Source organism: Olivibacter sp. SA151 (assembly GCF_054130995.1).
The window spans coordinates 4554982-4670324 of record NZ_CP096391.1 but is presented as its reverse complement, the minus strand read 5'-3'; the positions used below and the strand labels follow the sequence as shown (position 1 = coordinate 4670324).

At 39.8% G+C, this 115343-nt stretch carries 99 protein-coding genes and 5 tRNA genes (2 of these 104 only partly in view); 66 read left to right on the top strand and 38 right to left on the bottom strand.

Translation table 11 applies throughout. The annotated features are described in order from the left end of the window. From mrdA to M1D52_RS19220, 4 genes are all read right to left on the bottom strand, one after another. On the bottom strand, positions 1-159 hold the 5' end (the start) of the coding sequence (gene mrdA, locus M1D52_RS19235; protein ID WP_013665651.1) for a penicillin-binding protein 2. It extends 1815 nt beyond the left edge of the window; the window shows 159 of its 1974 coding nt (coding positions 1-159); its start codon is at positions 157-159; its stop codon lies off the left edge, out of view. Positions 160-203: 44 nt separating this feature from the next. Continuing rightward, positions 204-668: a rod shape-determining protein MreD gene (locus M1D52_RS19230; RefSeq protein ID WP_377477919.1), complete on the bottom strand. Its 465-nt coding sequence runs from the start codon at positions 666-668 to the stop codon at positions 204-206. 43 nt (positions 669-711) lie between these two features. Next, entirely contained in the window at positions 712-1548 is an 837-nt protein-coding gene (gene mreC / locus M1D52_RS19225) for a rod shape-determining protein MreC (protein WP_013665653.1), read from the bottom strand. Between the two features lie 73 nt (positions 1549-1621). Next, positions 1622-2644: a rod shape-determining protein gene (locus M1D52_RS19220; RefSeq protein WP_013665654.1), complete on the bottom strand. Its 1023-nt coding sequence runs from the start codon at positions 2642-2644 to the stop codon at positions 1622-1624. 233 nt (positions 2645-2877) lie between these two features. Between M1D52_RS19220 and M1D52_RS19215 the strand changes: the two genes are divergently transcribed. Together M1D52_RS19215 and M1D52_RS19210 are read left to right on the top strand one after the other, a co-directional pair. Then, entirely contained in the window at positions 2878-4851 is a 1974-nt protein-coding gene (locus M1D52_RS19215; protein WP_437364128.1) for a DUF3857 domain-containing protein, read from the top strand. 27 nt (positions 4852-4878) lie between these two features. Continuing rightward, complete coding sequence (locus tag M1D52_RS19210; RefSeq protein ID WP_437393262.1) at positions 4879-6786, top strand: DUF3857 domain-containing protein; 1908 nt, start codon at positions 4879-4881, stop codon at positions 6784-6786. A 54-nt stretch (positions 6787-6840) separates the two neighbouring features. Here M1D52_RS19210 and purH read toward each other — a convergent pair whose 3' ends face one another. Beyond that, the gene (gene purH / locus M1D52_RS19205; RefSeq protein ID WP_437393263.1) at positions 6841-8367 is read right to left on the bottom strand and encodes a bifunctional phosphoribosylaminoimidazolecarboxamide formyltransferase/IMP cyclohydrolase; all 1527 of its coding nucleotides are present in this window, start codon (positions 8365-8367) and stop codon (positions 6841-6843) included. A gap of 92 nt (positions 8368-8459) precedes the next feature. Next, complete coding sequence (locus M1D52_RS19200) at positions 8460-8972, bottom strand: peroxiredoxin family protein (RefSeq protein WP_437393264.1); 513 nt, start codon at positions 8970-8972, stop codon at positions 8460-8462. A gap of 306 nt (positions 8973-9278) precedes the next feature. Between M1D52_RS19200 and purN the strand changes: the two genes are divergently transcribed. Next, positions 9279-9872 (top strand): phosphoribosylglycinamide formyltransferase, encoded by a 594-nt coding sequence (gene purN, locus M1D52_RS19195; RefSeq protein WP_130856878.1) that lies wholly within the window; start codon positions 9279-9281, stop codon positions 9870-9872. Between the two features lie 48 nt (positions 9873-9920). On the opposite strand, the gene M1D52_RS19190 is transcribed toward purN, so the two are convergent. From M1D52_RS19190 to M1D52_RS19175, 4 genes are read right to left on the bottom strand one after another with little or no spacing between them, the layout of a single operon-like run. Continuing rightward, positions 9921-11390, bottom strand: a complete 1470-nt coding sequence (locus tag M1D52_RS19190) for a serine hydrolase domain-containing protein (RefSeq protein ID WP_437393265.1) — start codon at positions 11388-11390, stop codon at positions 9921-9923. A 22-nt stretch (positions 11391-11412) separates the two neighbouring features. Beyond that, positions 11413-12159, bottom strand: coding sequence for a LytR/AlgR family response regulator transcription factor (locus tag M1D52_RS19185; RefSeq protein WP_013665661.1), 747 nt, complete (start codon positions 12157-12159; stop codon positions 11413-11415). Next, positions 12156-13196, bottom strand: coding sequence for a sensor histidine kinase (locus tag M1D52_RS19180; protein WP_130856880.1), 1041 nt, complete (start codon positions 13194-13196; stop codon positions 12156-12158). The genes M1D52_RS19185 and M1D52_RS19180 overlap by 4 nt, the downstream gene beginning before the upstream one ends. Before the next feature lie 26 nt (positions 13197-13222). Then, positions 13223-14134, bottom strand: a complete 912-nt coding sequence (locus tag M1D52_RS19175) for a LiaF transmembrane domain-containing protein (protein WP_165447018.1) — start codon at positions 14132-14134, stop codon at positions 13223-13225. Positions 14135-14398: 264 nt separating this feature from the next. Here M1D52_RS19175 and M1D52_RS19170 point away from each other — a divergent pair, with 264 nt between their 5' ends. Further along, entirely contained in the window at positions 14399-16543 is a 2145-nt protein-coding gene (locus tag M1D52_RS19170; protein ID WP_437393266.1) for a glucoamylase family protein, read from the top strand. Positions 16544-16559: 16 nt separating this feature from the next. On the opposite strand, the gene M1D52_RS19165 is transcribed toward M1D52_RS19170, so the two are convergent. Beyond that, the gene (locus tag M1D52_RS19165) at positions 16560-17294 is read right to left on the bottom strand and encodes a DUF2490 domain-containing protein (RefSeq protein WP_013665665.1); all 735 of its coding nucleotides are present in this window, start codon (positions 17292-17294) and stop codon (positions 16560-16562) included. Between the two features lie 105 nt (positions 17295-17399). On the opposite strand from M1D52_RS19165, the gene M1D52_RS19160 reads away from it, so the two are divergent. The 4 genes from M1D52_RS19160 (at position 17400) to rpsU (ending at position 21068) form a co-directional block, all read left to right on the top strand. After that, positions 17400-18692, top strand: a complete 1293-nt coding sequence (locus M1D52_RS19160; RefSeq protein ID WP_437393267.1) for an MFS transporter — start codon at positions 17400-17402, stop codon at positions 18690-18692. A 144-nt stretch (positions 18693-18836) separates the two neighbouring features. Beyond that, a complete protein-coding gene (locus M1D52_RS19155; protein ID WP_013665667.1) occupies positions 18837-19589 on the top strand; it encodes a hypothetical protein in 753 nt (250 codons plus the stop codon). Positions 19590-19617: 28 nt separating this feature from the next. Then, complete coding sequence (locus tag M1D52_RS19150; protein WP_437393268.1) at positions 19618-20727, top strand: DUF6588 family protein; 1110 nt, start codon at positions 19618-19620, stop codon at positions 20725-20727. 149 nt (positions 20728-20876) lie between these two features. After that, positions 20877-21068 carry a 30S ribosomal protein S21 gene (gene rpsU / locus M1D52_RS19145; protein ID WP_013665669.1) on the top strand — a complete coding sequence of 64 codons (192 nt, stop codon included), beginning with the start codon at positions 20877-20879 and terminating at the stop codon, positions 21066-21068. Between the two features lie 57 nt (positions 21069-21125). Here the strand turns inward: rpsU and M1D52_RS19140 are convergent, their stop codons facing one another. After that, positions 21126-22205, bottom strand: coding sequence for a hypothetical protein (locus M1D52_RS19140; RefSeq protein ID WP_437393269.1), 1080 nt, complete (start codon positions 22203-22205; stop codon positions 21126-21128). 106 nt (positions 22206-22311) lie between these two features. On the opposite strand from M1D52_RS19140, the gene M1D52_RS19135 reads away from it, so the two are divergent. From M1D52_RS19135 to M1D52_RS19045, 19 genes are all read left to right on the top strand, one after another. Then, positions 22312-23016: a LexA family transcriptional regulator gene (locus M1D52_RS19135; protein ID WP_437393270.1), complete on the top strand. Its 705-nt coding sequence runs from the start codon at positions 22312-22314 to the stop codon at positions 23014-23016. A 121-nt stretch (positions 23017-23137) separates the two neighbouring features. Then, on the top strand, positions 23138-24019 hold the full coding sequence (locus M1D52_RS19130) for a tyrosine-type recombinase/integrase (protein ID WP_013665672.1): 882 nt from the start codon (positions 23138-23140) through the stop codon (positions 24017-24019). A gap of 13 nt (positions 24020-24032) precedes the next feature. Continuing rightward, complete coding sequence (gene hpf / locus M1D52_RS19125) at positions 24033-24383, top strand: ribosome hibernation-promoting factor, HPF/YfiA family (RefSeq protein ID WP_013665673.1); 351 nt, start codon at positions 24033-24035, stop codon at positions 24381-24383. A 290-nt stretch (positions 24384-24673) separates the two neighbouring features. Next, a tRNA-Thr gene (locus M1D52_RS19120) sits at positions 24674-24746 on the top strand. Positions 24747-24753: 7 nt separating this feature from the next. After that, a tRNA-Tyr gene (locus M1D52_RS19115) sits at positions 24754-24837 on the top strand. A gap of 94 nt (positions 24838-24931) precedes the next feature. Next, positions 24932-25004, top strand: a tRNA-Gly gene (locus M1D52_RS19110). Between the two features lie 55 nt (positions 25005-25059). After that, positions 25060-25131: transfer RNA gene (locus M1D52_RS19105), tRNA-Thr, on the top strand. A gap of 58 nt (positions 25132-25189) precedes the next feature. Then, positions 25190-26377, top strand: coding sequence for an elongation factor Tu (gene tuf / locus M1D52_RS19100; protein WP_013665674.1), 1188 nt, complete (start codon positions 25190-25192; stop codon positions 26375-26377). Between the two features lie 53 nt (positions 26378-26430). After that, positions 26431-26501: transfer RNA gene (locus tag M1D52_RS19095), tRNA-Trp, on the top strand. Between the two features lie 84 nt (positions 26502-26585). Continuing rightward, positions 26586-26780 (top strand): preprotein translocase subunit SecE, encoded by a 195-nt coding sequence (secE, locus tag M1D52_RS19090; RefSeq protein WP_013665675.1) that lies wholly within the window; start codon positions 26586-26588, stop codon positions 26778-26780. A gap of 19 nt (positions 26781-26799) precedes the next feature. Then, positions 26800-27345 carry a transcription termination/antitermination protein NusG gene (gene nusG, locus M1D52_RS19085; RefSeq protein ID WP_013665676.1) on the top strand — a complete coding sequence of 182 codons (546 nt, stop codon included), beginning with the start codon at positions 26800-26802 and terminating at the stop codon, positions 27343-27345. 229 nt (positions 27346-27574) lie between these two features. After that, entirely contained in the window at positions 27575-28018 is a 444-nt protein-coding gene (gene rplK / locus M1D52_RS19080; RefSeq protein WP_013665677.1) for a 50S ribosomal protein L11, read from the top strand. A gap of 23 nt (positions 28019-28041) precedes the next feature. After that, entirely contained in the window at positions 28042-28740 is a 699-nt protein-coding gene (gene rplA / locus M1D52_RS19075; protein WP_013665678.1) for a 50S ribosomal protein L1, read from the top strand. A 2-nt stretch (positions 28741-28742) separates the two neighbouring features. Next, entirely contained in the window at positions 28743-29261 is a 519-nt protein-coding gene (rplJ, locus tag M1D52_RS19070; RefSeq protein WP_013665679.1) for a 50S ribosomal protein L10, read from the top strand. A 70-nt stretch (positions 29262-29331) separates the two neighbouring features. Then, positions 29332-29712 carry a 50S ribosomal protein L7/L12 gene (rplL, locus tag M1D52_RS19065; protein ID WP_130856890.1) on the top strand — a complete coding sequence of 127 codons (381 nt, stop codon included), beginning with the start codon at positions 29332-29334 and terminating at the stop codon, positions 29710-29712. Positions 29713-29871: 159 nt separating this feature from the next. Then, positions 29872-33681 (top strand): DNA-directed RNA polymerase subunit beta, encoded by a 3810-nt coding sequence (gene rpoB / locus M1D52_RS19060; RefSeq protein ID WP_013665681.1) that lies wholly within the window; start codon positions 29872-29874, stop codon positions 33679-33681. Positions 33682-33759: 78 nt separating this feature from the next. Continuing rightward, a complete protein-coding gene (gene rpoC / locus M1D52_RS19055; protein WP_013665682.1) occupies positions 33760-38040 on the top strand; it encodes a DNA-directed RNA polymerase subunit beta' in 4281 nt (1426 codons plus the stop codon). A gap of 125 nt (positions 38041-38165) precedes the next feature. Continuing rightward, complete coding sequence (locus M1D52_RS19050) at positions 38166-38471, top strand: DUF3467 domain-containing protein (protein ID WP_013665683.1); 306 nt, start codon at positions 38166-38168, stop codon at positions 38469-38471. Between the two features lie 112 nt (positions 38472-38583). After that, positions 38584-39393: an SDR family NAD(P)-dependent oxidoreductase gene (locus M1D52_RS19045; RefSeq protein WP_013665684.1), complete on the top strand. Its 810-nt coding sequence runs from the start codon at positions 38584-38586 to the stop codon at positions 39391-39393. 71 nt (positions 39394-39464) lie between these two features. Here M1D52_RS19045 and lysS read toward each other — a convergent pair whose 3' ends face one another. Then, on the bottom strand, positions 39465-41183 hold the full coding sequence (lysS, locus tag M1D52_RS19040) for a lysine--tRNA ligase (RefSeq protein WP_437393271.1): 1719 nt from the start codon (positions 41181-41183) through the stop codon (positions 39465-39467). Positions 41184-41592: 409 nt separating this feature from the next. Here lysS and M1D52_RS19035 point away from each other — a divergent pair, with 409 nt between their 5' ends. From M1D52_RS19035 to M1D52_RS19025, 3 genes are read left to right on the top strand one after another with little or no spacing between them, the layout of a single operon-like run. Continuing rightward, positions 41593-42195 (top strand): RNA polymerase sigma factor, encoded by a 603-nt coding sequence (locus tag M1D52_RS19035; RefSeq protein ID WP_437364102.1) that lies wholly within the window; start codon positions 41593-41595, stop codon positions 42193-42195. A gap of 15 nt (positions 42196-42210) precedes the next feature. After that, entirely contained in the window at positions 42211-43542 is a 1332-nt protein-coding gene (locus M1D52_RS19030) for a hypothetical protein (protein WP_437393272.1), read from the top strand. Between the two features lie 32 nt (positions 43543-43574). After that, positions 43575-43907: a hypothetical protein gene (locus tag M1D52_RS19025; protein ID WP_013665688.1), complete on the top strand. Its 333-nt coding sequence runs from the start codon at positions 43575-43577 to the stop codon at positions 43905-43907. 49 nt (positions 43908-43956) lie between these two features. Here M1D52_RS19025 and M1D52_RS19020 read toward each other — a convergent pair whose 3' ends face one another. Beyond that, positions 43957-45261: an OmpA family protein gene (locus tag M1D52_RS19020; RefSeq protein WP_013665689.1), complete on the bottom strand. Its 1305-nt coding sequence runs from the start codon at positions 45259-45261 to the stop codon at positions 43957-43959. 190 nt (positions 45262-45451) lie between these two features. After that, complete coding sequence (locus M1D52_RS19015; RefSeq protein ID WP_013665690.1) at positions 45452-45931, bottom strand: DUF4293 domain-containing protein; 480 nt, start codon at positions 45929-45931, stop codon at positions 45452-45454. A gap of 132 nt (positions 45932-46063) precedes the next feature. On the opposite strand from M1D52_RS19015, the gene truA reads away from it, so the two are divergent. The 6 genes from truA (at position 46064) to M1D52_RS18985 (ending at position 53395) form a co-directional block, all read left to right on the top strand. Then, positions 46064-46831, top strand: coding sequence for a tRNA pseudouridine(38-40) synthase TruA (truA, locus tag M1D52_RS19010; protein ID WP_013665691.1), 768 nt, complete (start codon positions 46064-46066; stop codon positions 46829-46831). Positions 46832-46919: 88 nt separating this feature from the next. Then, positions 46920-48740 carry an ABC transporter ATP-binding protein gene (locus tag M1D52_RS19005; protein WP_377612335.1) on the top strand — a complete coding sequence of 607 codons (1821 nt, stop codon included), beginning with the start codon at positions 46920-46922 and terminating at the stop codon, positions 48738-48740. Positions 48741-49001: 261 nt separating this feature from the next. Continuing rightward, positions 49002-49883 carry a succinate--CoA ligase subunit alpha gene (sucD, locus tag M1D52_RS19000; RefSeq protein WP_013665693.1) on the top strand — a complete coding sequence of 294 codons (882 nt, stop codon included), beginning with the start codon at positions 49002-49004 and terminating at the stop codon, positions 49881-49883. Positions 49884-50115: 232 nt separating this feature from the next. Next, a complete protein-coding gene (locus M1D52_RS18995; protein WP_198140337.1) occupies positions 50116-50523 on the top strand; it encodes a methionine-R-sulfoxide reductase in 408 nt (135 codons plus the stop codon). A gap of 233 nt (positions 50524-50756) precedes the next feature. Further along, complete coding sequence (locus M1D52_RS18990; protein ID WP_437393273.1) at positions 50757-53015, top strand: GH92 family glycosyl hydrolase; 2259 nt, start codon at positions 50757-50759, stop codon at positions 53013-53015. Beyond that, the gene (locus tag M1D52_RS18985; protein ID WP_130856903.1) at positions 53015-53395 is read left to right on the top strand and encodes a septal ring lytic transglycosylase RlpA family protein; all 381 of its coding nucleotides are present in this window, start codon (positions 53015-53017) and stop codon (positions 53393-53395) included. Before M1D52_RS18990 ends, M1D52_RS18985 begins: the two co-directional genes overlap by 1 nt. 59 nt (positions 53396-53454) lie before the next feature. On the opposite strand, the gene M1D52_RS18980 is transcribed toward M1D52_RS18985, so the two are convergent. From M1D52_RS18980 to M1D52_RS18950, 7 genes are all read right to left on the bottom strand, one after another. After that, positions 53455-54459, bottom strand: a complete 1005-nt coding sequence (locus tag M1D52_RS18980; RefSeq protein WP_437393274.1) for an outer membrane beta-barrel protein — start codon at positions 54457-54459, stop codon at positions 53455-53457. Between the two features lie 437 nt (positions 54460-54896). After that, on the bottom strand, positions 54897-55739 hold the full coding sequence (gene miaA / locus M1D52_RS18975) for a tRNA (adenosine(37)-N6)-dimethylallyltransferase MiaA (protein ID WP_457941739.1): 843 nt from the start codon (positions 55737-55739) through the stop codon (positions 54897-54899). Between the two features lie 150 nt (positions 55740-55889). Next, positions 55890-56510, bottom strand: a complete 621-nt coding sequence (locus tag M1D52_RS18970) for an IS1096 element passenger TnpR family protein (protein WP_013665699.1) — start codon at positions 56508-56510, stop codon at positions 55890-55892. Between the two features lie 229 nt (positions 56511-56739). Continuing rightward, positions 56740-58149, bottom strand: a complete 1410-nt coding sequence (locus M1D52_RS18965; protein ID WP_130856909.1) for a CCA tRNA nucleotidyltransferase — start codon at positions 58147-58149, stop codon at positions 56740-56742. Positions 58150-58246: 97 nt separating this feature from the next. Then, positions 58247-58813 carry an L-threonylcarbamoyladenylate synthase gene (locus M1D52_RS18960; protein ID WP_437393275.1) on the bottom strand — a complete coding sequence of 189 codons (567 nt, stop codon included), beginning with the start codon at positions 58811-58813 and terminating at the stop codon, positions 58247-58249. Continuing rightward, on the bottom strand, positions 58810-59922 hold the full coding sequence (locus M1D52_RS18955; protein WP_437393276.1) for a glycosyltransferase family 4 protein: 1113 nt from the start codon (positions 59920-59922) through the stop codon (positions 58810-58812). Before M1D52_RS18955 ends, M1D52_RS18960 begins: the two co-directional genes overlap by 4 nt. A 23-nt stretch (positions 59923-59945) precedes the next feature. After that, on the bottom strand, positions 59946-60764 hold the full coding sequence (locus M1D52_RS18950) for a 2,3,4,5-tetrahydropyridine-2,6-dicarboxylate N-succinyltransferase (RefSeq protein ID WP_013665703.1): 819 nt from the start codon (positions 60762-60764) through the stop codon (positions 59946-59948). Between the two features lie 459 nt (positions 60765-61223). On the opposite strand from M1D52_RS18950, the gene M1D52_RS18945 reads away from it, so the two are divergent. The 11 genes from M1D52_RS18945 to M1D52_RS18895 all read left to right on the top strand — a co-directional run bounded on the left by M1D52_RS18945 (position 61224) and on the right by M1D52_RS18895 (position 74268). After that, the gene (locus tag M1D52_RS18945) at positions 61224-62261 is read left to right on the top strand and encodes a glycosyltransferase family 9 protein (RefSeq protein ID WP_013665704.1); all 1038 of its coding nucleotides are present in this window, start codon (positions 61224-61226) and stop codon (positions 62259-62261) included. 17 nt (positions 62262-62278) lie between these two features. After that, on the top strand, positions 62279-63052 hold the full coding sequence (locus M1D52_RS18940) for a lipopolysaccharide kinase InaA family protein (protein ID WP_437393277.1): 774 nt from the start codon (positions 62279-62281) through the stop codon (positions 63050-63052). A 103-nt stretch (positions 63053-63155) separates the two neighbouring features. Further along, a complete protein-coding gene (locus M1D52_RS18935) occupies positions 63156-63743 on the top strand; it encodes a phosphatase PAP2 family protein (protein WP_437393278.1) in 588 nt (195 codons plus the stop codon). A gap of 640 nt (positions 63744-64383) precedes the next feature. Then, positions 64384-64788 carry an RNA-binding S4 domain-containing protein gene (locus M1D52_RS18930; protein ID WP_013665707.1) on the top strand — a complete coding sequence of 135 codons (405 nt, stop codon included), beginning with the start codon at positions 64384-64386 and terminating at the stop codon, positions 64786-64788. 233 nt (positions 64789-65021) lie between these two features. Beyond that, positions 65022-65870, top strand: coding sequence for a glycosyltransferase family 2 protein (locus M1D52_RS18925; protein WP_437393279.1), 849 nt, complete (start codon positions 65022-65024; stop codon positions 65868-65870). 130 nt (positions 65871-66000) lie between these two features. Continuing rightward, positions 66001-66828, top strand: coding sequence for a glycosyltransferase family 2 protein (locus tag M1D52_RS18920; RefSeq protein ID WP_437393280.1), 828 nt, complete (start codon positions 66001-66003; stop codon positions 66826-66828). Positions 66829-67046: 218 nt separating this feature from the next. After that, complete coding sequence (locus M1D52_RS18915) at positions 67047-68153, top strand: glycosyltransferase family 2 protein (protein WP_437393281.1); 1107 nt, start codon at positions 67047-67049, stop codon at positions 68151-68153. Positions 68154-68188: 35 nt separating this feature from the next. Then, entirely contained in the window at positions 68189-69358 is a 1170-nt protein-coding gene (locus M1D52_RS18910) for a glycosyltransferase (RefSeq protein WP_437393283.1), read from the top strand. Positions 69359-69470: 112 nt separating this feature from the next. Then, the gene (locus M1D52_RS18905) at positions 69471-70463 is read left to right on the top strand and encodes a glycosyltransferase (protein ID WP_437393284.1); all 993 of its coding nucleotides are present in this window, start codon (positions 69471-69473) and stop codon (positions 70461-70463) included. A gap of 4 nt (positions 70464-70467) precedes the next feature. Then, positions 70468-71385 carry a glycosyltransferase family 2 protein gene (locus tag M1D52_RS18900; RefSeq protein WP_437393285.1) on the top strand — a complete coding sequence of 306 codons (918 nt, stop codon included), beginning with the start codon at positions 70468-70470 and terminating at the stop codon, positions 71383-71385. Between the two features lie 663 nt (positions 71386-72048). Then, entirely contained in the window at positions 72049-74268 is a 2220-nt protein-coding gene (locus M1D52_RS18895) for a glycosyltransferase (RefSeq protein ID WP_437393286.1), read from the top strand. Here the strand turns inward: M1D52_RS18895 and M1D52_RS18890 are convergent. From M1D52_RS18890 to M1D52_RS18875, 4 genes are all read right to left on the bottom strand, one after another. Next, positions 74261-75166 (bottom strand): glycosyltransferase, encoded by a 906-nt coding sequence (locus M1D52_RS18890; protein WP_013665714.1) that lies wholly within the window; start codon positions 75164-75166, stop codon positions 74261-74263. The genes M1D52_RS18895 and M1D52_RS18890 overlap by 8 nt on opposite strands. 365 nt (positions 75167-75531) lie before the next feature. Then, entirely contained in the window at positions 75532-76554 is a 1023-nt protein-coding gene (locus M1D52_RS18885) for a glycosyltransferase family protein (protein WP_437393287.1), read from the bottom strand. Positions 76555-77133: 579 nt separating this feature from the next. Beyond that, positions 77134-78495, bottom strand: coding sequence for an FG-GAP repeat domain-containing protein (locus M1D52_RS18880; protein ID WP_437393288.1), 1362 nt, complete (start codon positions 78493-78495; stop codon positions 77134-77136). Continuing rightward, positions 78496-78777, bottom strand: a complete 282-nt coding sequence (locus tag M1D52_RS18875) for a hypothetical protein (protein ID WP_437393289.1) — start codon at positions 78775-78777, stop codon at positions 78496-78498. 1293 nt (positions 78778-80070) lie between these two features. Here M1D52_RS18875 and M1D52_RS18870 point away from each other — a divergent pair. Beyond that, positions 80071-80979, top strand: coding sequence for an OmpA/MotB family protein (locus M1D52_RS18870; RefSeq protein WP_013665719.1), 909 nt, complete (start codon positions 80071-80073; stop codon positions 80977-80979). Positions 80980-81522: 543 nt separating this feature from the next. Here M1D52_RS18870 and M1D52_RS18865 read toward each other — a convergent pair. Together M1D52_RS18865 and M1D52_RS18860 are read right to left on the bottom strand one after the other, a co-directional pair. Then, positions 81523-83151 (bottom strand): SusD/RagB family nutrient-binding outer membrane lipoprotein, encoded by a 1629-nt coding sequence (locus M1D52_RS18865; protein WP_437393290.1) that lies wholly within the window; start codon positions 83149-83151, stop codon positions 81523-81525. Between the two features lie 11 nt (positions 83152-83162). Next, the gene (locus M1D52_RS18860) at positions 83163-86210 is read right to left on the bottom strand and encodes a SusC/RagA family TonB-linked outer membrane protein (protein ID WP_437393291.1); all 3048 of its coding nucleotides are present in this window, start codon (positions 86208-86210) and stop codon (positions 83163-83165) included. A 660-nt stretch (positions 86211-86870) separates the two neighbouring features. On the opposite strand from M1D52_RS18860, the gene M1D52_RS18855 reads away from it, so the two are divergent. The 9 genes from M1D52_RS18855 (at position 86871) to M1D52_RS18815 (ending at position 93769) form a co-directional block, all read left to right on the top strand. Next, positions 86871-88070 carry an ankyrin repeat domain-containing protein gene (locus tag M1D52_RS18855; RefSeq protein ID WP_437393292.1) on the top strand — a complete coding sequence of 400 codons (1200 nt, stop codon included), beginning with the start codon at positions 86871-86873 and terminating at the stop codon, positions 88068-88070. A gap of 8 nt (positions 88071-88078) precedes the next feature. Then, positions 88079-89422 carry an ankyrin repeat domain-containing protein gene (locus M1D52_RS18850; RefSeq protein ID WP_437393293.1) on the top strand — a complete coding sequence of 448 codons (1344 nt, stop codon included), beginning with the start codon at positions 88079-88081 and terminating at the stop codon, positions 89420-89422. Positions 89423-89450: 28 nt separating this feature from the next. Continuing rightward, complete coding sequence (locus M1D52_RS18845) at positions 89451-89723, top strand: hypothetical protein (RefSeq protein WP_013665724.1); 273 nt, start codon at positions 89451-89453, stop codon at positions 89721-89723. Positions 89724-89787: 64 nt separating this feature from the next. Then, positions 89788-90519, top strand: a complete 732-nt coding sequence (locus M1D52_RS18840; protein WP_013665725.1) for a DUF481 domain-containing protein — start codon at positions 89788-89790, stop codon at positions 90517-90519. 160 nt (positions 90520-90679) lie between these two features. Then, complete coding sequence (locus M1D52_RS18835; protein ID WP_377612291.1) at positions 90680-91339, top strand: NAD(P)H-binding protein; 660 nt, start codon at positions 90680-90682, stop codon at positions 91337-91339. A gap of 80 nt (positions 91340-91419) precedes the next feature. Continuing rightward, positions 91420-92010 (top strand): TetR/AcrR family transcriptional regulator, encoded by a 591-nt coding sequence (locus tag M1D52_RS18830; protein WP_377612289.1) that lies wholly within the window; start codon positions 91420-91422, stop codon positions 92008-92010. A gap of 67 nt (positions 92011-92077) precedes the next feature. Then, positions 92078-92536: a hypothetical protein gene (locus tag M1D52_RS18825; RefSeq protein WP_013665728.1), complete on the top strand. Its 459-nt coding sequence runs from the start codon at positions 92078-92080 to the stop codon at positions 92534-92536. Between the two features lies 1 nt (position 92537). Then, positions 92538-92843 (top strand): DUF3817 domain-containing protein, encoded by a 306-nt coding sequence (locus tag M1D52_RS18820; protein WP_130856946.1) that lies wholly within the window; start codon positions 92538-92540, stop codon positions 92841-92843. 200 nt (positions 92844-93043) lie between these two features. Next, a complete protein-coding gene (locus M1D52_RS18815) occupies positions 93044-93769 on the top strand; it encodes a phosphatase PAP2-related protein (RefSeq protein WP_404274029.1) in 726 nt (241 codons plus the stop codon). On the opposite strand, the gene M1D52_RS18810 is transcribed toward M1D52_RS18815, so the two are convergent. Then, a complete protein-coding gene (locus M1D52_RS18810; RefSeq protein WP_013665731.1) occupies positions 93747-93980 on the bottom strand; it encodes a hypothetical protein in 234 nt (77 codons plus the stop codon). The two genes, M1D52_RS18815 and M1D52_RS18810, sit on opposite strands and share 23 nt — an antisense overlap. A 697-nt stretch (positions 93981-94677) precedes the next feature. Here M1D52_RS18810 and M1D52_RS18805 point away from each other — a divergent pair. Together M1D52_RS18805 and M1D52_RS18800 are read left to right on the top strand one after the other, a co-directional pair. Further along, positions 94678-95109, top strand: coding sequence for an META domain-containing protein (locus M1D52_RS18805; protein WP_041388196.1), 432 nt, complete (start codon positions 94678-94680; stop codon positions 95107-95109). A gap of 109 nt (positions 95110-95218) precedes the next feature. Further along, a complete protein-coding gene (locus tag M1D52_RS18800) occupies positions 95219-95368 on the top strand; it encodes a 30S ribosomal protein THX (RefSeq protein WP_013665733.1) in 150 nt (49 codons plus the stop codon). Between the two features lie 39 nt (positions 95369-95407). Here the strand turns inward: M1D52_RS18800 and M1D52_RS18795 are convergent, their stop codons facing one another. Continuing rightward, positions 95408-96010: an OmpH/Skp family outer membrane protein gene (locus M1D52_RS18795; protein ID WP_437393294.1), complete on the bottom strand. Its 603-nt coding sequence runs from the start codon at positions 96008-96010 to the stop codon at positions 95408-95410. Between the two features lie 298 nt (positions 96011-96308). On the opposite strand from M1D52_RS18795, the gene gyrB reads away from it, so the two are divergent. Continuing rightward, complete coding sequence (gyrB, locus tag M1D52_RS18790; RefSeq protein ID WP_013665735.1) at positions 96309-98267, top strand: DNA topoisomerase (ATP-hydrolyzing) subunit B; 1959 nt, start codon at positions 96309-96311, stop codon at positions 98265-98267. A 71-nt stretch (positions 98268-98338) separates the two neighbouring features. Here gyrB and M1D52_RS18785 read toward each other — a convergent pair whose 3' ends face one another. Next, positions 98339-99616, bottom strand: coding sequence for a DUF3887 domain-containing protein (locus M1D52_RS18785; RefSeq protein ID WP_437393296.1), 1278 nt, complete (start codon positions 99614-99616; stop codon positions 98339-98341). Between the two features lie 201 nt (positions 99617-99817). On the opposite strand from M1D52_RS18785, the gene M1D52_RS18780 reads away from it, so the two are divergent. From M1D52_RS18780 to M1D52_RS18770, 3 genes are all read left to right on the top strand, one after another. Further along, positions 99818-99943: a hypothetical protein gene (locus M1D52_RS18780; protein ID WP_278045570.1), complete on the top strand. Its 126-nt coding sequence runs from the start codon at positions 99818-99820 to the stop codon at positions 99941-99943. Between the two features lie 440 nt (positions 99944-100383). Then, the gene (locus M1D52_RS18775; RefSeq protein ID WP_437393297.1) at positions 100384-103029 is read left to right on the top strand and encodes a valine--tRNA ligase; all 2646 of its coding nucleotides are present in this window, start codon (positions 100384-100386) and stop codon (positions 103027-103029) included. Positions 103030-103111: 82 nt separating this feature from the next. Beyond that, positions 103112-103756, top strand: a complete 645-nt coding sequence (locus M1D52_RS18770; RefSeq protein ID WP_013665738.1) for a hypothetical protein — start codon at positions 103112-103114, stop codon at positions 103754-103756. 60 nt (positions 103757-103816) lie between these two features. On the opposite strand, the gene M1D52_RS18765 is transcribed toward M1D52_RS18770, so the two are convergent. Further along, a complete protein-coding gene (locus M1D52_RS18765) occupies positions 103817-104278 on the bottom strand; it encodes a type I restriction enzyme HsdR N-terminal domain-containing protein (RefSeq protein ID WP_130856957.1) in 462 nt (153 codons plus the stop codon). A 363-nt stretch (positions 104279-104641) separates the two neighbouring features. Here M1D52_RS18765 and holA point away from each other — a divergent pair, with 363 nt between their 5' ends. After that, complete coding sequence (holA, locus tag M1D52_RS18760) at positions 104642-105649, top strand: DNA polymerase III subunit delta (RefSeq protein ID WP_013665740.1); 1008 nt, start codon at positions 104642-104644, stop codon at positions 105647-105649. Between the two features lie 25 nt (positions 105650-105674). Then, positions 105675-106334 (top strand): TetR/AcrR family transcriptional regulator, encoded by a 660-nt coding sequence (locus M1D52_RS18755; protein WP_013665741.1) that lies wholly within the window; start codon positions 105675-105677, stop codon positions 106332-106334. A 40-nt stretch (positions 106335-106374) separates the two neighbouring features. On the opposite strand, the gene M1D52_RS18750 is transcribed toward M1D52_RS18755, so the two are convergent. Beyond that, positions 106375-107997 carry an ABC-F family ATP-binding cassette domain-containing protein gene (locus tag M1D52_RS18750; RefSeq protein WP_013665742.1) on the bottom strand — a complete coding sequence of 541 codons (1623 nt, stop codon included), beginning with the start codon at positions 107995-107997 and terminating at the stop codon, positions 106375-106377. Positions 107998-108059: 62 nt separating this feature from the next. Here M1D52_RS18750 and M1D52_RS18745 point away from each other — a divergent pair, with 62 nt between their 5' ends. Further along, positions 108060-108653 carry a hypothetical protein gene (locus M1D52_RS18745; RefSeq protein WP_437393298.1) on the top strand — a complete coding sequence of 198 codons (594 nt, stop codon included), beginning with the start codon at positions 108060-108062 and terminating at the stop codon, positions 108651-108653. A gap of 27 nt (positions 108654-108680) precedes the next feature. Here M1D52_RS18745 and M1D52_RS18740 read toward each other — a convergent pair whose 3' ends face one another. The 5 genes from M1D52_RS18740 to M1D52_RS18720 all read right to left on the bottom strand — a co-directional run. Continuing rightward, entirely contained in the window at positions 108681-110195 is a 1515-nt protein-coding gene (locus M1D52_RS18740) for a carbon-nitrogen hydrolase family protein (protein WP_013665744.1), read from the bottom strand. A gap of 172 nt (positions 110196-110367) precedes the next feature. Continuing rightward, positions 110368-111390 (bottom strand): Holliday junction branch migration DNA helicase RuvB, encoded by a 1023-nt coding sequence (ruvB, locus tag M1D52_RS18735; protein ID WP_013665745.1) that lies wholly within the window; start codon positions 111388-111390, stop codon positions 110368-110370. Between the two features lie 111 nt (positions 111391-111501). Then, entirely contained in the window at positions 111502-112233 is a 732-nt protein-coding gene (locus tag M1D52_RS18730) for a polyprenol monophosphomannose synthase (RefSeq protein WP_013665746.1), read from the bottom strand. A 131-nt stretch (positions 112234-112364) separates the two neighbouring features. Then, on the bottom strand, positions 112365-114074 hold the full coding sequence (locus M1D52_RS18725) for a peptide MFS transporter (RefSeq protein ID WP_013665747.1): 1710 nt from the start codon (positions 114072-114074) through the stop codon (positions 112365-112367). Positions 114075-114265: 191 nt separating this feature from the next. Next, positions 114266-115343, bottom strand: partial view of a S9 family peptidase gene (locus tag M1D52_RS18720; RefSeq protein ID WP_437393299.1) — the 3' end only. Its footprint extends 1100 nt past the window's final position; the window shows 1078 of its 2178 coding nt (coding positions 1101-2178); the start codon falls outside the window, past its right edge; its stop codon occupies positions 114266-114268.

Below are 115343 nucleotides of genomic sequence, written 5' to 3'. Positions count from 1 at the left end.
GGGATAGATAACAACTTTTCTTAATACGTTATTGTTTGCAGAGAGTATATACGAATCGTCGATGATTTGTAGATAAAAAAGTCGACAAGCCAATAAAAAGGCAGCTATTATAAAGATTCCTTGAACGACGTACTTTCTTTCAAAAAAACTGTTATTCATGTGCTAGTAGAATATTGGCTTTTCAATGAAGGATACACCATATATTAGCGTCTACTTCTTTGATAGAAAAGTAAAGAAAAAAGTAAAATTAATAGTACCGTAAATATACAACTTAAAACAGCACGAACGAGTGTATAATGAAAGTTGCTGAAGGTGAACGCTTCCAATAGTGTTAAAACGAAATGATGCGAAAGAGACAATACGAGACAATAAATGAAAAACCATCTAAAAGACATCTCACTGATGCTAGGGGTGGCGAATGTTTCGTGATTTTCCAATTGAACGGTGATGCTGATAAAAGTTGTACGTAAGAAGGCGAGTGCTACACACGCTGCCGCGTTTACACCCAACGTGTCATAAAAGCCGTCTACAATAAGACCGGTAAAAAAACAGATAACAAATAATAACCATTTAGGCATACCCAAAGGCAACATGAGTAAGAAAAGAATATACGGATAGGGTGTAGCCAAATTGTAGTATCCCATGTTCTTGAAAAGGAATACCTGCATAGTTATTAAAACTATAAATCGGATGATATTTAACAGTAAAATCCTACTCATTTGTTGCTATCGTGTCTCCTTCTAATTGCCGTTTTTCGCTTGCGAACTGATCTTTGATGACATAAACATATTGCAGTGTATTAAAATCATTATTCAGCTTCACCTCAATATCCAAAAAACTGTCGCCGCTTTTGCCCGTTTTTATCACTCGTCCGATAGAAATACCGGGAGGAAATAAAGAATAGCCGGAAGTTACTACCTCTTCACCAGGGCGCACTTTTACATGATTGGGAATGTCTTTTAAAATTGCTTTGCGCGAATCGAAATTTTCTGTGCCCCAAACCAAAGAGCCGAATGCGTTACTATTCGCTAAACTAGCGCTTACTCTCGTGTCAGCATGTAGTAGCGACTGAATGGTAGCAAAATGAGGAGAGACATTCAACACAATCCCGACGATGCCATGTGAAGAAATTACGCCCATTCCTTTAACGATTCCTTCTTCGCTACCCCGATTGATCGTTAGGTAATTGTTCTTCTGATGGATGCTATTATTGATAACCCTGGCTACGATGTAGGTATATTGTGTTTGGCCTAGTGAATCCAATACAGAATCTTGTTCAATCAACTTGCTGTATAATGAGCTTTTTAATTGACTTCGTAAGTACGCGTTCTCCTCGGATAAGTCTTTATTGGTTTGTTTTAAATTTAAATATTGCGTGAAATTATCAATCTTTTGATAGATACCACCAATTACAGTATTAGAGGAGTTTAATGCACTGGCCCGCTGAAAGCCGTTGTTTTTTACAATAAGTGCAACGGCGGCGCTAAAAAAAAGGATAAACAAAAAGAAGTTATTATACTTACTAATGAATATCCAAAGGTTGCGCATATGTTGTTTTGGAATTTATAATAAGATGGCGTACCAAAAATAAATGAATGTACGCCATAGATGATCGATGCTATTATTGCATTAAAAATTTATAACCGCCGATGTTTTTAAGCGCGATGCCCGTGCCGCGTACTACAGCTCTTAGTGGATCTTCTGCTACATGGACAGGTAATTTGGTTTTGGCCTGAACGCGCTTATCCAAACCTCGGAGTAAGGCGCCGCCCCCTGTTAAATAAATGCCGGTTTGGTAAATGTCGGCAGACAATTCCGGTGGTGTAATCTCTAAGGCCTTTAAAATAGCCTCTTCAATTTTAGAAATAGACTTGTCTAAGCAATGGGCAATTTCTGTATAGGACACGGTTATCTGCTTGGGGACTCCGGTCATTAAATCGCGACCTTGAACGGCAAAATCAGGAGGTGGGTCTTGTAATTCCGGAAGCGCGGCTCCGACTTCTATTTTGATCTTTTCGGCAGTTCGTTCTCCGATCATGATATTATGCTGTCTGCGAATATACTGTACAATATCTGAATCGAAGTTATCACCGGCAACCCGAATAGATTGATCGCATACGATCCCTGAAAGAGCTATGACGGCAATTTCTGTTGTACCACCACCAATATCAATAATCATATTGCCCATCGGCTCCTCTACATCGATGCCAATTCCGACTGCGGCAGCCATAGGTTCGTGAATTAAATATACCTCTTTAGCTCCGGCAATCTCGGCTGAATCCCTTACTGCTCGTTTCTCTACTTCGGTAATGCCCGAAGGGATACAGATCACCATTCTTAAGGATGGGAAAAACCAACCTTTACCGTTGTTGATCATTTTTATCATGCCTCTGATCATATATTCAGCAGCATTGAAATCGGCTATTACACCGTCTTTTAATGGTCTTACTGTCCGTATATTGTCGTGGGTCTTACCCTCCATTTGCATGGCTTGCCTACCGATAGCAATCACCTTGTTCGTGGTGCGATCGAAAGCCACAATACTGGGCTCATCTACTACCACCTTGTCATTATGTATTATTAGGGTATTTGCCGTACCTAAATCTATGGCAACTTCTTGAGTAAACCAGTTAAATAGCCCCATTCGCTAATCTTTTAAATGTTTCTTGAATATAGTCCGCAAAATTAAAACAAAAATATCACAATATGAACCCGATATGCTACAATAGCGAGAAAAAAAAACAACGGTTCGGAAAGCTCTATTGAGGGTTAGCAAACGAACAATTCGGGAATATTCAGTAATGGGTTATTGTAAGCTTCTACAACTTTTTTGTTATTTTACTATATTTACTTCATTAACGATCTAAACCCTATTTCATGACCAGATTTTTTTTATCGATCTGCCTTTTGTTTCAGTTTTTTTCGGGAACAGCAGAGGATTTTTCTTTTGGACTGATAAGCGATACAGAAAGAGCCGTAAAGAGCTATCAACTGGATAGTATCTCAAATGCTGTTGTTCTTAACGAATATGGAACAGCGATGTTTGTTTTTGATGATCAGCGCGGTGAGTTGAATATCGCTTTCACGCACCATGTAAGGTTAAAAATATTTAATAAAGATGATCCTAGTCAGGCAAATATCCAGATTCCCTTGCGTATAAGCGACGATAAAGCAGAATATCTGGAAGATCTTAAAGCGGTAACCTATAATTTTCGCGATGGTAGAAAAACAGAAACTTGGTTGAATACTAAAAATACGTATCAAGAAGAGTTAAGCAAATATGTCAAATTAACGAAGTTTAGCATGCCCGATATTCAAGACGGTAGCATTATTGAATACAGTTATCGGATCATTTCTCCTTTGATATATAACTTTAGAACCTGGCGATTTCAGGCAGACATTCCTAAAATCAGAAGTGAATTTGAAGCGATTATACCTGCCACATATACATATAATGTTATCATGAGAGGGCCGTATAAATTGAAAGAGCAAAAGTCTTCCATACTTCGGGAGGGATTCCGCTTGCCCGGTTGGCCGATTGACTGTTCGCGGATGGTCTATATCATGGAGAATATTCCGGCTTTTATCGAAGAAGACTATATGACGGCAGCGTCTAATTTTAAATCGGCCATTTATTTTGAACTGGCTACTGTTTATTTACGAAATGGTTCTAAACATCATTATACAAAGGAATGGAAAAATGTGGATAGGGAGCTGTTGACTGATAGAAGCTTGGGAGGGCAGATAAAACAAGAAGCAATATTCGAAAAACTGTTGGCGAATATAATATCCGCTGACATAAATGATCTTGCAAAAGCGAAGGCTATTTATACCTACATAAAAAATCAAATTAAATGGAATGCCTATTATGGCGTTTTCAGTGAACTTGGAATAAAAAGGGCTTTAGAACGACATGAGGGAAACATAGCTGATATAAATCTTGCACTGGTTGCCGCTCTGTCGGCTGCCGGACTGGATGCCAATGCAGTTATCCTTTCGACCAGAGAGCATGGAATAGTAAATAAGCTTAACCCGGTTATTTCGGAATTCAATTATGTTATTAGCCAATTAAATGTCGACGGAGAAAGTTATTTATTAGATGCGTCTGATCCTTTTTTACCTTTTGGTATGCTGCCGTTGCGCTGCCTAAACGATCAAGGACGAGTGTTGCCATTGGACAAACCCTCATACTGGATTGATATTAAGTCCAATATGAAACGTCATACGAATTATGTACTAACCGGCGAGCTATCGGATGATGGGATTTTGAGAGGCAAAATAAAAGTAGCGAGTTTTAATTACGCGGCCTATCTTAAAAGAAAAGAGATCGCTAGTTATCCAAATATTGATCAGTTTATTGAGAAGAAAAAGGAAGAAAGTGTAGGAATGGAAATCGTCGAAGCTAACGTAGCAGGTATTGATTCCACGGATGTTGGACTGATAGAAAATTATCAGGTAACTATTAAATTGTTTGATAGCTTGCCATCCGAAAACGCTTATTTCAATCCGTTCATTTTGAATAAGATAAGCAAAAATCCGTTCACTCTTTCCGAAAGGACTTATCCCGTGGATTTTGGAAATTTATCAGAAGAGAGTTATGAATTGGATATCGCCTTACCTACAGTTTATGATTTAGTCTCAAAGCCCGCGGATGTCAATATAGTGCTCGCTGAAAGAGGAGGGCAGTTTTTTAACCGCATAAAGTTGGAAAATAATCGTTTGCGTTGTGAGCAACTGCTGCGATTCAACAAAATGATTTTCGCACCTGATGAATATTTGAGTTTAAAGGAGTTTTTTAGTCGAATTATTCAACTGGAAAAGACGGATATCGTTCTAAAAAAGCGTATTTAATAAGAAGATCTTTAAGAAACCTTGTTTATGTTAAACAGATACTATGCGTGCATACTGTTTTTATTTTCAGTTGTACAAAGCATTGCGCAAGACCGTTTCCCTGTGGATGAGATCCCCCAAAAGTTGACGGAGCGGGCAAATGCCGTTGTAAGGGATCAACAATGGACGGTCAATATACGATCATCCGATGATGTTATTTTACATGTTAAGCAAGTACTGACAATCCTCAACAGGGCTGGTTTGGAACATGCGAGGCTAGCAATACTATACGATAAAAGCACCCAGATTAAATCGATTAGCGGCATACTTCAGGATCATAGCGGTGAAGTAATAAAAAAAATAAGCGTAAAAGATTTCATAGACGAGAGTGCGGTTAGTCATTTTTCCTTGTTTGAAGATAATCGTGTTAAACATTTTCTTCCAAATGCAATGCAGTATCCTTTTACAGTAAGTTATGAGTATGAACTGAAATTAAAACAAAACCTTGTTATTCCCGATTGGGTTCCTAAACCTTCCCGGGACTTATCCATTGAGCAGAGCAGTTATACGTTACGTTGTGGGTTATCGGACGGAATCAATATAAAGGAAATCAATTTTGAAGGGCAGAAACTGGAAGAGAAGAATGATAAGCAAAGAATCTATACATGGACAGTTCGGGGTATTCCGGCAAGTAAAAATGAGCCTCTCTCACCACCGAAAGAAAAGTACCAAATACGAGTGAAGGTTGCGGCTGAACAGTTTTATTATTATGGCAAGAAGGGTGCGTATAGTAATTGGGAAGAGTTAGGTGGATGGGTTTTTACCAATTTGTTAGCTGAACGACAAAAACCAACTCCGCAAATGGTCGGAAAAGTTCACACTTTAACAATGAATATTCATGATGATATTGACAAAGTGAGGGTTTTATATAGGTATCTTCAAGAAAAAATGAGGTATGTAAGTGTTCAAATCGGAATAGGAGGATTTCAGCCTATGGCAGCCAGCCAGGTGGAGCAGTTGGGGTATGGCGATTGTAAGGCACTGGTCAACTATATGCAATCTCTTTTATCCATTGTTAATATACCATCTTACTATTGTGTTGTTAACGCTGGCGATATAAAACACGATATGGATGAAAACTTTGCCAGCATTGACCAAGGGAATCATGTGATATTAGCAGTGCCTCTAAAAAAGGACACAATATGGTTGGAATGTACAAGCCAAAAAACGCCCTTTGGTTTTCTCGGCAGTTTTACAGACGATAGGATCGTTTTCGCTTGCACCGAGAAAGGTGGGAAACTAATGCGTACACCAAAGGTGTCTACAGAGGAAAGTTTACAAAAGAGGCATGGGCAGTTTCGTTTAAGTGAAGAGGGAGATATCGACGGCTTATTGTCCACCTCTTTCTATGGTAATCAGTTCGATAACCAACTAGCTATGTTAGGACTTCCGTTGCAGGAGCAGGATAAAAGGCTAAAAGAACTGTATGCGGTGGATAATATCACTTTTAAAGATATAAACTATAAAGAAGACAACAGGCTTAGTCCGCAGCTAATCGAACAGTTAAGCATTGTAATCCAAAAGTATGCCCCTAAAAGTGGGACGAGAATCTACTTAATTCCAAATGTTTTTAACCGTAAGTCGTCCATTCCGATAACTCATGAACGAAAGATGCCGTTTTTTATAAATCGTGGGTATAGAGATGTCGATTCGTTGGTCTTTGCCTTGCCTGAAAGTTATGTTATTGATCTAAAGCCAACTGATGTGCAGCTTGATACGGAATTTGGTTCGTTTTCAATGAAGCTATACTTAAAGGGAAACAATTTGGTATTCTACAGGCAGTTAATACTCAGGGAGGGGCTGTTTGCGCCTGAAAAATACGCTACATTTGCGCAGTTCATAAATACTATCTACCAGACGGATTTAAGTAAAGTGGTATTTCTGAGGCGCTTATAAAAAAGACTAGCAGTTGTTAGGTGCTAGTCTTTTTATTGTTGAAGCATTAATGCTTTAATGTTTAAAGTGTCGGATACCGGTTGTCACCATTGATATCCCTTTTTTATTAGCCATGTCAATAGAGTCCTTGTCCTTGATCGATCCACCCGGTTGAAGTACAGTTGCAATACCTGCCTCTGCGGCTATTTCCACACAATCGGGGAAAGGGAAAAAGGCGTCGGAGGCCATAGCCGCTCCATGTAAATCAAAACCAAATGATTTAGCCTTGTCAATAGCCTGCTTTAATGCATCTACGCGAGACGTCTGACCAACCCCGCTAGCCAAGAGTTGGTTGTTTTTTGCGAATACGATGGTATTCGATTTGGTATGCTTTACGATTTTATTGGCGAAAAACAAGTTTGCGTAATCTTCTTCGGAAGGCGCGCGGTCCGTTACTGTTGTCATCCCTTCTTTGTTTTCAATAACCAGGTCCTTGTCTTGCTCGATGATGCCATTTAAAAGACTCTTAAATTGATTTTTAGGCAAATCAATATCATTTCTTTGAAGTAGAATCCGATTTTTTCGGCTCACTAATATCCGAAGTGCTTCTTCCGTGAACGAAGGCGCTATCAGCACTTCGAAAAATAATTTATTGATTTCTTCCGCTGCGTCCTGTTCGATCGGGCGGTTGCAAATCAGTACGCCACCGAAAGCGGAAATAGGATCACACGCTAAAGCATCTTTCCAGGCAGCTAGTATATTGTTTCTGCTGGCTACGCCACAAGCATTTGTATGCTTTAAAATAGCAAAGGTAGGTTCTTCAAATTCGTCTATCAAAGAAACAGCTGCATCGATATCTACTAAATTGTTATAAGACAGTTCTTTTCCGTTTAATTTCCTGAACAGCGCATCGAGATCTCCATAAAAAGCTCCCTTTTGATGCGGGTTCTCCCCATAGCGCAATACTGTCTTTTTCTGCTCACTGTATTTGAACACTTCTAAAGGTTCTTCTCTATTGAAGTAGTTAAAAATTGCCGTATCGTAATGAGAAGATATATTGAAAGCTTTTTTAGCGAATGATTTCCGTTGCGCTAAAGAAGTGTAACCCTCGTTTTCCTTTAATATCTCCGCTAGTTCTCGATAGTCGTTTTTAGAAGATATGATAACGACGTCATTATAATTTTTGGCGGCGGCGCGAATTAAAGAAATACCACCGATATCGATTTTTTCTATGATTTCCTCTTCTGTTGCACCTGATGCAACAGTTTCTTCAAATGGATATAAATCGACAATTACTAAATCGATCTCCGGAATTTCATAAGTTTCAAGGGCCTCCTTATCTTCTTTTAGAGACCTTCTGCTTAAGATACCTCCAAAAACCTTCGGGTGCAAGGTTTTTACCCGTCCTCCGAGGATGGAAGGGTATCCGGTTAAATCTTCTACCGGTGTGACCGGAATATTAAGGTCACGAATAAATTTTTCAGTTCCTCCGGTTGAGTAAAAGTGCACTCCATAACTATGTAATAGTTTAACGAGAGGCTCCAAATTGTCCTTATAGTAAACAGAAATTAATGCGTTTTTGATTTTAACGGGATGACTCATTATTGATGCTTTAAAAAATGCAAAGTTAGCATTTTATATTGATTAGTTGCGACTCTCTTCTGAGTGCTTCCGAAGGGACTGCCATCCCGGGGTTATAAGTTCAGTGCCTTAATGATTTCCTCTGTTTTTTTTTCGCCATCCCAATATTTTTTAAGTTTTTTATCACCCCCATAAACAAAAGTTGCGGGATATTGGGTCGGTTTAAATCTGCCAATAAACTCATAATTTTTGTCATGCAAGAGCGTCACGTTTTTTTTATTTCGTAGCTGCCCTCCGTACATGGACATAAAAGCATTGATTAAATTTTTTTCCTGCATGGCCACCATGTAGAGATTGATATTCTTTATGCTATTATAGTTTTTGCCAAGCGCCAAGACTTCTTGCTGACAATGGCTGCAGCCGGGATCGAAAAAGAGAATAACGATGTTTTTCCCGTTGGAAGCAAGATTATTACGGGTGAAAGGAGCATCCTTATCAACAGTATAGAAGGTGAACTCAGGGATTTCTTTTGGAACCTGGTTGGTTTTTTGAGCGCAGGCGCTTGTGAAACAGAAAACGAAAGCTACGATAAGGTTAGCAGTGCAGGAATGGATATTGCTTTTCATATATAATATTATAATAAATTCAATGACAGCGTCTGTTTACATTCAAAAGCTTATGGTGTATGTTGGACTTATTGATTGCACCCATACGAATACATACTAATTTGAAGGGTAAAAATAAGTATTATGGTGGAAACCCGTAGAAGGTTGAACCAATTTTACGCTGAGATGTTGACCAAAAACTAAATAAATGCTGTATAATAATTAACTTTGCGGCAAAATACTTAGATAAAATTTAGCGATCCTTCGCAATAAGTAGAATCGGCGAGATTGATCGGTAAAGCGCATCGTATAAAAACAAAATACTTTATGAAAAAACGCATAGCTATTTTCGCGTCCGGCTCCGGCTCTAATGCTCAAAAGATCATGGAGCATTTTAAGTATAGCCACGACGCGGAAGTTTCTTTAATATTGACTAATAATCCCGAAGCTTACGTATTACAACGTGCCGATAACTTTGAAGTTCCCTCTCATGTATTTGACCGTCACGAGTTCTATAATACCGATAATATAGTTGAGTTGTTAAACCGGATGCAAATAGATTTAATTGTTCTTGCCGGTTTCTTATGGTTAGTTCCGGAAAATCTACTTAAATCGTTTCCGAATAAAATTATTAATATACATCCTGCCCTACTACCTGCCTACGGTGGAAAGGGAATGTATGGAGATCGTGTACATAAGGCTGTATTGGAAAATAAGGAGGAGGAGTCGGGTATCACTATCCATTATGTAAACGAACGCTTTGATGAGGGCGAGATCATTTATCAAGCGCGTTTCAAAATAGAAAAAGATGACAATTTAGAAATGGTAAAATTTAAGGGACAACAGTTGGAGCATCAATATTTCCCTAAAGTTATTGAAAACCTCTTGAAAAGAGTTGAGGGGCATAAGATAACTGATTAATTAGTCTTTTTCCCCGTTAAGGTTTCTCTTGCTGATGTTTCGGGTAAATCAGCGATTCGTGATAAGGTTATTTATTATAGAAAAACCTATACTATCTACCGATTTTGCCGCGTTTGCAAGTACCACAACGGCAACTTTCTTGCCTGGAACGAAAGCTAAAAAGCTACTGCTTCCAAAGGTTCCCCCATTTTGCCAGAAAATTTCCTGAAAGTTTTCAATATTAATATGCCATGACAAGCCGAGATCCTGAGTTTCCGAAACCAGCCAAGACGGTTTATGTGTCAACGCAATGGCTTTACCTAGTACAGTATTCGGGATGTTTATGTTGCTTTCGGCAAATTTAAGCAAATCCCTTATTGTGGATTTTAACGATCCCGCTCCGCTCAGAGCCAAAAAATGCCAATGCGGAGTCAGTTCTCCCTTATTATTATAAGTCGGAATAAATTTCGGTAATTTATCTCCACTCGGAAATTCGGTTGTGTTTTCTAATTCCAATGGGTCAGAGATCGTTTTTTCTATTAATTCATTGTACGAAGAATTCTTTTTATAAGCCAATAAGTCTCCGATAATCCCGTATCCAAGATTGCTGTATTCATAAACGGAATCGGGTTTGTTTATTTGGCTATAATTCTTAAGATAGGAAAATAACGCTTTACGATCGTAATCTTTATAGGGGTCTAAGGGTTCGCTTGGAACGATATTGTCCGGTAAGCGTGGTAAACCGGATGTATGGGTCGCTAAATTTTGAAAGGTGATCTTCTCGAGTTCTTTGTTTTGAGCGATACTATCCGGGAGATACTTAACAATTGGATCATTTAGGTGGATACTATCTGTCAACGTTGCATTTGCTAGAAGGGTGGCAGTAAAAGCTTTGCTGATGGATCCAATTTCAAATAAAGTTTCCTGATCAGGGAGTGTTTTATTACCTCGTGTGGTTTCGCCGTAATAATAGTAACCCGCTTTACCATTATGAATAATACCGATGGCTAGACCACAAGTACTGGGGTCGTTCGTATACTGAAGCGCAAGTGAATCGACTAAATTATCAATGGTGCTTTCCATTGTTTTTGATTCGTCTGCTAGCCTATGTCCTGTTGTATCCTCTATGGGATCTTCTTTTTTCACAGATGGTATTGTATCTCTTTCATTGACGGATTCCTCAAAGGGTTGGAAAAGGAATGTTTCTATTTTTTCATTAGAATCAACCCGCAAAATGAGCTTCAAGGTCTTTTTAGAAAAGACGAGTTTAAAATGCTCGAGGTCATTCTCATTTTTTATAAATGAAGAAGTTTCTATAGTACCTAGTGGGTAAAGTTGCCTAATTAGCAGCGAGTCGAGCTGGGCTTTCGACACGGTCGTCTTTGCGTGCTGGTTCCACTGTTGATAAATGGAGTCAGCCTGATGTTTGTTGAAATAGTTTTTGAATCTGTTTACTATTTTACTGCTGTTTTCTTCTTGGGCTGAGCACAGATGACAAACAAAAAGAAAGAAAATAGCGATCAGCGAATATCGAAACATTAATGGTGAGTTTGAAAATATTTTAAATGTCTAAAACCTGTTTGAGTCTTGAATAGCCTGATTTACTTACATTTACCTTCATGTTGTTGTTTAGTATTGCGATGTGGCTTTCCTTTTCAAAAGGTTCAAGTCGCACAATGCTATCCACGCGTACTATATAAGAACGATGAATTCTTACAAATATGTTAGGATCGAGCTCTTTTTCGAAAAAAGCCATTGTTTTATTCTTTAAATAGGCTCCTGTTGTGGTATGTAGGCGTACATAGTCATCATCCGCTTCCAGACAAATCAAACTATCGGTGTTGATTACGTTGATTTTACTGCCGGTTTTTACTACAATGCGTTCCAAAGAAGGGGAGGGGCTCATGGTCTCTAGCATCTTTTTTGTTTGCTCCTGTTCAGTTGTGCTCTTTAAATTACGTTGCTGGAGAAATTTATTCATGGCCTGATCGAAACGCGGCTTGCTGATTGGTTTAAGCAGATAATCTATTGCATATTTTTCAAATGCTTTAATTGCGTATTCATCAAAAGCTGTTGTAAAAATGACAGGCGGTTGCTGGTCAATCAGCTCAAGCATTTCAAAACCATTGATTTTTGGCATTTGGATATCCAAAAAAACCAAGTCTGGCTGATATTGCATAATCGCTTTTGCTCCTTCAAACCCATCATTACATTCTGCAACGATTTGTACTTCCTTATAGTCGGCTAAATATTCACTTATTATGCTTCGCGCAAGTGGTTCATCGTCTATCAAAACAGCTTTAATCATTGTTGTGGTATTTTTATATTGCTTGTAAAGATATGCGCTGTATGATGAGTTTGCAACAAATCTGTGCGTCCAAACAATAAAAATAATCTCCGCTGTACACCACGTAGTCCAAAACCAGTACCCTTATGGGGGTTGCTGCTTTCTTTATCAAAAGGGTTTTGAATGGCCACCAATAAGTGGTTTTCATCTTTTTTTGCCCAAATGGCAATTTTTACCTGGCCCGTAGTGTCATACAAACCATATTTAATGGCATTTTCTACGAGAGGCTGTAAAATCATAGCAGGTAAGAGGCATTCTTCGCAGTCCTCCATAAGTATATCCGTATCTAGCCGATGGCCAAAGCGGACTTTCTCTATTTCTAGATAGAGTTTCAAATGTTCAATCTCGTCTTTCAGCGGAATAAGTTGTTGATCGTCTTTTCGAAGAGTTCCACGCAAAAAGTCAGATAATTGAAAAGTCATGTTTCTTGCCTCTTCGGGTTTTCGTCCAATAAGCGCAATGATGGAATTTAAACTATTAAAAAGAAAATGCGGTTGAAGCTGCTGTCGGAGATTATAGAGTTCCGCTTCGCGAGCCAGTTTCTCAGCATCTGCTTTTCGCTGTTCATTTTCCTTTTGATCATGTAGTGTGTTCCAAAGCACCTGCATAATTGCTACCCATGCGATTATCAAGCTATTGGTGCAATAGCGTATAGGAAGGGATAAATCAAGGAACGCTAAATAAGATTTGTCGCTTATAATATATTGCATCACATAGCGATTGATGGTTAGGCTGATCGCGGCCAAGCATAATCCCCAAATTATAATGTAAAAATAACGTTCCTTGCGAGGCTGATAATAATTTAAATTATTAGCAATGATATAACACGCCGCTGCGATGGTTGTGGCGCTGATTAAACTGTCAAGGAGCGTGAGTTCAACGTTAAAATCAAACCAAAGCAATAAGCCGGTTTGTATAATAAGCGTACCTACCCAAACGGATACACAGCTGACTGCAATGAGCTTTTGCTTTGACGTGATGAGCGGGGTTGACGCCATTAGATAAATGCTTAAAATGATAATGATTAGATACTTTTGATTGTAATACCGCCAAAAATTGAGGTGCCTTTTATAATCAAATTCTTGCGATTATCTACAGCTACATTATTAATAAATCGCTTGTCTTCCACTCCTCCAAAAATAGCCGTCATTTCCGGGTTTACTTTCCAGTGAGCAGGAACGAGAATGGTTGTACCTCCGAAAATCTGTACGACTTCCAAAATGACAGGATGTTGAATGTCTGCTTGGATTAAATTAATATCGGCTCCTCCCATGATATTGACGATGTCTCCGCCTTTGAAATTCTTAGAATAAATATTCTTTTTTACCTGTCCGAAGATAGAAACGGAGTCGATATAATCTTCGTTAACTTTGCTCGATGACTGTTCAGCCTGTTCATAAAATGCATCAGGTTCGGCTTTCGGGGCCGAACCTTCTTGATTTTCATCTTCTGTTGAAATATCCGCTTCACTGCTCACCCTTCTATCCCAATCAAGATCAGATTGATGTGGTGGGCTGTAATTCGAGAAAGGGCTTGTTTCTTTTGATGGTTCTCCGTAAGGACCCTTTTGGGGGTCAACGGGAGGGGGAGAGGAAAAGCGGCCCCTGTTTCTGCCTGCAATTAGCCAACAACCAAGGAGTATGATAAAAGCGGGCCAAAAAAACCTACCAAGACTTACATCGAACATCCGTTCTGTTAGGAAGAAACAACCGATAAGAATCAATATAAAAGATGAGGGCTTTTTGAAGTTATTTCGGGCTCCCAGTACCAAGCCGATAACAATTAACCACATAGGCCACGAGAATAGCCAGTTAGGAAAATCGAATATAAAGCCAAGTGTTTTTGATAACATGGAAAAACCGATGATAATAATAATAAGTCCTACCCACACTCTGCCGGAGTTTGACCTATGTTGAGGAGCTTTATAGTTATTCATATGTATAGTATTTATTGATGATCGTATGAGAAAAATCATGTATATTGCTGTTCTCTGCATAACATAGATTGTTCATACTTTATCTTTTTTTTGTAAATATAAATGAATATTTCACTTTAGTTTCATCAGAACTTGGCGGATGCACACAGTTTGTCGGTAAAAGACCTAATTTTATCGGTAAATGAGAAGAGAGATTCTTGAAAGCTGTCAAAGATGCCATGGCTTGGTTTTTGCTCCAATCTTTGACTGTTAAGATACGCTAATATGAACAAAATATACTTTCTCTTACTTGCTATTCTATTAAGCATTCAAGCTGAGGCCTCTAACTATCCCGAGGTGCTGTTCGAAAACAGTTTGATGCCAAAAAGTTACTACTATTCACAGTCGTCCTTTGCCGGTAACAGTTGGATCAACCACATGAATGGCCATCTACCGGTAGTGGATAGTGTTTTTTTTACTCCGGGAAATTCGCTTATGTTGAATTATATTTCCGGAAATGAGGGTGAGTGGAAATCGGTTATCCACTATAGCAGCGATTATGGTCATTTACCCAAAAACAACGACTTATTGATTTTTAAGATTTTTGTTTCAAGTGCTACTACGAAAACGGAATTACCTAATATACAACTCGCTCAAGGTGAAAATATCTCCGAAGAGGTTAAAATTCAATCTTTTATAAAGAACTATCAGGATAATGCGTGGTTGTCGGTTGAAATTCCTTTGAAAGGCATAGGGAATTTAGACAACCAAGCACCGATAAGCAGTATAATTTTTAAGCAGGGAACGAATATGGATGGCAAGGAACATCGGTTATTTATTGATCAAATTGAATTCTTGCCTACTAAAACCCCCGATATGAAGCTTACCGGCAAGGCTGTACTCTCATCTGTAGAGGCTCATGAAAGACACGTTGATATTATGTGGCAGTTACCCCTCACGCCCAGTATTCGCTACATCAAAATATACCGATCTGAAGATAACCAAAACTTTGTCCCGGTTGCCGTTAGACCAATCTCATTTAACAAGTATACTGACTTCGTTCCGCGCACCAATGTGTCTTATTATTACAAAATCGCTTGGGTTGATTATCAGTATCGGGAATCGCCCTTTTCGGAAATTAAAACAGCTGAAACTAAATTGGCGGGAGATGAAGACCTGTTAAATTCAATTGAGAAATCGCATATCGCCTATTTCACAAATGAAACGGAGTTCAATAGCGGCATGCATAAAATTTCTCCGTTGGTTAGTGATGCCAGTATTTCTGTGAAAGGGACGGGGATTGGCATTTTGGCTCAAGTAATTGGTGTAGAACGAAAATTTATTCCGCGGCAACTACTGTTGGATCGTTTAAAGAAAATCGTTAAATTTTTGGGAAGGGCAACTACTTATCATGGCGCTTTTCCGGAATTGCTTAACGGGAGATCCGGTAAGCCTATCATGACTGATTCTTGTGAAATAGCGGCCAATATTGAGTCAACGGCTTATTTAATGCAAGGTTTGCTGGTTGCTCGAAATTATTTTGATAAGGAGAGTGCTGACGAGAGTGAATTGAGAGACGCTATTTCCTCTCTATGGAACGGGGTGGATTGGACGAAATTTGTGAAGGAAGGAAATGGCTATCATCTATACAGTGTCTGGTCTCCTGCCTGCTCATTTACTAAGTCGGCGCCAATAGGAGGGTACAACGGTAGCTTGATCGCTTATCTATTAGCAATCGCTTCACCAAGTCACGCAATTACTCCCGCCTCCTATAAGCTTGGATTTAAACAGCCACTGAAGTATGTTGGTCCTGCTATCGGCAGATTGTCGACCTCTGTTAGTGATACGTTACTTTTTGGGAAAAATGGGGAAAAGCCCGAGCTTTATAATCGTGAATCATTCATGATCGACAGTACCTATTACGGAATCCGATTGGTGGCGGGATCCGTTCAAACTTCACTGATAGAACAGCAACTGCCTTTTTTGGCTATCAATCCGAGGAGCCCTATTGATAGCACGGTCAATTATTTTGATAATCAATGTGATTTGTCAATGATTTACTATCGGGCAGCTTTGGACAGCGGTGAACAGTTTGTGAGCATAACAAATTTACTGTGGCCTTATGTTGGGAAGGATTCGGCTTTTGTAAATCGTTTTAATCCCTCCGCAGCCATTGCGACTTATCCATATACACCCACGATCGCTATGGAAGCGCTCAAAAATTATTACAGAAACTTGGGAAGTTTTTTATGGACAGAATATGGGTTTAGGGATGAATTTAATTTTAAAGATAACTGGGTTTCCGGAAATTTTGACCCTATTCACCAAGGAATTGTTCCCATTATGTTGGAAAATGCACGCACCGGTTTAATATGGAATCTTTTTATGAAGGATCCGGATATTAAATTGCTTGTTGAAAAGATACAATAATGATTACAGTAGCCTTCTATAGTCGTGTATAGAAGGCAATCTGCGCTATGTGGTTTAGCAGATTTGGTTGGGTATTTCTTTTCGAAAATTGATTCATATAGCCTATTTCTAAATCATATTTTTGTGAAAATCGATAGCCGAAAGCTGCATAGGCTCTGTTTTGATCAAATAGGCTCCCGTTAACATTATCCTTATTTTGAATGTTAAAGAACAATTCGTTTTGAAGTGCGAGGAACCATCCCTTATTAAAGGGTTGTTGTAAAGGGCTATTGATAGGAATAATTCCCCTAATAAAATATCTTGCCCTCTGAGTAAAAACGCTTTCATCAGGACGCTTTAAAAAACGTTGCTCAAGTCTAAATCGATGTTGAACAGGGATATTTAGAAGCCTACCGGTGATGATATATTGCTCCCAAATTCTGTGTTCCGTTAATCGCGGCTGATCACCTGTTAATTTGTGTGTCACAAGAGTCGTTGCATACCCCGCTGAAGCGGTTTGATTGGCGCTGACGTAATAATTCACTCCAGGCCGGATTAAGATAAGTGAGTTTTCGTTCCAGTTCTTCCCTGCCCGAAATTGAATATCGTTATTCATTCCCCACTTGGCATTGAATTTAATATTATTAAACCATGCGTACCAGTTTCCGAATTGATTGTCCTGTGCTTTAATTGATGTTTGGGGAATCAGAAGGCATATTATAGCCATCAAGCCAAAGAGTGTGTTAACGAATTTGGATGCTGTTCTTTTCATCGAATGGTTAGTGTTTATATAGATTTGAAGGGCTTAAAATAAGAAAAAATCGATAAAATTTATAATTTGCCAGCTAAAGCAAGTACTGTTATCAATTATAAGCATATGTCAAGTACTATTTCAAGGAGACGTTTAAGAGCTATTATTGGAGGGTCTATCGGTAATTTAGTTGAATGGTACGATTGGTACGCCTATTCTGCATTTACCATTTATTTTTCTGCTTCTTTTTTTCCGGGAGACAACCGTACCCTGCAACTTTTAAATACAGCAGCTATATTTGCTGTTGGATTTCTAATGAGGCCGCTAGGCGGATATGTATTTGGCTTTATCGGGGACCGGTTTGGCCGGAAAAAATCAATGACTTTATCTGTTTTATTAATGTCTCTCGGTTCATTGATTATTGCCTGTTCTCCTACCTATAACCAGATTGGCATGATTGCTCCTATTGTGTTGTTAATTGCAAGATTATTGCAGGGGTTGAGTGTAGGTGGAGAATATGGTGTATCGGCTACTTACCTTTCCGAGATGGCTACACCCGATAGGCGTGGTTTCTATTCGAGCTTTCAATATGTAACACTCATTGGAGGACAGTTAATCGCCTTGGGAATCCAATTACTTTTACAGAAGCTTTTACTGAGCGAAGAGGATTTGTTTATGTGGGGATGGCGGATACCGTTTTTTATCGGAGCAGTTTTGGCGGTGGTGGCCCTGTATTTGAGACAGCATCTGGATGAAACGAGAGCTTTTAAACAACAGGAACTATTACAGAAAAAAAAAGGTTCTTTACAGCTATTAATACAGCACCCTAAGGAGATATTGACGGTCATTGGTTTGACGTTAGGGGGGACCTTGGCTTTTTATACTTACTCCACGTACATGCAAAAGTTTCTTGTTAATACCGTTGGGCTTGTTAATGCAGATGCTACTTTAATCACGTTTCTTGCTTTATTGATTTTCGCCGGACTGCAACCGATTTTCGGTTTACTATCGGATAAAATCGGAAGAAAACCCCTGTTACTCGCTTTCGGTGCGCTGGGAACTCTTTTTACGGTGCCTTTATTGAATGCTTTACAACATGTCGAAGATAAATGGCAGGCTTTTTGGTTGATACTGCTAGCATTGATAATAGTTAGTGGGTATACGAGCATAAATGCTATTGTCAAAGCGGAGCTCTTTCCGGCAAAAATTAGGGCCTTGGGCGTTGGTTTACCTTATGCGTTAACTGTTGCAGTGTTTGGCGGATCAGCAGAATACATTGCCTTATGGTTTAAAGATATAGGACACGAAAATTACTTTTATTGGTATATCACGATATGCATTGCCTGCTCGTTATTCGTATATCTGGGAATGCAAGACACAATGCGCCGATCTCAATTAAATAATGAGCCGAATGGTTGATACAGATGCGCAATACCAACTCCATAGGGAGGATTGGCTCAGATGTTAACAAGTTTAAATATGAACAAAGCTTTTACAACACTATTTTTAGGACTACTTTTGTTTTGCCTCTCAAGCTGCGAGCACGATAAAGTCTGTAACATAATGGACTATATCTATATCTTTCCCGAGCAAACCATTGAAGAGGTAGCCTATATAAAGGTATATACCAATGAACGCGATTTCACGGAAGGACAACATGCCGTTGAACCTGATAGCCTGTCGAAGAGTCAACTGGTTTTACCCACGGACCAAACCTCGATTCCCTTCATCGATATTCGGTATGCTGATGGAACTAACAGCTGGTCAAATCAGGCTGAGCTGGGGCGTTTGACCCAAAAGTCTATTGAAAGCGCCGGCTGTAAGGCAATTTTTTCATATGCTGACAATGCAACGCTGAGAAATACGATTAATAGTTCGGCCATCTATCTGCATTTAGCCCTTCAACAACTTAATCAGAATGGCGGAGAGAAAACTTGGTTGATTGACCGTATCTACGATGAGGATAAATTGGATGTAACAGAAAGACCGGAATGGCAGTGTGTAAAAGGGTTAAAATTCACATTTTATAAGGGTGGAAAAGGGGCAAAAGTGAAAATTGATGCTCCAGTGGCAGAAGGTGTGTGTGGCGTCTTTGAAGAGCTTTTCGGAGAGAAATCAGAGGTGTTTGCCACCTATTCGCTAGAAGGGTCAAATCAAAAAGAATTGAGAATTACGGTTCCTGCTGTATCGGATGCATTAAAAGAGCAGCTAACTTTTCAAGTTCTTGAATCAGACTACGATTCTCTCAACATAAGTTTAACGAATGGTAGCTCTCAAATAGGATATGCTACTCTCATTCCTTCCAATCATGATTAAATTAAGGGTGTCCTATATTCCTAGGCTAATGAAGTGTAGCTGGCTTTTACTCGTTCTACTGATTAGCAATGTGGTGCAAGCCCAAACGTTGCAAGACTATGAAATGCAGGTGCGAGATATTGAACGTTTTGGTAACAGCTATTTTGCAGCGTATACCAATTTATTTTCTTCTAATTTTGGTTTTTCCCTCAATCAGGGCTGGCAAGGCGGGGCTATACCGAAGCAGGCAGGTCATTTGTCTTTTAGTTTAGTAGGATCCACTGCTATTATTCCTATCAATGACGGGAATCGTTATATTCGCATGGATCAATTATATCAAAGCGCAAACGTAATCGCTGCCCCTTTAACCCCTGGTATGTTCACAGATGCCAAAGGAAGTGCTATCAGTGTTTTTCTATTAGACCCTGCCACAAACAATAGATTAGTTAATCCAGTTACGGGTGATTATCTGAGCGCAAATTTCAATATGATTGATGGGATCGGCACCGGCGTAGGAGTCACTCCCTTCGTCATGCCGCAACTGAGTGTGGGGCTCGGAAAAAGTACCGAATTGTCTTTGAGAGTAATGCCGTTTGCGATAGGATTAAATGAGGGTAAAGTGGATGTATCTGCATGGGGCGGGGCTATCCGACATAATATTTCTCAATGGTTTACTGACGATGAAGATCCAAACTTTACCGTTAACTTACTGCTTTCATATATGCGAAACAAGACGAGTTTTACACCGAACGGAGAACGTTTTTTAACCTTTAATAATGACTATTTTAGTACAGCGGGCACTTCCTTGGAGTTATCACATCACACTAAAACACAACAGGCTTTAGCTTTTTTTAACTATCGGGTAAACTCTTTTGTAGAGATTTATGGACATGGGGGAGTTGTTCATCAAACAAGTGATTTGGGAACTAATGGTGTTTTCAAACTGAAAATAAATGATGCGTATGTCCGGGATGTGGTGGAAGAAACAGGCTATGAATATAGAGACCTATTTAAATCGAGTATTAATGAAACCGTAGCAGCGGGTGGCTTTGGCCTTTTGCTAGGGAGCGGTTTTGTTAAAGCAGAGGTTCAATATACCTATGCCAATACACATATTGCGTCTTTAGCGTTGAGGGCCACCCTACTAAAAGGAGACTAAGAAATAAGCTGTTTTTACTGCATTGCCATCTAATATAAATAGGAGAGGAATTAAAAGTGAAAGAATGTTGAAAATCGCTTTTAATTTAACGGATTAATGTTTACCTTTGTTGTCCCAAATTTTGACAATAGAAAGGGGGTATAAAGAGCATGATTATCGTAAATGTAAAAGATGGCGAATCGTTAGATAAAGCCTTGAAGCGTTTTAAGAAAAAATTTGAAAAAACTGGAGTGTTAAGAGAGCTTCGTGCGCGCCAAGCATACGAAAAAAAATCTGTTACCCGCCGTACTCAAATTAAAAAAGCAATCTACAAACAATCATTGAACCAAGATACGGTTTAGAAAGTAGATGTCAATTATATAAGCCGTTCACAACAAAGCTCTGTGAACGGCTTTTTTTTAGTTTTCATCCCATCCTATACGATCTTCCTGAGGCCAGTGTGCGGTTTCTTGGTCTGCCAATTCCAGAAGTTCAAAAAATGTGTCCATATGAGCGGTGAAAGCTCGTAGTTCATGGTAATACCAGGGGGTGCCATTTGCAAATAAATGCTCGAGATATCCCATATAAATTCTCCGGAAATTTCGGCTAAGAAATTTAGGATGAAAAGATTCAAAATAGGACAGGAGTTCCTTTTCAAGTGTTTCTGTAAACATGACGGGCCCATATGAATGATTTTCATTGCCCTCTTCCAGATGACTCCAAAATTTTTCGAGATATTGTATCAGGTTATTGGTGAAGGTGTCGTCATCTAAAGACGGTACTTCTTGAATTGGGTTGGGTAAAGTGATTCCGTTGATTTGCGCAGTAGGGTTTAGATTTGTTTCCTGAACACCTTTTGTTTGGATATCATCGGTTGATTTGTTGTATTTAAAGTTTAGATCTGCAATTAAGAAAATTGCTTCGACTGCTTTTTCCAGGTATTCGTAAATCGCAACAGATTCATACAATAATTCGGTACCATCGAAGATACTTTCGTTGGTATAAGCATACGTTAGCAGGTCATCCAAAATTTCTCGCCACTCATTGAGGTTACGATATAAAAAGAATTCTTCCAAAAAAAATCCGATATCGTTTATCTCCCGATTTTCCAGCTTCCTGAAATGTGCAGCGCCGCTATTTATTCTTTTTTCAACATCGATACGGTCTGTTGCCCAAGATGATTTTTGGTAAAGGGGATGGGTGTCCGGAATTCTTAGCTGAGGTATAGGTTGATGATACAGTACCCATAGTACCTCAATGACTGAAATTAGTTGTCGGCAGTTATAAGCATAGTCTTCAGAATTGACATAAAACTTTCCGTTGAAATCTGATTTTCTTGTTGTAGCGGCATGAAGAAAAAAAAGGATGTCTTTCCTGAAAGTTTCTACCTCTGCTTCAAAATAGCAGAAGTTTTCGATAAAAGATAAGGGAGTTTGGATAGCATCTTCCGTTAGGTAACGAAAGTTGCTTGTTCGGATTGCTTCGTGAAGATTTTCCATAAATTAAAGTTTAAAAAAATTGTATTGATGGTTATTCATAATTGCGTACCTTAGAGGTATTCAAATATAGTATATTTTTATGTTATAAAAAATATTTTTTGATATTATGATAGATCATTTAGATAGAGCGGAATTAGGGCCTTTATTTAAAGAGGCACGATTGTTGAAAAAGATGACTTTAGAGCAGTTTTATGGTGGAATTGCCAAACATGTCAATAATTTTTCGTCGATTGAAAACGGTGGTAGGGTTGTAGGAAAACGGTTAGCAAAAGATATTATTGACTATCATAATATAAGTTTGAAGTGGCTTGAAAAGAAAGAGGGCGCGCCATTTTTATCAAATATACCCTATAAGCATAGACAAGGAGGGAAAGACGTTCGCTCGGCAAATGAATCGTTAGAGAGAGAAGTACCTTTTTATAATATTCAGCCCGATGTGGTATTTAACGGAGCGGATGTTTTTCAGGAAGTGCCCGAATTTTATGTCAATTTTCGTCCTTTTAATGATTGTACAGCCTATCTACCAATATACGGTGATAGCATGAACCCGAAATTTACCGGCGGGGATATAATCATCGTTAAGGAAGTGTCAAACTTGGAAGTGATCCTTTGGGGGGAAGCCTATCTGGTTGTTACCAATGAGCTAGCCAATAAATTGGTTACCGTTAAATTGCTGTTTCCGCACTCGGATCATACTAAGCTCGTATTGCGAGCGGCCAATCCGGAATATGCGGGAGACACCATTGTTGATAAGAAAGCCATTGTCAAACTTTTCATTGTAAAAGGTAAAGTGGCTAGGAAACAGCTATAATATGATCTGTTTTTACGATATTTAAGAACTGAAATGCAAGGCGGTATAAGCAGTTTTAAAGTAGGGTGTCCGTTTCGGATGAAATATTGGTAGAAAGAAGTCAACACCAAAAAAAGAAGATATGTATGTAGAACGATTTATGTCCTTTCTGCGGTTTGAGAAACATTACTCCGAACATACGCTAAAGGCCTATGAAAAAGATGTCCGTAGTTATCTGCAGTTTTGGGTTGCCGAACAGATATCATTTGAGGAAGTGGGGCACAAGCAATTGAGGTACTATTTATCGATACTGATGGACAGCGGCCTAGAGGCGTCTTCCATTAATAGGATATTATCCTCATTACGTACTTATTATAAATTCTTACAAAGGGAAAGTCTTTACGGAGCAAATCCTACCTTATTGGTTAAAGCCCTAAAGAAACCGAAAAAGTTACCCGTCGTTATCCAAGAAGATAAATTGAACCAGTTACTGGATCACGATCATATCTTCCAGGACAATTTTGAAGGGCAGCGGGATCGGCTCATTATCGAATTGCTTTTTGGAACCGGGATGCGTTTGACTGAATTGATACAATTACAGGAGAAAGATATAGACTATTATAATCAGACGATCCGCATTTTAGGCAAGCGAAATAAAGAAAGGATAGTGCCTATGCTGCCTCATTTAAAACTTTTAATCGAACAATATTTAAAATTAAAAAAAATTGAAAATTTAGATAACAATTCCTTAACTTTAGTCGTTACTATAAAAGGTAAACAAGCTTATCCAAAGCTTATTTATCAAGTAGTAATTCGTTATTTGTCACTGATAACCTCTCAGCAAAAAAAGAGCCCCCATGTGCTAAGGCATAGCTTCGCAACAGCGTTATTAAATAAAGGGGCAGATTTAAATGCTATTAAAGAGTTATTAGGTCATGCAAATCTAGTCGCAACACAGGTATATACGCACAATTCTGTGGAACGATTGAAATCTATTTACAAACAAGCTCATCCCAAAGCTTAAAAAAGGAGGATTTATGAACATTACCACGCAATCTATTCAATTTAAAGCAGACAGAAAATTGGTAGACTTTATTCAACGTCGTGTAGACAAGCTGGATCAGTTTTTTGATCAGATCATAGCAGGTGAATGTTATCTGAAGCTGGAAAACGTGGAAGACGAAGCTAATAAAATTACGGAGTTTAAGTTAAATATCCCAGGGAATCAGCTTTTTGCTAAAGGGCAGGCCAAAAGCTTTGAAGAAGCGACGGATTTGGCGATAGAGTCATTGCGTAGGCAAATAAATAAACACAAAACAAAGACAAGAACTAAAGTGACACATCATAAAGAAGTGCTGGCTGAAGTGCAGGAAGAAGAGCTCGGCTAGTCGTATTCAATTTTTATTGGAAGAATCCCTTAAGGAGAAAGTCCTTGAGGGATTTTTTTCGTTCATTACAACTGTAGCGAAGGGAAGTTGTCTGAAAGCGGAAAAATTTGGAAAAATATTTCCCTGATAATTAAGCTATTTGGTCAGGCGGGCATTTTTTTAGCATAAATATTTTCACTTTTTTTTTGAATTAATACTTTCTTGTCTATCTTTGCAGTCCCAAAGGGAACACAGGGGGTCAGATCAAGAAAAGAGGGTTCCAAAAAGGGTAGAAAGTTCTTAATAGTATTGCCTCCTTAGCTCAGCTGGTAGAGCAACTGACTTGTAATCAGTAGGTCGCTGGTTCGATCCCGGCAGGGGGCTCTAAGTTGGGGGGATTCCAGAGCGGTCAAATGGGACGGACTGTAAATCCGTTGCTTCGGCTTCGAAGGTTCGAATCCTTCTCCCCCCACCATTTAGATGTTGTTTGGTGTTTGTACTCATCGATCGGATTTTCTGATAAAATAGATGTTGTAATGATATACATCCGATAAAATCATCATAAATAAGCGGAAGTAGCTCAATTGGTAGAGCGATAGCCTTCCAAGCTATAGGTTGCGGGTTCGAGACCCGTCTTCCGCTCTTGAATCAAAGAGTTAAAACCGGTATCGGCTTTAGCTTTTTGTTGTTCAAACAAGCCGATGTAGCTCAGCGGTAGAGCACTTCCTTGGTAAGGAAGAGGTCATGGGTTCAAGTCCCATCATTGGCTCGTAAGTGTAAATAAAAAAGAACCAAAATAAAAATTAACTTACTAATACGCATAAAAAATGGCAAAAGAGAAATTTGACCGCAGTAAACCACACTTAAATATTGGTACAATCGGTCACGTTGACCACGGTAAAACCACTACAACTGCTGCTATTACTAAAGTTTTGGCAGATAAAGGTTTGTCAGAAGCTCGTTCGTTTGATTCAATTGACTCGGCTCCTGAAGAAAAAGAGCGTGGTATTACAATCAACACTGCTCACGTAGAGTATCAAACTGCAAGCCGTCACTATGCTCACGTTGACTGTCCAGGTCACGCTGACTATGTAAAGAACATGGTTACAGGTGCTGCACAAATGGACGGTGCGATCATCGTTGTTGCTGCAACTGACGGTCCTATGCCTCAAACTCGCGAGCACATTCTATTAGCTCGTCAGGTAGGTGTACCTGCTCTTGTAGTATTTATGAATAAAACTGACTTAGTTGATGACCCTGAGTTGTTGGATTTGGTAGAGATGGAAGTTCGTGAACTATTGTCATTCTATGAATATCCAGGTGATGATATCCCAGTAATCAAAGGTTCTGCATTAGGTGCATTGAACGGTGAAGCTCAGTGGGTAGACAAAATCATGGAGTTGATGGATGCAGTTGATAACTACATTCCTATTCCTCCACGTTTGACAGACTTACCTTTCTTGATGCCTATCGAGGATGTGTTCTCAATCACAGGTCGTGGTACCGTTGCAACAGGACGTATCGAGCGTGGTGTAATCAATACCGGTGATCCAGTTGAGATCTTAGGTATGGGTGCTGAAAACTTGAAATCTACTGTAACAGGGGTGGAAATGTTCCGTAAAATCCTTGACTACGGTGAGGCTGGTGATAACGTAGGTTTATTATTACGTGGTATTGAAAAAACTGATATCCGTCGTGGTATGGTTATCTGTAAACCAGGTAGTGTAACTCCTCACACTGAATTCAAGGCAGAGGTTTACGTATTGTCAAAAGCAGAAGGTGGACGTCACACGCCATTCTTTAACAAATACCGTCCTCAGTTCTATTTCCGTACAACAGACGTTACTGGAGAAATTACGCTTCAAGAAGGTGTGGAAATGGTTATGCCTGGTGATAACGTTACAATCAACGTAAAATTGATTAACGCAATTGCTATGGAAAAAGGTCTACGTTTTGCTATCCGCGAAGGTGGTAGAACAGTAGGTGCTGGTCAGGTAACTGAAATTATCGCTTAATTAAGCATATAGGCATTAGCTAATTGGTGAAAAGCCAATTAGCTAATCGTTTTACGGGCATAGTTCAATGGTAGAATAGAGGTCTCCAAAACCTTTGATCAGGGTTCGAATCCTTGTGCCCGTGCTAAATAACAGTCGGTTTCGTTGGCGTGAAAAGGTTAACAGTGAACCGTTAGCTAAAGTCTAAAGAACATATCTCTATCATACAATGGCAAATGTACTTGATTTTATAAAAGACTCCTATCATGAGATGACTCAGAAGGTGTCTTGGCCAACATGGTCGGAGTTGCAGAATTCAGCGGTGGTGGTGCTTGTTGCGTCAATCATCATAGCACTGATTGTACTAGCAATGGATCAATCATCAAGTGCAATATTGAAACTTTTTTACGGTACGACGGCCTAAAATCAAGGAGGATTATAGAATGGCAGATCAGCAATTGAAATGGTATGTTGTACGCGCGGTAAGCGGTAAAGAGAAGAAAGTAAAGCAATATATTGAGGCTGAGATTAATCGCTTAGGAATAAATCATTTGGTTCCTCAGGTTTTAATCCCGATGGAGAAATATTTTCAGATGCGCGAGGGAAAGAAGATCGCCAAAGAAAGAAATTATTATCCGGGATATGTTTTACTCGAAGCAGCTTTAGATGGAGAATTGGAGCATGTTATAAAGAATATCAATAGTGTCATCGGATTTTTAGGTGACAAAGCTGGTAATGCCATTCCGCTGAGACAAGCTGAGGTTAACCGCATACTGGGAACAGTAGATGAAATGAGTGAGCAGGGCGAGATGATGAATGTTCCTTACTATGTGGGAGAGTCTGTTAAAGTAACGGATGGACCATTTAATGGTTTCTCCGGCGAGATAGAAGAGGTGAACGAAGAGAAGAAGAAGTTGAAGGTGATGGTGAAAGTCTTTGGTAGAAAGACACCGCTGGAACTAAATTATATGCAAGTTGAAAAGGAGTAATCTTCTATTACTCGATCCCAACGAATATTTTTCGCCTTAATACAACAAAGTTCAGATTTTACAAAAAAATATTTTGTTATTCTCTGAATTTTGTTGTATTTTTGCGCACTCTAAAAAAGTGTAAGGACTTCTCGTAATTTAGTCCACTTGAGTGAGAAAAAAACAAATGTTACGTTATATTGCTTCCAACTTACTAACAAACATTTAGTAATTTAAATTAAATCGAAAAATGGCAAAAGAAGTCAGTGCGTTAGTGAAATTACAGGTGAAGGGTGGCGCAGCTAATCCATCACCCCCTGTGGGACCTGCTTTAGGTGCAAAAGGGGTGAACATCATGGAATTTTGCAAGCAGTTCAATGCACGTACCCAAGACAAGCCAGGCAAAGTATTACCGGTTGTAATTACTGTGTATGCTGACAAGTCTTTCGATTTTATCATCAAGACTCCACCGGTTGCTGTTCAACTTATTGAAGTAGCAGGCATAAAGGGAGGCTCGGGCGAACCTAACCGTAAAAAGGTAGGTAAAGTTACTTGGGAACAAGTTGAAGCTATCGCCAAAGATAAAATGAGCGACTTAAACGCTTTTACAGTAGAGTCGGCCATGAAAATGGTGGCTGGTACAGCACGTAGTATGGGTATCACTGTAAGTGGTGATGCACCCTGGAACAATTAATTAACAGAAATCAGTTTAAGAAAGTGGCTAGATTAACAAAAAATCAAAAGGCGGCACTATCCAAAATTGAAGCTGGTAAAGCGTATACTTTGCAGGAGGCAGCAGCACTTGTAAAGGAGATTACCACTACCAAGTTTGATGCGTCCGTGGATATCGATGTTCGTTTGGGCGTAGATCCACGTAAAGCAAATCAGATGGTTCGTGGTATAGCTACCTTGCCTCATGGAACCGGTAAGACCGTACGTGTTTTAGTTTTGTGTACTCCGGATAAGGAGGAAGAAGCTAAAGCAGCGGGTGCGGATTATGTAGGTTTAGATGAGTATATCAGCAAAATTGAGGGTGGATGGACCGATGTTGATATCATTATTACCATGCCTAGCGTGATGGCTAAAGTAGGTAGATTGGGTCGTATTTTAGGCCCTAGAAACCTAATGCCTAACCCTAAGTCAGGAACGGTTACCCAAGATGTGGGTAAAGCAGTTACTGAAGTAAAAGGCGGTAAGATTGATTTCAAGGTTGACAAGACCGGTATCATTCATGCTTCAGTTGGTAAAGTGTCATTCGATGCAGACAAGATTTATGATAATGCGTTGGAAGTAATCCAAACAATTTCGAAATTGAAGCCGTCTGCAGCGAAAGGAACATATTTTAAGAGTATCCACCTCTCTTCAACAATGAGTCCGGGTATTCAAGTGGAAACTAAATCAGTAGCGGGGATTTAATCATGAGAAAAGAAGAAAAACAAGAAATTGTTCAAGCTTTAACTGATCAGATCAAATCTTACGGTAATTTCTATATTACTGATACTGCTGATTTGACTGTTGCAAAAGTTAACAATATCCGTCGCAAATGCTTTGAAAGAGGTATCAAAATTCAAGTAGCTAAGAATTCATTGATCGTTAAAGCTTTAGAAGCAGCCGGAGTTGATTCAGAAGAACTAAAAGGGGTGCTAAAAGGTGCTTCTACTATCCTTTTCTCTGAAACAGGTAATGCTCCTGCGAAATTGATCAAAGAACTCCGTAAAGAGGGTGATAAGCCGATCTTGAAGGGAGCTTATATTGATGCTTCGGTATTTGTTGGGGATGCCCAATTAGATTCGTTAGTTGCTCTGAAATCGAAAGAAGAGCTTATCGGCGATATCATTGGATTGCTTCAATCACCTGCTAAGAATGTTGTTTCTGCTCTTAAGTCGGGTGGAAGTACAATCGCAGGTTTGGTGAAAACTTTACAGGAAAGAGGTTAACGGAACCATTAAAACCGTTCAAGTAACAATAGTTTAATAGAAAAAAGTAAATTCAAAAATTTAAAATAAAATGGCAGATTTAAAAGCGTTTGCTGAGCAGTTAGTAAACTTAACAGTAAAAGAAGTTAACGAGTTAGCTCAAATCTTAAAAGATGAGTATGGTATTGAGCCAGCTGCTGCAGCTGTAGCTGTTGCTGGCCCTGCTGCAGGTGGTGATGCTCCTGCTGCTGCTGAAGAGAAAACATCTTTTGATGTAATCTTGAAAGAAGCTGGTGGTCAGAAATTGGCTGTTGTTAAATTAGTGAAAGATTTAACTGGTTTAGGCCTTAAAGAAGCTAAAGATTTAGTTGACGGCGCTCCTAAAGAATTAAAAGCTGGTGTTGCTAAAGATGAAGCTGAAGCTTTGAAAAAACAACTAGAAGAAGCAGGAGCTGTTGTTGAGATTAAGTAATTCTCATCTAAAGAGATCCTAAATGGTTTTAGACTCCGGTATTTCTACTGGGGTCTATTGCCGTTTATATTATCCCAAAAATACTGTTGGACTGTACAGAACCATCTTTCGGTTAAAACATGTCGCGTGAAGTTTAATTTAAACTAAAATATAATTCCCTTGGCAAACAAAGATATTCGTAACGAAAGAGTAAACTTTGCAACCAGCAAAAGAGTCATCGACTATCCCGACTTTCTGGATGTGCAATTGCAGTCTTTCAAGGAGTTTTTCCAATTGGAAACAACTTCTGATAACCGCCACCAGGAAGGGCTGTTCAAAGTTTTTTCTGAAAACTTCCCTATTTCTGATTCAAGAAACATTTTTGTGCTTGAATTTTTGGATTATTTCATCGATCCGCCACGTTATGATATTCAGGAATGTATCGAACGCGGCTTAACTTATAGCGTTCCGCTAAAAGCTAAGTTACGTTTATCATGTAATGATGAAGAACACGAAGATTTCGAAACCATAGTACAAGATGTGTATTTGGGAACTATCCCTTATATGACACCCAAAGGTACTTTCGTTATCAATGGCGCAGAGCGGGTAATCGTATCGCAACTTCACCGTTCGCCCGGTGTATTCTTTGGCCAAAGCCGCCATACCAATGGCACCAAACTATACTCTGCGAGGGTGATTCCTTTCAAAGGGTCTTGGATCGAATTTGCTACTGATGTTAATAATGTCATGTACGCTTATATCGACCGTAAAAAGAAATTCCCGGTAACGACTCTTTTGCGTGCTATTGGTTATGACTCGGATAAAGATATCCTTGAGTTATTCGAATTGGCCGACGAAGTAAAAGTTAGCAAATCCGGCTTGAAGAAATTAGTTGGCCGTAAATTGGCTGCTAGAGTTCTGAAAAGATGGGTTGAAGACTTTGTAGATGAAGATACCGGAGAAGTTGTATCGATTGATCGTAACGAAATTATCCTGGAACGTGAAACGATTCTGGAAGACGATCATATCGACATGATTATAGATGCCGGTGTTAAGTCTATCATTCTCACTAAAGAAGATAGCTCAAATAACGCTGATTATTCTATCATCTATAACACTTTACAGAAAGATACTTCCAACTCAGAGAAAGAAGCGGTAGAGCACATTTACCGTCAGTTAAGAAATGCGGAACCACCTGATGAAGAAACAGCTCGTGGTATTATTGAGCGCTTATTCTTCTCTGATAAACGATATGACTTGGGTGATGTGGGACGTTACCGCATTAACCGTAAATTGCAATTGGATACGCCTGATGAGATCAAAGTATTAACGAAGCAAGATATCATTGCCATTGTTAAGTACTTGATAAATCTGATCAATTCGAAGGCGGAAGTGGATGATATTGATCATTTGTCTAATCGACGTGTGCGCACCGTAGGCGAGCAGTTATATGCCCAATTTGGGGTAGGACTTTCTCGTATGGCACGTACAATTCGCGAGCGAATGAATATTCGAGATAACGAGGTGTTTACTCCAACTGATTTGATCAATGCACGTACTTTATCGTCTGTTATCAATTCATTCTTCGGAACCAACCAGTTATCGCAGTTTATGGATCAAACCAATCCATTAGCTGAAATCACACATAAGCGTCGTCTTTCTGCCCTCGGACCGGGGGGGCTTTCGCGAGAGCGTGCCGGTTTTGAGGTTCGTGACGTTCACTATACGCACTACGGCCGCCTATGTACGATTGAAACACCGGAAGGTCCGAACATCGGTTTGATTTCTTCCTTATGTGTACACGCAAAAATCAATAACCTCGGTTTTATCGAAACTCCTTATCGAAAAGTTCAAGATGGTAGGGTAGTGGTGGAAGAGCCCGTCGTTTATTTATCGGCAGAGGACGAAGATGGCAAAACCATCGCACAGGCCAATGCAGAATATGACGAAAAAGGTAATTTCACTACACCGAAAGTGAAAGCCCGCTTCGAAGGTGACTTCCCAATCATCGAACCGGAACGTTTAGATTTAATGGACATTGCACCGAACCAAATTACTTCGATTGCAGCTTCATTGATTCCGTTCTTGGAACACGATGATGCGAACCGTGCATTAATGGGATCAAACATGCAACGTCAAGCAGTTCCATTATTGCGTCCACAAGCGCCTATTGTGGGTACTGGATTGGAAGGCCGTGTAGCGAGTGACTCCCGTACCTTAATTAATGCGGAAGGCAACGGAGTGGTTGAGTACGTTGATGCGAACGAGATAAAAATTCGCTATGATCGGAACGAAGATGAGAAATTAGTTTCTTTCGACGATGATATTAAAACATATCGCTTAATCAAGTTCAAGAAAACAAACCAGAGCACCTGTATTAACTTGAAGCCTATTGTTCGTAAAGGACAACGTGTGGTTGAAGGACAAGTGTTATGCGAGGGCTATGCGACCGAAAACGGTGAACTCGCTTTGGGGCGTAACCTGAAAGTTGCTTTCATGCCATGGCAAGGATATAACTTCGAGGATGCGATCGTTATTTCTGAACGAGTGGTAAGCCAAGATATATTCACTTCTTTACATATCGAAGAATTTGAATTGGAGGTGCGTGATACTAAACGCGGGGAAGAAGAGCTTACTTCTGATATTCCCAACGTTTCTGAAGAAGCAACCAAAGATTTAGATGAAAACGGTATTATCCGTATTGGGGCAGAAGTGCGCGAAGGAGATATCCTGATTGGTAAAATTACACCTAAGGGTGAATCCGATCCTTCTCCCGAAGAAAAGCTCTTACGTGCAATCTTTGGTGATAAAGCAGGCGATGTAAAAGATGCATCTTTAAAAACACCTCCGTCAATCCGTGGGGTGGTAATTGATACAAAGCTCTTTTCGCGTGCTAAAAAAGCTGACAAGAAAGAGGAAAAAGCTGCTTTGGAACGTTTGGATCTTAATCATGAGCGTGCCGTTCGTCAATTAAGAGAACGCCTGATCGATAAATTATTTGCTATTGTAAATGGCAAAACATCACAAGGTGTGTATAACGTATACAAAGAGCTTTTGATTCCTAAGGGAGCTAAATTTACGCAGAAGATGTTGGCTGAACTTGACTTTGCTAATATCAACCCTTCTAAATGGACCACAGACGACGACAAGAACGAGCTGGTAAAACAGGCTTTACACTTCTATAATATCAAATTGAATGAGGAGCTTGGAGCTTATCGTCGTGATAAATTTGCCATTACAGTAGGTGATGAACTACCATCCGGTATTGTGCAGATGGCTAAAGTTTACGTCGCGAAGAAACGCAAGCTTAAAGTAGGTGATAAGATGGCGGGTCGTCACGGAAATAAGGGTATCGTAGCGCGTATTGTACGTGATGAGGATATGCCTTTCTTAGAAGACGGAACACCTGTAGATATTGTATTAAACCCACTTGGGGTACCTTCTCGTATGAACCTTGGACAGATTTATGAAACCGTTCTTGGTTGGGCAGGACAAAAACTAGGTGTGAAGTTTGCAACACCGATATTTGATGGAGCTTCCACTGAAGAAGTGGAGGAGTGGGTCGCTAAAGCCGGTTTACCTGCTTCCGGAAGAACCTATTTATATAATGGTTTAACGGGTGAGCGATTTGACCAGCCAACTACTGTTGGTGTAATTTACATGCTTAAATTAGGTCACATGGTAGACGACAAGATGCACGCACGTTCTATCGGACCATACTCCCTTATTACGCAGCAACCGCTTGGTGGTAAAGCGCAATTTGGTGGCCAACGTTTTGGTGAGATGGAGGTATGGGCGCTGGAAGCATTTGGTGCATCCAACATTCTACAAGAGATTCTTACTGTTAAGTCAGATGATGTTATCGGTAGAGCCAAGACCTACGAAGCAATCGTTAAAGGCGATAATTTGCCTACGCCATCTGTACCTGAATCATTCAATGTATTGGTACATGAGCTTCGCGGCTTAGGTTTAGATATCACGTTAGAATAGAGTTTTAAATTTTAAGTTGTACGTCCTAAGTATTTGTGCGTACAACTTATTACGTATAACTCATAACTAAAAAGAGCTATGTCTTACAAGAAAGATAATAAAATAAAAAGCAACTTCACCTCGATTACGATCAGCTTGTCGTCTCCAGAAGCTATTTTGGAGCGTTCCAGCGGTGAAGTATTAAAACCGGAAACCATTAACTACCGTACTTATAAGCCGGAGCGTGATGGTCTGTTTTGTGAGCGTATCTTCGGTCCTGTAAAGGATTACGAATGCCATTGCGGTAAGTATAAGCGTATTCGTTATAAAGGTATCGTCTGCGATCGATGTGGCGTAGAAGTTACTGAAAAGAAGGTGCGTAGAGAGCGCATGGGACATATTAATTTGGTTGTTCCGGTAGCTCATATCTGGTATTTTCGTTCACTTCCAAATAAGATTGGATATTTACTAGGTTTGCCAACTAAGAAGTTGGATATGATTATCTACTATGAGCGATATGTCGTAATCCAGCCTGGTATAAAGGAAGAAGATGGCATCCAGTACATGGATTTCTTAACGGAGGAAGAGTATCTGGATATATTGGATACTTTACCAAAGGAGAATCAATATCTTGACGATAAGGATCCTCAGAAGTTTGTGGCGAAGATGGGGGCTGAAGCGTTGGAAGAATTATTGCAACGAATTGATTTAGATCAATTGTCATATGATTTACGTCACCAAGCCGCTAATGAGACTTCGCAACAACGTAAAAATGAAGCATTAAAACGCCTTCAAGTAGTTGAAGCTTTCCGCGGGTCACGCGAGCGTATTGAAAATCGTCCGGAGTGGATGATTGTTAAAATCGTTCCGGTTATTCCTCCCGAGTTACGTCCTTTAGTTCCTTTGGAAGGTGGGCGCTTTGCTACGTCAGATTTGAACGACTTATATCGCCGTGTTATTATTAGAAATAACCGTTTAAAACGTTTGATCGAAATCAAAGCACCTGAAGTAATTTTACGTAACGAAAAGCGTATGCTTCAGGAAGCTGTGGATTCATTATTCGATAACTCCCGTAAAGTGAATGCCGTGAAGACGGAAGGTAACCGTGCACTAAAATCACTTTCCGATATCCTAAAAGGTAAACAAGGGCGTTTCCGTCAGAACTTATTAGGTAAGCGTGTTGACTATTCGGCACGTTCCGTTATTGTGGTTGGACCAAACCTGAAACTGCATGAGTGCGGATTACCTAAAGATATGGCTGCTGAATTATACAAACCGTTTATTATCCGTAAAATGATTGAACGCGGGGTTGTAAAAACAGTGAAATCAGCCAAAAAAATCGTTGACCGTAAAGATCCGATTGTTTGGGATATTTTGGAAAACGTATTGAAAGGACACCCTGTTCTTCTTAACCGTGCACCTACGTTGCACCGTTTAGGTATCCAGGCTTTTCAGCCGAAATTAGTGGAAGGAAAGGCGATTCAGCTTCACCCCTTAGTGTGTACAGCGTTCAACGCCGACTTTGACGGTGACCAGATGGCGGTGCATTTGCCTTTAGGAAATGCAGCTATTTTGGAGGCTCAAATACTAATGTTAGCCGCTCATAACATTTTGAATCCGGCGAATGGTACACCGATTACCGTACCTTCTCAGGACATGGTTTTGGGACTTTATTACATTACAAAGGGACGTAGAACAGATGATTCGCGTGTGGTAAAAGGCCAGGATATGACCTTCTACTCGCCGGAAGAAGTTATCATTGCTTATAACGAGAAGAAAATTGATTTACACGCCTTTATTAAGGTTAAAACTAATGTAAAGGATAAAGATGGTAATATCGTTAAGCAATTAATTGATACAACCGTTGGTAGGGTTTTATTCAATCAAGTAGTTCCGGAAGAGGTAGGTTATATCAATGAGCTACTTACGAAGAAGTCTTTACGTGATATCATCGGCGATGTGGTGAAAACCACTGGTATGGCCAGAGCAGCGAAGTTCTTGGATGATATTAAAGAACTTGGTTTCCAAATGGCGTTCCGTGGAGGTTTATCATTTAACTTACAAGATCTTAATATTCCGGATGCGAAAGCTGGTTTAATTGAGCAAGCAACACGTGAAGTAGAAGAAGTGATGAATAACTATAATATGGGATTCATTACCAATAACGAACGTTATAACCAAATTATCGATATCTGGACGCGTATTAACAACCGTTTGACTGCCAATGTGATGGATATTTTATCCAATGATAACCAAGGCTTTAATTCGGTTTATATGATGCTGGATTCAGGTGCCCGTGGTTCTAAGGAGCAGATTCGTCAGCTCTGTGGAATGCGGGGATTGATGGCGAAACCACAAAAATCCGGTTCGTCAGGAGGTGAAATTATCGAAAACCCAATTTTATCCAACTTTAAGGAAGGTTTATCGGTACTCGAGTACTTTATCTCAACGCACGGTGCTCGTAAAGGTCTTGCGGATACGGCATTAAAGACAGCTGACGCCGGGTACTTAACTCGTCGTTTGCACGATGTTGCGCAAGATATGATCGTTACCGAGGAGGATTGTGGTACGTTGAGAGGTATTTTCACTACTGCTCTGAAAGATAACGAAGACATCGTTGAACCTTTATATGACCGTATACTGGGACGTACTTCGCTGCACGATGTGTATGATCCGGTAAGCAATGAACTATTGGTTAGTGCTGATCAAGATATTACGGAAGAGATTGCAGAGAAGATAGAGCGTTCTTCAGTAGAAGGTATAGAAATTCGTTCGGTATTAACTTGCGAAAGCAAGCGCGGTGTTTGTGCCTTGTGTTATGGACGTAACCTTGCGTCGGGTAAACGTGTTCAAATGGGAGAAGCGGTTGGTGTTATCGCCGCTCAGTCTATCGGTGAGCCGGGTACACAGCTTACACTTCGTACGTTCCACGTGGGTGGTACGGCTTCTAACATTGCTGCTGAGTCGCAAATCGTTGCTAAATTTGACGGTATCGTTGAATTCGAGAATATGCGTTCGGTAGAGCGCGAAACGGAAGAAGGTAAATTGCACATCGTATTGGGCCGCTCAGGTGAATTCCGCATTCTTGATCCGGAATCTAAGAAGGTACTGATGACCAATAACATTCCTTACGGTTCATTCCTATACATTGCCGACGGTGATAAGGTAACGAAGGGCGATAGAATCTGTTCTTGGGATCCATACAACGCGGTTATTATTTCTGAATTTGCAGGTAAGGTTGAATTTGATGCGATCATAGAAGGTGTTACCTATCGTGAAGAGTCTGATGAACAAACCGGACACCGCGAGAAAGTAATCATCGATACGCGTGATAAAACGAAGAACCCGGCGATCAAAATTTTGGATAATGCAGGTGATGTCATCCGTACCTACAACTTACCGGTTGGTGCCCACATTGCTGTGGATAATGCCGGTAAAGCAAAAGTGGGGGAAATTATCGCGAAAATTCCTCGTTCAGCTGGGAAGACCCGCGATATTACGGGGGGTCTACCGCGTGTAACTGAATTGTTTGAAGCAAGAAACCCTTCTAATCCAGCTGTCGTAACAGAAATCGACGGGGTAGTAACGTTAGGGGGGGTTAAACGTGGTAACCGTGAAATTCAAATAGAATCACGTGATGGCCAAGTGAAGAAATACTTAGTGCCACTTTCTAAACACATTTTAGTACAAGATAATGACTTCGTGAAGGCAGGTATGCCGCTTTCTGACGGCTCTATTTCGCCGTCCGATATTTTAGCGATAAAGGGGCCAGCTGCCGTACAGGAATATTTAGTAAACGGTATTCAGGAAGTTTACCGTCTGCAAGGTGTGAAAATTAATGATAAACACTTTGAGACAATTGTACATCAAATGATGCAGAAGGTCATGATCGAAGACCCAGGCGATACCCGCTTCTTGGAAAAGGATGCTGTTAACAAATGGGATTTTATCGAGGAGAACGACAGTATGTACGATAAGAAAGTGGTAACTGATCCAGGTGATTCAAATGTACTGAAAGCTGGTCAGATCGTGTCTCTACGTAAACTGCGAGAAGAGAATTCTAGTTTGAAACGTCGAGATCTAAAACTGGTACAGGTGCGTGATGCAATTGCTGCTACTTCCAGTCCAATGCTTCAAGGTATTACACGTGCATCATTGGGAACCAAATCGTTTATATCGGCAGCGTCTTTCCAGGAAACTACCAAAGTGTTAAACGAAGCGGCTATTAGTGGTAAACGCGATGATTTACTAGGATTGAAAGAGAATGTTATTGTCGGACACTTAATCCCTTCGGGTACCGGTTTACGTAATTATGACCGTATCATCGTTGGATCAAAAGAGGAATATGATCAGTTGTTGGCTTCTAAAGAAGAAGTTTAATAGTTGTTTATTCACTTTATATTATAAAACCCCGAAGGCTAGTGTTCTTCGGGGTTTTTTGTTTCCTATTTATTATCTTTACCGCTAGATATCATTTAGACATACATGCTTACCATTAAATCAATATGGAAGAACAGGATAATCAATTGAACATAGAACTTACCGAAGATATCGCCGAAGGCATATATTCAAATCTAGCAATCATAACGCACTCCCATACAGAATTTGTTGTCGACTTCATTCGCGTAATGCCAGGAATTCCAAAAGCGAAAGTAAAGTCGAGAATCGTCTTAACACCTGAGCATGCGAAACGATTAATGAAGGCTTTTCAAGATAATATCGCGAAGTATGAAGCCATGAATGGCAAAATTGATACGCATGAGGAACCCCCATTTCCAATGAACTTCGGAGGTCCAACAGCGCAAGCTTAAGCTTGGTTATGAGTTGTTCGTGATGCTTATTGGTTTTAGCCTTGTGATATTTTTATGAAACGCATGGCGGAATCTGACCAACAGCCAATAATGAATAACGAATTGCAAATACATGAAAAATCTAAATTTTAAGGATAAGTGGATATTGGTTACCGGCGCCTCATCGGGATTGGGAGAGGAGATGGCGAGGCAGTTAGCTGTTCAACATGGCGCGAATTTAATTTTGCTAGCTCGTCGTAAAGAGCGGTTGGAACAATTGAAGATTACCATAGAAAGTGAAACGGAATCAAGTGTTGATATTGTTGTTGCAGATTTATCCCAACCCGAGCAGATTGAAGAAATTCTGGAAACAATTATAAGCCGACGAGACTTGTATGCAGCTATCTTAAATGCGGGCGTTACCTATTTGGGGAAGCACTTGGCGCTGCCAAAGGAACAATTTAACCAAATGATCCAAATCAATATCATTAGCGTTACCTATATGACAACCCAATTGGTCGCGTACTTTGAGAAAAAAAAATCTGTCGGTGGTATCATGATCGTCTCCAGTATGGCAGCAATTTTCCCAACGCCCTTCCAGGCAGCTTATGCAGGTACTAAGGGGTTTCTACTTAACTTCGCTTCGGCTCTTTCACAGGAGCTAGATAATAAAGAATTGTCGCTTACGATATTTTTACCGGGAGGTATTGCTACGGAAATGACGGCAGGCGACGGCTTTAATGAACTTCGCGGTTATCTGATGCCGGTACAACAGGTTGCAAAAGAAGGATTGCTGGCTTTCAAAAAAAGAAAATCGACTTATATTCCCGGATTTCTCAATCGTTTAAGTAGCAAATTGTCTTTTTTACTCCGGAAGGAGTTTATTATTAAGCAGACGGGTAAGACCTATAAGAAATCGTTGGATAGACATTCGGAGTTGTGAGTTGTCCGTTGTGGGTTATGAGCTTTTTAATTTACAAAACTCACAACTCGTAACCAACAACTCACAACTTTTTATTTAAACCATTCCATCACCTCGTCCTTCGTAGGCATGGCAGATTCAATTTTCATTTTTTTCCGTAATCCGCCTAAATCATTAAAGACTTTGTTTGGATTGGCTGCTTTTAACGACTCAATGGTGATAAGTCCCATTTTCTGCAATGCAGGAACCCAAACAGCTGGAATTCCTTGAGCCTCGTAATCAGTCACAGAAGCGGTTTTGATAACTTTTTCAGGTCGCATCTGTGGGAAAAACAACACATCTTGTATACTTGCCTGATTGGTCATCAGCATTGCTAATCGATCAATACCAATACCGATTCCTGAGGTAGGAGGCATGCCATATTCCAACGCTCTTAGAAAGTCGTAATCAATAAACATCGCCTCATCATCACCCCGCTCCATTAACTTCAACTGATCCTCAAAACGCTTAAGCTGGTCTATTGGATCATTAAGTTCGGAATAAGCATTCGCTAATTCCTTTCCATTTACCATGAGTTCAAAACGTTCAACAAGTCCTTCCTTGCTGCGATGTTTCTTCGTTAAAGGACTCATCTCTACCGGATAATCAATAATAAATGTGGGTTGAATATAATGATGCTCACATTTTTCACCAAATATCTCGTCAATAAGCTTTCCCTTACCCATGCTTTCATCTACCGGGATATGAAGCTGCTTGCATACATCCCGTAATCCCACCTCATCTAAGCCTGAAACGTCAAAGCCCGTATGCTCTTTTATTGCATCATATATGCTGATCCGTTTATAGGGAGCTGCAAAGTTAATTTCCTTATCGCCAACCGTTATGGTGGTCTTTCCGTTTGTAGCTAGCGCCACCTTCTCGAAGAGCTGCTCTGTGATGTCCATCATCCATAGGTAATCTTTGTATGCCACATAGAATTCGAGTACCGTAAATTCAGGATTATGGGTTCGGTCCATTCCTTCATTGCGAAAGTTTCTGCTGAATTCATACACCCAATCGTAGCCGCCAACGACTAAGCGCTTTAAATACAGCTCATTGGCTATCCGTAAATATAACGGGATGTCAAGTGCGTTATGATGCGTAATAAACGGTCTTGCAGCAGCACCGCCCGGTATACTTTGTAATACCGGTGTGTCTACTTCAATGGCCCCCTGTTCATCCAAAAATTGCCTTATGGCAGATTTGATTTTAGTTACTTTGGTGAACGTTTCCCGAACGTGCGGATTTACTACTAAATCAACGTAACGTTGTCTATAGCGAAATTCAGGATCGGTTACGGCATCGAACACTTTTCCGTCTGCTTCCTTAACTATCGGCAGAGGTTTCAGCGATTTTGCTAGCAATGTCAATTCAGTTGCATGGATGGATATTGTTCCGGTCTGCGTTGTAAAAACGTGTCCCTTTACACCAACAAAATCTCCAATATCCAATAATTTTTTAAAGACGGTGTTATATAATGTTTTATCCTCGGTGGGGCAAAGCTCATCTCTTGTCAGATAAACCTGAATACGACCTGTCGAATCTTGAAGTTCAAAGAAAGAAGCACTTCCCATCACTCGCCTACTCATCATACGACCTGCAATACTAATATTTTTATAATTCAGCTTGTCGCGATCATAATTTTCATGGATGTCCCGTGCGTTAGCATTAATGTCAAATGCCTCTGCAGGATAAGGTTCTATTCCTAATTGGATCAATTGATCTAAAGCCTGTCGGCGCAATACTTCCTGTTCTGATAAAATGCTGCTCATTTAGTTAAAATATGTACTCACTTGAAGGAGAAAGAACATGGGCTTCTGTATACTGATTTACGAAATAACCTCGGTTCTGATTTTTCGCAAACTTAGATAAAATTGGCCTGATATGCAAAGGAGTAAGGCGTAAAAAGCAGTGTATTTTAGCGGTTTTTAGTTATTTATCAATACTTTCGCTGTAGCGTTTTGTTGTTTTTATCGTTATACCGATGTATGGTTAAAAAGAACTACGAGACGGAATTGACAGCAGCTACGAGCTAATTTGAAAATAAAAAGATGTATCAGGGAAATCCTTCTTGTACCAAAAATAAGAACATCTTTTTTAGCAGGTTTGCGTATTTTTGAATAAGCTTTGTTTATTTGCTAATTAAATAGATGGGGCTTTCCAATTAGTAGTATTGCTGTAGTGAATTACCGTTTAGGATTTTTAAGTAAAAAGAAGACATTAACACTAGACAGTGCCTTGGATGCTTGTGTCCAAACGGATGCGGAACGGGCTAAAGAATTTATCTACAAAAAGTACTATGGATACGTGTTAGCAGTAGTGGCAAGGTATATAAAAAGCGAATACGATGCGGAAGAGCTGGTAAATGAAACATTTATTAAAGCGTTTAAAAATCTGCCTCGATTCAACAGAGTAGGTGAAGGAAATGTTCTTGAAAAATCATTTAGAGGTTGGCTAGCAAGAATAGCAGCAAATTTATCCATTGACTTATTACGATCTCAAAAGAATATGGTGGCGATGGAGGATGTAGGTGAGCAAGAAGTTAAACCGGTTTTGGTTAATGCTTCCGACAAGCTCTTTGCAGAAGATATCCTAAAGCTTTTAGAGAGACTACCCGAAATTCAACGGATCATTTTCAACTTATACGAAATCGAAGGATATGCACATGAAGAGATTGGAAAAATGTTAAATATACCTGACAGTACATCCAGAACATACTTAACCCGAGCAAAACAGCGGTTACGGAAGCTTTATATTGAGGAGTTCGCCATAGGAAAACAATAAAGTATAGAATTTACTATGAAAGAAAAAGATAATAAGGAACTGATCGATCGTATGGCTGAAGTCTTGCGAGAGCATTCAGCGCCTTATAGAGAAGGGGCATGGGAACGATTTGCAAGCACGCAAAAGCAAGGAAGAAAGGTTGTACCAATTTGGTACCTTGGGGGCGTAGCAGCTGCCGTTTTATTAGGGGTGGCGCTTTTTATGAATAGAAATAATGTTGACAGGCAAATTCCACCTGCAATAACTTATACACAAAATAACGGATCTGGGGAATCTAGAGGAGATTCTTTGCTGAAACAAGCCTCTCCGGTGATTACTGGGGAGACAAGTGCTGAGCATAATAACAAACGTAATGGGAGCGTACTGGCCCAGTCATCTAACAGAGGTTCTGAAGGAAAAAGCGCATCTACTTTCGCAGAAGTATTTAATAAGGAACAACCAACCAAAATTGATAATCGCATAGCGCAATTTGATCAAAAGAAAAACGAAGCTTTATCGTCTAATGGCTCTAGTATCGAAAGAGAGGAGCCGAATTCGGAGCAAGTGCAACAAAAAGGCAAAATTATCGGAGATACATCTAAAGAAAAAGAAGAAGCTTTAATTAGCATGTTGAGGGAGAACAGCTCGTCGTCGAGTTCTTCTGAACGTGCATTGATGAACAATGCCGACTATTCCGGAAATAAGCGTTGGAATGTAGGCGTTGTGTTTGCGCCCTCGCTAACAGAAGAACGTTTCAATATGGGAGGGGGGGTAACCGTAGCGTATAACATATCCAAAAAAGTATCTATTGGTTCTGGTGTTTCTTTGGTTGATTTAGGATTCCATCAGTCGTCACCCAACGCATCGAACGGAACCATGAATTCGCCCGTTTCAGCTTCACTAAGCGACGCATCTCCGACACTAAATGCAAAATCGCTTGAAACCAAAGAGCTAACGTCGATAAATACTAATTTGTTAGCTTTGGACATCCCAATTGATATTAAATATCAGGTGAGTAAACAATTTTATGCCAGTGCGGGTATTTCCTTTTTTGCGGTATTAAATGAAGATCGGACCAATAACTTTTTGACTCGGACACCAACAAATAGGACAATTCAAAACACGGAAGGCTATGCTTTCAGCCAGCCGGAATTCCAAGTGAATAACGTCAGTGAAAAAGCGGAAGAGACACCATTTCAAGGGAATGGCTATTCCGGGTTTCTCAACTTTTCAGTGGGAAGAAAAATGCCTATTTCGAGAAAAGTGGGTATCGCCGTTGAACCGTTTTTCAAGATTCCAATCGGTAGCTTATCCAATCAAAATATGAATCTTCGTTATGGCGGCATTCGTGTAATTACCAGTTTTTAGTAACTTAGGTGAGTTGATCGCGCATAAGGCTTATGAAGGTTTACTATATTATCCCGGCAAGCAGTAAAGTGCAAGCAATGGCTTTATGGCCTTTTGTCATTGCGAATACATCGCTGCGAAATCGAGGGGTTTCTATGCAGTTGTTAAGACATGAAAAAATTCATCTGAGGCAACAATTGGAATTGTTGATTTTACCCTTTTACATTTGGTATATTGGTGAGTGGCTGGTAAGATGGTGGATTTGTAAGGATCCGAATCGTGCTTATCGAACTATTTGTTTTGAGCGCGAAGCATATATTAACGATGAGCAAAAAAATTATCTGAAGGTTAGGAAGGCTTGGAGTTTCTTAAAATATCTAAAATAAAAAGGACATCTATTGATGTCCTTTTTATTTTAGATAACGATACTGTTCATTAATAGAGTGTGAACTCTACTCGACGATTAGCTTGTCGTCCTTCTGCCGTCGCATTCGTCGCAATTGGTTGAGTTGGTCCATAACCGGTTGCTTCAATACGTGATGGATTAGCTCCTTTACTTACTAAGTAAGCTTTAACAGCTTCCGCACGTTCTTTTGACAAACGCATATTCAATTTCATTGAACCTGTGTTATCGGTATGTCCTGCCAATTTAAGACTGAAATTCTTCTCTACTAATAACCTGGCCACCTTATCTAAGCTTGGATAAGATGTAGGACGAATCGTTGCTTTACTTAGATCAAACTCTAAGTTTTTAATAGCTTCATCTACTACCCGACGATCTTCTTCTGTTACGGTGATTTGTTGTACTACTTTTTTAGCTTCAGGAAGCGGGCAGCCCGATCCATCTACTTTTGCATCAGCTGCGGTGCCTGGGCACTTATCAAATTTATTCGCAACACCATCACCGTCATCATCTGCTAAATCAGTTGTTAATTGAGCTTTTAACGCTTCATTTTCCTCTTTTTGTGCTTTCAAAGCTGCCGCTAATTCGTCATAACTTGCCTGGTATTCTTTACGCATATCGACTACAGGATTACGATTGCCTAGGAATGGTTTTGTAGCATCTCCCAAAGCGAATTCAAGACCGGCATGTACGTAAGAGAACATATCTACTTTGTTGGTGCTTAAACCATCAAGCGTACCGGTATTTGCCAGATTGACTTGGTAACCTAAATCTATATTGATCCCATTAGCTACACCGAATTTAAAACCTAAGCCTGCAGGAATAAACGCTTTGGTGGTTGAGCCAAGCTCTTGTTCTACACCGCCCATTGTTATTGTTGGATTGTAATTGAGTGCTCCCAATCCTACTGTCAAATAAGGTTTAATTACACCCTGTTGATGTCTCCAACTAATATTCGCCAATGTAATGTCGGCACTTAAAGCGGCCGACCACGGAAGCTTAGTGGAAAATTTATCATTACTTCCTTCGGCGCTACCACTTAATTTTCCTCCTAAATATTCAGCTCTCAGTCCGAATGCAGGTGTAATTTGCTTTTTTACATAAAAATTATAACCCAATTGACTTTCCGATGAACCGAAGTCCTTTCTTAATCCGATAATGTTCCATTGATTAATCACCCCGGCTCCGACACCGATTGACCAGGTTCTAAATTCGCTCTCAGGAGCAAATGGCTTCACATCATTTACCTGGGTGGTTTGAGCAAATGCAGGCGCAGAAGCTAAAAGTGCTAAAGCGACTAAAGAGTTTGTTTTTTTTAGTCTAAAGTTCTTGATCATAAAATTTAATTTCGTTTCTAAATTGTTTTCTGAAATTTGATGCTGTATTACCAAAAATTAGACCATTTTCTGCTTGGTTGATGTAACGGATTGATTATTAGATGCTTTTATTTGGAATGAGGAGCGGGAAATGTGCTAAAAAAAGGACGATTTCTCGCTCTTTTTCACACATTTCCTCAAAAAAATACAGTTATCGTAAACGATCTGCCGACTTGATAAGCTTGGTATCGTGATTAATGCCTTTAAGCGCTAAGAGTAGAAAAATAATATAGGGAGGGATAAGTAACGCACCGATACCGATATTATTTAGCTCGAGACTTTTGTTAACTGCTTCAACAGCACTATTAGCAGACAGAAACAGCCAAAAAGCAAAGAGAATGACCAATAAAAGAGTAACTAAGATCAGACTTACCTGTTTTTTTCTGTTTTTATATTTTAAAATGGTGATCAGCGGTAATACCGCCAATAAAATTGTTGCGATTGCCTGAAGGATAAAAGTGAAAGACGTGCTCAACTGATTACGGCCCCCGGTGTTATTTAAAACCCCTGTTACTTTTAATGCCATGGCAATCCCGCTGTTGTCAGAAAATTGTGCATATGGGAATAAAAATAAGACTAGGATAGTCACCGAAGCCAACAATAGCCAAACAGTTTGTATACGTTGTATCATGTAAAAAATATATATTGCTACAAAGATAATATATTCGTATCAACGCGCAAGGTATAAGTACACCTTGGATATGGAGAAAGTCTTTCTTATGGATGTCAAAAATCTACCTACTTTTATCTAAGTTTGCAGGTAGTGAAATCAGCAACGAAAAGATATTTTGTAGAACTTGCTTTCCATGGGGGAGCTTACCATGGCTGGCAAATACAGGAAAATGCAATTAGCGTGCAGGAGGTACTTAATAAAGCTTTGGGTACCCTATTACGGGTGCCAGTTAATACGGTTGGCTGCGGAAGAACGGATACCGGTGTACACGCAAAGCAGCTCTTTGCACACTTTGACGATGCGGTTGGTGCGATTGAAGGCAATGAAGAACGCATTGTGACAGGTTTGAACGCGCTATTACCGACAGATATTGCGGTAAAGCAACTTTTTGTTGTTGCTCCTAATGCGCACGCTCGTTTTGATGCGATCAAACGATCTTACGAGTATCATATACACTTCGGTAAGAATCCATTCCTGCATGGCTTTTCTTGGCAATTAAGGGATCGACCGGATGTGGAAGCGATGAACGAGGCCGCGCGACACATGATGAAATATAAGGATTTCAGCTGTTTCAGTAAATCACATACACAAGTTTTTACCAATAACTGTCAGCTTACGAAGGCAGAATGGCAATGGCTTGATGGAGGGCGTCTGGTTTTTTATATATCGGCTGATCGGTTTTTGAGGAATATGGTAAGGGCAATAGTTGGTACTTTAATGGAAATTGGAAACGGAAAACGCGATTTAAATTATATTCACGAAGTCATCAATAGCAAGAACAGAAGCATGGCAGGTGTTTCGGTGCCTGCTTGTGGATTATATCTTACCGAGGTTTTGTATCCCTGGGACGAAAAATAAAGTAAAAAGTTCCTTTAAAACGGACGGTGTATCAATAATTAAAAAGCTGTAGGCTGATATCTGAGGGCCGAACGCAGCGAATGTAAAAATGAGTGAAGCAAAGATAACAGGTAGAACATATGACACCCAACTGTTACGCAGACTGGGAAAATATTTAAGACCCTATCGAACCTATTTTGTTTGGTCGGTTATACTCACCCTTATTGTAGCAGGTATCTCTCCTCTTTTACCGATGTTGGTAGAATATACCCTTGATCAGTTTATTTTAAAGAACAACTATCAGGGACTGAATATCATGACCTTAATCATGTTCGGTTTGCTGATTTTTCAAACCGCTATCAGATATTATCACACCTTGCTGACCAATTCGTTGGGACAGTCTGTTATTCGCGATCTCCGAATTGAGACCTTTAATCATATCACGGATCTTCGGCTGAAGTATTTCGATAAGACTCCAATTGGTAGACTGATAACCCGTACAATATCGGACTTGGAAACCATTGCCGATATATTTTCTGAGGGATTAATACAAATCATTGGTGATATTTTGCAGTTGATTGTGATCATAGGTGTCATGTTCTATACTGATTGGGAGTTGACACTCATTGTATTAATACCGATGCCGTTGATGGTTATTGCTACTCATTTCTTTCAAGAAGCCATGAAGTCTGCCTTTCAGGATGTGAGGCATTGGGTATCCAATTTGAATACCTTCTTGCAAGAGCATATTTCAGGTGTGAGCATTATCCAATTCTTTGCTCGTGAGAAACAAGAAATGGATAAGTTTAAAGCGATTAACGCGGAACATCGAAATGCCCATATTCGTTCTAATTGGTATTTTTCCATTTTTTTTCCGGTTATCGAGATTATCATGGCCATCGCCTTGGGATTACTTGTTTGGTATGGTTCTAAATCTATTTTGGCAGGGCGTATCTCACCCGGTGTTGTGGTTGCCTTTATTATGTATATCAATATGATTTTTCGGCCTATCCGAGAATTAGTTGATAAATTTAACACACTCCAGATGGGAATGGTAGGGGCAGAGCGTATCTTTACTGTTTTAGATACGGATGAAAAGACTCCAAACGATGGAATTTTAAAACCGGAAAAAATAAAGGGAGATATCACTTTCGATCATGTTTGGTTTACCTATGACGATTATATTGAAACGAACAAGAAATTAAACTTACCGGATCCGATCGTTGACGATCACAGCGTAAAATGGGTGCTCAAGGATGTGAGCTTTACCGTAAAGGCCGGTGAAACGCTGGCCTTAGTCGGCGCAACCGGTGCAGGTAAGTCTTCCACCATCAATATTCTTAGTAGGTTTTATGAGATCAGTAAAGGATCGATCCGATTAGACGGTGTCGATATCCGGTCGTATGACATTAACTATCTGCGTAAAACAATTGCAACCGTCCTGCAGGACGTTTTTCTTTTTTCCGATACGGTAGCTAATAATATAAGTCTTTACGATCCAAGCATTACTCGGGAGGCCATGATAGAAGCAGCAAAGAGGGTAGGAGCACATGAATTTATTGAGCGTCTACCTGGCGGTTATGATTATCAGGTTAGGGAACGAGGATCCACTCTGTCGGCAGGTCAAGCCCAGTTAATATCCTTTATAAGAGCTTTGGTCCACGATCCCAAGATCCTCGTGCTTGACGAAGCGACTTCCTCCGTAGATACTGAAACAGAGTTGCTGATTCAGGCCGCTATTGACAAGCTGATGAAAAATCGAACCTCCATTGTCATTGCTCATCGTTTGTCTACTATTCAGAAAGCCGACAAAATCATTGTGCTCGACCATGGTGAGATAAAGGAGATAGGCAATCACCAGGAACTCCTTCATCTAAATGGCTATTATAAGCGCTTATATGATTTGCAGTTCCACTCTGCGGGCATTTAATGTGGCTGTTGGTAATTCGTTGCCGGTTATTCGTTGTTCGCCGGGATACCCTGCGGCTGGTTGCAGTCTACATAAATCTAGGGCCCTTGCAATCGAAACAAGTATCTTTAAAGATCGCAGCTTATAGCCTATAGCCTACAGCCTAAAGCTTATGGCTTAAAACTTATAACTTAAAACGTACAATTGGCTGAAAGCTATTTTAAATCTCTTTCCCTTATTTTAAAATGAATTTAGTAAGTTTGCCATACAAAAATTCGACCAATGAGTGTACTTGTAAATAAAGATTCAAAAGTTATAGTTCAGGGCTTTACCGGCACTGAAGGTTCGTTCCATGCGTCACAAATGATCGAGTATGGTACCAATGTAGTAGGTGGTGTAACTCCTGGAAAAGGAGGGCAGACTCATTTAGACCGCCCTGTGTTTAATACGGTTCAAGACGCGGTAGATACTACGGGTGCTAACGTATCCATTATTTTCGTCCCCCCCGCGTTTGCTGCGGATGCAATCATGGAAGCTGCGAGTGCAGGAGTGGAAGTTATCGTTTGTATTACAGAAGGTATTCCTACAAAAGATATGATCCAGGTGAAGGAATATCTAAAAGATAAAAAATCTCGTTTAATCGGACCGAATTGTCCAGGTATTATTACTGCTGATGAAGCGAAAATCGGCATCATGCCTGGTTTTATCTTCAAAAAAGGTAATGTCGGAGTTGTTTCCAAATCGGGTACTTTAACATATGAAGCAGTAGACCAAACGGTAAAAGCCGGATTAGGAATTACAACAGCTATTGGTATTGGTGGAGACCCTATTATCGGCACCACTACAAAGGAGGCAGTAGAGTTATTGATGAACGATCCCGAGACAGAGGGTATTATTATGATTGGCGAAATCGGCGGCGGAATGGAAGCTGAAGCAGCCCGTTGGATCAAAGAGCATGGCACTAAACCAGTGGTTGGTTTCATTGCCGGACAGACTGCACCTCCGGGACGCAGAATGGGACATGCCGGAGCGATCGTCGGTGGAGCTGACGACACCGCAGCAGCGAAAATGAAGATCATGCGTGAATGCGGAATCCGTGTAGTAGAATCTCCTGCCGAAATCGGTGTTGCTATCGCTGAAGAATTAGCGAAAGTACAAGCCTAAGCTTCATTAAAAAGATCATGGATATGGAAGCTGCAGGTTAAATGTTAAATTACGATCAGCTGACAACATAAATATAAAGCCCGAAAAAAAATCGGGCTTTTTTCGTATATTGTATTAATAGCTGAACAATATGAGGAACATTAGTGTTTTATTGCTGTGTTTAGGTTTGTTTTTTCAAGCCTGTGCACAAAACGCGTCGCGCGAAAATAAATCAACTCAAAAAAAAGTACAAATGGAATCAAAAGAGCAAATAGATACGACTATTAAGTCGGCCGGTAATTATAATAAATTAAGTGCAGAAGAAGCTTGGGTCATAGAACAAAAAGGTACAGAAAGACCTTTTACAGGTGCTTTACTAGACAATAAGGCTAAAGGCGTGTATGTTTGCCGCAAATGCAATGCACCCCTTTATCGCTCTGAAGATAAATTTGAATCGCATTGTGGGTGGCCGAGTTTTGATGATGAGATAAAAGGTGCCGTTAAACGGATTCCTGATCCGGATGGCATGCGAACGGAGATTGTGTGTGCTAATTGTGGCGGGCATCTTGGGCATGTGTTTTTAGGAGAAGGATTTACAACAAAAAATACCAGACATTGTGTCAACTCCATCTCTATGAAGTTTGTTCCGTTAGAAAAGTAACGGAAAGTATATCGTAAGCTCCAGACGATTGAGCAGTCCAACAAATAATTGTATGGGATAGTTATGATCTCGGAAAACACTACATTTAACTGGTCGAACATATAGTATTGTGCATTGCCTTGTTATTGGCCACTTGTAAGGCCATAAGCCATTAAATCGTTTTAGTACTGCTCTTTTGAAATATATTCTTTATTTTAGCCATCTTAACATCAGGCTAACATAAATACTTTAAAATGAATAAGAATATTTCTCGGTTCGTATGTAGTGCATTATTGAGTTTACCTTTGCTTGTAAGTGCACAAGAGAGAAAATTAGTTGATTATGTCGATCCTTTTATTGGCACAGGGGGACATGGCCACACTTTTCCCGGAGCAACTGTTCCATTTGGCATGGTACAATTGAGTCCGGACAACGGCCAGGCAGGTTGGGATTGGTGTAGCGGCTATCACTATAGCGAGAATCACATTGCGGGTTTTAGTCACACACATTTAAGTGGAACAGGTATTGGCGATTGGTTAGATATATCAGTAATGCCTTTACTATACCCCTTAAAAGATGAAACTGCAGACATCAGGGCGACCTTCAACCATCGTAACGAAAAAGCTTCGCCCGGGTATTACGAAGTTGAACTTGATAATAAGATAAAGGCAGCATTGACAGCTACAGAGAGGGTAGGATATCATCGTTATCAGTTCCCGAATCAGAGTATTCCTGTTTTGCGACTGGATTTGGGATTTCACCTCAATTGGGATTCACCCACTGAAACCTATGTGAAGGTTTTGGATGATTCCACATTGGTTGGTTACCGTTATTCTACCGGCTGGGCTAAGGTACAACGTGTATATTTTGCGCTAAGAACTTCTCAACCATTTAAGGAGGCTATCTTAGCGGGTCACGGCGTGCAGTCGGCACAAATTAAAGCGGCCAAAACCGAAGAAAAAGGAAAAGGAATCAGTGCTCAATTAGTATTTGATGAGCAGCAAAAGAATATTGAAATCAAGGTAGCCCTGTCTATGACGGACGAGAACAAGGCACTCCAGGCTCTCGGCGAGATAGGCGATTGGAACTTTGCGCGCGTAAAAAATGAAGCTGCCGATAAATGGGAACACGAGCTACAAAAAGTGCAGGTTTCTTCTTCTGATGAAAAGTTAAAGCGTGTATTTTATACTGCACTTTATCATACCTGTATAGCTCCCTCTTTATTTTCGGATGCTGACGGAGCCTATAAAAATGCAAGTGGCAACGTACTAAAAATGACAAATAACAATCAAAGGTATACCGTTTATTCGTTGTGGGACACATTCAGAGCACTTAATCCGCTATTTACTATTACCCAACCTGAGAAGTATACGGCCCTGCTTAATAGTATGCTTGCTTTCTATGATGAAAACGGCTTATTACCGGTTTGGGATTTAAGTACCTGGGAAACGAATACCATGACGGGATATCATGCTATACCCGTCATTGCGGATGCCATATTAAAAGATTGGCCCGGCATTGATAAAGAAAAAGCATACAAAGCGATGCTAGCCTCTGCCTTTCAAACGGGCCGGGGTGTACCTGAATATATTAAGTATGGATATATGCCACAGGATAAAATGGGACACAGTGCAAGCGTAACGTTAGAATACGGTTATGATGATTGGTGTATTGCCCAGGTGGCGAAGAAACTTGGAAAGGAAGAAGACTACCGGAAGTTCAGCAAGCGGGCCCAAGCTTATCAGCATATTTTTGATAAAAATACAGGCTTTATGCGAGCCAAAAACAGCAATGGTAAATTTGTGGTTCCTTTTGATCCTTACTTGTCAGAGCACGATGAAGTGAAAGCGCAGTATGTAGAAGGAAATGCTTGGCAACACTCGTTCTTTGTTCCGCACGATGTGCGCGGCTTGGCTAATTTATATGGCAGCCATAGTAAATTAAGTCAAAAATTAGATTCGCTGTTTTCGGTTAAATCGGAATTAACGGGAGGAAATACATCACCGGATGTGAGTGGTATGATTGGTCAGTATGCCCATGGTAATGAACCCAGTCATCATATAGCATACATGTATAGCTTCTTGGGAGAGCCTTGGAAGACGCAAGAACGGGTGCGGCAGATTGTCGACTCGATGTATCACGATCAACCGGACGGTTACGCAGGAAATGAAGACTGCGGGCAAATGAGTGCTTGGGCTGTATGGAGCATTGCCGGTATTTATCCAGCCAACCCTGCTAGCAGTGAATATGTAATAGGCAGCCCAGTTGCCGATGAGGTGATTTTTAGGCCGGGAGGAGGCAAAGAATTGCGTTTTAAAGCTATTAACAACAGTAAGAGAAATATATATGTGCAGGAAGTAAGATTTAATGGTAAAAAATACGATAAGACTTATTTTACACATGCTGATATAATAAATGGCGGGGAAATTGAGTTTATAATGGGAGAGAAGCCGAACAAGAAGTGGGGAAAGAAGAAGGATAGTTGGCCACAATCGGCAATAGATAGCGAATAATGAGATATTTTTGTGATATAGTTAAGCAGGCACTGATTTTCAGTGCCTGTTTATTTTTACTGGCGTCATGTACTCCACGCTTGCACGAACGAGGAGGCGCTTCTTACTACGCTGACAAATTTAAGGGGAGACGCACGGCCAGTGGTGAGAAATTCAGACAATATAAGTTGACCGCAGCCCATAAGACGCTGCCTTTTGGTACAAAAGTTAAAGTAAAAAACCTAGACAACGGGCGAACTGTAAAAGTACGGATTAACGATAGAGGACCGTTCGTTTCGGGAAGGATTATCGATTTATCGAAAAAAGCAGCTCGTCGATTGGGAATCATTCAGTCGGGAACGGCGAAGGTCGAGATAAGTTATAAGAAAAAACGAAAATGAATTAGCTAATTAGTTAATTGGCTAATTAGCTAATGGGGTTAAAGAGGGGCTAAAGGCCGTCAATTGCCAAAAGGTATCTTAATTCCTAAATTGACACCTAAGCCGCCAATATTGATGTAAGAACGCAGTTCATCGGCCGGTTTATTAGAGTCAAATCCCTCCCATCCGGCAACATTGTCGCCTGCTGTGATGGTTTTATGATAGTTTACTAATTTACTACTTTCACTGGCGGCGTCTTTGCTAAGCGTACCGCTTGTTAACGGTTGCCCGCTCATAACAACATTGTATTCGCCGCTTAATTCATGTAATTCTTTCTTTTTACCTCCTACCGAAATGTTCCGATATTCAAGTTCAGCATATATACTGATGCGGTCGTTCAACATCCAGTCAAAGCCGACGGCGCTCTGAAAGCCTACTGTAGGATTTGCTTTGATCCGGTCAACCCGTTTTACATTATGTAAGGTCATTATTGCATTAGGAGGTAAACCGGATGTCATATGCATGCTTTCTGCCACGCTTCCTGTTTGGTCGTTTGCTGTCGTAGTAATTTCAAGATGTCCACCTATAGGAATAATTACGCCCGCCTTCATGTAAGGTTTTACACTGCTATTAGTGGGAATATTAGCTACTAATGCTGGCGCAACATCAAATGCCTTGACCTTGCCGCTATTATGCAAATTTAGTACTTCATTGCCGCCTAGGCTGCCTCTTTGACGCATCATATCTTGTGAACGACTGTTGTAATAATTCAGCCCCACTTCAACACCTAATATTCGACTAAAGCGATACCCGGGAGTTAAGCCGACCCGCCAGCCTTCGCCGAAAGAGCCTGTAATAGTACTTTCCGATACCGTTTGTTGCGTTGGTGGATTCCCTGGAATGATATTAAACACTCTATCTCTTGCCGGTTGACCACCGATGGCAGGAAATTCAACAGGGGTTACTTTTAAGAAGTAGGCGCCGCCAGCTTTGATATAGAAACCTTTGTTGTAATCATCTTGAGCTTTTGCAGAGTAGAAAAACGAACCGGCAAGTATGCTTGCCATTAAAATCATCTTCTTCATAATGTAAAGTTTAAATAGGTGTTCTTCAATTGGTTTATCGTTTTTATTATGCTTGCATAATAATTACAAACGAAAGTAATAAAGGTTTGTAGTAATTGCAAATTTTTTGATGCGTATCTGTACGTACAAAAAACTGACCTTACCCTTTAATTCGGAAAAACAACAATTGAAATCGGAAGCTTAAGAAAGTGTACCGGATTGATTTTTTATACTTTCAAGGGAGCAGCAGAATGCGCTCCCTTGAAAGTTCTAAGTTTATAATGTGTTAGCTGTTACTTTTACAAAGTGTTTCAAATGTAAAATTTTTATTTTTTTTGTGCAACAAAAATGTAATAAAAAAATGGCTTAAATTGATAAGTGCACTGAAGTCAAAATCCAAACGTAAAAACTCAAAAGATACAGCAAGCGTCTGCGTTGCTAATCGTATTAACTTTAACTTATTTAAGTGTATCTGTAAGGAAACTAATAATTTCAGTTGATTGGCTTGGTTCAAACCAATGTGTGTTGTTATCTTTTTTGAACCAGGTGATCTGCCGTTTAGCAAATTGGCGTGTATGTTGTTTTATTTTATCGACAGCCGCCTCTAACGTATACTTATCATCTAAATAATCAAAGAGCTCTGCATAACCTACCGTAAGTAGTGGAGGCCGTTTTTTATACGGGATAAGCATTTTTACTTCTTCCAGTAAGCCTTGTTGCATCATCAGGTCTACGCGCTTATTAATACAATTGTATAGGACGCTCCTTTCCGTGTTGAGCCCAATCTTTAATATCTGAAAAGGTCTTGGATTAGATTTGTCTCTTCTAAAAAAAGAAAAAGGTTTACCAGTGCTTTCGTACACCTCTAGTGCACGTATAATACGCTGAGGATTATGTATATCAACCTCTTGATAATAATCCGGATCCTTACGTTTCAATTCTTCCTGTATGAATGTCAGACCCCTCTCTTTATATTGTTCGTTTAAACTTTCGCGAATCCCCGGTAGTGGGCGAGGAAGTTCATCTAGTCCCTCACATACGGCATTTATAAACAATCCACTTCCTCCCACCATCACCACTACATTTTTATAGCTGAATAAGTCATCCAATTTGGCCAAGGCCTCCCGTTCGAAATCCCCTGCGCTATAATCATCCAATATACTAAGCGAATCAATAAAAAAATGAGGAGCAGCCTGAAGTTCCATTTTACTCGGTTTTGCTGTCCCAATCGCCATTTCACGATAAAATTGTCTTGAGTCGGCAGAAATAATAGCGGTGTCGTATGCTTTTGCTACTTCAATAGCTAAAGCCGTTTTACCGATTGCCGTAGGACCTACTATGGTGATGAGTGTCTTGATAATATTTTTAATTAGCCAATGAGCTAATTTGAAAATTAGCCAATGAAGAGTTGTGAAAATATTGGCTAATTAGCTAATTTGAAAACTAGCTAATTAGTAGTCGTCCTCGTAATTCTCGTTGTCTGAAAATTCGCCGGAAAAATCATCTTTTTCTTCGGAGCCGTCTTGGGTTTCTTCGTCGTCCATCAGATCTAGATCCATATCCTCGGCTTCATCAATTCCGTATTCGGTTTCGTTGAGGAAGTCGTAATCTTCTTTGTCCTCTTTTTTCAAAGCCGAAGCTTCAGTAGGAATAACAGCGGCACCAAATGGTTTCGGAGCTAAGCCAACTGTTTTTACCGTGAGTGGATACGTTTTTCCGTTTTCTTCCTTTAATATTTTAATCAATTGAACGTGGAAATCAAAGGGCCTGTCAAAGTTGTAAGTATAGTAAAACTTTTGATGCGGATCGTCAATAAATTTATTCAATTTGGAATTTTCCATTAGCGCTATTCCGCGCTCTTCCTTGCGTTTACTTGGCAAGTAGGCAATCTCTTCACCTTTCATCCACTGATCGTTACTAATGTAAAAAGAAGAGGAGACTTCCGGGTTATATCCCGTGGATTGATGAATTGCATGATGCAAATCTAAAAAGGTATGCGTTGAGAGCACATCAATTTCGCGGATAATATCGTCGTAATCTTCAAAAGTAACTCGAAACCTATAAATAGCCATGACAGAAAATCCTGTTTTTGTTTTAAAATGCTAATATCACTAAAAAAGTAAAAATTCAAAAGTAAAAAGTAAAAACCCCGAAGGGCTCATTGATGCCTTAAAAAAACAAACAAAACATCAATAATTAAAAAACTTGCCTCTCGTAGGGAGAGTGAAAAAGTGAAAACCTTGCTGATGGCTCCAGGAGAAAAGGCCATTTTTTGGAGCACAAAGGAGTCGCAGTCCCATATTATGACGACTGTATGATAAGGCCGAGTTCCTTTCCTTTCTTTTCCATATAGGCAAGTGCCTCTTCCCGGTTATTTTTTATGTCGCCTTCCAAGATTGCTTCGCGAATTGCCTTTTTTATAATACCTACTTCCGGCCCCGGACGAAGGTTGAACGATCTCATAATATCCTCGCCACTCACCGGTGGTTGCCAGTTTCGTATCTGATCACGTTCCTCCACATCTTTAATACGTTGTTTTACCAGCTCAAAATTGTCTCGATACTTTTTGCGTTTGTATTCATTTTTGGTTGTTACATCCGCATGGCAGAGCTTCATTAAACTGTCAATGTCGTCCCCTGCTTCAAAAAGTAAACGTCTTACCGCAGAATCCGTTACGACATCTTTTGCCAGTACAATGGGACGAAGGTGGAGTAGCACTAATTTTTGCACAAACTTCATTCTGTCATTAAGAGGAAGCTTCAGATCAGCAAATATTTTCGGAACCATTCGAGCCCCTCGATCTTCATGGCCATGGAATGTCCATCCCTGTTTTTTGTCGAAACGCTTAGTGGCAGGTTTTGCAATATCATGCAGAATCGCGGCCCATCGCAACCATAAGTCGTCCGTCACTTCGGCGATGTTATCCAAGACCTCCAATGTATGATAAAAATTATCTTTATGTCCTTTGCCGTCAATAATTTCAACGCCATAAAGCTGGGTCATAAGGGGGAAAATGAGTTCCAGCAGACCGGTGTCGAAAAGATAATTAAAGCCAATACTCGGTTTTTTCGAGCAGATGATTTTATTGAGCTCATCGGTAATACGCTCCTTCGATATGATCTTGATACGCTCGCGCTGCGATTTAATCGCATTAAAGGTTGGAGAACTGATTTTAAATTGTAGCTGACTGGCAAAACGTATAGCCCGCATCATCCGTAGCGGATCGTCAGAAAAAGTAGCCTCCGGTTCCAAAGGTGTGCGAATGGTTCTGATCTGAATATCCTTCACGCCGTTAAAAGGATCTAACAATTCGCCAAAATTTTGTTTGTTCAGGCTTAAGGCCATTGCATTAACCGTAAAGTCGCGTCTCTTTTGGTCGTCTTCCAAGGATCCATTTTCCACAATCGGTTTGCGTGAGTCTCTACGATAAGATTCTTTCCTTGCACCCACAAATTCAATATCGATCTGATCATAGCGCAACATGGCTGTTCCAAAATTTTTAAAAACGGACACTTTGGTATTTAGGTGCTTGCCCACCTTTTCGGCAAATTCGATACCACTTCCGATAACCAGGATGTCAATGTCATTTTTGAAGGGTCTTTTCATCAATCGATCGCGCACGTATCCGCCAATTACATAAATTTCTGTATTGTATTGGTTGGCCAAATTGCTCAGCGTTTCAAAAACAGGAAGTTGCAAGTACTCTTTCATCAGTGGGGCAAAAATACGAAAAATTAGCTATTAGCCTTTAGGTTTAGTCATTAGGTATTAGCTTTTAGCCTGTCAGCTTACAGCTAAAAGCTAGTTGCTAACGTCTTATAAAGCTAAATGCACCGCTAGCATCCAACTTCATAATCGTTGACGCTTGCTTCGGGGTTAGGTCATCCTGTTCAAACTCAACAATATAATCGACGCCATTCTTTATTTCATCACTTATTTCTAGGAAATTTTTAGGGGATGGTTCGCCACTGATGTTCGCAGAGGTAGAAACAATGGGCTTCCGGAAACGTTGGATCAGTTGTTCGCAAAAGCGATGTTTCGCAATTCGGATTCCAATACTGCCATCTTCAGCCACCAAGTTTGTGGCAAGATTTTTCGCGCCATCATAGATAATGGTTAAGGGTTTTTCAGTGTATTCAATTAATTGATAAGCCACGTCAGGGATTTCCTGAACATAGCTGGCTAGTTTATGCTCATTATCAAGTAAAATGATCAAGCTTTTATCTTTCGAGCGTCCCTTTAGCTGATAAACCTTATCCACCGCCTCCGGGTTGGTGGCATCGCAGCCAATGCCCCAAATGGTATCGGTAGGGTAGAGGATAACGCCACCGGATTTTAATACTTGAAGTGCTTGGTTAATATCATTGTTCATCATATACTCTTGTATAAATTGAATAAATCTTCCGCAAGGTTTTTTGGATTAAAACGTTGTACATACTCGTTGCCTTCCTTAATCATCGTCGATCTTAACACGTTATTCGTATTAATATCATTTATGGCAGATCCCATTCCCTCTACATCATCCGGATCAACATATCGGCTATTTGGCCCCCCTGCTTCCTCTAGGCAAGAACCCCTAGCTGCTATAACAGGTATCCCACTATGTAGGGCTTCAATTATAGGTATCCCGAAACCTTCGAAACGCGACGGATAAATAAAAATATGCGCCATTTGATAAATAGCCGGCAAATCGTCAAAGGGTACAGAATGCAATAAAAGAACCCGTTTTTGTAAGTTTCTCTTTGCAATTTCGTGTTGAATAAGCTGTAAATAAGCGGTCTCTTTGCCGATGACGACAAGATGAATATTGGTTGGAATACGGTCTAAAGCTCTGATCGTGAGTAATAGATTCTTTCGCGTTTCGATCGTGCCAACTTGTAATAAATAGGTTGTCGGTAGCTGATATTTCTTTTGTACGGCTCGCTTTTCCTTCTCATCCACTGTTTGGCTAAACTGCGGGTGACAGCTCTGGTACACAACTTCTATTTTTTGCGCTGCAATACCTAGAAATTCCATCAAATCCCGTTTCGTTTGTTCACTAATCGCAACGATCTTGTCCGCCTTTCGGCATGCTTTTTTTATTTTATAGGTATAGATGCTCCGATCGATGGGTTTGAAATAATGAGGGTAGCGGATAAAGATCAAATCGTGCACGGTTAAAACCCATTTGGTTTTCCCTTTTTTAGAGCCAAAAGGTAATTCGTGGCTTAATCCATGATAAATGTCCAGATTATATTGATGTGCCAGCGAGTTTAGCGTAAATGTACGCCATAGAGAAGAAAACTTTTTGGCAAGCCCTTTCGAAGGGAGCACTTCCTGAACATGTAAGCCTTCAGCTTTGTATAAAACCGAAGGCTTACTATTAAATAAGAAATAGTGATTTTCAGAATAGAAACGGCACATGCCATCAATTAGAGATCGACTATAGTTGCCTAATCCCGTTTTATTATGAAAAGCCCGCTTCGCGTCATATCCTATTCTCATTTTATCAACAGCAGATTCGTTAGCTATACTGCTACGTTATGATCTCTTAAGGCGTTATTTAAAGAGGTCTTCTTATCCGTTGACTCCTTGCGTTGTCCGATAATAAGCGCACATGGTACTTGATATTCGCCTGCAGGGAATTTCTTTGTATAAGATCCGGGAATTACCACTGAGCGTGCAGGTACCACGCCTTTATACTCTTTCGGAATTTCGCCGGTCACATCAATAATTTTCGTAGATGCGGTCAGCACGACGTTTGCACCCAATACGGCTTCCTCTTCCACACGTACACCTTCTACCACAATGGCTCGTGAGCCCAAGAAACAATTGTCTTCAATAATAACCGGTGCAGCTTGTACCGGCTCTAACACGCCGCCGATACCGACGCCACCACTTAAGTGCACATTTTTCCCAATCTGTGCACAAGATCCTACAGTAGCCCAAGTATCAACCATGGTACCCTCATCTACGTAAGCACCAATGTTAACATAAGAAGGCATCATAATAACTCCTTTTGCTAAAAAGGCGCCATAACGGGCCAAACCGTGCGGTACTACCCGAACACCCGCTTCTTTATAGTTTGTTTTCAACTTCATTTTATCGTGGAAAACAAAGGGGCCCACGTGAATTTCGTTCATTTGACGGATGGGAAAGTATAAAATAACGGCCTTTTTAATCCAATCGTTAATATGCCATCTTCCCGCAACCTTTTCAGCAACACGCAAAGTTCCCTCATCCAAGTGAAGAATAGTGGTCTCAATCGCTTCTCTATATTCTTTAAATTCTATTAGGTGCCTTTCTTCCCAGGCTTCTTCAATTAGTTTTTTTAATTCTGCAGTCATTTCAATAAAAAAGTTTAACAAAGAAAGTAAAATTTATTGATATAGCGATAGGAGGCTTTAGGCGATTGGATGACTACTTACCTCAAGCACAAGCATAACATAAAACTTAAACCTTAAAACGTACAAATCATGCCTGGCTTTTCGCTTTTTAGGTGTTGTTATGTTGGTAAAATAGGTTTAAAGAAGGGTTTTTAGCAGATATCTTTACCTTATGCACAGGCAAAAACCTTTCTTCACGAATATTTTGAGAATTTCCCTGGCCACAAGGTCAACCGGAATAAAAATCATCGGTTAATTACTAAAAGATCGAAAGCAGGATGAGACAATAATACCTACTTCAACTTTATTTGCCAATTTTAAATGCGTTTATCTGCAATTCTGACCGGATTTTTTAATTTTGAGTGTAGCTAATTAGGGAAGACTACAATACGATCAATATAGATGTAACACCAGGCAACAATGAAAAAAACGAATGCTGTTAGAAGAGCTGTAATGAGAAATCTTACCAAAGATATTGGGAAATCCCATGCTGTAGTAGATAAAAAAAAGGATGTTGTCATAAAAAAGATATTAATTACGAGGCCTAATCACCGGTTAGGAAATCTTTTGATAATTACACCCCTCGTTCAGGAAGTTATCAATGTTTTTCCGGATAGTAAAGTAGACCTTTTTGTGAAAGGCGGAGTGTCACCTTCAATTTTTAAGAACTATAAAAATATTGATAGAATAATTCAGCTTCCTAAAAAACCTTTCAGCGATTTATTCAAATACCTAAAAGGCTGGGCCCTTTTGAGAGCCAGAAAATACGATCTTGTGATCAACTCAACTGCGGGTTCTTCATCAGGTAGACTATCAACACTGTTTGCTCGTTCACGCTATAAGTTTTTTGGTGACTTTAGTGAAGAAATACAAGTTAAATACTCCGATTATAGACACTTGGCTAAAAATTCAATTTATAACCTAAGAGACTATTTATCAAAGTTAGGCTATAACGAAAATTCCACCACCATTCCGAATCTCGATCTCAAATTAGACCAAGCTGAAATTGCTTTGGGGAAAGAAAAATTGGAGAATTTAACGCGCAACCACAGGGATACTATTTGTCTTTTTACCAACGCAACGGGTGAAAAATGTTATCCTGAAGAGTGGTGGGCGAAATTTTATGAGATATTACAGCGAAATTTTCCGAATTATAATATTATTGAGTTGTTACCCGTTGAAAATATATCGAAGCTAAATTTTAAGATTCCTCATTTTTACAGTACGGATATTCGTGAAATGGGAGGCTTTATTGCAAATGTTGCACTCTTCATTGCAGCTGATAGCGGGGTAATGCATTTAGCAAGTGCTTCAGGCATACCTACGATTGGCTTGTTTTCTGTAAGTGATGAAGACGTCTATGCGCCATATAACGGCAAGAGTTTTGCAGTTAATACCAATCATATTGATAATGAAAAAATTATGCAGTTAATCTACAACGCTTTGAACAAAGATTAAACGGTGAAATAAGTGAAATGAAGGTGTTTTTTGCAGAGGATTTTTCTCAGTATAACGAGGAAATTATCCTTACTTTAAAAAAATTTAAAACAAGCGGGACAATCATTGGTAACGGAAATAGAAACGTTGTTAAAATTTTTGAAATTAGCGGGTTACTATTCAACTTTAAATCCTTCAAACAGCATAACATTATCAACCGACATGTTTATAAATTTTACCGAAAGTCTAAAGCAAGAAGGTCTTTTGAATACGCACAATTACTTTTGGATAAAAATTTTTACACACCTAAACCTGTAGCCTATATTGAAAATCATGATTTCATTGGTTTAACTTCAAGTTATTATATAAGTGAACACCTCGAAAATACTTTTACTTTGGCGGACGTTCTTTTTAACAGAGATTTTCCCGGACGAACGGAGATTATTAAGGAATATACTGCATTAATCTATGCTCTACATGAAAACGGTATTCAGTTTATTGATAATACAGCTGGGAATTTTCTGATCAGACAAGAAAATGGCGCCTATCGTTTTTATATGGTTGATTTGAATAGAATAAACGTTTATGCTCGTATCAAGATACCTAAAAGACTTAAAAATTTCGGAAAACTCACCCTTGATCTCACCTTTGATAAAGAAATTCTGAGGATTATCAGTGAGGAATATGCATCTTTGTCGGGACTGTCTTCGGAATACTGTTTCAGGGAAATAAGTAGAGCATCAAATAAAATGTTGATTAAACGCAAAGTAAAGAAAGTCCTGAAATTGTACAAATATCTCATCAGGATTTAATGTTTAACGGCTATTCTGAATACCATGGTCACGTCAGGTTAATATAGCAGTCAGTTATTGAAATAAAAAAACCATTTCAGACATTAACCTAAAACTTTATTAAATGAAATCAATGCTTGAAGATTTAAAACAGTTTGACACAGAATTATTCCTAGCAATCAACGGAAAGCACAATGCTTTCTTTGATACGATAATGTATTGGGCAAGTGATAAATTGTTCTGGATTCCGTTTTACGCTGTGATAGTGTTTTTTTTAGTTAGAATTTATAAGAAATTCACCATTTATATTCTACTCGCAATTACGGTAACTATTACTTTGTGTGATCAGACTGCTTCCGGACTTTTTAAAAATCTGGTGAAACGTTTTCGACCTTCTCATGAACCAACTTTAGCCGGCCTGGTTCATTTAAGCGAAGCGGGTCCAGGTGGTAAATATGGTTTTGTATCATCTCACAGTGCCAACGCATTTGGGCTTGTAACGTTTCTCTTCTTCTTACTGCCTGCAAAATATAATTGGTTGAAGATCATTTTATTGTTCTGGGCTTTGCTGGTTTCTTATAGCAGAATTTACAATGGCGTTCATTATCCGTTTGATATTCTTGGTGGTGCGGTAGTAGGTGTGCTTTCAGGTAGTCTTGTTTGGATTATATTTAGAGCTATTTTTAAAAAAAGCGCTTTTAATAAGGAGTAGGGGGATTAGCGTATTAAATTTAAATGCCTTGCTTCTAAACAAGCTTTAACATATAGATGCAGGGTGTTTATATTATAAGAACGTTTTTCTTAATCAACTTTTCATCACTAGTTAGTTTTTAAGGCATTCAAGCTTTCCCTAAGGGGAAGGTCCGCGAAAGAAAAGAAGCAAAGAGACGACCGTAGGGAGTCCATGAACACCTTTGAAAATAATGAAGTAGTGAATCCGCAGGCAGGCAAAATTTATAGGAATGGTAGTGCCTCCCACTGCATGATGTAAATTTTGGAGGCGGCATTTTAGTAGAACGATGGACTTTTACTTTTAATCAAGCGTACTATATCTTCAGCCCTAAATATAGCCCTGTGAGTGGGTAAAAGGGCCTTGGAGGATACCGAGGCAACGAGCCGCAAAGCATTTGCATGTCTGTTCATATGGCAGTATCTAAGCGGATTGAGGAAGTGAAACGGCTCCAATACGCGCCAGCGATGCTTTGCAATCAGTTGCAAGGTAGCCTGCACAGCCTTGGGTTTTGTTCAACTTTTTGCCAAGAAAAAGTTGATGAAGAAAAACGTTCTTTTTAAAAGTAACAAGAAAAAGCTCCATTTTGAGCTTTCCCCTTAAAAGGGTACATTTGTAAATTATGGCCAAAGAGTTAGAGAAGCTCCGCATTGATAAATATTTATGGGCGATCCGCATTTTTAAAACACGAAGTTTAGCAACAGAGGCCTGTAAAGCTGGTCGGGTGAAGTTAAACGGTCAAAATATTAAGCCTTCCTATGTCGTAAAAGTGGGTGAAACCTATCACATTCAAAAAGGTATTGAAAAAAAGGTAGTCAAAGTGCTTGATTTGTTAGATAAGCGTGTGGATGCAAAAACGGCGGTTACTTTTTATGAAGATTTAACGCCTGTAGAAGAAACATATGGTTATAAATCGATGTTCCATGCGCCGGTTTTAAAACGCGATCGGGGGACTGGCCGCCCTACTAAGAAAGATAGGAGAGAGATTGACGACTTGAAAGACGAATGGTTTGCTGAGGAAGACTAAACTTTCCGAACAAAATGTGAAAATATAGAATGTATCATGGCAGGATTTTTGTGCAGTAATATGGATTTTGAGAAGGTAAATGTTTTGCTTAAGTAATAGTTGAGTTAACCTGCTCAATAGCAAAATAAGCGTGTTAATCGCATTATTTATCGTTTATAAAAGCTTTTGACAGCAGTGTAGCAACTTGGTAGCATTTTCGTTTAGTACTTTAGCAAGAGCGTTATACTTAGATTATGGAGCAAAAAAAGCCGACGACATCCTTAATAATATCAACATACAATTGGCCGGAGGCTTTAAGTTTGTCGCTTAAAAGCGTATTGGCGCAAAAGGTTTTACCGAATGAAGTCATTATTGCGGACGATGGGTCTGCTGTACATACGAAAGAGCTGATTGATATGTTTAAGACTAGGTTTCCTATTCCGATAAAACATATTTGGCATGAAGATAAAGGGTTTAGGAGAACAGTCATTTTGAATAAAGCGATTGCTGAATCGGAAGGGAATTACATTATTCAAATTGACGGAGATGTGATTCTTCATCCTTGCTTTGTGAAAGATCATATAGAGGCGGCCCAAAACGACTACTTTATAAAAGGAAGCAGAGCTCAAATCAGCAAGAATAAATCTTTGGAGATACTGGACAGCAGCCAAATTTCATTTCATCCATTTAGCCGGGGGATAAAACATCGGTTTAACGCTTTACGGTTACCTTTTTTCTCCTTTTTAATTAAAACCGACCCATCAAATCCAAACATTCGAGGATGTAATATGGCGTTTTGGCGTTCGGACTTTATACAGGTGAATGGCTATGATAATACAATAGAAGGCTGGGGGCATGAAGATATAGAATTGGCCGCAAGATTGATTAATATTAATAAAAGAAAAAAGCATTTGAAGCTTGCTGCTGTTTGTTATCACATCTATCATGAAGTAGCTTCGAGGGCAAAGGAAAAAGATAATCATCTTTTTTTTGAAAAGACTATTGCACAAGGGCGGAAGCAAGCTGAAAACGGATATCGGGAAATAGCCTTGATGGAAAAAGTCAGGTTGACTCACGGAATACCGGAAGCGGAGCAAAGTTGAAATAAAACTGAATATTCCCACTATAAAAAATGGCATGATAAATGACTTAATACACAGTAATATTTTTAATGTAGCATTAGTTGGCTGATGTCCGTTTAGTGTTTACTGTTGGTTAAGTAAGACAGAAAATATGTACCCATCCGTTTCGTTAATTATTTCAACATACAATTGGCCTCAGGCATTGAACCTCTGTTTAAAGAGCGTTCGGAAGCAATCTTACATGCCAAATGAGATCATCATTGCTGATGACGGGTCTCGTAAAGAAACCAAAATTTTAATCGATTCTTTTAAAAAGAAGCTTAAAAATATTTCTATACATCATGTATGGCATGAAGATGAGGGATTCAGAAAATCACTCATCTTAAACAAAGCCATTAAAGTTGCATCAAGCGATTACATCGTTCAGATTGATGGAGATGTAATCCTTGACAAGCACTTTATAAAGGATCATTTAAGCGTGATGGAGAAGCGGACCTTCGTTAGGGGCACCCGTGCACATATAAAGGAAGAACTATTGCCTGCTGTTTTTGACGAAGAGCGGATTCATTTTTCTTGTTTCAATAAGGGTGTTAAGAACAGGTTTAACGCCTTTAGGATTCCTTTTTTGGCTTGGCTTTTTACAAAGAAAAGAAATTCTTCGAAAAGCGTTAGAGGGTCTAATCTCGCCTTTTGGAAAGCTGATTTTATTACGGTAAACGGCTATGATAACGATCTGCAGGGATGGGGGCACGAAGATGAAGAGCTGGCTGCACGGTTGGTAAATAGCGGAGTAATGAAAAAGAAGCTGAAATTAAAAGCGGTGCAATTTCATTTAACCCACCGCCTGGCTGCCCGTACTAATGAAGAAAAGCATGGGTTTTCGTTGAGAAATACATTACAGAGGAATATACAGCAGTGCAAAAATGGGTATCATGAGGTACACCCTGTTCCTCATGGCCAACAGTTTGAATTGGCATAAGTTGTCTTAGTAAATTAATTCTATATCGGTAATCTATTCTGATATAAAATAACATTCTGGAGGCACCGGAGCGATTGCATTCCCTTTATACACAATGTGATTTATTGGCTATGCCGGGGAATTTGTCTAGGTTTGTAACCTTAAACTTAAAATAGCTTTTAAAGAGTCAGCTTGATAATCAATTTGTCGGTTTAAAGGCGACTATTGGAAAAATATACATGTTGAAAAGCATAGACGTTATCGTACCTTCGTTTAGGGTACAGAAAGAATATATTTTGCCGATTATCCAATTAATACGGCCCGAAGGTGTTGCCGTCCGATTTTACATCATAGTAGATAATCCTGCGATTTCGATAAATGAGGAACTGCTGCAAGCTGTAGACGATAACGAGGTTTATTTGATCATAAACGAAAAAAACCTGGGTGCGTCCCTAACCCGAAATAAAGGAATAGATAGCGGGAGTGGAGACTGGATTTTATTTCTTGACGACGATATTAAGATAGAACCAAACTTGCTATGCATATATCAGGACGCGATCAATAGAAATCCGGAAGAAATCGGATTTATTGGCTTGGTTACCCTTCCTCCGGCAGATTCCGCTTTTACCAAAGCAACCATGGCCAGCGGGTCCGCTGATATTTTCAGTATAGCCTCTGTTAAAGATTCTTATACCTGGGGAGCAACGGCTAATATTGCTATAAAAAGGGAGGCATTGGGACCTATCCGTTTTAATGAAGCTTACCCAAAAGGGGGAGGAGGAGAAGATGTTGATTTTTTTCTTCGATTCAGAGCGCGGAATAATTTTAAAAATCTGAAAACATTGGCCGAGGCACAAGTATGGCATCCGTGGTGGAACAATGGAGAACCAAACTTCAAAAGGTCTTACCGGTACGGGAACGGCGCAGCATTTCTAATGCATCTCCATCCCCAATATACAAGATATGATTTTCCTACTACCCCGGAAAGCCTGTTTTTTCTTTTAATAGGGCTTGCGGTTAGCGGATTGCTTTTTCCTGAATATCTGGACACAATAGGTATTGCAATTCCGGGAGTGGTTTTAATAGAAGCGATTGCGAGTTATTTCTATTTGCGGCGTAGCTATAGAAAGCCATCTATAGCCATGATATACTACTCGGCAACGATGAAAATCTATTACGATTCCGGCGTTTTGTTCAAAAACTTGTCGCAAGGTTTCTGGACGGGTTTGTTTAGGCACTTCAATTATAGTGGTACCCGAAAAAAAAATCATTTTATTCAATTCAATCGGTACAAGCTTGTTAAGCTAATACTTTTCGTGGTTTTAGTGATTTGTCTGATATGGTAGGTCTTATATTGAGAGTTCTTAGATAGCTATAGAAAATGAAGAAAGTTCTGTATTTTTTTCCTCAAAACTTGATGAAAAGTAATGCGGGTAATCTTACTCGTGCTTGGACCCTACTCAATTATTTTAGGTATAAAAAGTTTTCGGTTGACTATGTGTATAGTGCTGATTTTTGGAGTACAGGAACCTTGTCCCACGACGAGATCGATAAGCTGTTAAAAAATAGTTCTGTTAAGCATGTATTCAAATTAGAGAAAAAACCAAAAAGCTGGTTGTCTCCTCACTATTGGGCTAAATATAAGTTTCATAGGCTCTATAGGGATATTTTTAAGCATAAAGAACTTCCGAATTTTGTAAATCCATACAATAAAAAGCGAGTAAAGGAGATATTAAAGGACAATAAATATGACTACATCGTTATAAGCTATGCCTATTGGGCTGATTTTGCAAAAAATAAAGAGCTGTTTAACGGAGCTAAATTGTTCATCGATACACATGATTTTCTTACAGCACAGGAGCAAGATGTAGGGGATATCGGAAAGATGTTCAAAGAAGAGATGAGAAGACTGGATCTATTTGATGAAATCTGGACGCTTTCTGTGGAGGAAAGATATTTGTTCAGCCAGTTTTGCAAAAGCCGGATACGGTATGTCCCTATGACATTAGCGGGCAATTATACTTCATCAAAATCAGATAAAGTTTTCGATTTAATATACGTAGCAGGAGATAGTCACCATAATATAAGAGCCGCGAATTGGTTTTTCGCTGAGGTTTTTCCAAAACTAGCTGATTCAGTTTCCATATGTGTAATCGGAAAAATTGTTGATTTTGTTCCAGATCTAAAAGAGATTCAAAAATTTAGGTTTGTGCAAGATTTAAATGATTATTATGTTCGTTCGAGATTATCGGTGTGTCCGATGTTAAGTGGTACCGGAGTAAAAGTAAAGGTCCTAGAAGCGCTTTCAAATGGCATTCCTGTGGTCTGCTCCCCTAGAGGAGCAGATGGCTTAATAAACAAAGCCGACAATGGCTGTTTGATTGCCGATAATGCGGAGCAATTTGTTCAACATATTTCATCAGTTTTGAATGATGTGGATTTATATCGGGAGTTAAATGGTCAAGCAATTAGGTATTTTAAAAGGAACCATGAAACCGGGGTTCTTTATTCAATATTAGATGATGCTTTTGACGTTAATACAACGATATAATAGTGACATGAAAATCTTTCTATGTAATTTCCTTTATATCACACGAAAGAGGTATTTGAACGGGTATTTAATGATGCTTTTTTCAGAAGGATGATCAAGAATAAAATTAAATATGAATATAGATTACTCTATTGTTATTTGCAGTTATAACCCGGACAGCCGATTGCTTTCTAGGTGTCTAAATGCAGTAAGTCAATTAAAGAAGGGTGCAACAGAACATGAAGTTATCTTAGTAGACAACAACAGCGCACCAAGATTGGAGGAGTTAGATATTGTTAGTGAACATGCAAAACGGATTACAAACTTCAACATTATTCGTGAAGAGCAACCTGGGCTCCTTCACGCACGCGTAGCAGGGATTAAACATGCACGAGGACATTTCATTGTTTTTTTTGATGATGATAACGAGCCGGAGCATACGTATTTAGAGCAATTAACCATTCTTGAACAACAATATCCCCATGTCGGTGCTTGGGGGCCGGGCAAGGTACAGGTTCGTTTTATTGATGATATTGACACGTCGTTCAAATCAATAGCAGAAGAGTTATTCCAAAAACGTGATGAAAAGTTTATTGCCTATGCTTGTCAAAGAAGATGGCAGCCTTGCTATCCTTTTGGGACAGGCCTGTGCATAAAAAAGCGGCATGCTGAAAAGTATGTCGAGCTTATCGGAAGTAGACAGTTAACGTTGACAGGGAGGTTTGGAACGACACTTTCCAGTGGAGACGATACTCAATTGGTGCTTTGCACTATCTTGAATAATGAAGCCGCAGGCATTGCTCCTAACCTAAAAATTGGTCATATTATACCAAAAAAGCGGACGAGCGTAACTTATCTTAAAAATCTAATGGTCGGTACCCGTATCTGTTATGATGTAAGTATAAAGCAGATTTTTGCGGAGCATCCAATTTATTCTGGGAAGAAAATTCCCAGCGATAATTATATCCGTTTTAAGGTGTTAAAGAAGATTTTAAAAGCGAAACTAACCCATAGTTTTGAAAAGAAATTAAAGGTGATAGAAGATTTGGCTATGATTGCAGGGGCATACATAGCGGAAGGAAGACCAGCTCCCTTTGATATGAATGAAGTGATTAAGAAAATATAAAAGTATGCCCAAAGTATCTGTCATCATTCCCAATTATAATCATGGGAAATACCTGAGAAAGCGTATTGACAGCGTTTTGAACCAAACTTTTCGAGATTTCGAAATGATTATTCTAGATGATGCATCAACCGATGGTAGTAAAGAAATTATAGAAGATTACCGTGGACATGGAAAAATAAAAACGATTATTTACAATCAAAAAAATTCGGGAAACCCTTTTCACCAATGGCATAAGGGCATTATGCATGCCAAGGGCCAATACATTTGGATAGCGGAAAGCGATGATTGGTGTGATGATCATATGCTCCAATATCTAATCGATGGTATCGAAGGAGACGAAAAATGTACGATAAGTTATTGTCAATCATATTGCATTGATGGCAACAATCAGATCAGGTGGCGGTCAAATTATCCTAAACTAGCAGATATCGTTGACGGAATAACCTTCATTAACCAACATATGATTTCCATAAATACGATTTTTAATGCGAGTATGGCGATATGGCGACGAGAAATTTACGATCAAATTTCGCACGACTTTCAGGAATTTCGATTTGCAGGAGATAAGCTGTTTTGGATACGATTGGCCGCAAAGGGAAAAGTATCCATAAATGGCCGATTAATGAATTACTTTAGAAAGCATGATGCAGACGTAAGTGGTAAGGCAATTCAATCGGGCTTGGGTTATTTAGAAGATATGCGCATACTAAATATCATGTATATTGAAGACATGATAGATAAAAATACTTATTATAAAGGATTTAAAAAGTTTTTTCGAGAATATTGGCAAAATCGACACACAATTAGCAGCGAGTTGATGCCTCACTTAAAAAAAATATTTTCCCACCCGTTAACTTCGAAGGATGTGTATTACAAAGCGTGGTTAAGTGCCGTTTGGAGAAAAATACAGAGGAAATATTGATTATTTAGATATATTGAACCAATTGAAATCAAGATTGTCTAATCGGCATCACTTAAATGCGGTTTTTCTTCAAAGGTTTACTCAATTTAGTGAGAGAAGCATTTTTATTTATTTTATTCTTCCCTAGACATCGTTTTGCTTAGAAATAGTAAAAAACAGATGAGAAAAGATATTTCAGTTACGGTAAGTGTTATATGCAAAATTCCGATTTGAAGCAAAAAGGAGTCAATTACCTACTGATCTACAATTTCATAACGTTGTGGCTAACAGGGGGGCTTAAGAAATATAAATAAATTTTATCAGATATGTATAAAGAAACAAAAAATAATTTGCGAATATCTCGTTAGCAAATAAAAGCAATTTAATAAAGATGTGTTCTTTTCCGTAGAGATGATCGTTATAAAACGAGAATTGAACTCCGCATTATAAAAAGGCATTGTTGTTCGCTACAGAAAGCTTCGGTGTTGACATTTAAGCTTATGAGAATCAACTTTCTTTTGGATGTCATCATTGGGATAAACAAAGAGATTTTGGTCTCCCATATTTCTGAAATATGGGGGTTAAGATCTAGGCGGAATTGAGATTGTTCGTTGTTGACAACGATTTATAAGAATAGGTAATAAAATCCCTTTCATTTTTTGTTAATAATAAAATTAGGGCATTATGAGCTCAAAAAAGTTTACTCGTTGGATAGATAGAGAGAATTACAAAGTTAGCCTCAAGATAGCAAGTAGTTACTATTCTAGGAAAGAAAACGGGGAAAGTCCTCCATACGATAGCTTGAAATTTTGGAAACATGTATTGAAAAGACTTTTTTTTGTTTTTATAACGCTTTTTCGATTTAACAAAAATCCTTATGCTGTGTATCGAAATAAAAGCTTTTCAAAAAAGATTAAGCGTATGGTAGGCATTGATAAAATGGAGTTTACCGATTTGTTAAATTATAAAAACGAATTTAAATCGCTAGAATTTCCTGTTTTTGATCACCCCGTTGTTAGTATCGTGATATGTGTTCATAATCAGATTAGGTATACTTATAATTGTCTCGCTTCTGTTTTAATGAACACTACTAATGTCGATTATGAAGTGATTGTGGTAGATGACTATTCTTCCGATAGTTCTTTAGAGGTACTAAAGCTGATTGAAAATATCAAACTTATTATAAATGAGGAGAATTTGGGCTTTTTAAAATCCAGCAATCGGGGAGCTTCTTATGCTAGTGGCCAATACATATGCTTTTTAAATAATGATACACAGGTTCGGACTGGATGGTTGAGCGCATTGCTAGCAACTTTTGATTTAAATGAACATGTAGGTCTTGTAGGAGCTAAGCTTGTTTATCCCTATGGACTTATACAAGAAGCAGGAGGGATTGTGAACTATAAAGGCGAACCCGCTAATTATGGGAAATTTGAAGCAGTTAGCGATTTGAAATATAACTATCTTCGGGAGACCGACTACTGTTCAGGAGCATGTATATTGCTCCTTCTTAGGGATTTTAATCAATTAGGTGGTTTTAGTGAAGAGTACGCTCCGGCGTATTATGAGGATACGGATCTATGTTTTGCAATTCGTTATATTTTGAAGAAGAGGGTGTATTATCAACCATTAGCGGAGGTCGTTCATTATGAAGGGGTAAGTTCTGGTAAGGTTAAAACAGTAGGTAATGTTAAAAGATTTCAAGAAATAAATGCGAAGACATTTAAAGAAAAGTGGCAAAATGTCTTTTCGACGTTTAATTTGGTTGATAACTTTAGGGAAATAGCTGATAAATTCCTGTCTTCACAGAAAACTATTCTGTTCATTGAACCTCTACTACCTTTGTACGACAAGGATTCAGGATCTAGGCGGATATTTGAAATAATAAAAATTTGCTTGGATCTAAAGTATCGTATTATTTTTTTGCCTGAATTTGATTCTAAAACGGAACCGTATTATTCTCGATTAACCAACATGGGAGTATGGGTCTTAACTAGAATTTTTCCCGAGCAGTCACTTAAAAAAAAACTTTTATCCATTGTTGGAAAGATTGATGTAGCTTGGGTTTGCCGTCCATCTTTAAATGAGTATTATCAAGATCTATTTGAGAGGCAAAACATTTTCTGGATATATGACACAGTCGATCTGCATTTTTTACGACTAGAACGAGAATTGGAGCTAAAAAATACGGATAAAGAGGAGGCGGCCAAGGAAGTGAGGCTGATTAAAGAAAAGGAAATTGAGTTAGCTAAGGCTGCCGATTTGACTTTAGTTGTAACTCCCAACGAGGCCTCCATTTTAAAGGATAATGGGATTAAGACAATTGAAGTTATACCTAACATTCATGTTCCTAAACAGTTTCATTTTTTGGAATTTGAACACAGAAGCGATCTTTGTTTTATAGGAGGTTATCGTCATCAACCGAATGTCGATGCCGCGATATGGCTCGTCAACGAAATCATGCCCTTAATATGGACACGATATCCAGATATAAAACTTAATTTACTGGGTAGTTATCCTCCTGAGGAGGTTGTTGAGCTACAATCTGATCGAGTATATGTGCCTGGTTATTTGCCGGATGTTTCAACTTTTTTTATAACTAATCGAGTTTTTGTTGCTCCCTTACGGTATGGAGCTGGAATGAAAGGGAAAATTGGTCAGAGTTTAGAATACGGTTTACCCGTAGTAACTACAACAATAGGAGCAGAGGGTATGAATTTGGAAAACGGGAAAAATGTTTTAATTGCGGATGATGCGGATAACTTCGCTAAAAAAGTGATCGATATTTATACCGATGAAGTGTTGTGGAATGAGGTTGCTATGCATTCGATGGAAGCAATTGAAGAATATACACCGGAGCGCGTCCGCGAAAAACTTTACAAACTTTTTTCTCGTACTAACTAATCAGCTTGCTTCCTCTGCTTTTAAATAATCTAGTAAGACTTTGTCTATAAGTCCTAAAGTTTATTTTTTCCTTCAGAAACAGGCGGGTGGTGAGCTTAAAAATGAGAAAAGGAGGTAGATTTGAATTGGTGGGAAACTTGATTAAGATATCGTCTTTTAATGCTTGCATATCCCTTGAAATCAGTTCGGAGCCAACATTTTCCTCCATATTTAACGGTAGATTCCCACACCATTTAGTGTGTACTTTGAGTGTCTCTCTAAGCCAAATATGGTTGAAATTTCCTTTGGAGAAATGTTTCATTAAAACCTCAAAGGTTACGTAGAGGAAATGATGTTGATTAATCGACATCGATATATCGATATCGTATCCATGGAAATGTTTTAGTCTTTTTTCATCAAATGGATATTTTAAAATAGTTTTTTTTCTGGTACATAACCACACTCCATCCAAACAAGCAACGCGACTCATTTTTTCATGATATGGATTATAGTAGTCGTGTATTTCTTTTTCTAAACGATCAGAACTTACCTGCTTAATATTGATCCTCCAGGTATTGTTCCCAAAAGATGCATACGGTGGAAACCAGCTGGAAGGGGTTAGCGATTTATAAGTGCTTCCTGCGACCCCTAGCAACCCGATATCGGTTGTTTTTTCAAAGATCTCTACAACTTTCTTACCCCAATCTGTTGTTTCGATGAGGACATCTTCGTGCATAAAGCATAGCAATTCGTATTGTGCTTTTTGGGTTCCTTTATTGTAGATTTCGCAAATCCCTTTTTTGCCATCACTGTTTTCGAAGGCTAGGATTTCATAAGGCACTCCAATAGTTTCTCTAATATTGACAGATACTTGATTAAGTAGTTGTTCGTTGGCCGACGCAATAATAATAGAAATCACTTTTTTAATTTTACAAGACCAATATACACTTTTTTAGTGTTTCTGTTCTTTTTTTAAAGGGTATAGATTTCGGTGAAATGGACTACATGATGATATATCGACAGATTGCTTGATCTAGTAAACGCTGCTGAAGTTGTTGAGCTTATTTAAGTACTTCATCAGGTATATTGGCTTTAAGATAGATCTTTTCACCCAAGAGTTGACGTTTAAAACAGATGAAAACGATATATTTTCTAAATGAAATTCCCAATGAGGAATTAAAGTGTCTAGGGGCGATTGATCCTTGTTTGTTAGATCTTTACAATTACGAGCAATCCTTTGGAAGTTTTTGGATATGGTTGAGGACTTTTAGGTAAGCCCAATATTTAATATGTTTTATTAAAGTATGTCCACTTCGTTGCATTATATATCCTTTTATAGAAAAAAGCGCGCTTGACGAGCTTGGCGTTGTTTGTGAATCTTTTCCATTTATTCAAACGATTTCGCCACGTTAAATAATCAGTCATAAGTAATAGATTACGGGCCATATCATGAGCATTTAAGGCTGATAAGGCGATTTCCCTAAGTCGTTCTCCGTCTTTGGGATCGTATTTCTCCATTTCCCGTATTAATTCTGTTTCTTTGTACTGCCTGTTCAAATACCGACCAGAACAGTTCTTTGTGATATATTTCCAAAAATTTTCTGGACGTAAATAACCGTCTGCTCTATTTCCATTATATCCTCTATTATCATATATTAGACAAGGTCTTCCACATGCCATGGCATCATAGATGGATCTTCCAATTCCTACGACCAAATCAAAGCGGTTAATTACTTTTTCCACTTCAATAATTGGGTTTTTATGCTTATTATAGGAGGAAAAGTCTAAACCCTTAGACGTGCAGATCTCCTTTAATGCGATGTTCGCTTTTTCACTTTGACATAATGAAAGCACTCTTTTTAGTTTGCGACTAGGCGAAGTTATCGGCCTTTTAGACTGTATATCTATTCCATTTAATATTACCTCATTTTGATAACCTAATTCATTTAGATGTAATGATACCTCCTCCGAAATCGCCACATGAAAATCTGCAAGAGGAGAGGGTTGCTCAAGTTCGGGTAACACGCCATGACAGATCTGTATGATTGGAGCTCTCGAAAACAGTTCTCTTACAGTAGAGTTATGATTAGCAAAAATTAGATCATATTTCTTTTTTGACATAAAAGGAATTTTTAACTCTCCTTCTATTTTATCAGAAATCAATCCCTTATCAAAAGTGAAATATTCTACCTCTATACCCGCTAGCTCACTCAGCGCTTTAATTAAATCGTATGTATAAAGTTCAGAGCCACCTACGCTTTCCAAATGATTTGTCGCTATTAAGATTTTTTTTACGTCTTTTCCCATAACTTTTGTAGATGTTAATAGGAAGTGTAATGTTGTTTTTATATCATGACTTAAATAAAAAACGAAGGAATATGTTCTATGATACAGTTTGGATGTAACTTTTTTGTTGTTTGATTTATTGGGTTATGCGTGACTGAATCAAATATGCGTACTGTTCTAATTATTTGTCCCTCTTTCTTCAAAAAAGGGGACGTTCGTGATTTATGTTCTAGTTGTGCCTTTTGCGTACTGACTTTATAACAGTAAATGGTTATAAATAATGATTTGAACGGATTGGACGATGAAAATATAGCGCTAGCTGCCAGATTGGTTAATACAGCCTATTAAAAACGTAAAGCTTAAAGCTGTTTGCTGTCCTTTGGATTACAAAATTAATGTAAAAAATGATGAATGAGGCAATTACGCGGTTTATCTAACCATTGTCGGGAATGAAATTACTGCTGGTCAAAATAGAATGAGCAGGTTATATTGTTGCAACTAAATGTGGCTATACTTTTAGTAAGTGCACATGCTATAATTTACCAAAACGCCTAAGAGAAAGCATTTAACTTTGTATCCTAGGCGTTTTGTATTGAGAGCTTATCTCAAATTAACAACTACATCCCATGTGCCATAACCATTATTTGCATAGTCTATCCTCCAATATCCGTTTGCATCTTTTATGGCGAGGTCTGCCTTCCCATCTCCGTCATAATCAGCGGGCGCTGGCACTGCATCGATTGAATTGCCATAGTTCGGAAATTTTATGTCAAAAGAACCAAAACCTGTTGCGGCATAATCTATCCACCAATAACCATTGGTATCTTTGATTGCAAGGTCTGCTTTACCATCACCGTCGTAATCGGCTGGCGCTGGTATAGCATTTGAATATCCATAATTCGGTAACGAAACGTTAAAAGAACCAAATCCGTTTGCGGCATAATCTATCCACCAATATCCGTTTTTATCTTTAATAGCCAAATCTGCTTTGCCGTCACCATCGTAATCCGCTGGGACAGGAATGGCGTCTGTCGAATTTCCGTAACCGGCGAATACAGCATCGATTGAACCGTAACCATTATTGGCATAATCTATCCGCCAATAGCCATTATCATCTTTGATTGCTAAGTCTGCTTTGCCGTCACCATCGTAGTCGGCTGGTACAGGTAAAGCTTTGGGAGAGTTTCCATAATTTGGCAAAGCTATATCAATGGAACCAAATCCATTGGCTGCATAGTCTATCCGCCAATAGCCGTTCGAATCCTTAATGGCTAAATCAGTTTTGCCATCCCCATCATAGTCAGCAGGTACTGGTACGGCCTCAATAGAATTGCCATAGTTGGCTAAAACCACATCCCAAACACCGAATCCGTTTTTTGCGTAGTCTATTCTCCAGTATCCGCTCGCGTCTTTGATAGATATATCCATTTTTCCATCTCCATCATAATCTGCTGGTACGGAAATTGAACCTGCGGGATAAGGTGTTTCTATATCGCCTGCGGAAATCGTTCCATACGTCTTACTAGCATAATAATACGATGACCATTTTGGCGTTGTTCCGCTATAAGTATCCCAATAACGCCATTTGAGCTTCACAACTCCGGCCTTGTTATTTGGTTGCAGCTTTGCTGTTTTAGCAAATTCCTTACTCCAATAAGTGCCGGTAGCTTGTGTAAAATCAGAGGTAGTTACAAAAATACTATCAGAAATTGCGGTTTCAGAGCCGTTGGCATCTAAAACATAGATCGCTTGCGCTTTAACTTGTGTGGAACCATCGTATCGTTGGAATTGCATGACGGTATTGAATGGAGTTTCGCCACTGTTGGACTCATACTTGATTTTCCCATCATGAAGATATATGTTTTGAACTCCCCAATTCCCGATTTTTATATCTATCACTTGGCTCGTTGCGGTATTGACTAAGGTAACGAGGGCTAATAATGTATATAACAGTTTTTTCATTTATTTCTTATCTAGGTTTTTATCACGGTTATAAACATCAAGAACATCTTCATACTTAAGCTCACGATCGTAGTCCCCGGGTAGTTTAAACGCTTGGGTTTCTTTATTAAACACAATGGAAGAAACGTCTAAATGCATTTTTTCTGCTAGAAACTGCCGTAGGGTCTCAATTTGGGCTTTTTCTTTTGTCACTTGTTGAACTGCATTATCCTTGTTACAGGCTGCGAAGGATAGGCTGAGCAGTACCATAGGCACTACTAATGATTTTTTGAAATACTTCATAAACATAAATATAAGTTTAGGAGGCAAGGCCTCGTTGAACGGTCGCAAAGCAAGTGATTAAAATCGGCTAAATCAAAAAAATTACACAGAATGCCATTTTATGAGGACGAAATTTGGTTTTGATTATATGAAATTAATTTTATGCTTGGTAGAGATAAACTCAAATTTGTTTTTATAAATTTGTTACTCTCAAATTGCTGATTAGCTTCATGCGATTACCGGTGTTCTTGCTCAATATCCACCAACTCAAGAATCTATTCTTTCAGCACTCGCCCTTCTTCTTTGATAGTTAAGTTCCTTACCCTTATTTGGAGATCGATAATCGAAACAGATAAATAACCATTAATCCAGAGAACCTACCATAAAGACGATTGTCTTTATCATGGATCATATTGACTTTGTAACAAGGACTTTTGTATTCAACTTGATCCCGGTCGTCTTTATCGTATTTCCGTATGGCTTTGTGCCAATTCCGATCGGGATGATATTAAAGACGCGCGGAATTAAAGCAAACCGATATAACTTTGTTTCTAAGTCATACGGGTTTTTAATAATGTCGGTCGACATTGTGTTGATGTCCGTTGCATTTATTATAAAATCAGACGGGTTTATCGTAAAGCCGTTTGCCTTTACTATAAAGACAGGTGGAATTGAGTTATTTCCGGTTGGGGTCAAGTTAATTCTGTATATCTTTAATATAAAGTTGTTTGGAATTGTGTTAAAGTTGATCGCCTTTATAGTAAAGACAACTTACTTTGTTTTAAATGCAGTTGGATTTACTACCATGCTGTTCGTGTTTATTTCAATGTCAGTTGGAATTGGTTTAAAGTTGGTTGTATATGCTGTGATGCTGTTGAAATAATACTAAAGTACGATGAAGATATTTATATTTTGCTCAGCGAAATAGCAAACGATTTTGGCAGACACGGTGCCGGATTTATTGCTATTTCTGCCAATTAAAAAGTTCAACCTACCTGGCTAGCAACTTTAACATATTTTAACAGCTGTAGCAGCCGTCTATAAACTGATGCACATCCTTACTATATTCGAGTCCGATAGTAGTCCGATAGGTATTGCTTAAAAAGCCGTGTTTTGGGCTTTTTTACGTACTGTATAGGGATATCACTGGGATATAGGGGGAATAGGACACGGATAGAACACGGCTCAAGGTCGGATCAAGGACGCCTCTATGTAACGATTTAGCCTAAAGCCTATAGCTTATAGCGTACTGCCTTCTACTTTTGGCACGATATTTACATATAAGACATTGCTTATTGATAAATGAAAACAATTATGTACAAGAAAGTGTTTAGTTTGCCCCTTGCAGTTCTAGCCATAGCGCTACTTGCAAGTGCTTGTGTGGGCAACAAAAAGTATACAGCTTTGCAAAGCGATTATACCGAGTTGCAAACGAAGTATAAGGACTTGGATTTAAAGTTCCTGAATAGTCAGCATGAATTGACGAATGCCAAATCTCGCGTAACGGATCTAGAAGAACAGATCGCGCAGTACAAGTCGAATGTAAATTCGCTACAGGCGGCTTTGGATAAATGTTTAACCAACAGCGGCCAGGGCAATGCCAACATCGCCAAGTTAGTGGATGAAATTAATGCTTCTAACAAATACATCCAGCATTTGGTGAATACCAAGGCTAAAAGCGACTCGCTTAATATGGTGTTGACCAATAATCTGACGCGCTCCTTGAGCCGTGAAGAGATGCAGGATGTGGATGTTCAAGTGTTAAAAGGTGTGGTTTATATCTCGCTTTCGGATAACATGCTCTATAAATCGGGTAGTTATGAAATTTCTCCGGCTGCCGGCGAAACATTAGGTAAAATTGCTAAGATTATCATGGATTACAAGGAGTATGAAGTGTTAATCGAAGGTAATACGGACAATGTACCAATTTCGCAGAAGAACATCCGGAACAACTGGGATTTAAGTGCGCTGCGTGCTTCATCGGTGGTACAGGCCTTGCAAAACGACTACGGGGTAGATCCTAAGCGACTTACTGCTGGTGGACGTGGAGAATATAACCCAATTGCAAGCAATGATACGGAGGCTGGAAGAACGCGCAACAGACGTACCCAGATCATCATTACACCTAAGTTGGATCAATTTATGGAGCTGATTGATAAGGCGCCTGAAAGCTCGCAAGATGGGGATACAACAGTTACCGAGCAAGATACTACTACTTATTAAGTAAAAAAAGCTAAAAGAAAACCCCGGCACTGCATGCAGTGCCGGGGTTTTTTTGTATTTGTATTTGTTTTTCCATGCCACGCCGTAAGCAGCCCTCGGGGAGAGGGCCGCAGGCGTGTGCCAAACAAACACAGAACAAAACCTTTTAAGCGAAAAGCCATAAGCTAATCACCTAAGATCTTTTGAAGGCACAGCGCTTCGTTTAAAGCGGTGCCTATATGTTTAAGAACAATAAATCTTTCCCTCTCTATCTTCCTAGTCTGCGATTACATGTGCAAAACCTAAAGGTTAAAGCGCCATAACGCAAAATAGAAGAAGCCTTTGTGATTTTTCCGATAACTGAGCCCTGCGTTTAGGAACAGGTTTAAGAAATTTAGACTTCTTATCAGTACGTTGCAAGATAATAATTTTTTTTGTTAAAGAAAAAAATATCGAAATATTTTGTGTAATCCAAATAATAGGAATATCGAAAATTAGACTTTTTTCAAACAACAGAAAAGGTCTGAATAATTTAACTATTCAGACCTTTTTAATGCTTAATTATTAAAAGGTTTTATCAGCAACGTCCCACCACAAACGGGTCCCGCCATTATCTTGCCCGCCTAGCATCTCAACAGCCTCGGCTACTGCCGCACTATTACTGTTATATTCACGTTGCGGATAGGGCATCCGTCTAACGCCGGGAATAGTAGGTATCGTTCCACCACTATAATTCACTACAACGGGAAATAGAATAGGATAACCGGTGCGCCGATATTCAGCCCAGGCTTCATCACCATCCGGAAATATAGCAATCCACTTCTGGGTAATAATGCGTTCCAGCTTAACCGCGTTAACAGCTGCATCATCCCATTTGATTGTGATTTTACTCAAGTATGGGGAAGAAGCGGGGACATCATTTTCTCCGCTCTTAACAGCCTTCGGGTCTACGTAAGGCATAGCCATGCTTGTTGCATCATTCTTATAAGCGCTTGCTTGAGCGGTTAAATTATACATCTCAAAAGACCGGTCGATGCCTGTCTCATAATTGGTTTTCGCATCTCCTGCATTGCTCCAACCTCTCAATGCCGCTTCGGCTTTCAAAAACCAGCTTTCGGGAGCTACCATTAATTGCATCTTCATAGCCTGTGGTTGCAATTTGGAGTAATTGTCGTACCGGCTTTTGGCATCAATGTTAATACCGGAACGGATCCCCTTATATTGTCCGGCGACAGCGGGGTCCGTTGCGGTAAGGAATAGTTTGGGTAGACGAGGGTCGTTGTAACCGCGTAAAATAGATTCAAATGGAGCACCCAGTCGGGTATCACTCCAACTACTGGTGATGATGTTTAAGGGATGGTCTACACTTAAGGTGATGTAGCAGTTATCGACTACATTTTCCAATAAACCGCCATTTACCGGGTCCAGGGCTTTCTCGCCCTCAGTTTTAGCTAATGTAGGATTGACATAAGCGATGCGTAAAGCCAGTCGCAAACGCAATGTATTGGCAAATTTAAGCCAATGGCTATACCGTTTCGAGGTATAGGCAAGGTCGGCCTTCTGCATGGCCGGAGAATCCTCCGTGTTTTGAATCGTTTTTAGGATGTCAATCGCTTTATTTAAGTCCTCAAAAAATAGGGTATAGGCTTGTTCCTGCGAGTCATAAGAGATTCCGCCATCATCGTTGATCACATTATACTTACTATAAATAATCGGGCCGACCTTATCGCTAGTACGATGCATGGCCGCTACCTTTAGCACAAGGGAAAAAGCGTAAATATCCTGTAAATTTTGATCTTCTTTCGTCAATTCGATCACACGATATAACGGATTCATCGCTTTAATATAACGCTGCACCCAAATAGCCTGATACCAACCTTGCACTAGGCTATAGGTTAGATTATTGGCATTACCCACAAAAGGCGCCTGCGCACCAAAGTAACCGCCATAGGCGTCGCTGCACAAATTATTGGCTAGTTGGTATTCGCCCACATCCTCCGGAATAATGTCGCGTTGTGCCTGTGCTAGAAAGGATGCTATTAAAGCATAATCGGCGTTTGCCTGATCATCTGTAACGCCCACAGGGCTGGTGTTGATCTCTTCGAACTTGTCCGTACAACTCTGACCGACGGCTAATCCGATGAACGCAATGAAAAGTATGCTGTATTTTTTAAATTTATTGATCGTGTCCATAATGTTGTCAATTAGAAAGATGCTTTTAATGTTAAACCGAAACTTCTGGTAGTGGGTAAGCCAAAAATATCATAACCCTGGCCTCCGACACCGGTGGTTGTGTTAAGCTCCGGATCATATGGAGCATCGTTTTTAAAGAAAAACAGGTTCCTTCCGGAAAGACTGAGCGAAGCTTGTTGAACCGCGCGCCATTTGATCGGCAATTTATAACTGATAGAAAGCTCGCGTAGGCGAATATTGGTGGCATCGTAAATTTGCCCTTCAATAATTCCATCCCGGTTACCGATTGCACCATAATAAGCCTGTGCTGGTAATAGACCTTGCCATGGCGTGCCATCGGCTTGTACCGCCGGAACATCTACACCGCCCCGATCACGGGCATCGGCGCTTTCTTGGCTCACACCGAAAGAATTTAAATAACCTTGAGTAATGCTGATAACCTGGCCACCAAAACGGCCATCGATGGTAAGGCTCAGCGAGAAGTCTCCATAGCTTACCGTATTGTTCCATCCAATGATAGATTTAGGATTATTATTGCCAAGGTAGCCATCGGGCCCGCCTTGAGGTCTTCCGTTTTCGTCCACGATAAGAGTACCATTCGCATCACGTAAGAATGTGCGTCCCCAAAAGTCACCGAAAGATCCACCCAGGCGCAGAACATTGAAATTGCCACCAATACTATAGCGTTCGCCAAGGCCGGGCGCCAACTCTAATATTTTGTTGCGGTTTGCCGTAAAGTTCACGCCCGTATTCCATGTGAAACGCTCGGTTTTGATCGCGTCAACACCTAAGGCAAGCTCAATCCCTTTGTTTTCGACATTTCCGGCATTGAGAAACACGGTAGTATATACCGCGCCGACGGGGCCGTCATAAGAGAAATATTGATTCTTTGTATTGGTCTTATATAGTGCTAAATCTATGTTAACGCGGTCGTTAAAGAAGCGACCTTCATAACCAAGTTCAAAACTTCTGCTAATTTCGGGTTTAAGCGGAAGCCCTTTATACGGGCCAGAAACATTAGCCGTCAGTGTTCCGGTGGCTAACGTATTTACCGGAAATGTTGAAAAGGCGGCTACATCGTTACCTACCTGTGCGTAAGAGAAGCGTAATTTACTATAATTGATAAAAGCGGGAAGTGTCATCAGTTCCGACAGGATGGTGGTTAACCCGGCCGACCAGTAAAAATACCCTTTGCTTTTGTTGGGCGTGAAAGCCAATGTTGAGGACCAGTCGTTCCGTGCGGTGAGATCGACATAAACCTTCTCTTTGTAACCGATGTTGGCTGAGCCAAATAACGACTGAACCTGTCTTTTGTTGGCAGTTTCTGTTAGACTGGTGATGGGCGAATTTCGGTAGATATTACTTAATAGGAAAACATTGGCAATAGCTAATCGACGCTGATCCAATATCCAACCGCTTTCGCGTACATCATTAATGGACGTACCTGCCGTAAATGTCAGATTCCAATCGTCGAACTGCTTGTTTCCGTTGACTAATAAATCTCCATATAAGGCGGTACTTTCTCCTTCTTCGCGTTGATATCGACCATTATCATTCAGCACGCCCGCAATGGTTTCTCCGGAAATGACGCCTTGGGTACCGGCATAGGTTCGGCGTTGCCACTTATCCCAACGCTTGTTAAGGGTCCCTCGTGCCGTGACATTCAGCCAATCAGTTATATTGTAACGCAGTTGCGCCTGGCCGATAATGTTGTTGCGGTTCTGATCAGTCGGATTTCGATGCAATACCCAGAACGGGTTCTGCTGATGGTGCGTGCCCGTAAGACCAGCATCGGCATTGATATTCCACCAGTCCTGTAAATATAGATTTCTTGACGACGAAAAGTATTCGAAGGTTTTATATTTTTCGAAATCCTGCCCGCGAGGAAACATATATAGGCCACTTAAGGGACTGAAATACAAACCGGAGGCAGGGCGATTATGTATCTTCTGATAGGAGTACATTAAGCTGCCATCGAAGGACAATTTATTGTCGAAGAAGTTGGATGTATTGCGAAGCGATACGGTATGCTGATCGAATGTGTTGGTTGGAAGTACCCCTTTATTCGTGGTGTTGCCATAAGAGAAATAATTCTGCATCTTTTCCGTGCCGCCACTAAAACTAACTGAATTAATAAAGGTGGTCCCTGTATCGAAGAAATCTTTTACAGGGTCTGAAAAGGAGCCTGCTTCACCCCAACTTTCTTCACTATCGGGCGTCGACTGGCCATATTTATATTGCAGCTTGGGTAAGTAAAAAGGTTTATCAATTGTCACGCCGAAGGATATATCCAGTCGCATACGCCCGGCCGCTCCTTTTTTAGTGGTAATCATAATGGCTCCGTTGGCTCCCTGACTGCCATAGAGTGCAGAAGCAGAGGCGCCTTTTAACACGTTGATACTAGCGATATCATCTGCATTCAGGGTACTGAGGATATCGCCTTTGTCTGTTCCGCCACCGAATGGTCCTTCAGAACCACTGCCCGCAGTATTGGTAATCGGCAAACCGTCTACTACATAAAGCGGTTGATTACTGCGGTTCGATTTCATACCTCTTAAGACAATATTAACAGAACCGCCCATCCCGGACGAGCTGCGGTTAATCTGAAGTCCCGAAATTCTGCCGGTTAAGTTATTCATCGGGTTTACATCTTTAACACGCGTCAGTTCATCGCCCTTCACAGTCTGGGTAGAGTAAGTCAAGCTTTTAGCTTTACGTTCAATCCCCAAAGCGGTAACTACCACCTCGTTCAGTTTATTGTCTGACGCAACCAAACGTATATTAAGAGGGGTGTTGTTATTGGCTGCGACGGTAACAGTTTGCGATTCGTAACCCAAAAATGAAACTTCGAGCGATAAGTTGTTTAAAGTGGTTTGTAAATTGAATCGACCCTCTTCGTCGGTGGAAGTGCCGATATTCGTTCCTTTTACTTTGATGGATACGCCGGGTAACGGTTGGCCATCCGTCTGATCGGATACTTTTCCGATGATACTTCTTGTCTGCGCTCCCAATAAGAGCCATTGACTAAAGAACATTAAGCATAGCAAAACTTTCTTCATGTTAAGTGATTTTGGTTATAAATTGTTGTTTAAGAACGGGTTGTGTTACATTAGGTTGGCCTGCAAATGCTTTCAAAAAGCACAATAAATATCCGAGCGCACATTTTTTTGTTTCACAAATGTGATCGCCTGCTTCACAGCATCGAGTCCGTAAATAAATTGATAGGGTAAGTGCTTTACGATCGATTACACGATTAAGTTATTGAGAATAACAGAAAACCTCTAAGGATCTATTGCACAATAATGTTTAATAAACGAGGGATTAAGCTGGTTGATGGCTTAAATTCTGTTCTCTGTTGCTATCAATAAAATGTATTGATCGGTTGCTTGTATTGTTCTTGTGTTTGTATTAGTCTGACTTTAATTGAATTTAGTCTCTCATAATTGTAACATTTCTGTGAATATAGATAATATTTTTAAGAAAGCAATAGTATTTCAAAAAAAAAGTTTTTGATAGGTTCTTATTTATACCAAATATAAAATGAAACATACTTTTGTGAAATAAAATAGAAGTTTAGCAGCTCGTGCCCACCTAACTTAAGCTTCAAGTTTGTTGTGTAGACAGAAAACAAGCCCTACCCGGCTCTTCAAAAAATAGCTGATTTCAGGGGGAGCCGATAGTGGCAAATTCGCTAGTTTTGTTCACATCCCATTAGAAATATGACAAACGACGAATTAAGAGCAATAGAGTCCGCCGCAAGGGCTAAAGATTCGGAACAACTCAAGGCGATAACCGAACAGGCTACAAGTGCTAAAGATTTTCAAGATTATGCACTTGGATCTGCCGTCACTCAGTTGATTAAATCGAGTCAATACGAAATAATCGACCTTTTTATTCGGAAAGGTTTGATCGAAACGGATCTTTATCTATACGACAAATTTGACAATAGTATTATTAACACATTCTTACGCATCGATAGTCTGCAATTGCAGGACTTAGCTGGTTATTTAGCTTGGTTTGAAACTTTTGCCACCCGGATCGATGAAATTGACGAAGAAGTAGGGGGGATTACTTTACTCAACTATGCGATTGAGGTGAATGCGCCCGTCTCCTTATTGAAAATATTAGTGGATCAAGGGGCAGACATTCATCGGAAAGATAAATACGACCAAACGCTTCTTTACAAGATATGTAATTACGGGATGAAACCCGAAGCCTATCGAAGTGAGCTTGTAACATGGTTGATAGCAGAAGGCCTAGATATAAATGCTGCCAATGTTGAGGGGAATACACCCCTTCATGTTGCTGTTCGTTTGCGGAATATAGAGGTGATAAAAGCGTTGTTGGAAGCCGGTGCCGACCCCAATGTTGAAAATAAGCAGGGAGAGAGCGCCTTTTTTCATGCCGCTGTTTTTCAATTCGACGCAAAAATAATGGAGTTGTTTTTACATTATCAGACCCCGGATTTTTATGCTTTAACCAAACAAAAAGAGAATCTCTTAAATGGTTTTTTGCGCGCCATGGTATATGAGAATGATGATAATTATAAAATATTGGATATGTTGTTAGATCATGGAGGTGACCTTAAGGAGCCGTCGGACTATTACCATCAGCCAAAAACAGGAATTGACTGGGCTTTAGAGAAGTCATACAACTTACTGGAGCGCCTGGTACACAGAGGTGCTCTCGATCTCGACTATCGCGATAATGAAGGCAACACGTTATTGCATAAGGTATGTATGTTTAACTTGAATTATGATGAACCAAAGGCAAAAGAACTGTACCGAAAGGTGAAATTTCTATTACAACAAGGTGTAGATGCCAAATTAGAAAATATAGCCGATAAAAAAGCGGTAGATTATGCGATGGGTGACAATCTGAAATCAAAAACAGTAGAATTATTATTAGCACAAGAATAAGTTGTATTATGTCTCAATCATTTATCATTGCCTGTGAAGAAGGTAAAAGGAAGATTGCTGAAATCCTTTTGGAAAAACAACAAGTTGATGTGGGTTATACTGACGAAAAAGGCCGTACAGCATTACATTATGCGGCGCATCGCGGTTATTTGGATCTAGTGAAGCAATTAGTTAAATCAGGTGCGGATCTGAATTATGAAGACCATCAGGGAGAAACGCCCCTGTACTTTGCCTTGTTGCAAAAACAGAAACAAACGGCCTTGTTTTTAATGAACCAGGGAGCTGATATACGAATAAACGACTTTCTGGGTAACAGCTTATTGCATATTGCCGCAAGAACCGGACAACAGGAGGTGGCCGAAAAATTGATCGCTGACGGACTCGATATTAACGCTTTAAACAATGAGGCAGAATCACCTTTATTGATTGCTGTGCAATATAAGTACCCACCGATGGTGCAATTACTATTAGATAATGGAGCTGAAGCAAATGTAAGTGATAAGCAGGGAAATACGGCGTTAAATTTGGCTGTTGAACAGAACTCGGTACCGATCGTTAATAAGCTTTTAGACAATGGAGCGGCTGTCAACATAGTGAATGATCAGAGCGAAGGCCCTCTCCTTTTAGCAACGAAATTAGGTAACCGTTTAATTGCGCAACGTTTAGTAGAACAGGGTGCTGATATTTTTGCCGAATCGGCCGAAGGTATATCGCCGGTGTGGTACGTGTGTGGCAGTAATCAAAAGGAGCTATTGGCGCTATTTCTATCCAAAGGATTGTCTCCCGATTATGCAAGGCCGGTCGATTCTTTCGATGGCCGAGACGGGGATTATATTCGGAAATTGATTGCGCGAACCGGTACGCGTACTTTTATATTAGGCTTTGAACCGCATTATGCAGGCGAGACTTTGTTACAGACGGCCACGAAATCCGGTTATCTTTCTTTAGTAAAACAACTGTTAGAGGCGGGAGCAGCGATTGATAAGCAAGACGCCGCAGGCAATACCGCGTTGCATTATGCAGCGGCTTATGGTAAGAAAGATGTTGTCCGGTTTTTGTTAACGCATGGCGCAACCACAGATTTAGCCAACGCGTTGGAGCAAAAGCCTATCGATTATGCTAATATGCAAGGTTTCAACGAGATAACCGCCCTATTAATCGATTTTGGTGCTCAATCAAATGATATAGTTGACGGGCCGATGCAGGCAGAAATGCCAAAGGTAGCCGTACAGGCGGGTATGGATATGGCACAAAAGAAACAGGCACTTTTTGATTTGAAGGATTTATTAGATGCAGGTATAATCAATCAAGAGGAATTTGATGCCGAGAAAAATAAAATTCTACAATCCTGAACTTGTTGAAATATAAAATAAGATAACTATGTTGATTTATCGAGGTTGGGGAATCTTAGCCATTTTAATACCCATTGTATGTATAATGATTGGCATATCGCTTTTTGGCGAAGCAGGAAATTCGACTTTACGTGGGTTTCTTTACAGTTTGTTAGTTTCCGGTATTATAATCGTTCCCTTGGGGCTTTATCTTAAACGTAAAGGTAGAAAGCACGATTTATATTTTATTCCTTTATTTGTTTGGGGAATCGTTTGGATCACTGTTGCGTTTGGGTTTTTACTCGGAAAAGGTCTTTTGTAAGTGAGTTTACCAAGCAATAGGTTAGCTTGTGTTTTATTGTCAATTTGGCTAAGTTTGTCTAGTAATGGTCAAACAGCTATGGTTTTCTGTTCTCTTTGTTGTTTTCATTAGCCTCGCACACGGTCAGACGCAGGATAGCACAAATTATTACGTCCAGTTCTCGTCCACGAATTCGATTAATAAAACAAATGACAAAAGCGCATTTCTATTGAACAACGCACTCCGTTTTTCCATCGCAAAAGAGCGGATTAAACTAAATTTCAACAATAACTGGCTCTATGGACGCCAGGATGGGAGCCAGTCAAATAACGATTTTTCAAGCTCACTTGATTTTAATATTTATCGGAAAGATCTTCGGTTTTTCTATTGGGGTTTAGCGAATTACAATACGAGCTTTTCTTTAAAGATTAGAAACCAACTATTGGCGGGAGCCGGCGTTGCTTATAACCTGATTGACAAAAACGAAGTTTTTCTTAACATAAGCGACGGCTTTCTCTATGACGCAAGCAGTATTCTTGAAAATGAGTTACCTATAGATTATCAAACGGTACGAAACTCTTTTAGACTCCTTTACAAATTTGTCTTTAAAGAGCTTATCATTATTCAGGGCAGTAATTTCTACCAACCTTCGCTCACCGATGCGGCAGACTTTAATATTAAATTAAACAACGATATTGCATTTAAACTAAATAAATGGCTTAGTTTAAAAGGCTCTTTGGTATATAACCGTATTAATCGTACAGATCGAGAAAACCTATTATTTACCTATGGAGTTGCTTTTGAAAAGTATTTTTAAGCTTTCGGTAGTTGCCCGAGCTACTTCACAAAAACGACGATAATGAAAACTTTTTTGGCACGTTATTACTTCTGTAAAAGAAGTAATTTGTCTTGCGAATGAAACCTTCCACTAATATGGCAGGGAAGCATAAGTCTAATTCATTAATTATTTTACGCTGATGAAGAAAGCAGTTGTATTTGGTGCCACCGGCCTTATAGGCTCGTATCTTTTAAAGGAATTACTCAATAGTACAGATTATGAAGTCGTAACGGTTGTTGTTCGGAGAAAATTGACTATTCATCATCCTAAGTTGAAACTGTTAATAGGCGACTATCATAGCTTACCTAGTCTGAAAGAAGATATTAAAGCCGATGAAGTTTATATAACCTTGGGAACTACGAAAAATAAAACACCTGATCAAAGGGCATACTACGAGATTGACCACGACTATCCGGTGCTGGCTGCAAAAATAGCCAAAGAACAAGGTGCAACAGCCGTTTTTTTAGTGACGGCCGTCGGTGCGAATCCTAGCTCCGGTGTGTTTTATTTAAGGACGAAGGGGGAAGTGGAAAGGGATCTCATAGCACAAGGGTTCGATCATACACATATTTTCAGACCTTCCATGTTAATGGGAAATCGGGACGAGAATAGGCCATTGGAAAAATTTTTTATGGCCATATGGTGGTTTATTGGACCGCTGTTAATAGGGAAGGGGCTTGAAAAATATCGAGGTATTGCCGGAGAGCGTGTGGCTAATGCCATGATAAAGGCTGCACAAAATCAAAAGGAAAAAGTAAAAATTTATCATTGGCGAGAAATGCAGGATCTTTTAAAATGAGCCGAATTCGCTGCTTGTGAAAAGAGCTCACATTTTGTTGCTATCAATAAATTTTTTTCCTTTGTGCAAAAGAAACCGGCATGAAAAAGGCGGAAGCAACTCGATTCAGTATTCTACGAAAAGCCTTTGAACTCATATACACGAAGGGATATCAAACAACGAGCATTGATGATATTCTTGCAACAACAAAAGTAACGAAAGGAGCCTTCTATTACCATTTCAAGAATAAAGATGAAATGGGACTGGCCATTATCAATGAAATTCTTAAACCTAATTTTGCCAAAAATTTCATTGATCCTTTAAAAAACGATCAGGACCCTATAGAACGCATATATAATATGATGTACCACCTATTGATGGAAAACGAATTTCTAAAAGTAGAATATGGTTGCCCTGCCGCTAATCTAACGCAAGAAATGGCCCCTTGGAATGAGCGTTTTGCGAAAGCACTTGACGAACTCGTCAATCAATGGAATAAGTCTTTAATCGCAACGATCGAAAAAGGAAAGAAAGACGGACGTATACGACAGAACGTGGACGCAAAACAGGTTACTTTTTTTGTTATGTCGGGTTATTGGGGTATCCGTAATTTCGGCAAACTTGAAAACAATCGATCGGTATATGTTCCTTATTTAAAGGAACTTAAGAATTACTTGAACTCGCTGAGATAATTTTTTTATCTAAAAACATACTGAGTAGTATGTTTTGTTATATCTTTGCTTCGTTAATTAAAAAACGATGTACGTTACACTTATTTTTCTTCATTCTCTTTTCAGGTGGTTGGTGCTAGTCAGCCTAGTCGTCGCTATTGTTCGTGCCTATCTAGGTGTTAATCAGCTTAAGCCCTTTTCAAAAACGGATAATGCAATTAGGCATTGGACGGCCACCATTGCACATATACAACTGGTGCTTGGAATTATCCTTTATACCAAAAGCCCTATTATAAAATATTTCTGGAAGGAAACCGAGGAGACCTCGTCGAATTGGGACGTAGCATTTTTTGCCCTGTTCCATGCCTTCTTGATGTTTAGCGCGGTGGTTGTCCTTACTGTTGGCTCTTCTTTAGCTAAGCGTAAATCGGAAGATGGAGAAAAGTTTAGGACCATGCTGATATGGTTTTCAATAGCCTTGTTTATTATTTTTATAGCCATTCCATGGCCATTTTCACCTTTATCTAGCAGACCTTATTTTAGATAATATGATACACTTGAAACAATCAAAAGTTGCTACGCTCCGTCTGATAGGTGTAGCCGAGGGAATATCGTTATTAATCCTCGTTTTTGTCGCGGTACCGATGAAATACTATTTCGATAACCCTTCTTTAACTAAATTAATGGGCCCTATTCATGGTGCGCTTTTTTTGCTATTTGTTTTTAATGCGCTTAGTGTAGGAATAGAGCAAAAATGGAAATTTAGAACCACCACATGGCAGGTTCTACTGGCTTGTATCGTGCCCTTTGGGACGTTCTATATCGATCGAAAGATTCTTCGGAAATTAGATTAAAAAAGTAAATGTGTCATTGTTGTTAAAAAACGGTGACAGCAATACGAAATAGTAGCGCTTTATCTCACTTTTACGTTACAAAGAAGCTTACATTTAATCTGTTCTTTATTCGTCTGAGCATAAAAAATATAGATTAGAAAAAATTAATTTCATATTATCAAAATGTTAAGCCAAATTTGCAAATGTTTTTTTGAGAGGAGATGCAACCTTTAATTCAAATGGAATACCCGGCAACCATTACCTGGAAACAGGCGATGCAAAGTTGGGCTTTTAAAAGCTGGCTGATCGCTGGCCATCTTTTGTTTATTGTACTTTTATTTGTGCTGCCCCAATTCTTTGATCATATCGAGCTGAGAGATGGAGTGCCTTTATATGATCCGTTGCTGAACCTCTTACCTACCATGGATTTATCAACGCCCATATTTGTATGTATATGGGGGATGGCAGCGTTGCTTTTGTATCGGTGTTTTTCTAGCCCTGCCATTATGATTACCGCATTATATGGCTTCTTGCTGGTTGTATTTATGCGGATGCTGACCATTTCGTTGGTCGCATTAGACCCTCCCACCGGATTAATTCCTCTAGTGGATCCGTTAAGCAATATTGCCTATGGAAAGGCCGGTTTTATTACCAAAGATCTTTTTTTCTCCGGTCATACCTCCACGATGTTTCTTATCTTTTTATGTTTACCAAATCGAGTGGATAAGCTATTGGCTTTAATAGCCACGCTATTGGTCGGAAGCATGGTGCTGATTCAGCATGTGCATTACAGTATCGATGTGCTGGCGGCTCCTTTATTTACCTGGTGTTGTTTTTGGTTGGGACGCGAAATCGCATTAAGCGGATGGTATAAGGCAGCCCATTTAGCTTTAGCAAAAGAAAAAGTGGGTGTGCGTGTGGTGACTACTGAGCTTCGTAAGCTATAATTTCTCTTCCAATAGCGTTAATTTCATCGTCCGCTTCAAAACGAGGTAGCTCGGTTTCCGAATCCAATTTAATCCAGCTATTCTCCGTGTCTTTCATGATTTTCATATATTCGACACCATCTTTATAAACGGTATAGATGTCCTCTTCTTCCGGGAAGATCGCATAATCAATCTCGTTGAGAGTAATATCAAAAGGCTCTTTCGTTTGCATAGTCATATTTTGTTACAAAGTTAAGGAATTTCTATTACAGTAAATGAAATAGGTGGTATGGGTTAGACTTATTGCACTTTACATGGAGTAATGCTCATTTTAAAAGAACGTTTATTTTATTCAACTTTTTTAATATATGTTCTTTATGCTTGATCATAAAGAACCAAACAATCAAGGCTATCCAGTGCTCACTAAAAATTCGGTTCCTATCCCTCTGTTCTGCGGAGCCGCCCCTATTCACAACTCCTTCCCTTCGCTTTTTCGCATAACACTTTAGCACGCCCTGCTAACCGAATTTTCTTTACGCTCACCCTGGAAGGCCGTTATGCCCTGCGCTATAGCCCGTTGCAAAATCGTTCCAAAGGACGATAATGGCCTAGTCTATGGAGGCAGCAACCGGCAGTCAAAGATGCCCCTCACCATTATTATGCGAAGCAGACGGTAATCAGTGAATCGACGAACGAAGGGCACGCCATTGCGCAAGAGGGTGGCTCCGATTCACGGATGGATAGCTGACCACGGGTTGCAACGGAATAGACAAGCCAAAGCACCTTGCCCCAATGGGCGCAGCAAGTGGGATGTATAAAATAAATGTTCTTTTTATTATTACGCTCGATTGGATCATATGTTGAAAAAACTTTTTATAGTTAAACCTGTTGTGCTGAAAATAGTCTTATCGGTTGTAAATAATGATTATATGAGAAAAGTTTTTATACTAATCACGATGTTAACCATCGTCGTTGCTGCCTGTACAGCGAAAAAGGGGATGACGTCCAAAAAAGATGCATTGAACGGAACATGGGAATTGGACTATATCAGCGGTCCTCGCATTGCATTTGAAGGCTTGTATCCCAATAAAAAACCCTTTATAAAAATTGAAGTAGACAGTAACCGCGTGAGTGGCAATACCAGTTGCAATAACTTTTTCGGAAAACTGAATCGTGACGGTCATAATATAAGCTTTAAAGAAGGTTTAGGAATGACGAAAATGTTTTGCGAAGGGCAGGGAGAGCCGACCTTCATCAGTACGCTCGAAAAGGTAAATCGTTATGATATTACCGATGAAGGTAAAACGCTTCATTTTATTATGGGAGATATTGCTATGATGCGGTTCAGGCGGATTGACTAAATGCTGAAATCGGACCTCTGTTAAAGGTTTGTTTCTTACCCTGAAATTTTGTACTTTAGACTATCACTTTTATTAACTAAGTTTTTATTAAAAAAATAAACGATTCAGTATGGGAAAAGGAGATAAAAAAACCAAAAGAGGGAAGATCACGATGGGTTCATTCGGAAAAACGAGACCTCATAAGCAAAAAAAAGTCGCAGCAGCAACGGCAGTTGTAGAAGAAAAGGCCACAGTAAGTGCTAAAAATAAAAAGGGTTGATATTCATCAACCCTTCCTTATAACCTATTTAAACGTTAATTATTTCTTTTCCTTTTTATAAGCAGCATTTAAGCCGTCTACCACTTCTTTGGTGATTTCAAGGCTCTCATCTGCGAACAGTACACCCGGGTTTCCTTTGGCATAAGTCAATACAAATTTATAGCCTTTCTCTTTCGCATGCGATTTAAGGTAATCGGCTACCTTGTTGTATAACTTTTCTTGTTCTTGGGCTTCATCATTGGCAAATGACTGATTCGCATTCTGGTTGAATTTGCCGAGCTCTTCCTGCTTACGTGCCAAACGTTCTTCTGTACTTTGGCGCTGTTCTGCACTCATGGTAGCAGCGTTTTTTTGGTACTCAGCCACTTCACGTTGAAAAGCATTGCCTTTCGTTTGTAGCTCGCTCTGTGTCTTTTTTGCTTTTTCCTGAAGCTTGGCTTGCATATCTTTAAAGTACTCATAATTGGCTAATAGCGAATCAGAGTTTACATATACGATCTGTCCTTCAGTGGCTGCGGCAGCAGTGCTGTCTTTGCCGGACTTAGCCGCCGGTTTATTTGCATTGTTATTACATGATACTGCAGCCACAGCCAGCATCAAGCCTAATGAAATTTTTGCTATAGAAGCGAATGGTTTGTTCATCTTATGTCTTTATTGTTTAATTTCCATGCAATCAAAACGCAAACCTAACATAAAAATCATATACTAAGCAATTTTTTTTTAAATGCGCCAGGGAATCATGCATATTGAGAAACCGATTTTATGAGGTGTATGTCAACAAAAAATTGACTGGATAGGAAAGGAATTGTAGGCGTTCCAATCCTATTCTCTGTGTTTTTTTATCTAGAAAAAAAGAACATTAAATAGCCATTATATAAGGAGTAAATTACTCAAAGTCGGTAAAATTTCGTATTTTTGTGTTTTTGGAACTAAACTATACATGAGCGAAGAAAACAAAAACAAATCCAACTATTCCGCAGATAATATACAGGTATTAGAGGGCTTAGAAGCCGTAAGAAAAAGACCGTCAATGTATATCGGAGACGTTGGCGTGAAAGGTTTGCACCACTTGGTGTATGAAGTAGTTGATAACTCCATTGATGAAGCGCTAGCCGGTTACTGTACAGACATTCATGTAATCATTCATAAAGATAACTCCATAACAGTGGAGGATAACGGACGGGGTATCCCAACCGGAATCAATAAAAAAGAGAACAAATCAGCTTTGGAAATGGTCATGACTATGCTCCATGCCGGTGGTAAGTTCGATAAGGATACCTATAAGGTTTCCGGTGGTTTACATGGTGTTGGTGTTTCCTGTGTGAATGCACTCTCTACCTTGTTGATAGCTGAAGTACATCGGGAAGGTAAAATATTTAAACAAGAGTATGCGCAGGGAAAACCTCTGTACGATGTAAAAGTAATTGGTGAAACCGATCGTACCGGAACGAATGTTACTTTCCATCCGGATCCAAGTATTTTTACCATGACTACCACGTATAGCTATGATACGCTTGCCGGTAGATTGCGTGAGTTGGCTTATTTAAACAAAGGAATCAGACTTACCCTACTTGACGAACGCGAGGAGCAAGAAGATGGAGCATTACGTCATGAAGAGTTTTATTCTGAAGGTGGCCTGAGCGAGTTTGTTAAATTTTTGGATGGTAACCGTCAGCCTCTAATTCCTGACCCCATTCATGTGGAAGGAATAAAACAGGGTATACCGGTAGAGTTAGCTTTGCAATATAATGATACCTATTCCGAAAACGTGCACTCCTACGTGAACAATATCAATACCATTGAAGGGGGTACTCATGTTGCTGGATTTAGGAGAGGCTTAACCCGTACTTTGAAAGCTTATGCAGATAAATCGGGCCTGTTAAAGAACCTAAAGGTAGAAATTACAGGTGATGATTTTCGAGAAGGCTTAACGGCTGTTATTTCTGTAAAGGTCGCTGAGCCGCAGTTTGAAGGACAAACAAAAACCAAACTCGGGAACAACGAAGTAATGGGCGCCGTAGATGTCGCTGTAGGCGAGATTTTGGGTACTTACCTGGAAGAAAATCCACGCGAAGCAAAGGCAATTGTACAGAAGGTTATCATCGCGGCTCAAGCTCGTGCTGCTGCACGCAAAGCCCGTGATATGGTGCAGCGCAAAACGGTAATGGGAGGTAGCGGTTTGCCGGGTAAGTTGGCCGATTGTGCAAACAATGATCCTGCTAAATGTGAAATATACCTCGTAGAGGGAGACTCGGCGGGAGGAACCGCAAAACAGGGGAGAAACAGGGAATTTCAGGCAATCCTGCCTTTGCGTGGTAAAATCCTCAACGTAGAAAAAGCGATGGAGCATAAAATCTACGAGAACGAGGAAATTAAGAATATGTTTACCGCCCTAGGGGTGAGTATCGGTACTCCTGAAGATGCGAAGGCGCTGAATCTGGAAAAACTTCGTTATCATCGAATCATTATCATGACGGATGCCGATGTGGACGGTTCGCATATTACAACGTTGATCTTGACCTTCTATTTCCGTTATATGAAGGAATTAATAGAGCGAGGTTACGTCTATATTGCTACTCCTCCGTTGTACTTAGTAAAAAAAGGTAAAGAACATGAGTACGCGTGGAATGAAAATCAACGACTGGCAGCTATTCAACGGTTGAAAGGTGCCGGTAAGGAGGATAGTGTACATGTTCAGCGGTATAAAGGTTTGGGAGAGATGAACGCAGAGCAGTTGTGGGATACTACCATGAACCCCGAAACCCGCACCTTACGTCAGGTAAGTATAGAAAATGCGGCGGAGTGCGACCGTGTCTTTTCCATGTTAATGGGCGATGAAGTAGCACCTCGCCGGGAGTTTATTGAGCGTAACGCTAAATATGCGAAGATAGACGTGTAATAAAGGGCATAAGGTGATAGGGTATAGGGTGTAAGGCTTTCCTTAAACCTTATACCTTTATACCTTCTCCCTCATCGAAGGAAATTAACCAAGCCTATTACTAAATCGCTGTTTAACGGGAGATTTGGATTTGAATAAGTCTTCAAGTTAGCTTCTTTATTTGCAGGTGCTGTTTTTAGTGTATGGTTCATGTTTTTTATAAGTAAGAGCGTGGCTTTGGGATTCGCTGCTTTTAGCTTTTCGGCGTGGCTGGTCGGTACTTGCAAATCCGTAGTGCCTCCCACAATCAGGATTGGTATTTTTAACTTCCTGATTTCTTCTTCGGGATTGATTTTGAAAGACGAAATAAGGAAGGGTTGTATAGCCGGGGCAAATAAACTATTGAGCTCGGCCGGAACATTATTTGTCATTTTTCCCTGTTTCAGCAGGTTGATAATTGACGTAGCTTCTTTAACTAAGGAAGGTTGTGTTAATAATTGATTTTCTAACACAGTGGCGAGATTTTCTCCCGGGCCGCATAAAGAAACAACGGCGTCCGGATTCAGCTGCTCCGATGCAATAATGCCGATGTTTGAACCTTCGCTATGACCAATAATAAACAGCTTTTGAAATTTTTTTTGATTTTTGAGAAATGTTCCAAGAATCACCGCGTCATCTACAAAGTCGTTAAACACCAAGTTATTTTGGCTTGTCTGAAAGTTTACACTTTCGCCGATCAAACGCTTATCGTATCGGAAACTGGCGATGCCGTTATCCGCTAACGCTTCCGCTAATAGTAAGTAACTGTTGGCTTTCACGCCATAAAGGTTGTTGCCATTGCGATCCGTAGGACCGCTACCCGCAATGATTAAAGCGACGGGAGTACCCGCTTGCGGATTTTTTGGTGTCATAAGAGTTCCGCTGATAATACCTCCATTTACTTTGATTTTTAACGCCTCTTCGGGGAAATTAGCCGGGCTCCTATTGGTGTTGGCCCTGATTTTGGGTTGTTGTTGCATTAAAAAAGCCGAAATATCTTCGCTCGTGTTAAAATGGAATGTTAAGGGAACAATATAATCTTTAAAAGTGGCTTGCAGTATCAACGAGTTGTTATTGTTAGTAATGCTATCGAGTGGTTCTACCTGCTCAAAAGCACCAAATTGCTGGTTAATACCCTTCCATATCTTCGATAATGTCGCTGGGTTAACCTTCGCTTTAAAATCAGCTGAAGTAAGATCAAGTGCTTCCTTGTAGTTGGAATCAACCATGAGCGAGATGAATTTTGCCGCCTTATTGCCGTTTGTGTTTTGCGCTTTTCCGCTATAAATGCTCAAGAATAATAAGGTAAAGAGAATAAAAAGGTAACGCATAAAATGAAAAATTTTCCTTAAGATATAAAAATTATACGACTATCGGCTTTTCTCCCTAAAATAGGGATTACCTTCAGTGAACTCCCTTTGGTCGGTTTCGCCTTTAACATACAGATGAAGGTGTTTATATTAATTTGATCTCTCTTTACCTTGATGCAAAGAGAGGCAAACATCAAGGCTTTGTAGACTACCTTGCACCTGATGGCAAAGCATCACTGGCGCGTATTGGAGCCGTTTCACTTCCTCAATCCGCTTGGATACTACAATATGAGCAGAGGAGCAAATGCTTTGCTGCTCGTTGCGTCGGTATCCTCCAAGGCCATGTAAGTACTTCGGGACGGTTTTGCAAGGGGTTGGGAAGAACGGCCTCACAGCGTGAGCGTTAAAAAGATTTAGGATAGCCAAGGCAAAAAAATCATGTGAAAAAGTGAAGCGTGGCTTGGAGGGAGGAGCGGCTCCACATGATTTGAGCGATGGACCTAAATCTTTAGCGAAGGATGTGCAGCCTTGAACTTTTGGTTCTTTTCTTTCAAAGAGAAAAGAACAAATATTTTATAAAAAAACTGACTAAAAAATCCTTCCTTTTCTAAAAGCAAACACCTGTTGCTTTTAGGAGTTATATCCGACAGTTATAAAAATTATATGGTACTTGCTAGCGAAAATAGCTCATCGCTGAAAGCCGATCTCCATTTCCAAATAAGCGAATTTTATAGTAGGTTTGCACCTCTTTATATGTATACAATAGTATACTAAATGTTATTTATACCATGAGCATAGCGAAGACATACAACCCCAAAGAAACCGAAGATAAATGGTATGCCTATTGGCTGGAAAAGAAGTTTTTCCGTTCTATACCGGATGGTAGAGAACCCTATACGATTGTCATGCCTCCTCCTAACGTCACGGGCGTATTGCACATGGGACATATGCTAAATAATACGATTCAGGATGTATTAATTCGCCGTGCCCGGATGCAGGGTAAAAATGCCTGTTGGGTGCCCGGTACCGATCATGCGTCGATTGCAACCGAGGCAAAGGTAGTCGCTATGCTTAAAGAGCGCGGAATCAATAAAAGCGATATCACACGTGAAGAATTCTTGAAATACGCTTGGGAATGGAAGGAAAAATACGGCGGAATTATTCTCGATCAATTGCGAAAGCTGGGAGCCTCGTGCGATTGGGACCGGACGCGCTTCACTATGGAACCCGACTTGAGCGATGCGGTAATTGATACATTTATTCACCTTTATAAGAAGGGGTATATCTACCGAGGTATCCGCATGATTAACTGGGATCCGCAGGGTAAAACCGCTGTCTCAGATGAAGAAGTAATTCGCAAAGAAGTAAACCAGAAGCTGTATTATATCAGGTATCAAGTTGTAGACACCAACGAAGAACGAACAACGAATAACCAACAACGATGGTACATCACCATCGCAACAACCCGGCCGGAAACGATTATGGCTGACACGGCCGTTTGTATCAATCCGAATGACGAACGCTATCAGCATTTAAAAGGAAAGAAGGTACTGGTTCCTATAATAAACAGGGAAATACCCATCATTGAGGATGAGTATGTTGAGATGGAATTTGGTACAGGTTGTTTAAAAGTAACGCCGGCACATGATCTGAACGACTATGAGCTGGGCCAGAAGCATAAATTAGAGGTTGTCGATATCTTAAATGACGATGGAACGCTAAATGAAAAAGCGCAGATATTAGTAGGAGAGGATCGCTTTATCGCCCGTAAAAAAATTGCTAAAATGCTGGAAGAAGCAGGGCAATTGGAAAAGGTTGAAGATTATAAGTCGCAGGTTGGCTTTTCAGAGCGGACTGATGCGGCTATTGAACCAAAGCTATCTATGCAATGGTTTTGTAAAATGGAGCACCTTGCAAAGCCGGCACTGGATTACGTGCTTAGTGGCGAGGTTAAACTAATTCCTGACAAATTTATCAATAGCTATCGCCATTGGATGGAGCATGTTAAAGATTGGAATATATCGAGGCAACTCTGGTGGGGCCAACGAATCCCGGCATGGTACAATGAAAATCAAGATTGGGTTGTAGCTAAAACTGAAGAGGAAGCGATAGTCGAGTTTGAGCGCTTGGGAAAAAGCACAAAGGGCATTTATCAGGAGGAGGACGTGCTAGATACTTGGTTTTCGTCAGGCTTATGGCCTATATCCGTTTTTGACGGATTTAAAGAGCCAAACGGAGCCGATATCAATTATTATTATCCTACAAATGATTTGGTAACAGCGCCTGAAATATTGTTTTTCTGGGTAGCGCGTATGATGATTGCAGGGCACGAATTTCGAGGAAAGGCACCATTTAAAAATGTCTACCTTACCGGTATTGTGCGCGACAAACTTGGACGGAAAATGTCTAAATCATTGGGGAATTCGCCGGATCCGATTGAGTTGATGGATCAATATGGTACGGATGGCGTGCGTGTTGGAATGTTGTTGTCGTCTCCTGCAGGTAATGACCTCATGTTTGATGTGGCCTACTGCGAGCAGGGCCGAAATTTTGCCAACAAGATTTGGAATGCCTTCCGATTAGTTAAAGGCTGGGAAACGGTTAACAAACCGGCAACAAAAGCAGAGCTTAAAACCGTGGAATGGTTTGAGAGCCGCTTTAGTGAAGCCGTGATCGAAGTAGAGGAGCATTTCGCCGCCTATAGACTTTCTGATGCGCTCATGACCATTTACAAGCTTATATGGGATGATTTCTGCTCCTGGTATCTTGAACTGGTAAAGCCGGCTTATCAACAGCCTATTGCTAAAGATCTATTGACCTTTACGATCGACTTTTTTGAGCAGGTATTGGCCCTTGCTCATCCTTTTATGCCATTTATCACGGAGGAGCTATGGCACGATGAATTGTTTGGAAGTCGAAGTGCGTTGGATTGCTGTATTGTGGCAGCCTATCCTAAGGCTTCAAAGATCGATCGGGAGCTTCTAAATGACTTTCAGGTGGTTCAGCAAGTTGTTTCTGAAATACGTAACGTGCGAAACACGAAACAAATTTCTCCTAAAGAGACACTTCCACTTGCTATCAAAGTGAATACCGATATTGCTTACGAAAACTATTTAGATAGTATCAGAAAATTGGCGAACATCAGCGACGTAAGCTTCGTTTCGGAGCAACAAGTGGGGACGGCAGCATTTATAGCAGGCAAGGATGAGTTTTTTGTAAGCATAGCTCAAAACATTGATGTGGAGGCCGAGCGTGAGCGAATAACAAATGAAATCACGTATTTACAAGGTTTCCTGAAATCGGTGAACGCAAAACTATCAAACGAGCGATTTGTACAAAACGCGAAGCCGGAGATCGTGCAGAATGAGCGTAATAAACAAGCAGATGCACTTGCGAAGATTAAAATTTTAGAAGAAAGTTTGGCGTCACTTTAATGTTACTATTCCGTTTTCGATAGCTCAAAGCTTTTATTATCTTCGTGAGGATATTAAATAATAAAAACTTAAAGTTATTAACATGAAAAGAATTCTCAGTCTAGCACTTATCGGCTTTGTTCTAGCATCTTGCGGTGGTGCTTCCAAAAAGGAAGAGAAAGCGGCCGATCAGGACCCGAATTTAATCACTTGCGAGGGCATCGGTAAAGTAAAATTAAGCTATAGCCATGCGGATCTTGAAAAGGAATTTGGCGCCGATAAATTGGCTGATACAACGAAGGAAGTAGAAGGTAAGAAAGTGAGCGTTACTAAAGTATTCAAAGATACACCTGAAGAAGTAACAGTATTTTGGGCAGAAACGACCGCTCCTTTTACCAAGGCGGTGAAATTGAGCGTATCGGATGAAATGGGACCCTATCAATTGGAAGAAGGTATTCGAGTAGGTTCCACATTAAAAGATATGGTAAAAGCAAATAACTTTTTGCCGGTTACGTTTACTAACTTTTATGCTAATGTGGATGGTTTTGCTCGTATTGAGAGCTTCAATGACGGTGATTTAGGTCAGAAGTATCCTTGTTTAGGGGGTGTATTGGATATAGATAGAACCGATAACCTGGAAGTTACATTGCTGGATGAATTTAAAAAGGAGAATCCGGTCAAATCTAATCATAAGGCCATGAACTTTATCTATGCTAATGTGGTAGAATTAAGTGTTTCTGCCAAATAGATAGATCGCGATATATAATAGACATATCTTGTTAAGCCGTTTGTTTACAAAAACAACGGCTTATTTTATTTCGTGGTAGAAAGGAATGTCTTCCAAGAACCGGTAACTTTCCTTTTCATGGTCAATGAGACAGTAATAGTGTTCTAAGCCGTTGCTCACAACCAGGTAAGGAACTTTATGAACCATATTGTATCGTGCGATCTGTTCGAATACGGCCTGCGTGATTTTTATTGAAGGAGCCTTTAGTTCTGCTATTAATAGGCGTTTACCCGAGGGATTAAAAACTACGATATCGGTGCGTTTTTGCAGTGAGTTTAATTTTAGTCCGCCTTCACTTTGAATCAATGCTTTAGGGAAACCCTTAGCTTGTATAAGATGTTGAATCCAATGTTGCCGTACCCATTCTTCGGGCGTTAATAAGAGATGTTTTTTTCTTAACTCATCATAAATGAACAGGCGATGTTCATCTTTGCTGAGTTTTAGCGGATAGGAGGGTAAATTAAGTGGAATGGGGCTTAACATAATGACCGTGTTTGCGGATGTCTTAAAGATACAAAGCTAGGGAGATTTTTTTAATTAGTTATAAGTTGTACGTTATATAGTTAGTAGGGAGTAGTTAATAGGGAGTAGTTAGTAGGGGAGTAGTTAGTAGTTAGTAGGAAGTATGACAGGTTCACTGCTAACAGGTTCCCTTGTTCACTAATAGCAGTCGCAGCGACCGTATCAAAAACCTATGCTTACTGCTTACTGCTTATAGCTTACTGTTTATAGCCTACCGCTGACAGTTGTCAAACCTTAAAAATTATTGTTATTTTGCAGCGTGGTCTAGCCTATACCTAGGCTAATTGATAGTTCCCTGTTAGCCCATTAGATTAATAAAAGAATATGAGTGCATCTAACATTTTAGCCGATATCAATAAGAGAAAGCTGAAACCGATTTACCTTTTGCATGGAGAAGAAGCATACTACATTGACTTGATAGTCCATGCTTTAGAGAATAAGGTGCTGAGTGAAGCTGAAAAGGGTTTTAATCAAACGATTCTATACGGAAAGGATACAGACTGGGTTACGATCTTGAATACAGCTAAACGATATCCGATGATGAGCGACTATCAAGTTGTCATTATAAAAGAGGCTCAGAATTTAAAATGGGATAAGGCAGATGAGTTTTTTCAAGCTTATGTGGAGAAACCTTTAACAACTACCGTATTAGCTTTTGCGTACAAATATAGCAAGTTTGATAAGCGGAAAAAGATATATAAGGCCATTGAAAAGAGCGGGGTTGTGCTTGAATCCGCTAAGATTTATGATAATAAATTAGCACCCTGGATTGATGAGTATGTAAAGGAGCGTGGGATGAAGATCCATCCACAAGCTGCAGCGATGATGGGTGAATATTTAGGTACAGAGCTTTCGAAAGTAGCAAATGAGTTAGACAAGATGATGCTCAATGTGCCAAAGGATAGGGAAATAGGTGTTACAGACGTTCAAAATAATATCGGGATAAGTAAAGATTTTAATATTTTCGAACTGAATACCGCCCTGGGAAAAAAGGATGTCTTAAAGGTAAATCAGATCATCGATTATTTTTCTGCTAATCCGAAATCCAATCCGATTCCCGTCGTGATGGGATCGCTATACGGTTATTTTTCAAAAATCTTGAAATTTCATTATTTGCCTGATAAAAGCCAGCAAAGCGCTGCCAAAGAATTAGGGGTTCATCCCTTTTTTGTGAAAGATTATGAGTTGGCCGCCCGGAACTATCCGATTATGAAACTGTTTCATATTATCGGCTATCTTCGGGAGTACGATTTAAAGTCGAAGGGAGTAGATGCCTTTAATCTCGAAGCCGAAGATTTGCTGAAGGAAATGATGTTTAAGGTTTTACATTAATAAGGCTCCATCAAGAAATAAATAGATGAAAAAAGAAAGAAAACGACCGCAAGGAGAAATTAGGGATAGAGAGCGGACTAAATTAAAGCTCTTAAGTGCAGTGGGTCAAATAATACGGACGGAAGGCTACCAGGGCTTGGGCGTTAATAAGATCGCTCAAATAGCCGGTGTAAACAAAAAATTGATTTATAGGTATTTTGATAGTGTCGACAACTTGGTGGAGAAATATGTTCGGGAAAAAGATTATTGGGTCAGTTTTGTTGATAAAATAAATGTTGCAGATTCGTTCCAGCAAGATTTTGGGCAAGTGGCTTTGCCAAATTTGCTGACCCAGCAACTCGATTTTTTTTTCGGAGCAGACGAACTGCAAAATATTGTACTTTGGGAAATCAGTAAACAAAGCTCGTTAATGCGCGAAATCGCTAATGCCAGAGAAGAGTTGGGCAGTGACCTTTTTCGGTTAACGGATCCATTATTCAGTGACACAACGGTAGATTTAAGGGGGATTGTTGCGCTACAGGTTGCCGGTATTTATTATTTGGTACTACATGCGAAAAACAACGGAAGCACCTTTTGCGAAATTGATGTGAATACGTTAGAAGGACGGGAACGTATAAAACAGGCTGTGACTAAAATTAGTAGCTGGGCATTTGACGAAGCTAAGAAATGTAAAAACAGAAAATAAACAGAAGGGTGTCTGAAAGTTTTTCAGACACCCTATTTATTTATTTCAACATGCTTTCGCGTTGCTTCTTTATTTCCTCACTATTGATATACTCATCATAGGACATAAGTTTATCAATAACACCTTTGGGGGTCAGTTCAATAATTCTGTTGGCTACCGTTTGTGTTAACTCATGGTCGCGCGAAGTAAATAGTATCGGTCCTCTGAAATCTTTCATCCCATTATTTAAAGCTGTAATAGACTCCAAGTCGAGGTGATTAGTGGGTTCGTCAAAAAGTAAAAAATTCGCCTTTTGTAACATCATTCGCGAGAACATGCAACGCATTTTTTCTCCTCCGGATAGTACGGAGCATTTTTTCAGCACTTCTTCTCCACTAAATAACATTTTCCCAAGGAAGCCCCGTACAAATTGGTCATCCTGATCTGTTGAAGAGTATTCCCTCAGCCAATCAATAAGGTTTTCATTTTTCCCTTCAAAATAGGCAGCGTTATCCATAGGAATATCAGCTATACTGATGGTGACCCCCCATTTAAACGCGCCTTTATAATCTTTATCCCTTCCGGTAAGTACTTCGTAGAAGGCGGTAGTTGCTAAGCTGTTTTCGGATAATATGGCAATCTTATCACCTTTGTTCATCATAAAAGATACCTTATCGAATAAGACTTCACCATTCGATACCTTGCCTAGATTTTCTACCTGTAGAATTTGATCGCCTGGTTCTCTGTTCATTTCATTGAACATAATGGCTGGGTATTTTCGACTAGAAGGCTTGATTTCATCTAAATTGATCTTATCCAAGGCCTTTTTTCTACTTGTTGCCTGTTTTGATTTAGAAGCATTTGCACTAAATCTGCGAATAAATTCCTGCAGTTCTTTAACTTTATCCTCCAGCTTTTTATTCTGTTCTGCGCGTTGTTTTAAGGCCAGCTGACTTGATTCATACCAGAAGGTATAGTTACCGGTATAGATCGTCATTTTACTAAAATCAATATCGACAATATGCGTACATACTGCATCCAAAAAGTGACGGTCGTGCGATACGACTAAAACTAAACCTTGATAATCTGCCAAAAAGTTTTCTAACCAGGCGATTGTATCGATATCTAAGTCGTTGGTAGGTTCGTCCAATACCAGTATGTCCGGATTTCCAAATAGTGCCTGCGCCAATAGCACCCTTACTTTTTGGTTACCATCTAAATCCTTTACCAGTTTATAATGTAGATCTTCTGAAATACCTAGATTGCTAAGTAGGGTAGCGGCATTATTTTCGGCACTCCAGCCATCCATTTCAGCAAATAAGTTCTCCAGCTCGCCTGCTCTTTCTCCGTCTGCATCGGTAAAATCTTCCTTGGCATAAATGGCGTCCTTTTCCTTCATGATGTTGTAGAGCTCTTTATGCCCCATCATAACCGTCTCTATAACGGAAAATTCATCAAAAGCATAGTGGTTCTGACTAAGAACGGCCATACGCTCTCCCGGCGTGATACTGACAGATCCGGTTGTTGGATCTACATCACCGGTAATAATTTTTAAAAAGGTCGATTTGCCGGCACCATTTGCGCCGATTATACCGTAACAGTTGCCCTGTGTAAATTTTAAATTAACTTCGTCAAATAAAACGCGTTTACCAAAGCGTAAAGAAAGATTTGAAACACTAATCATAGGGGGCAAAGATAGCGAATTGAAAGCGTAATGTGAAGAGGATAAGCTTAAAGGTGCACTCTATGATAATATTATCGCTGCACGGAATGACGAAAGAACAATTTCTGTTGGAAATATCCAAAAATGTGTCGAAGGTGAAAGCCACAGTACTGGCACAGCTCGCCATATCAGATCATTATACCATGTCCGACCTCTTGTCGCTTTGTTATCATCCGCAGAAAGCCATTGCTTTTCGAGCGGCCTGGATACTGGAATTTGTCGAAAACAAATCGCCTGACCGATTTATCCCTTTATTAGTCGAGTTTATTGAGCAACTTACGCATCAACATAATGCAAGTTGTCAGCGGCATTTTACGAAGATTTTGATGAATTATACCAATAGAAAAGCTAAAACGATTCGTAACGAAGCTTTCAGTCAATTGACAACAACACATAAAGAACAAGTGGTAGAGCGAGTATTCGAGTGGCTAATCAAATCTGAAACACCGGTTGCGGTAAGGGTCAACTGCATCGAAATACTTTATAACCTCGTTCCTTTATTTCCGTGGATTAAAGATGAGCTAAACGCGCAAATTACTTTTTATTTAAAAGATGGTAGCGCTGCAATGCAGAGTAGAGGAAAAAAATTACTGATGAAATTGCTGGAAGCATCTTGAAAAAACTAAGATCTTTTTTCAATATCCTTATTTCAGTAGATTGACCTTATATAAATCTGTCCGTCTATCCTTCATGGTTTTTACCGTACCGTATTCGTGCAGTTCTTTTAGTGCATAGAGATCCACGTCGGTTAATAAAACCATCTCTGCATTTGGTGTCGCTTCGGCTTTTACGCCATTGGTAGGGAAGGCAAAATCCGACGGAGTGAAGACGGCCGACTGCGCATATTGTATGTCCATATTATTCACTTTCGGTAAATTGCCAACAGATCCGGCAATGGCCACATAACATTCGTTTTCGATCGCCCGTGCTTGTGCGCAGTTTCTTACCCGTGTATAGCCATTTTGTGTGTCGGTTAAAAACGGAACAAATAGGATTTTCATCCCCTGATCGGCCATGATCCTGCTTAGTTCAGGAAATTCGACGTCATAGCATATCTGAATGCCTATTTTACCGCAGTCTGTATCAAATACTTGTACTTTGTCTCCACCGTACATGCCGTAATATTTGAGCTCGTTAGGTGTAATATGGACTTTGTTGTAGGCGTCGACTTTACCGCTTCGATGACATAAGTAGGTTGTATTATACAGACGATCATTGGCCGAAAGAGAAGGCATAGATCCTGCGATAATATTTACGTTATAGGAAACCGCCAAGCGCTGAATTTTCTCTTTGATTTCTTCAGTATGTTTGGCCAACATGCGCATCGCCTCCCGTTCGGGTAAGTGGTTATAAGGCTCCATTAGGGGGGTGTTGAAAAACTCCGGAAAAAGCGCAAAGTCCGCACCATATCCGCTAACAACATCCACGAAAAATTCAATCTGATCGTAAAAGGCCTCAACATTATTAAAAAGGCGCATTTGCCACTGGATAAGACCTAAGCGAATGGTTTGCTTGGTAGGTGAAATCGAACTGGTTTTCGGTTCGTAATAGATATTATTCCATTCAAGTAAAGTAGCATATTCCAATGATTCACGGTCTTCGGGAAGATAGTTTTTTAGGATCTTTTTTACGTGAAAATCATTAGATAACTGAAAGGTTAGGGTAGGGTCGTAGAGTTCTTTTTGTTTAACCTTTTCAATATACTGTTTGGGTGTAAGTGTATCCGCATGCTCATGATATTTGGGAATCCGCCCGCCTGCAATGATGCTTTTCAGGTTGAGCTGTTCACAAAGTTCTTTTCTCGCATCATATAGGCGCCTGCCCAGGCGTAAATCCCTATAGTCCGGGTGAACAAACAATTCGATACCATATAAAACATCGCCTTCAGGATCATGGGTGTTAAACGTGTATTTGCCCGTAATTTCTTCGTATGAATGCGTTCTATCTGTTTTTTTAGAATCGACAATAATCGATAAAGCGCATGCAACCACATGGTCGTCCACTTCGACACACAATTGCCCTTCGGGAAAGATGCTCAACAAATGTTTGATGCTTGATTTGGGCCATATACCGCCCGCTGTGCCGTGATAGGCTTCAACCATAGAGGTTTTTAAATCATTATAATCTGAAAGTCCAAGTGGTCTTATGATGATGTTCATTAGAAAAGTAAAAAATAAAAAATAAAAACCCCGAAGGGCTCATTGATGCCTTAAAAAACTAACAAAGCATCAATAATTCAAAAGCCTGCCTCCCGGAGGGATGGTAAAAACCCCGAAGGGCTCATTGATAGCTATCTTATGTCTTGATACTTATATCTTGCATTCCAACTAGCTAAAATAACGTATTTCCTTTGGGATAGTTTGTTTTTCCCAGATGCTTGTAGGCCAGTTCGGTACATTCGCGTCCTCTTGAAGTTCGCATAATATAGCCCTCCTGAATAAGAAAAGGTTCATATACCTCTTCGATCGTCCCTTCATCTTCTCCTACTGCAGTAGCGATGGTTTTCAGTCCTACCGGTCCTCCTTTGAATTTATCGATTATGGTCAATAAAATCCGATTATCCATTTCGTCCAATCCATGCTCATCAACATTGAGCGCGTTGAGCGCGTATTGGGCAATTTCCGTATCGATATTGCCATTTCCCTTGATTTGGGCGAAGTCACGGGTTCTTCGTAGCAAGGCATTGGCAATCCGTGGGGTGCCACGGCTTCTCCTGGCGATTTCATAGGCACCTTCTTCGCTGATTGGTGTCCTTAATATCCCAGCAGACCGAAGTACGATGGTTGTTAAGAGTTTGGCATCATAATATTGCAAACGCGCATTAATGCCAAAGCGGGCGCGAAGTGGCGCTGTTAACAAACCTGATCGGGTTGTGGCCCCCACAAGGGTAAAAGGACTGAGGGATAATTGCACAGACCGGGCATTCGGTCCGGTTTCGAGCATGATGTCAATTTTGAAATCTTCCATCGCCGAATAAAGATACTCTTCTACTAAGGGGCTCAGGCGATGGATTTCATCAATGAACAGGATATCACCCACTTCTAAATTGGTAAGTAGGCCAGCTAGATCACCGGGTTTATCTAATACCGGTCCGGAAGTAATCTTAATGCCCACGCCCATTTCATTCGCAATAATATGTGAAAGTGTTGTCTTTCCTAATCCGGGAGGGCCGTGAAGGAGTACATGGTCTAACGCCTCGCCACGAAGTTTAGCTGCTTGAACGAAAATCCGTAAATTTTCCAATATTTTGTGTTGCCCGGTAAAATCTTCAAATGCCTGGGGGCGCAACACCTTTTCTACCTCTTTCTCCGTCTTGCTGAGGTGCTCTGCATTGGGATTTAAATGTTCGTTCATGTTGGAAGCTTTTAGCCGTCAGTTTTTAGTTATCAGCTGTCTGCTTTAAGCCGGTGGCCGATAACTGACAGCTGATTGCTGATAACAAAAATACTAAAAAAATTAGAGGTTTTAGGGCCTGTTGTATTTTCTAAACCAACTGTTAACTTTCATCTGTATAACACCGAAGAAGGCCTCCCGAAAGATTTTGGTACTCATTTTTGATGTACCTTCCGTTCTATCCGTAAAAATGATCGGAACTTCCACTACTTTAAACCCATACTTCAAGGTGGTGAATTTCATTTCTATCTGGAAGGCATAGCCCACAAATTTGATCTTGTCGAGCGGTATAGTTTCGAGTACCTTGCGTTTGTAACACACAAAACCGGCGGTGGCATCACGAATGTCGGTCCCGGTAATCAATCGTACGTACCCCGAAGCAAAATAAGATATTAACACCCTTTTCATAGGCCAGTTTACCACGTTTACCCCTTTGATGTAACGTGATCCAATGGCCAGGTCGGCTCCTTCGATACATGCCTCCCGTAGGCGGATAAGGTCATCCGGATTGTGTGAAAAATCAGCGTCCATCTCGAATATATACAGATAATCTCTTTCTAGACACCAATTAAATCCATGGATGTAAGCCGTACCCAGCCCGAGCTTTCCTCTCCGCTCTTCTAAATGTAGGGAACCGTTAAACGCTGCTTGTAAACCCCTTACAATATCAGCCGTTCCATCAGGCGATCCATCGTCAATAACTAAAATGTGATAAGGAAAAGAAAGCGAAAACACTTTGCGGATAATCCTTTCTATATTCTCCTTTTCGTTGTAAGTGGGTATGATAACGATGCTGTCTGACACGGCTTCTTTCCAGTTTTGGTTTTCAAATTACGAAAATAAGGAAATATTATGAGCTATCAGTTTTCGGCTATTAGATTTCAGTAATGTCTCGTTTCTGTTGCTGATAGCTGATTTCCGATAGCTCATTCCAATTATTTTACACCATGCATCATCTTTTTCAGAATTCCTGAAATAAGAAACAGTATAAGTGCCGCTGTGCCGGAAAGCGTTACGAAAACCATGAAAAATTCATATAGATTATGAACGGTGAAGCCTACAAAAGTTGGGTAAACAATATCAATTTTCTCTTGCGCTAATATAGCCACTTGCTCTGCCGTCGGTTTTACGGCTCCGTCCAATATTCCCTGTAGGTCAATCCCTTTAGACGCGGCAAATTCGAATTTATCCCCTGTAGGAGGAATCAACGCTCCCAAAGTACCTGCTAGGGCGTAACCTGCTGCATTGCCTATAAACCACACGCCCATCAGTAGGGATGAGAAACGTTTAGGTGCGAGCTTGGAAACCAGCGATAACCCGATTGGAGAGAGGCACAATTCACCTAGTGTATGGAATAAATACATAATGAATAGCCAATGAACAGCCAGCTTGCCGGTCAATCCAATCTTGGCAACTTGAACGGCAATGATGTAGTAACCAATGGCTAGTAACAAGAGTCCGATAGCCTGTTTAACAGGAGAAATTGGCTCCAGATTACGTTTTTGCAACTTTAGCCAAAGCCAGCTGAAAGGAAGGGCAAATATGATGATAAATATGGAATTGGCGTTTTGAATAAAACTAGGTGGAAGCTGATAACCGAGAAAGTTTAAGTCGGTTTGTTTATCGGCAACGAAGGTTAGCGATGAGCCCGCTTGCTCGAAAGCTGACCAAAAGAAAATGACGAAGAATGCGATGATGTACATCACTACAATACGATCGCGCTCTATTTTTGTAATGGTTTTATCCGTTAATATCAGAAAAGCTAAGCTTAAGGCCGAAGCGTATATAAAAGGGTAGACCCAGCTTTTAATGGGATTTGGATCGAGTGAAAGGAAGTGAAAAATAATATACAGAACTACCAATACCAACAGGGATGCCACAATTGAGCCTGTCGTAAATTTTGCCTTTTCCGATTCTTCTTCCGCTTGCTTATGATCGGGATGAAAAGAAGGTTTGGCACCAACAGGCTTTCCATCGGGTGACGTTACGTATTTGTTCTTCAGGAAAAAAAACATAACGGTACCCAAAAACATAGCTAAGCCGGCCGCCAAAAATCCCCATTTAAAGGCTTCGACCACACGTACGTCACCCACCTTAACGTCACCCAGGAAAGGGCATACAGACATCCCGAGAAATGCGCCTACATTGATACCCATGTAAAAAATGGTGAAAGCGGAGTCGAGCCTGTTATCTCCTTTATTGTAGAGTTGGCCTACCATCGAGGAAATATTGGGTTTAAAAAAACCATTTCCAACGATAATAATAGCTAAAGCAGTCCACATCACAAATTTTGCAAGATCGAGATTAGACGCATAGACTGATCCGCTAAAGAATAGGCACAACTGGCCAATACCCATAATTGTTCCACCTAATAGGATACAATTTCTATTTCCCAGGTAACGATCTGCAATATAGCCTCCAATCATGGGAGTCAAATAACTTAGACCGAGAAAACCGCCATAAACAATCGAGGCGTCCTTGTCTGAAAAAGCAAGTGCGTTAACAAGAAATAGCGTAAGTAATGCGCGCATCCCATAAAAATTAAAGCGCTCCCACATTTCAGTGGTGAAAAGTACATAAAGTCCTTTGGGATGACTTTGCTGGTTTGATTGTGGTTCTTGTGATAATGTTTTCGTTTGATTCATGTTGTTGATTTGTTTAAAGGTTGATTTTAAACTTATTACAATGTTGGTTTTTTGTTTTTTGTGTGACCTTAGTGTATTTAATAAATGGCGCAAGATAGCTAGACCGCCTCATTATAACAAAATTTATCTGCTAATAATGGAAAAAAACAGAATAGAAATTCTTTCGACCCTGCGCCATCTCGATCTTATATTTATAAGTTTTTCATTATAAAATCAGTCATTTTACTATATAAGTGAATGCTGGTGTTGCCACCGTGAATTCCATGGTTTTTATTAGGATAGTAAGCTTGTTCAAAGGGCTTATTAGCTTGTATTAGCGCTTCGGAGAACATAATGCTGTTTTGAAAATGCACATTGTCATCACCGGTACCGTGGATCAAAAGGAATTTGCCCTTTAAACGATCTGCGTAATTGATAGGAGAGTTGTCGTCATATCCTTGCGGATTTTCCTGTGGGGTACGTAGGTATCGTTCGGTATAAATGCTATCATAATAGCGCCAGGTAGTGACGGGGGCAACCGCAATAGCGAGCTTGAAAATATCGGCACCTCTGGTAATACAGAGCGATGCCATATAACCTCCATAGCTCCAGCCCCAAATACCGATTCTTTCAGGATCAACATAAGGCTGTTTGGCTAACCATTTCGCCCCTTCAATTTGGTCTTCCGTTTCAAGTCTGCCTAAATTGAGATAGGTTGATTTCTGAAATTCTTCACCTCTGAAACCGGTTCCCCGATTATCTATACAGGCCACAATGTAGCCTTTTTGTGCTAAGTAATGGAACCATAAACTTCTGGATCCGGTCCAGGAATCGGTTACATTTTGGCTCCCCGGGCCGCCATAGACATACATTAGGACCGGATATTTTTTACTTGGATCAAAATCAACCGGCTTAACGAGATAGCCATTTAAGTTGACACCATTTGCGGTTGAAAATTGAAAGAACTCCGAACCTTTTATGCCGTATTGGTCAGCGATTTGTTTGGCTTTCTTATTATCTTCCAACACACGTACAAGACGGCCATCCTTGTCATTTAATGTGATATAGGCGGGCGAATGGGTATCGGAATGATTTAGAATGTAATAACTAAAATCGGTACTAAAGGTGGCACTATTGGTGCCTGGGGAGTTACTAAGTTGTTTTTTGTTTTTACCAGTTACATCAATGGCGTAAATATCACGCTGAAGAGGTGATTTTTCGGTCGATTGATAATAAGCGGTTCCGGTTTTTTCGTTGACACCATATAATTTGGTAACAAGCCATGCGCCT

Bases quoted from the DNA above. Each gene is read 5' to 3' on its own strand.
- M1D52_RS19230 (WP_377477919.1), bottom strand. From the start codon at position 668: ATGCAGGTATTCCTTTTCAAGAACATGGGATACTACAATTTGGCTACA.
- mreC (WP_013665653.1), bottom strand. From the start codon at position 1,548: ATGCGCAACCTTTGGATATTCATTAGTAAGTATAATAACTTCTTTTTG.
- M1D52_RS19220 (WP_013665654.1), bottom strand. From the start codon at position 2,644: ATGGGGCTATTTAACTGGTTTACTCAAGAAGTTGCCATAGATTTAGGT.
- M1D52_RS19215 (WP_437364128.1), top strand. From the start codon at position 2,878: ATGACCAGATTTTTTTTATCGATCTGCCTTTTGTTTCAGTTTTTTTCG.
- M1D52_RS19210 (WP_437393262.1), top strand. From the start codon at position 4,879: ATGTTAAACAGATACTATGCGTGCATACTGTTTTTATTTTCAGTTGTA.
- purH (WP_437393263.1), bottom strand. From the start codon at position 8,367: ATGAGTCATCCCGTTAAAATCAAAAACGCATTAATTTCTGTTTACTAT.
- M1D52_RS19200 (WP_437393264.1), bottom strand. From the start codon at position 8,972: ATGAAAAGCAATATCCATTCCTGCACTGCTAACCTTATCGTAGCTTTC.
- purN (WP_130856878.1), top strand. From the start codon at position 9,279: ATGAAAAAACGCATAGCTATTTTCGCGTCCGGCTCCGGCTCTAATGCT.
- M1D52_RS19190 (WP_437393265.1), bottom strand. From the start codon at position 11,390: ATGTTTCGATATTCGCTGATCGCTATTTTCTTTCTTTTTGTTTGTCAT.
- M1D52_RS19185 (WP_013665661.1), bottom strand. From the start codon at position 12,159: ATGATTAAAGCTGTTTTGATAGACGATGAACCACTTGCGCGAAGCATA.
- M1D52_RS19180 (WP_130856880.1), bottom strand. From the start codon at position 13,196: ATGGCGTCAACCCCGCTCATCACGTCAAAGCAAAAGCTCATTGCAGTC.
- M1D52_RS19175 (WP_165447018.1), bottom strand. From the start codon at position 14,134: ATGAATAACTATAAAGCTCCTCAACATAGGTCAAACTCCGGCAGAGTG.
- M1D52_RS19170 (WP_437393266.1), top strand. From the start codon at position 14,399: ATGAACAAAATATACTTTCTCTTACTTGCTATTCTATTAAGCATTCAA.
- M1D52_RS19165 (WP_013665665.1), bottom strand. From the start codon at position 17,294: ATGAAAAGAACAGCATCCAAATTCGTTAACACACTCTTTGGCTTGATG.
- M1D52_RS19160 (WP_437393267.1), top strand. From the start codon at position 17,400: ATGTCAAGTACTATTTCAAGGAGACGTTTAAGAGCTATTATTGGAGGG.
- M1D52_RS19155 (WP_013665667.1), top strand. From the start codon at position 18,837: ATGGACTATATCTATATCTTTCCCGAGCAAACCATTGAAGAGGTAGCC.
- M1D52_RS19150 (WP_437393268.1), top strand. From the start codon at position 19,618: ATGAAGTGTAGCTGGCTTTTACTCGTTCTACTGATTAGCAATGTGGTG.
- rpsU (WP_013665669.1), top strand. From the start codon at position 20,877: ATGATTATCGTAAATGTAAAAGATGGCGAATCGTTAGATAAAGCCTTG.
- M1D52_RS19140 (WP_437393269.1), bottom strand. From the start codon at position 22,205: ATGGAAAATCTTCACGAAGCAATCCGAACAAGCAACTTTCGTTACCTA.
- M1D52_RS19135 (WP_437393270.1), top strand. From the start codon at position 22,312: ATGATAGATCATTTAGATAGAGCGGAATTAGGGCCTTTATTTAAAGAG.
- M1D52_RS19130 (WP_013665672.1), top strand. From the start codon at position 23,138: ATGTATGTAGAACGATTTATGTCCTTTCTGCGGTTTGAGAAACATTAC.
- hpf (WP_013665673.1), top strand. From the start codon at position 24,033: ATGAACATTACCACGCAATCTATTCAATTTAAAGCAGACAGAAAATTG.
- tuf (WP_013665674.1), top strand. From the start codon at position 25,190: ATGGCAAAAGAGAAATTTGACCGCAGTAAACCACACTTAAATATTGGT.
- secE (WP_013665675.1), top strand. From the start codon at position 26,586: ATGGCAAATGTACTTGATTTTATAAAAGACTCCTATCATGAGATGACT.
- nusG (WP_013665676.1), top strand. From the start codon at position 26,800: ATGGCAGATCAGCAATTGAAATGGTATGTTGTACGCGCGGTAAGCGGT.
- rplK (WP_013665677.1), top strand. From the start codon at position 27,575: ATGGCAAAAGAAGTCAGTGCGTTAGTGAAATTACAGGTGAAGGGTGGC.
- rplJ (WP_013665679.1), top strand. From the start codon at position 28,743: ATGAGAAAAGAAGAAAAACAAGAAATTGTTCAAGCTTTAACTGATCAG.
- rplL (WP_130856890.1), top strand. From the start codon at position 29,332: ATGGCAGATTTAAAAGCGTTTGCTGAGCAGTTAGTAAACTTAACAGTA.
- rpoC (WP_013665682.1), top strand. From the start codon at position 33,760: ATGTCTTACAAGAAAGATAATAAAATAAAAAGCAACTTCACCTCGATT.
- M1D52_RS19050 (WP_013665683.1), top strand. From the start codon at position 38,166: ATGGAAGAACAGGATAATCAATTGAACATAGAACTTACCGAAGATATC.
- M1D52_RS19045 (WP_013665684.1), top strand. From the start codon at position 38,584: ATGAAAAATCTAAATTTTAAGGATAAGTGGATATTGGTTACCGGCGCC.
- lysS (WP_437393271.1), bottom strand. From the start codon at position 41,183: ATGAGCAGCATTTTATCAGAACAGGAAGTATTGCGCCGACAGGCTTTA.
- M1D52_RS19030 (WP_437393272.1), top strand. From the start codon at position 42,211: ATGAAAGAAAAAGATAATAAGGAACTGATCGATCGTATGGCTGAAGTC.
- M1D52_RS19025 (WP_013665688.1), top strand. From the start codon at position 43,575: ATGAAGGTTTACTATATTATCCCGGCAAGCAGTAAAGTGCAAGCAATG.
- M1D52_RS19020 (WP_013665689.1), bottom strand. From the start codon at position 45,261: ATGATCAAGAACTTTAGACTAAAAAAAACAAACTCTTTAGTCGCTTTA.
- M1D52_RS19015 (WP_013665690.1), bottom strand. From the start codon at position 45,931: ATGATACAACGTATACAAACTGTTTGGCTATTGTTGGCTTCGGTGACT.
- M1D52_RS19005 (WP_377612335.1), top strand. From the start codon at position 46,920: ATGAGTGAAGCAAAGATAACAGGTAGAACATATGACACCCAACTGTTA.
- sucD (WP_013665693.1), top strand. From the start codon at position 49,002: ATGAGTGTACTTGTAAATAAAGATTCAAAAGTTATAGTTCAGGGCTTT.
- M1D52_RS18995 (WP_198140337.1), top strand. From the start codon at position 50,116: ATGGAATCAAAAGAGCAAATAGATACGACTATTAAGTCGGCCGGTAAT.
- M1D52_RS18990 (WP_437393273.1), top strand. From the start codon at position 50,757: ATGAATAAGAATATTTCTCGGTTCGTATGTAGTGCATTATTGAGTTTA.
- M1D52_RS18985 (WP_130856903.1), top strand. From the start codon at position 53,015: ATGAGATATTTTTGTGATATAGTTAAGCAGGCACTGATTTTCAGTGCC.
- M1D52_RS18980 (WP_437393274.1), bottom strand. From the start codon at position 54,459: ATGAAGAAGATGATTTTAATGGCAAGCATACTTGCCGGTTCGTTTTTC.
- M1D52_RS18970 (WP_013665699.1), bottom strand. From the start codon at position 56,510: ATGGCTATTTATAGGTTTCGAGTTACTTTTGAAGATTACGACGATATT.
- M1D52_RS18965 (WP_130856909.1), bottom strand. From the start codon at position 58,149: ATGAAAGAGTACTTGCAACTTCCTGTTTTTGAAACGCTGAGCAATTTG.
- M1D52_RS18960 (WP_437393275.1), bottom strand. From the start codon at position 58,813: ATGATGAACAATGATATTAACCAAGCACTTCAAGTATTAAAATCCGGT.
- M1D52_RS18955 (WP_437393276.1), bottom strand. From the start codon at position 59,922: ATGAGAATAGGATATGACGCGAAGCGGGCTTTTCATAATAAAACGGGA.
- M1D52_RS18950 (WP_013665703.1), bottom strand. From the start codon at position 60,764: ATGACTGCAGAATTAAAAAAACTAATTGAAGAAGCCTGGGAAGAAAGG.
- M1D52_RS18945 (WP_013665704.1), top strand. From the start codon at position 61,224: ATGAAAAAAACGAATGCTGTTAGAAGAGCTGTAATGAGAAATCTTACC.
- M1D52_RS18940 (WP_437393277.1), top strand. From the start codon at position 62,279: ATGAAGGTGTTTTTTGCAGAGGATTTTTCTCAGTATAACGAGGAAATT.
- M1D52_RS18935 (WP_437393278.1), top strand. From the start codon at position 63,156: ATGAAATCAATGCTTGAAGATTTAAAACAGTTTGACACAGAATTATTC.
- M1D52_RS18930 (WP_013665707.1), top strand. From the start codon at position 64,384: ATGGCCAAAGAGTTAGAGAAGCTCCGCATTGATAAATATTTATGGGCG.
- M1D52_RS18925 (WP_437393279.1), top strand. From the start codon at position 65,022: ATGGAGCAAAAAAAGCCGACGACATCCTTAATAATATCAACATACAAT.
- M1D52_RS18920 (WP_437393280.1), top strand. From the start codon at position 66,001: ATGTACCCATCCGTTTCGTTAATTATTTCAACATACAATTGGCCTCAG.
- M1D52_RS18915 (WP_437393281.1), top strand. From the start codon at position 67,047: ATGTTGAAAAGCATAGACGTTATCGTACCTTCGTTTAGGGTACAGAAA.
- M1D52_RS18910 (WP_437393283.1), top strand. From the start codon at position 68,189: ATGAAGAAAGTTCTGTATTTTTTTCCTCAAAACTTGATGAAAAGTAAT.
- M1D52_RS18905 (WP_437393284.1), top strand. From the start codon at position 69,471: ATGAATATAGATTACTCTATTGTTATTTGCAGTTATAACCCGGACAGC.
- M1D52_RS18900 (WP_437393285.1), top strand. From the start codon at position 70,468: ATGCCCAAAGTATCTGTCATCATTCCCAATTATAATCATGGGAAATAC.
- M1D52_RS18895 (WP_437393286.1), top strand. From the start codon at position 72,049: ATGAGCTCAAAAAAGTTTACTCGTTGGATAGATAGAGAGAATTACAAA.
- M1D52_RS18885 (WP_437393287.1), bottom strand. From the start codon at position 76,554: ATGGGAAAAGACGTAAAAAAAATCTTAATAGCGACAAATCATTTGGAA.
- M1D52_RS18880 (WP_437393288.1), bottom strand. From the start codon at position 78,495: ATGAAAAAACTGTTATATACATTATTAGCCCTCGTTACCTTAGTCAAT.
- M1D52_RS18875 (WP_437393289.1), bottom strand. From the start codon at position 78,777: ATGAAGTATTTCAAAAAATCATTAGTAGTGCCTATGGTACTGCTCAGC.
- M1D52_RS18870 (WP_013665719.1), top strand. From the start codon at position 80,071: ATGTACAAGAAAGTGTTTAGTTTGCCCCTTGCAGTTCTAGCCATAGCG.
- M1D52_RS18865 (WP_437393290.1), bottom strand. From the start codon at position 83,151: ATGGACACGATCAATAAATTTAAAAAATACAGCATACTTTTCATTGCG.
- M1D52_RS18860 (WP_437393291.1), bottom strand. From the start codon at position 86,210: ATGAAGAAAGTTTTGCTATGCTTAATGTTCTTTAGTCAATGGCTCTTA.
- M1D52_RS18855 (WP_437393292.1), top strand. From the start codon at position 86,871: ATGACAAACGACGAATTAAGAGCAATAGAGTCCGCCGCAAGGGCTAAA.
- M1D52_RS18850 (WP_437393293.1), top strand. From the start codon at position 88,079: ATGTCTCAATCATTTATCATTGCCTGTGAAGAAGGTAAAAGGAAGATT.
- M1D52_RS18845 (WP_013665724.1), top strand. From the start codon at position 89,451: ATGTTGATTTATCGAGGTTGGGGAATCTTAGCCATTTTAATACCCATT.
- M1D52_RS18840 (WP_013665725.1), top strand. From the start codon at position 89,788: ATGGTCAAACAGCTATGGTTTTCTGTTCTCTTTGTTGTTTTCATTAGC.
- M1D52_RS18835 (WP_377612291.1), top strand. From the start codon at position 90,680: ATGAAGAAAGCAGTTGTATTTGGTGCCACCGGCCTTATAGGCTCGTAT.
- M1D52_RS18830 (WP_377612289.1), top strand. From the start codon at position 91,420: ATGAAAAAGGCGGAAGCAACTCGATTCAGTATTCTACGAAAAGCCTTT.
- M1D52_RS18825 (WP_013665728.1), top strand. From the start codon at position 92,078: ATGTACGTTACACTTATTTTTCTTCATTCTCTTTTCAGGTGGTTGGTG.
- M1D52_RS18820 (WP_130856946.1), top strand. From the start codon at position 92,538: ATGATACACTTGAAACAATCAAAAGTTGCTACGCTCCGTCTGATAGGT.
- M1D52_RS18815 (WP_404274029.1), top strand. From the start codon at position 93,044: ATGCAACCTTTAATTCAAATGGAATACCCGGCAACCATTACCTGGAAA.
- M1D52_RS18810 (WP_013665731.1), bottom strand. From the start codon at position 93,980: ATGCAAACGAAAGAGCCTTTTGATATTACTCTCAACGAGATTGATTAT.
- M1D52_RS18805 (WP_041388196.1), top strand. From the start codon at position 94,678: ATGAGAAAAGTTTTTATACTAATCACGATGTTAACCATCGTCGTTGCT.
- M1D52_RS18800 (WP_013665733.1), top strand. From the start codon at position 95,219: ATGGGAAAAGGAGATAAAAAAACCAAAAGAGGGAAGATCACGATGGGT.
- M1D52_RS18795 (WP_437393294.1), bottom strand. From the start codon at position 96,010: ATGAACAAACCATTCGCTTCTATAGCAAAAATTTCATTAGGCTTGATG.
- gyrB (WP_013665735.1), top strand. From the start codon at position 96,309: ATGAGCGAAGAAAACAAAAACAAATCCAACTATTCCGCAGATAATATA.
- M1D52_RS18785 (WP_437393296.1), bottom strand. From the start codon at position 99,616: ATGCGTTACCTTTTTATTCTCTTTACCTTATTATTCTTGAGCATTTAT.
- M1D52_RS18780 (WP_278045570.1), top strand. From the start codon at position 99,818: ATGGCAAAGCATCACTGGCGCGTATTGGAGCCGTTTCACTTCCTCAAT.
- M1D52_RS18775 (WP_437393297.1), top strand. From the start codon at position 100,384: ATGAGCATAGCGAAGACATACAACCCCAAAGAAACCGAAGATAAATGG.
- M1D52_RS18770 (WP_013665738.1), top strand. From the start codon at position 103,112: ATGAAAAGAATTCTCAGTCTAGCACTTATCGGCTTTGTTCTAGCATCT.
- M1D52_RS18765 (WP_130856957.1), bottom strand. From the start codon at position 104,278: ATGTTAAGCCCCATTCCACTTAATTTACCCTCCTATCCGCTAAAACTC.
- holA (WP_013665740.1), top strand. From the start codon at position 104,642: ATGAGTGCATCTAACATTTTAGCCGATATCAATAAGAGAAAGCTGAAA.
- M1D52_RS18755 (WP_013665741.1), top strand. From the start codon at position 105,675: ATGAAAAAAGAAAGAAAACGACCGCAAGGAGAAATTAGGGATAGAGAG.
- M1D52_RS18750 (WP_013665742.1), bottom strand. From the start codon at position 107,997: ATGATTAGTGTTTCAAATCTTTCTTTACGCTTTGGTAAACGCGTTTTA.
- M1D52_RS18745 (WP_437393298.1), top strand. From the start codon at position 108,060: ATGATAATATTATCGCTGCACGGAATGACGAAAGAACAATTTCTGTTG.
- M1D52_RS18740 (WP_013665744.1), bottom strand. From the start codon at position 110,195: ATGAACATCATCATAAGACCACTTGGACTTTCAGATTATAATGATTTA.
- ruvB (WP_013665745.1), bottom strand. From the start codon at position 111,390: ATGAACGAACATTTAAATCCCAATGCAGAGCACCTCAGCAAGACGGAG.
- M1D52_RS18725 (WP_013665747.1), bottom strand. From the start codon at position 114,074: ATGAATCAAACGAAAACATTATCACAAGAACCACAATCAAACCAGCAA.